Annotated in this window: 77 protein-coding genes and 1 pseudogene; 60 read left to right on the top strand and 18 right to left on the bottom strand. The window is 43.4% G+C overall.

Features of this window, described 5'->3' with window-relative positions; all coding sequences use genetic code 11:
• Nucleotides 1-183: 183 nt before the first annotated feature.
• The 3 genes from ACYVIL_RS03205 (at nucleotide 184) to glgC (ending at nucleotide 4,162) form a co-directional block, all read left to right on the top strand.
• On the top strand, nucleotides 184-1,647 hold the full coding sequence (locus ACYVIL_RS03205; RefSeq protein WP_460311531.1) for a PAS domain S-box protein: 1,464 nt from the start codon (nucleotides 184-186) through the stop codon (nucleotides 1,645-1,647).
• A complete protein-coding gene (locus ACYVIL_RS03210; RefSeq protein WP_303472089.1) occupies nucleotides 1,640-2,248 on the top strand; it encodes a response regulator transcription factor in 609 nt (202 codons plus the stop codon). Before ACYVIL_RS03205 ends, ACYVIL_RS03210 begins: the two co-directional genes overlap by 8 nt.
• 606 nt (nucleotides 2,249-2,854) lie before the next feature.
• Entirely contained in the window at nucleotides 2,855-4,162 is a 1,308-nt protein-coding gene (gene glgC, locus ACYVIL_RS03215) for a glucose-1-phosphate adenylyltransferase (protein ID WP_303472087.1), read from the top strand.
• 120 nt (nucleotides 4,163-4,282) lie between these two features.
• Here glgC and ACYVIL_RS03220 read toward each other — a convergent pair whose 3' ends face one another.
• On the bottom strand, nucleotides 4,283-4,810 hold the full coding sequence (locus ACYVIL_RS03220; protein WP_303472085.1) for a GNAT family N-acetyltransferase: 528 nt from the start codon (nucleotides 4,808-4,810) through the stop codon (nucleotides 4,283-4,285).
• Between the two features lie 606 nt (nucleotides 4,811-5,416).
• Between ACYVIL_RS03220 and ACYVIL_RS03225 the strand changes: the two genes are divergently transcribed.
• From ACYVIL_RS03225 to ACYVIL_RS03250, 6 genes are all read left to right on the top strand, one after another.
• Nucleotides 5,417-6,442 carry an HlyD family secretion protein gene (locus tag ACYVIL_RS03225; RefSeq protein ID WP_460311532.1) on the top strand — a complete coding sequence of 342 codons (1,026 nt, stop codon included), beginning with the start codon at nucleotides 5,417-5,419 and terminating at the stop codon, nucleotides 6,440-6,442.
• Nucleotides 6,442-9,213, top strand: coding sequence for a ribosome-associated ATPase/putative transporter RbbA (gene rbbA / locus ACYVIL_RS03230; RefSeq protein ID WP_460311533.1), 2,772 nt, complete (start codon nucleotides 6,442-6,444; stop codon nucleotides 9,211-9,213). Before ACYVIL_RS03225 ends, rbbA begins: the two co-directional genes overlap by 1 nt.
• Before the next feature lie 3 nt (nucleotides 9,214-9,216).
• Nucleotides 9,217-10,341 (top strand): ABC transporter permease, encoded by a 1,125-nt coding sequence (locus ACYVIL_RS03235; protein WP_460311534.1) that lies wholly within the window; start codon nucleotides 9,217-9,219, stop codon nucleotides 10,339-10,341.
• Nucleotides 10,342-10,494: 153 nt separating this feature from the next.
• The gene (locus ACYVIL_RS03240) at nucleotides 10,495-12,237 is read left to right on the top strand and encodes a potassium/proton antiporter (protein ID WP_460311535.1); all 1,743 of its coding nucleotides are present in this window, start codon (nucleotides 10,495-10,497) and stop codon (nucleotides 12,235-12,237) included.
• 276 nt (nucleotides 12,238-12,513) lie between these two features.
• The gene (locus ACYVIL_RS03245; RefSeq protein ID WP_460311536.1) at nucleotides 12,514-14,202 is read left to right on the top strand and encodes a cation:proton antiporter; all 1,689 of its coding nucleotides are present in this window, start codon (nucleotides 12,514-12,516) and stop codon (nucleotides 14,200-14,202) included.
• A gap of 15 nt (nucleotides 14,203-14,217) precedes the next feature.
• Nucleotides 14,218-15,171, top strand: a complete 954-nt coding sequence (locus tag ACYVIL_RS03250; protein WP_460311537.1) for a universal stress protein — start codon at nucleotides 14,218-14,220, stop codon at nucleotides 15,169-15,171.
• A gap of 120 nt (nucleotides 15,172-15,291) precedes the next feature.
• Here ACYVIL_RS03250 and ACYVIL_RS03255 read toward each other — a convergent pair whose 3' ends face one another.
• From ACYVIL_RS03255 to ACYVIL_RS03270, 4 genes are all read right to left on the bottom strand, one after another.
• Complete coding sequence (locus ACYVIL_RS03255; protein WP_460311538.1) at nucleotides 15,292-18,006, bottom strand: cation-transporting P-type ATPase; 2,715 nt, start codon at nucleotides 18,004-18,006, stop codon at nucleotides 15,292-15,294.
• Between the two features lie 407 nt (nucleotides 18,007-18,413).
• Nucleotides 18,414-18,734: a YdbL family probable chaperone protein gene (locus tag ACYVIL_RS03260; protein WP_460311539.1), complete on the bottom strand. Its 321-nt coding sequence runs from the start codon at nucleotides 18,732-18,734 to the stop codon at nucleotides 18,414-18,416.
• Nucleotides 18,735-18,740: 6 nt separating this feature from the next.
• On the bottom strand, nucleotides 18,741-18,902 hold the full coding sequence (locus ACYVIL_RS03265) for a YnbE family lipoprotein (protein ID WP_460311585.1): 162 nt from the start codon (nucleotides 18,900-18,902) through the stop codon (nucleotides 18,741-18,743).
• Nucleotides 18,903-18,916: 14 nt separating this feature from the next.
• Nucleotides 18,917-21,505 carry an intermembrane phospholipid transport protein YdbH family protein gene (locus tag ACYVIL_RS03270; RefSeq protein WP_460311540.1) on the bottom strand — a complete coding sequence of 863 codons (2,589 nt, stop codon included), beginning with the start codon at nucleotides 21,503-21,505 and terminating at the stop codon, nucleotides 18,917-18,919.
• 448 nt (nucleotides 21,506-21,953) lie between these two features.
• Between ACYVIL_RS03270 and ACYVIL_RS03275 the strand changes: the two genes are divergently transcribed.
• The 4 genes from ACYVIL_RS03275 to ACYVIL_RS03290 all read left to right on the top strand — a co-directional run bounded on the left by ACYVIL_RS03275 (nucleotide 21,954) and on the right by ACYVIL_RS03290 (nucleotide 24,840).
• The gene (locus ACYVIL_RS03275; RefSeq protein WP_460311541.1) at nucleotides 21,954-23,195 is read left to right on the top strand and encodes a saccharopine dehydrogenase family protein; all 1,242 of its coding nucleotides are present in this window, start codon (nucleotides 21,954-21,956) and stop codon (nucleotides 23,193-23,195) included.
• Between the two features lie 124 nt (nucleotides 23,196-23,319).
• Nucleotides 23,320-23,769, top strand: a complete 450-nt coding sequence (locus tag ACYVIL_RS03280; protein ID WP_460311542.1) for a hypothetical protein — start codon at nucleotides 23,320-23,322, stop codon at nucleotides 23,767-23,769.
• 85 nt (nucleotides 23,770-23,854) lie between these two features.
• Nucleotides 23,855-24,262, top strand: coding sequence for a peptidoglycan binding domain-containing protein (locus tag ACYVIL_RS03285; protein WP_460311543.1), 408 nt, complete (start codon nucleotides 23,855-23,857; stop codon nucleotides 24,260-24,262).
• Between the two features lie 116 nt (nucleotides 24,263-24,378).
• A complete protein-coding gene (locus tag ACYVIL_RS03290; RefSeq protein WP_460311544.1) occupies nucleotides 24,379-24,840 on the top strand; it encodes a hypothetical protein in 462 nt (153 codons plus the stop codon).
• A 346-nt stretch (nucleotides 24,841-25,186) separates the two neighbouring features.
• Here ACYVIL_RS03290 and ACYVIL_RS03295 read toward each other — a convergent pair whose 3' ends face one another.
• On the bottom strand, nucleotides 25,187-25,756 hold the full coding sequence (locus ACYVIL_RS03295) for a YkgJ family cysteine cluster protein (protein WP_460311545.1): 570 nt from the start codon (nucleotides 25,754-25,756) through the stop codon (nucleotides 25,187-25,189).
• A gap of 165 nt (nucleotides 25,757-25,921) precedes the next feature.
• Here ACYVIL_RS03295 and ACYVIL_RS03300 point away from each other — a divergent pair, with 165 nt between their 5' ends.
• Nucleotides 25,922-26,500, top strand: coding sequence for a hypothetical protein (locus ACYVIL_RS03300; RefSeq protein WP_460311546.1), 579 nt, complete (start codon nucleotides 25,922-25,924; stop codon nucleotides 26,498-26,500).
• Between the two features lie 53 nt (nucleotides 26,501-26,553).
• The gene (gene gapS1, locus ACYVIL_RS03305) at nucleotides 26,554-28,146 is read left to right on the top strand and encodes a GapS1 family protein (protein WP_460311547.1); all 1,593 of its coding nucleotides are present in this window, start codon (nucleotides 26,554-26,556) and stop codon (nucleotides 28,144-28,146) included.
• 37 nt (nucleotides 28,147-28,183) lie between these two features.
• Here the strand turns inward: gapS1 and ACYVIL_RS03310 are convergent, their stop codons facing one another.
• From ACYVIL_RS03310 to ACYVIL_RS03325, 4 genes are all read right to left on the bottom strand, one after another.
• Nucleotides 28,184-31,246 (bottom strand): Tn3 family transposase, encoded by a 3,063-nt coding sequence (locus ACYVIL_RS03310; protein WP_460311548.1) that lies wholly within the window; start codon nucleotides 31,244-31,246, stop codon nucleotides 28,184-28,186.
• A 48-nt stretch (nucleotides 31,247-31,294) separates the two neighbouring features.
• The gene (locus ACYVIL_RS03315; protein WP_460311549.1) at nucleotides 31,295-32,137 is read right to left on the bottom strand and encodes a SprT-like domain-containing protein; all 843 of its coding nucleotides are present in this window, start codon (nucleotides 32,135-32,137) and stop codon (nucleotides 31,295-31,297) included.
• Nucleotides 32,138-32,461: 324 nt separating this feature from the next.
• Nucleotides 32,462-33,862 carry a DEAD/DEAH box helicase gene (locus ACYVIL_RS03320; RefSeq protein WP_460311550.1) on the bottom strand — a complete coding sequence of 467 codons (1,401 nt, stop codon included), beginning with the start codon at nucleotides 33,860-33,862 and terminating at the stop codon, nucleotides 32,462-32,464.
• Entirely contained in the window at nucleotides 33,862-34,368 is a 507-nt protein-coding gene (locus ACYVIL_RS03325; RefSeq protein WP_460311551.1) for a hypothetical protein, read from the bottom strand. The genes ACYVIL_RS03320 and ACYVIL_RS03325 overlap by 1 nt, the downstream gene beginning before the upstream one ends.
• Nucleotides 34,369-34,472: 104 nt before the next feature.
• On the opposite strand from ACYVIL_RS03325, the gene ACYVIL_RS03330 reads away from it, so the two are divergent.
• The gene (locus tag ACYVIL_RS03330) at nucleotides 34,473-34,700 is read left to right on the top strand and encodes a helix-turn-helix domain-containing protein (RefSeq protein ID WP_460311552.1); all 228 of its coding nucleotides are present in this window, start codon (nucleotides 34,473-34,475) and stop codon (nucleotides 34,698-34,700) included.
• 10 nt (nucleotides 34,701-34,710) lie between these two features.
• Here ACYVIL_RS03330 and ACYVIL_RS03335 read toward each other — a convergent pair whose 3' ends face one another.
• On the bottom strand, nucleotides 34,711-35,646 hold the full coding sequence (locus ACYVIL_RS03335; RefSeq protein WP_460311553.1) for a site-specific integrase: 936 nt from the start codon (nucleotides 35,644-35,646) through the stop codon (nucleotides 34,711-34,713).
• A gap of 41 nt (nucleotides 35,647-35,687) precedes the next feature.
• Here ACYVIL_RS03335 and ACYVIL_RS03340 point away from each other — a divergent pair, with 41 nt between their 5' ends.
• Both ACYVIL_RS03340 and ACYVIL_RS03345 read left to right on the top strand, forming a co-directional pair.
• Nucleotides 35,688-36,878 (top strand): DNA-binding protein, encoded by a 1,191-nt coding sequence (locus tag ACYVIL_RS03340; RefSeq protein ID WP_460311554.1) that lies wholly within the window; start codon nucleotides 35,688-35,690, stop codon nucleotides 36,876-36,878.
• Nucleotides 36,879-37,330: 452 nt separating this feature from the next.
• Nucleotides 37,331-39,925 (top strand): TonB-dependent receptor plug domain-containing protein, encoded by a 2,595-nt coding sequence (locus ACYVIL_RS03345; RefSeq protein ID WP_460311555.1) that lies wholly within the window; start codon nucleotides 37,331-37,333, stop codon nucleotides 39,923-39,925.
• Nucleotides 39,926-39,968: 43 nt separating this feature from the next.
• Here ACYVIL_RS03345 and ACYVIL_RS03350 read toward each other — a convergent pair whose 3' ends face one another.
• A complete protein-coding gene (locus tag ACYVIL_RS03350; RefSeq protein WP_460311556.1) occupies nucleotides 39,969-41,381 on the bottom strand; it encodes a heavy metal sensor histidine kinase in 1,413 nt (470 codons plus the stop codon).
• Nucleotides 41,371-42,048: a heavy metal response regulator transcription factor gene (locus ACYVIL_RS03355; protein WP_071978925.1), complete on the bottom strand. Its 678-nt coding sequence runs from the start codon at nucleotides 42,046-42,048 to the stop codon at nucleotides 41,371-41,373. The genes ACYVIL_RS03350 and ACYVIL_RS03355 overlap by 11 nt, the downstream gene beginning before the upstream one ends.
• Nucleotides 42,049-42,382: 334 nt before the next feature.
• Between ACYVIL_RS03355 and ACYVIL_RS03360 the strand changes: the two genes are divergently transcribed.
• The 12 genes from ACYVIL_RS03360 to ACYVIL_RS03415 all read left to right on the top strand — a co-directional run bounded on the left by ACYVIL_RS03360 (nucleotide 42,383) and on the right by ACYVIL_RS03415 (nucleotide 55,453).
• Entirely contained in the window at nucleotides 42,383-42,742 is a 360-nt protein-coding gene (locus ACYVIL_RS03360; protein WP_013755305.1) for a hypothetical protein, read from the top strand.
• 99 nt (nucleotides 42,743-42,841) lie between these two features.
• The gene (locus ACYVIL_RS03365; protein ID WP_460311557.1) at nucleotides 42,842-43,357 is read left to right on the top strand and encodes a DUF411 domain-containing protein; all 516 of its coding nucleotides are present in this window, start codon (nucleotides 42,842-42,844) and stop codon (nucleotides 43,355-43,357) included.
• The gene (locus ACYVIL_RS03370) at nucleotides 43,357-44,718 is read left to right on the top strand and encodes a TolC family protein (RefSeq protein ID WP_460311558.1); all 1,362 of its coding nucleotides are present in this window, start codon (nucleotides 43,357-43,359) and stop codon (nucleotides 44,716-44,718) included. The genes ACYVIL_RS03365 and ACYVIL_RS03370 overlap by 1 nt, the downstream gene beginning before the upstream one ends.
• Nucleotides 44,718-46,718 carry an efflux RND transporter periplasmic adaptor subunit gene (locus ACYVIL_RS03375; RefSeq protein ID WP_460311559.1) on the top strand — a complete coding sequence of 667 codons (2,001 nt, stop codon included), beginning with the start codon at nucleotides 44,718-44,720 and terminating at the stop codon, nucleotides 46,716-46,718. Before ACYVIL_RS03370 ends, ACYVIL_RS03375 begins: the two co-directional genes overlap by 1 nt.
• Nucleotides 46,715-49,849 carry an efflux RND transporter permease subunit gene (locus tag ACYVIL_RS03380; RefSeq protein WP_460311560.1) on the top strand — a complete coding sequence of 1,045 codons (3,135 nt, stop codon included), beginning with the start codon at nucleotides 46,715-46,717 and terminating at the stop codon, nucleotides 49,847-49,849. The genes ACYVIL_RS03375 and ACYVIL_RS03380 overlap by 4 nt, the downstream gene beginning before the upstream one ends.
• Before the next feature lie 59 nt (nucleotides 49,850-49,908).
• A complete protein-coding gene (locus ACYVIL_RS03385) occupies nucleotides 49,909-50,550 on the top strand; it encodes a peptidase (protein WP_460311561.1) in 642 nt (213 codons plus the stop codon).
• Nucleotide 50,551: 1 nt separating this feature from the next.
• Nucleotides 50,552-52,384: a 2Fe-2S iron-sulfur cluster-binding protein gene (locus tag ACYVIL_RS03390; RefSeq protein ID WP_460311562.1), complete on the top strand. Its 1,833-nt coding sequence runs from the start codon at nucleotides 50,552-50,554 to the stop codon at nucleotides 52,382-52,384.
• A gap of 18 nt (nucleotides 52,385-52,402) precedes the next feature.
• Nucleotides 52,403-52,804, top strand: coding sequence for a copper resistance CopC family protein (locus ACYVIL_RS03395; protein WP_460311563.1), 402 nt, complete (start codon nucleotides 52,403-52,405; stop codon nucleotides 52,802-52,804).
• A 14-nt stretch (nucleotides 52,805-52,818) separates the two neighbouring features.
• Entirely contained in the window at nucleotides 52,819-53,733 is a 915-nt protein-coding gene (locus ACYVIL_RS03400; protein WP_460311564.1) for a copper resistance D family protein, read from the top strand.
• A 12-nt stretch (nucleotides 53,734-53,745) separates the two neighbouring features.
• Complete coding sequence (locus tag ACYVIL_RS03405) at nucleotides 53,746-54,225, top strand: YybH family protein (RefSeq protein ID WP_117316848.1); 480 nt, start codon at nucleotides 53,746-53,748, stop codon at nucleotides 54,223-54,225.
• Nucleotides 54,226-54,284: 59 nt separating this feature from the next.
• A complete protein-coding gene (locus tag ACYVIL_RS03410; RefSeq protein ID WP_460311565.1) occupies nucleotides 54,285-54,737 on the top strand; it encodes a nuclear transport factor 2 family protein in 453 nt (150 codons plus the stop codon).
• 11 nt (nucleotides 54,738-54,748) lie between these two features.
• Entirely contained in the window at nucleotides 54,749-55,453 is a 705-nt protein-coding gene (locus tag ACYVIL_RS03415) for a DUF1624 domain-containing protein (protein WP_460311566.1), read from the top strand.
• A 261-nt stretch (nucleotides 55,454-55,714) separates the two neighbouring features.
• Here the strand turns inward: ACYVIL_RS03415 and ACYVIL_RS03420 are convergent, their stop codons facing one another.
• Together ACYVIL_RS03420 and ACYVIL_RS03425 are read right to left on the bottom strand one after the other, a co-directional pair.
• On the bottom strand, nucleotides 55,715-55,888 hold the full coding sequence (locus tag ACYVIL_RS03420) for a hypothetical protein (protein ID WP_460311567.1): 174 nt from the start codon (nucleotides 55,886-55,888) through the stop codon (nucleotides 55,715-55,717).
• A gap of 31 nt (nucleotides 55,889-55,919) precedes the next feature.
• Nucleotides 55,920-58,040, bottom strand: coding sequence for an SDR family NAD(P)-dependent oxidoreductase (locus ACYVIL_RS03425; protein WP_460311568.1), 2,121 nt, complete (start codon nucleotides 58,038-58,040; stop codon nucleotides 55,920-55,922).
• Between the two features lie 253 nt (nucleotides 58,041-58,293).
• Between ACYVIL_RS03425 and ACYVIL_RS03430 the strand changes: the two genes are divergently transcribed.
• The 30 genes from ACYVIL_RS03430 (at nucleotide 58,294) to ACYVIL_RS03575 (ending at nucleotide 82,980) form a co-directional block, all read left to right on the top strand.
• Nucleotides 58,294-58,650 (top strand): hypothetical protein, encoded by a 357-nt coding sequence (locus ACYVIL_RS03430; RefSeq protein ID WP_460311569.1) that lies wholly within the window; start codon nucleotides 58,294-58,296, stop codon nucleotides 58,648-58,650.
• 77 nt (nucleotides 58,651-58,727) lie between these two features.
• Nucleotides 58,728-59,906, top strand: coding sequence for a porin (locus ACYVIL_RS03435; RefSeq protein WP_460311570.1), 1,179 nt, complete (start codon nucleotides 58,728-58,730; stop codon nucleotides 59,904-59,906).
• Between the two features lie 11 nt (nucleotides 59,907-59,917).
• Nucleotides 59,918-60,448, top strand: coding sequence for a c-type cytochrome (locus tag ACYVIL_RS03440; RefSeq protein ID WP_460311571.1), 531 nt, complete (start codon nucleotides 59,918-59,920; stop codon nucleotides 60,446-60,448).
• Between the two features lie 93 nt (nucleotides 60,449-60,541).
• On the top strand, nucleotides 60,542-60,997 hold the full coding sequence (locus tag ACYVIL_RS03445) for a hypothetical protein (RefSeq protein WP_071978938.1): 456 nt from the start codon (nucleotides 60,542-60,544) through the stop codon (nucleotides 60,995-60,997).
• 64 nt (nucleotides 60,998-61,061) lie between these two features.
• Entirely contained in the window at nucleotides 61,062-61,418 is a 357-nt protein-coding gene (locus ACYVIL_RS03450) for a hypothetical protein (protein ID WP_272968136.1), read from the top strand.
• A 29-nt stretch (nucleotides 61,419-61,447) separates the two neighbouring features.
• A complete protein-coding gene (locus ACYVIL_RS03455; protein WP_117316838.1) occupies nucleotides 61,448-62,293 on the top strand; it encodes a hypothetical protein in 846 nt (281 codons plus the stop codon).
• On the top strand, nucleotides 62,290-64,227 hold the full coding sequence (locus ACYVIL_RS03460) for a 2Fe-2S iron-sulfur cluster-binding protein (RefSeq protein ID WP_460311572.1): 1,938 nt from the start codon (nucleotides 62,290-62,292) through the stop codon (nucleotides 64,225-64,227). Before ACYVIL_RS03455 ends, ACYVIL_RS03460 begins: the two co-directional genes overlap by 4 nt.
• Entirely contained in the window at nucleotides 64,227-64,985 is a 759-nt protein-coding gene (locus ACYVIL_RS03465; protein ID WP_460311573.1) for a hypothetical protein, read from the top strand. Before ACYVIL_RS03460 ends, ACYVIL_RS03465 begins: the two co-directional genes overlap by 1 nt.
• Nucleotides 64,982-65,776 carry a multiheme c-type cytochrome gene (locus ACYVIL_RS03470; RefSeq protein WP_013755284.1) on the top strand — a complete coding sequence of 265 codons (795 nt, stop codon included), beginning with the start codon at nucleotides 64,982-64,984 and terminating at the stop codon, nucleotides 65,774-65,776. The genes ACYVIL_RS03465 and ACYVIL_RS03470 overlap by 4 nt, the downstream gene beginning before the upstream one ends.
• Before the next feature lie 12 nt (nucleotides 65,777-65,788).
• Nucleotides 65,789-67,012 (top strand): hypothetical protein, encoded by a 1,224-nt coding sequence (locus ACYVIL_RS03475; RefSeq protein ID WP_013755283.1) that lies wholly within the window; start codon nucleotides 65,789-65,791, stop codon nucleotides 67,010-67,012.
• A 16-nt stretch (nucleotides 67,013-67,028) separates the two neighbouring features.
• Entirely contained in the window at nucleotides 67,029-67,583 is a 555-nt protein-coding gene (locus ACYVIL_RS03480) for a HyaD/HybD family hydrogenase maturation endopeptidase (protein WP_460311574.1), read from the top strand.
• Entirely contained in the window at nucleotides 67,580-68,014 is a 435-nt protein-coding gene (locus tag ACYVIL_RS03485) for a hydrogenase expression/formation C-terminal domain-containing protein (protein WP_013755281.1), read from the top strand. The genes ACYVIL_RS03480 and ACYVIL_RS03485 overlap by 4 nt, the downstream gene beginning before the upstream one ends.
• A 1-nt stretch (nucleotide 68,015) precedes the next feature.
• On the top strand, nucleotides 68,016-69,014 hold the full coding sequence (locus ACYVIL_RS03490; protein ID WP_460311575.1) for a hydrogenase small subunit: 999 nt from the start codon (nucleotides 68,016-68,018) through the stop codon (nucleotides 69,012-69,014).
• A gap of 19 nt (nucleotides 69,015-69,033) precedes the next feature.
• A complete protein-coding gene (locus tag ACYVIL_RS03495; protein WP_460311576.1) occupies nucleotides 69,034-70,917 on the top strand; it encodes a nickel-dependent hydrogenase large subunit in 1,884 nt (627 codons plus the stop codon).
• Between the two features lie 19 nt (nucleotides 70,918-70,936).
• Nucleotides 70,937-71,152, top strand: a complete 216-nt coding sequence (locus tag ACYVIL_RS03500; protein ID WP_013755278.1) for a hypothetical protein — start codon at nucleotides 70,937-70,939, stop codon at nucleotides 71,150-71,152.
• Entirely contained in the window at nucleotides 71,152-71,379 is a 228-nt protein-coding gene (locus tag ACYVIL_RS03505; RefSeq protein WP_013755277.1) for a HypC/HybG/HupF family hydrogenase formation chaperone, read from the top strand. Before ACYVIL_RS03500 ends, ACYVIL_RS03505 begins: the two co-directional genes overlap by 1 nt.
• 1 nt (nucleotide 71,380) lies before the next feature.
• Nucleotides 71,381-71,758: a hydrogenase maturation nickel metallochaperone HypA/HybF gene (locus tag ACYVIL_RS03510; protein WP_460311577.1), complete on the top strand. Its 378-nt coding sequence runs from the start codon at nucleotides 71,381-71,383 to the stop codon at nucleotides 71,756-71,758.
• The gene (hypB, locus tag ACYVIL_RS03515; protein WP_126873361.1) at nucleotides 71,748-72,494 is read left to right on the top strand and encodes a hydrogenase nickel incorporation protein HypB; all 747 of its coding nucleotides are present in this window, start codon (nucleotides 71,748-71,750) and stop codon (nucleotides 72,492-72,494) included. The genes ACYVIL_RS03510 and hypB overlap by 11 nt, the downstream gene beginning before the upstream one ends.
• Before the next feature lie 4 nt (nucleotides 72,495-72,498).
• Nucleotides 72,499-73,635: a hydrogenase formation protein HypD gene (hypD, locus tag ACYVIL_RS03520; protein ID WP_013755274.1), complete on the top strand. Its 1,137-nt coding sequence runs from the start codon at nucleotides 72,499-72,501 to the stop codon at nucleotides 73,633-73,635.
• Nucleotides 73,632-75,941, top strand: coding sequence for a carbamoyltransferase HypF (gene hypF / locus ACYVIL_RS03525; protein ID WP_460311578.1), 2,310 nt, complete (start codon nucleotides 73,632-73,634; stop codon nucleotides 75,939-75,941). Before hypD ends, hypF begins: the two co-directional genes overlap by 4 nt.
• Nucleotides 75,938-76,990 carry a hydrogenase expression/formation protein HypE gene (hypE, locus tag ACYVIL_RS03530; protein ID WP_460311579.1) on the top strand — a complete coding sequence of 351 codons (1,053 nt, stop codon included), beginning with the start codon at nucleotides 75,938-75,940 and terminating at the stop codon, nucleotides 76,988-76,990. The genes hypF and hypE overlap by 4 nt, the downstream gene beginning before the upstream one ends.
• A 119-nt stretch (nucleotides 76,991-77,109) precedes the next feature.
• Nucleotides 77,110-77,520, top strand: a complete 411-nt coding sequence (locus ACYVIL_RS03535) for a MerR family transcriptional regulator (protein ID WP_013755271.1) — start codon at nucleotides 77,110-77,112, stop codon at nucleotides 77,518-77,520.
• Nucleotides 77,521-77,544: 24 nt separating this feature from the next.
• The gene (locus tag ACYVIL_RS03540; protein ID WP_460311580.1) at nucleotides 77,545-79,893 is read left to right on the top strand and encodes a heavy metal translocating P-type ATPase; all 2,349 of its coding nucleotides are present in this window, start codon (nucleotides 77,545-77,547) and stop codon (nucleotides 79,891-79,893) included.
• A 12-nt stretch (nucleotides 79,894-79,905) separates the two neighbouring features.
• Complete coding sequence (locus ACYVIL_RS03545; RefSeq protein WP_460311581.1) at nucleotides 79,906-80,259, top strand: cupredoxin domain-containing protein; 354 nt, start codon at nucleotides 79,906-79,908, stop codon at nucleotides 80,257-80,259.
• 46 nt (nucleotides 80,260-80,305) lie between these two features.
• Nucleotides 80,306-80,629: a DUF2933 domain-containing protein gene (locus ACYVIL_RS03550; RefSeq protein ID WP_123324660.1), complete on the top strand. Its 324-nt coding sequence runs from the start codon at nucleotides 80,306-80,308 to the stop codon at nucleotides 80,627-80,629.
• Nucleotides 80,619-81,272 carry a methyltransferase family protein gene (locus ACYVIL_RS03555; RefSeq protein WP_013755267.1) on the top strand — a complete coding sequence of 218 codons (654 nt, stop codon included), beginning with the start codon at nucleotides 80,619-80,621 and terminating at the stop codon, nucleotides 81,270-81,272. Before ACYVIL_RS03550 ends, ACYVIL_RS03555 begins: the two co-directional genes overlap by 11 nt.
• Nucleotides 81,273-81,282: 10 nt before the next feature.
• Nucleotides 81,283-81,735, top strand: coding sequence for a hypothetical protein (locus ACYVIL_RS03560; RefSeq protein ID WP_460311582.1), 453 nt, complete (start codon nucleotides 81,283-81,285; stop codon nucleotides 81,733-81,735).
• A gap of 49 nt (nucleotides 81,736-81,784) precedes the next feature.
• Nucleotides 81,785-82,156 (top strand): hypothetical protein, encoded by a 372-nt coding sequence (locus ACYVIL_RS03565; RefSeq protein ID WP_044447462.1) that lies wholly within the window; start codon nucleotides 81,785-81,787, stop codon nucleotides 82,154-82,156.
• Between the two features lie 71 nt (nucleotides 82,157-82,227).
• The gene (locus ACYVIL_RS03570; protein WP_013755264.1) at nucleotides 82,228-82,719 is read left to right on the top strand and encodes a hypothetical protein; all 492 of its coding nucleotides are present in this window, start codon (nucleotides 82,228-82,230) and stop codon (nucleotides 82,717-82,719) included.
• Nucleotides 82,720-82,815: 96 nt separating this feature from the next.
• A complete protein-coding gene (locus tag ACYVIL_RS03575; protein WP_013755263.1) occupies nucleotides 82,816-82,980 on the top strand; it encodes a hypothetical protein in 165 nt (54 codons plus the stop codon).
• Between the two features lie 131 nt (nucleotides 82,981-83,111).
• On the opposite strand, the gene ACYVIL_RS03580 is transcribed toward ACYVIL_RS03575, so the two are convergent.
• The 3 genes and pseudogenes from ACYVIL_RS03580 to ACYVIL_RS03590 form a co-directional block, all read right to left on the bottom strand.
• Nucleotides 83,112-83,864, bottom strand: coding sequence for a MauE/DoxX family redox-associated membrane protein (locus ACYVIL_RS03580; protein ID WP_460311583.1), 753 nt, complete (start codon nucleotides 83,862-83,864; stop codon nucleotides 83,112-83,114).
• 39 nt (nucleotides 83,865-83,903) lie between these two features.
• Nucleotides 83,904-84,414 (bottom strand): annotated as a pseudogene (locus ACYVIL_RS03585) (DUF305 domain-containing protein).
• 22 nt (nucleotides 84,415-84,436) lie between these two features.
• On the bottom strand, nucleotides 84,437-84,751 hold the full coding sequence (locus ACYVIL_RS03590; protein ID WP_460311584.1) for an ion channel: 315 nt from the start codon (nucleotides 84,749-84,751) through the stop codon (nucleotides 84,437-84,439).
• Between the last annotated feature and the right edge of the window lie 55 nt (nucleotides 84,752-84,806).

Genomic DNA, 84,806 nt, shown 5'->3' on the forward strand with positions numbered 1-84,806 from the left:
GTTTAAGGGGTTGTTAACCTCATAATTTGCCATACTTTGGAGAAGTAACCCACCTTTGTATGCCTTTAAATATGGTGAGTATGGCGATTTATGTTACTTTAGAGGGGAAAATCCCTAGAACCCCAAAAGTCTTTAAAAGAAGATCGCAAAAAAAACGAACACTTTTTAAAAATGTTACCTGGTATGGCATATCAATCACTGAATACCGAAGGGTGGCCCATTGTATTAGTGAATGAGGAATGTGAGGAGTTAACAGGATATTGCAAACAAGAGTTTGAAAGCGGTGCTATTTTTTGGGGACAAATCTTACACCCTGAAGATTATCCGCGGATTGCAAAATTAGTAGACGAGGCTGTTGAACAAAAAGAACGTTTTGAGTTTGAATATAGGATTATAACCAAGAGCAATGAAATTAAATACGTTTGGGAAAGGGGGGAGGCCATTTTGAGCAACTCTTCCAATTCTGACGAAGACATTCTGTTCGAGGGGTTTATTACCGATATTACTTCCATAAAGCAAGCCCAAGCAGATTTAGTGCATAGCCATGCTTTTGCTGAGGCTATCGTGAATTCTGTTGTTGAAGCTGTTATCACAATCGATCAAGTGGGAAAAATAAAAAGTTTTAATAATGCTGCGTTAAAAATGTTTGGCTATTCTTTGCAGGAGGTTTTAGACAAAAACGTTAAAATCCTAATGCCTCCCAAACAAAGTGAACAACATGATCAGTATTTGGCTAAATACATGGAAACTAATGAAACTCATATCATTGGAACGGGTCGGGTATTAACCGCGAAACGTAAAGACGGGTCTATGTTTCCCATACATTTGTCGGTAAGTGAAATAGTGAACCCAGAGGGAAGGGTATTTGTTGGTTTAATAAGAGATATAACCCAGCAATTGGCTTCTGAAGATAAAACCAGACGACTGACTGAACAATTAGCCCATTTTGACCGATTAAATGCCTTGGGTGAAATGGCCGTTGCAGTGGCACATGAAATTAATCAGCCATTAACAGCAATAGCCTTGTTTTCTGCTACAGCTAAAAATATGTGTGAAAAGCGGCACTATGATGGGCTTCCAGAATTACTTGATAAGTTAACGCAACAATCTCTTCGTGCCGGAAGTGTGTTAGAGCGTGTGCAAAGAATGACAAAAAAGGGGGATAGCCAAAAAGAAGCGGTGGCGAGTAATATATTAATAGAAGAGGTGATTAAGCTAATAGAGCCTGTCTCACGTTTACATGAAATTACTATTCAGGTTGATACAATTGGCGAAAATGTTGAAGTATTTGTAGATAGAGTCCAAATACAGCAAGTTATCCTTAATTTACTGCGAAATGCCATGGAATCAATGCAAGCCATAGAGTTTAAAAATGGCAACATATTAGCGATAAAGACCACCCAAGTTTCACAAAGTACGTTACAGGTATCCATCGAAGATACTGGATGTGGTTTGTCTCAGGCTTTAAAAGATGAGCTTTACACACCTTTTAGTACCACTAAAAAGAATGGTATGGGAATTGGTTTATCAATATCAAAATCCATTATTGAAGAGCACGGTGGGCAGTTAAATTTTAAAGACAATGAACGCTACGGGACCATTTTTTATTTTACGTTACCTATTTCGGGAGAGAAAGTGCATGACTGACCAACAAACGGTTTTTATCATTGATGATGACGAAGGGATTCGGGATGGTATGGAAATGTTATTAGCATCCATCGGTCTTAGAGCTAAAACATTCGCCAATGGTAATGAGTTTTTAGAGGTATTTAATCATGACATGAAAGGGTGCATCGTACTCGATATTAGAATGCCTAAAATGAGTGGCTTAGAATTACAGTCTAAGTTAAAACAGTTAAACAGTATGCTACCAATCATTTTCATTACCGGTCACGGTGACATTCCCATGGCAGTAGAAGCAATGCGAAATGGCGCGTTAGACTTTATTCGTAAACCTTTCAATGAACAGAATTTAATTGATCGCATTAATGAAGCGTTAGCATTAAATACCAAGCAAAACATCAGTATTTTTAACAAACAAAACGAAGTTAAAAAAATCAATTTACTTTCAAGCCGTGAAAAGGAAGTGTTTGACTTAGTAGCCGATGGTGCAATGAATAAAATGATAGCGTCTGAACTCAACATTAGTGAACGTACCGTTGAGGTTCATCGATCTCATGTGATGGAAAAATTAGGCGCAAAAACCTTAGCACAGTTGGTGCGTATTAAAATACTGTCAGAACAATAGGCAAAAAAAACGGAGTTCATCTATGGTTGGATAGGTGAACTCCAAGTAGGAACTGAAACTGATGTTTCAGGTAGTTGCTGTGTGACTGGGTCTACACACAATCATCCTAACCAAAGGGTCTTTTCAAAGATATTAGGGGTTTCCACAATATTCTTGTCATAAAACTGTGATAAACCGAAGTCCCGTATTTTAGCCTCTATTAAAGAAAGCAATCCTTTTATCATCCTAAGAAAGGGTTAGTTTCTATCATTTTTCACATAGTTTAATTCATTGTTCCTTACCTTTTTCATGCAAAATTGGCGGGTAAGTTTTAATCCCCTTAAAGATACCTCCTAAACATTACGTATTTTCCACAATCAATTACGAGAAACCTCCAATAACCTATGGTTGGTGAGAATCGTAAACTAATTTGTATAAGTACAACGCAAAAAAATACCGCTAAAGCTTCAATTTTTATAAAAACGCAAATAGCTAATGTAAAAGCGGAAATAAAATTTAAATAATCATTTTCAAATAGTGAAACTGTAAAAACTAGCTTTTTATGGTTTTACCAATTTTTCTAAAACCTTGAGTTAAGTAAATAATTTAATTAATAGAGGAAAGCAGATGGTCATTTCAAATAGTCGGTATGTGAGTCATTTAACCAGAGATACCTTGGCTTTAGTTCTAGCTGGAGGTAAGGGCACGCGTTTATGTGAATTGACCCAACATCAGGCAAAACCTGCCGTTCAATTTGGCGGGAAATTTAGAATTATAGACTTTCCACTATCAAATTGTATTAATTCAGGTATTAGAAGAATAGGCGTTGTCACTCAATATAAAGCCTATAGTCTTTTGCGTCACCTCGCCAGAGGGTGGGGGCACTTAAACAGAGATTTAGGTGAGTATGTAGAATTATTACCCGCATCACAACAATACTCAGATAGTTGGTATGCAGGCACTGCCGATGCTTTATATCAAAATATTGGCTTTATCCGCGAAAATGCCCCTAAGTATATTGTGGTGTTATCAGGAGATCACATATATAAAATGGATTACGCGGATATGCTTGCGCAACATGCACAAAGTGGTGCTGATATGACTATTTCATGTATTGAGATGCCCATCGAAGAAGCGGCAGGGAAATTCGGTGTCATGTCTGTTGCTGAAAACAATAGGATCAATGAATTTCAAGAAAAGCCTATTAATCCATGGGTGATGAAAAACAAACCGGGTTCAACGTTAGCGTCCATGGGAAATTATGTATTTAGTACAGATTTCCTCATTGAAAAGCTTATTGAAGATGCCAAAAATCCAAATTCTCAGCATGATTTTGGCCATGATATTATTCCTAACGCGATTAAAAATGATCATGTAGAGGCATTTTTATTTCGATCCGAAAATCCAAATTTCGCTCCCTATTGGCGAGATGTTGGAACATTAGATTCGTTTTGGAGTGCGAATATGGATTTAGTTACTGCCACTCCTGATATTGATTTATATGACAAAGATTGGCCTATTTGGACGTATCAACAGCAATCTCCACCTGCAAAGTTTATCTTTAATGAACAAACTAAAACTGGCTATGCGGTTGATTCAAATGTATCGGGGGGATGCATCATATCTGGTGCAATAGTGAAGCAATCTTTGTTGTTTTCTAACGTACAGGTGGAGAATAATAGTGTTGTTGAAAAATCTGTTATTCTTCCAAATGTCAGTATTGGTAAAAACGTAAAAATTCGTTCAGCGGTCATTGATGAACAGTGCAGCATACCTGATAACTTACACATTGGCATTGACCATGAATTAGATAAAGCCAGAGGGTTTAGAATTAGTAAGGGTGGGGTAGTCTTAGTCACTGACGATATGCTGAGGGCGCTCAAGAAAGCTGAAATTTATGCGCAAAATCATGAACATAAAAAGTTGAGAGCATAAAATTTGGGAATCAAAGTAACCTAATAAAATATACAGTAGGTGAATAAAAGTGAAACGGGTGATTTACCCGTTTCACTGAAACTGAACTAGTACATTTTATGCGTGATGATGTTAGCCGAATTAACAGGGCGAAATGCTATAAATAACTTGGTTAGCATCTTCCGGATCAACGTCCATTTGCATACCAACACTATGGGCGAACTTATGCATTTTACGGTTACTTCGTAAATCAATAGAGTAAAGCTTCTTAATACAGTTTGCCCTAGCATGGACATACAAGTGATTAAACAGCTCAGTACCTATACCTAGATTCTGATAATCATCTGCCACGGTAATGGCCATTTCCCTAGCATCGTTTTGGTTCCCTTTCATATATCTGCATACGCCAATTTGTTTTTCCTTGCCGTTTTCTTCGATGGTTGCTATGTAAGCCATGTTATTGACATAGTCGATTTCACACATTCTATCCAACATCGAAGGGGATAACTCCCTGATGCCTTCCATAAATCTGTTGTGTTTACTTTGCGCAGATAGATTTTTAACAAATTCAGCCTCAATTTGCTTATCTTCAATTTCTATGGGGCGAACTGTGACATTTAATTCGCCAATTTTTAAATGGGAATGATCCGTGGTTAGTTTAACTGTCATGGTAGATTTTCTCTGATTAATTAAACGCTCTCCAAAATTAAGTATAGTAAATAAGCTAATTACGACAATAAGGGAAAGCGCAACCTACATTGTGGTTTCTACGTATTCTAAACTTAGCAATAACTAAAAATCTGCCGTTATTTGTTAATCTATATGCTTAATTAAAGGGCAAGTTAGTCAATTTATAGACTTTTTTGTTAAATTTATTGGACTACGTAGTTTCCACATTTTTATAAGCGGAATTGCGAATTTATAAACAAAGGGCTAGGCATTAAAATTCAAATTATTAGGTTAAAAGAATTAAAAATGATCCTTAAAACACTTTCGGTTTCACAGTTGCAAAATTACCACAAAGTCCTTCCGCCCACTGATATCGAATTTTACTCAACAATACTTCATTCAATACAATACTATTTGGGTTCAGAGTGAATGAATTCAGTCAAATCTATTCCAAATGAGGTTAAATACGATTATTTGATTGCACTATTAAGTGGCAAAATAGAGCAGTCTACAAAGAGGTCTTTAGATTCAAATCAGCAAAGAGCTAACGTTTATAAAGCCCTTTAATTATTTTAAAAAACATTAAAAATACGTTAAGGATACACAATGAAGCAAGGTAACAAATTACCTTTTATTGCTATTTTAGTCGTCATCGTTGCGGTAGGAACTTGGATGCTTTGGCGTTTTATTCAACAACCATCTTTACCGTCAGATTTCGCTTCGGGTAACGGTCGAATTGAAGCTGTACAGGTTGATATTTCAACTAAGATAGCAGGGCGTGTGCAGGAAGTTATTGCTGCAGAAGGGGACTTAGTTCAACCTCAACAAGCTTTAGCTCGTATTAATACGGATCAACTTGAAGCCCAATTATTACGTGCCGAAGCTGATGTTGCAGCTGGAGAAAGTTTAATTGCCTCAGCCAACGCGTCAATTGCACAAGCAAAAGCTCAGCAGTTGCTGGCTAAACAAGAGTTATCCCGAGCGAGTGATTTGATTAAAAAGTCAGCTGTTAGTAAGGAGACTTACGATACCCGAGTGAGTGCTCTGGCGGTTGCCGATGCTTCCGTTGAAGCCGCAGACGCTATGCTTATTTCTCGTCAGAGAAACGTCGATGCGTTGCAAGCCGTAGTGAATGAAATTAAAACTCAAATAGAAGATGCGACGCTAGTGTCACCGACGATTGGACGGGTACTTTATCGCCTTGCAGAGCCGGGTGAGGTTTTAGGAAGCGGTGGTAAAGTGTTAACCATTATTAATTTGGCTGATGTGTACATGGAGGTGTTTTTACCTTCCAATCAAGCTCATCGAGTCGCCATAGGTGCAGAGGCACGTGTTAAGCTCGATATCATTGATTACGCTATTCCAGCCACTGTCAGTTTTGTTTCACCCGAATCACAATTTACCCCCAAACAGGTTGAAACTCAAAATGAACGAAATAAGCTAATGTTTCGCGTGAAAGTGAAAATTCCTCAGGAATTAGTGTTGTCTCATATTGAACAAGTAAAAACAGGTGTGCGTGGGATGGCCTATATACGTCTGGCCCCTGAAGGTGACGATTCGCCTTCGGAATGGCCTGAAGAGCTGCAAAACTTTCCACCTAGCAAAACACTATCTGAAGAAAGCGCTAACTGATGGATTATGCTAAGGCAGACACTAAGTCTTCCGTTGCCACAATTCGGAATCTTAGACACAAATATAAAAAGAACCTAGCTTTAGATGGCATAGAGTTAGATATTCCCTCAGGTTTGGTGATTGGCTTGCTCGGGCCTGACGGTGTGGGTAAATCTACTTTACTGAGTTTAATTTCTGGCGCGAGAAAATTACAGGACGGCCAACTCGAGGTGCTCGGCGGAGATATGGGATCTCAAGCACACCGCAATAGAGTCGGTCCACGCATTGCGTTTATGCCTCAAGGTTTGGGAAAAAACTTGTATTCTGAACTGAGTATTGAAGAGAATTTGGATTTCTTCGGCAAGTTGTTTGATTTAAATTCCGCTGAGCGTAACAGTAGAATTAAAAAATTAACCCTGGCAACTGGGTTAAATGCCTTTTTAAAGAGACCCGCTGGAAAATTATCAGGCGGCATGAAGCAAAAGTTGGGCTTGTGTTGTGCGTTAATTCATAATCCAGATCTTCTTATCTTAGATGAACCAACAACGGGGGTTGATCCCTTATCACGGCGACAGTTTTGGCAACTCATTGCTAGTATCCGTGAAGATCGACCTTCAATGACTGTAATTGTCTCTACCGCTTATATGGACGAGGCCGAGGGTTTCGACTATTTAGTGGCAATGAATAACGGTGTTATATTAGAAACAGGTAGCCCCCAAGCGTTAAAATCGAAAACCAATACTGATGATCTTGAAGCTGCATTTGTAAAACTTCTTCCCAAAGAAATTCAGCAAAAAGACATTGAGCTGGTTATTCCGCCGTTCGAACAATCAAAAGCAACACCCGCCATCGTTGCCGAGGGGTTAACCCGTCGTTTCGGCGATTTTACAGCGGTCAATAATGTGAGTTTTGATATTCAAGCAGGGGAGATATTTGGCTTTTTAGGTTCAAATGGGTGTGGTAAAACGACCACAATGAAGATGTTAACCGGACTATTGCCTGCGTCTGAGGGTAAAGCCTCACTTTTCGGTCAAGAGGTAGATGCATCCGATTTAGAAACCCGTAAGCGAGTGGGGTTTATGTCACAAGGTTTTTCCTTATACGGTGAATTGAGTATTTTGGAAAACTTAACTTTGCACGCCAAGTTGTTTCATTTATCCGTTGCCAAAATGAAAACAAGAATTGAAGAATTACTTGAGCGATTTTCCCTTGAAGAATTTAAGCACTCCCTTGCGTCATCATTGCCTTTAGGGATTCGACAACGCCTTTCACTGGCGGTGGCTGTTATTCATGAGCCCGAGATTTTAATTCTAGACGAACCCACTTCTGGCGTGGATCCCGTTGCACGTGACGGTTTTTGGCAATTGCTAATTGAGTTGTCTCGTCGCGATAAAGTGACTATCTTTATCTCAACGCACTTTATGAATGAAGCAATGCGTTGTGACCGTATTTCCCTGATGCATGCCGGACAAGTGCTAGTCTGTGACACCCCGAAAAATTTAGTGGCGGAGAAAAACGCAGACTCATTGGAAGACGCATTTGTTGATTATATACAAGCAGCAATGGGCGAAAATCAAGGACATAGTCAGCCTCAAGATGTAGCACTAAGTCAAGAGCGATTGTCACAGGCAACCCCAACTCAAGACGAAGATCTAACACCCAAAAGGTTTAGTTTATTTAGACTGCTTGCCTATAGCTTTTTAGAAACTAAACAAGTTATTCGTGATCCTATCCGGCTGGCGTTCGCATTTTTAGGAAGTGCAATTCTGTTAGTGGTTATTGCATATGGTATATCACTAGACGTGGAAGATTTAACATTTGCCGTACTTGACCATGATCAAACTCCCCAAAGCCGGCAATACATCAGTAATTTTCAAGGCTCTCGCTATTTTATTGAAAAACAAGCACTGCAAACACAAACGGAACTAGAATCACGTTTAAAATCTAATGATATAACCCTAGCAATAGTGATCCCGCCTGGTTTTGGGCGAGATCTCAAAAAAGGTCAAACACCTAGTGTGTCAGCCTGGATTGATGGCGCAAATACAACTCGAGCAGGTACCATAGAAGGCTATGTTTCTGGTGGACATATTAAATATCTAACTGTGCTTGCCACTGAAGCGGGAATTGATGCCGATGCTTATTATAATGTGACTATGGAATCTCGCTATCGGTATAACCCAACGTTTGAAACCATTTATTCCATCGGACCCAAAACACCCGCAATGTTGTTATTGTTGTTTCCAGCGATTCTCATGGCGGTAAGTATTTCCCGTGAAAAAGAAATTGGGACAATAACGAACTTCTACGTTACGCCCACCAGCACGACGGAATTCTTAATCGGCAAACAACTTCCCTATGTTTGTATTGGACTCATTAATTTTTTAATTCTAACCATGATGGTGGTGTTTTTGTTGCAGGTGCCCCTAAAAGGTAGCTTCTTAGGTCTTGCCTTAGGCGCATTCTTCTATGTTTGTGCGTCGACGGGATTCGGTCTACTGATCTCTTCTATGACCAAATCTCAGGTTGCGGCTATTTTTGCCACTACAGTGTTGTCTGTAATGCCGACTATTCAATATTCAGGCATTATTCAACCAACATCAACCTTAGAAGGCGTTGGTCAATTTGTTGGTTCAATTTGGCCCGCTACTTACTACATGCATATGAGTGTTGCAGCTTTTACTAAAGGTCTAGGGTTTAATGATTTAACCAAAGATCTGTTTATTCTCGCCTTATTTGGGCCCATTTTCGTTTTCATAGCTTCGGCTTTACTGAAGAAGCAAGAGGCCTAATCTATGAAACAATGGTCTAATATATTTTATCTTGGCACGAAAGAATTACGCACTGTCATAAGAGACTTGGTAGTAGTGGGATTAGTTATTTATTCCTTTAGCCTTGATATTTACTTGCAGTCTACGGCGGTCAGTGAATCGGTCAACAATGCTTCAGTGGCAATTGTTGATGAAGATAATTCAGCATTGTCGAGAAGAATTGCAAATGCATTATATCCTCCTTATTTTAAACAACCTGAGTTAATTCAAGCGAATGAGATTGACGAAGCTATGGATCACGACCGATTTATTTTTGTCATCAGTATCCCTCCTAATTTTGAAAAAGATGTGCGAGATCAACGCCAACCGACGATTCAAATAGACGTGGATGCGACAGCTGTTTCACAAGCTAGCTTGGGAAATAGTTACATCCAAAACATAGTAAACAATGAAGTTAATCATTTTGTAAATCGGTCAGATGAGGATACAAGCTACGCAGTCACTTTAGTCTCTCGTCGTTCTTTTAATCCAAATGGAACAGGCATGTGGTTTGGCGCGATCAATGGCTTACTTAATCAAATCACGATTCTAACCATTATCCTAACGGGGGCGGCACTATTACGGGAAAGAGAACATGGCACTATTGAGCATTTGTTGGTTATGCCAATTAACTCATTTCAAATAGCGATGTCTAAGGTCTGGGCAAATGGATTGATTATTCTTGTCGCATTTTCTCTTTCTATGTGGTTGATTGTTAGCAAAATATTGGAAGTACCCATTGTTGGCTCTCATTGGTTGTTATTGGCAGGCACTACTCTGTATTTGTTTGCTGCAGCGGCGATTGGTATTTTTCTTGGCACCATCGCGCGAACCATGGCGCAATTTGCGCTGCTACTAATGATTGTAATTATCCCTATGATGCTACTTTCTGGTGGTTTAACCCCCATTGAAAGTCAGCCTGATATTATACAACCATTCACCATGCTTTTACCTTCTCGTCATTATATGGCATTTGCGCAAGCAGTGGTCTTTCGAGGAGCTGATTTACTCATTGTATGGCCCCAATTGTTATTTATTGTTGGTCTAGGATCAGTATTCCTTATTTCAAGCCTAGCCCTATTTCGCAGAAGTATTGCCACTGAGCATTAGCTTTACAGCGTGTTTAGACGCTTAATTACTTTTCATTTTAAGGAGCACTGCAATTAAAAAGTATGTAAGTGATAGCGAATTTTAGTAAATTGACTCTAGGAAGTATTATTACCCAAAAGTACTTGTCTGACGTTTGGCCTACTTAGGAAATTTATGTCCATAGATATTATTTACCAAAATATATTTGCCGCAGCTATTCTTGCACTACTTTGTGTGATGGCGACTGTTCTTACCCGTCGCATCGGTGCACCAATTCTTCTCGTCTTTCTATTGTTAGGCATGCTAGCTGGTGAGCAAGGATTAGGTGGCGTAAAATTTGATGATTTTAGTTTAGCTTTCCTGTTTGGAAACGTTGCCTTGGCAATCATTATTTTTGACGGTGGATTAGGAACCCGCAGAGATACCTTTCGAGTAAGTTTAAAACCCGCGTTATCGTTAGCCACCGTGGGGGTGTTGATTACCGCAGGCATAACTGGTTATGCGGCGCATCTCATTTTAGGTTTACCCTGGCAGGAAGGTTTGTTAATAGGCGCTATTGTAGGTTCAACCGACGCAGCAGCGGTATTTGGTTTGTTAAGAAATGCCGGGTTAGAACTAAAAGAGCGCACCGGCGCGACACTGGAAATTGAATCCGGATCCAATGATCCAATGGCTATATTCTTGACCATTACCTTGGTACAAATCATTCAATTAAGTGGAGAGGGCAATCAAGGTTGGACCATTTTTAACGAGCTTTTCCAACAAATGGGATTAGGGCTGGCCATCGGTTTTGCCGGTGGTTATGTGTTATCTCAATTGTTACGGCGGGTTGCATTGCCTGTTTCTTTATATCCTCTGTTAGCCTTGGCTGGCGGCATAAGTCTCTTTGGCCTGACAACACTATGGGATGGAAGTGGCTTCCTCGCAATCTTCATAACTGGCGTGATGATTGGAAATACTTCGTTGCCTTATAGCAATGATATTCACCGTTTTCATGATGGAATAGCCTGGTTGAGCCAGATTGGTATGTTTTTAATGTTGGGGTTATTGGTGACTCCCAGTAATTTAGTCCCCATCATAATTCCTGCGATAGCCATTGCAGTTGTTCTTATTTTTATCGCTAGGCCGCTAGCTGTACTCATTTCGTTGCTGCCATTCCATTTCCCTTGGCGTGAACAAACCTTTATCAGTTGGTGTGGTTTGCGCGGGGCGGTACCTATCATCCTTGCCTTGTTCCCATCCTTAGCCGGGCTTGAGCATACGCAAACTTATTTTGAATTGGTCTTTTTCGTGGTGTTAATTTCCTTGGTACTCCAAGGGTGGACAATGGCACCGCTGGCAAGGTGGTTGCAAATTGAATTACCACCCAGTGCCAAAGAACCGGAGTATTTACAATTAAAAATAAAGCATGAGCAAGATAAAGAACTGCTTATTTATCCTGTTTTATCGGGTAGTCGCGCTGCTGAGTCAACCATCAGACAATTACCATCGACTGAAGGTAGCCAGGTTGTCGGTGTCATACGCAGAGGTATTATGGCAGATGTTGATGAGCAGGATAAATTATTAGGTGATGATCAGGTAATGATTTTGGCAACGAGTAGTGCCCGATCAGCATTCGGTCGTTTTTTCGCATCAGCAGCCCATTCACCATTTTTAGAGTCTGATAGGTTTTTTGGTGAGTTTGTATTAAACCCAGAAGCACGTTTAACCGATATTGCACAGTTATACGGGTTTGAAGTTGACTCATCTCAAGAGGGGATCACCATCGAGCGTTACCTGATTAATCATTTCCATGGAAAGCCTGTGGTGGGGGATCATGTCAAACTTGGTGAAGTGAAGCTAATCGTAAGAGAAGTTGATGGAGATCACATTGTCTCTGTGGGCTTAAAGTTATCATCGGTAGTGGAAAATAGCTGATTTTGGGTAACTGAATTCTAATGATAATGGAAAAATAATTTCAATTATTGACTAAGCTATAAATAAGCACTTTTGGAATTTCTAACCTCTCCGCTTGCATAGGGAGAAGAAGATAACGGTTATTTAACACAGTGGGATGTTAACTATTAAGGAAGAAGAATAGGATTCCAGAACAACAGGATAGGGGATCTTTGGGTTTTTAATTAGCGGGATATGGATCCCTCTAGATCACAAAACCTTCAAATCAGTAAGGCGACAAAAAATAGGGAAGCTGTTGTGGACATATTTGATATTATTTCTCGATCATCCTTTGCAGAAATTGCTGCTATTTTAGTTTTAGCTGCTTTGTTGGGCTTTATTGGTTTACTGTTACGGCAACCCCTTATTGTCAGTTTCATTGCTGTAGGACTGATTGCTGGCCCATCTGTGTTAGATATCGTTCATTCTCAAGAGCAAATAACGCTTTTATCCGAATTAGGTATCGCCATATTGTTGTTTTTAGTGGGGATTAAACTCGACGTAAAGTTGATTAAATCCATTGGTGGCGTATCGGTTTTAACGGGTCTTGGGCAAGTCGCTTTCACGTCTTTTGTTGGATACTACATAGGTATCGCTATTGGTCTAGATCATATGACCAGCCTATATGTCGCAGTTGCCCTTACGTTTTCCTCCACTATTATCATTGTTAAATTATTATCGGATAAACGTGAAATAGATTCACTTCATGGGCAAATCGCTTTAGGTTTTTTGATTGTTCAAGATTTAGTGGTTGTGTTGGCTATGATTGTATTAGCAGCCATTGGTATAGGCTCAGGGCATGGCGGTGAATCATCTGTTTGGCAGGTATCTATTTCAGGTATTGGTTTAGTCGCTTTTGTCGTTATTTTTGTTCGTTATATTGCCAACCCATTAACTGAAATGCTAGCCAAAGTACCTGAGTTGCTAGTTATTTATGCAATAGCTCAAGCTGCACTATTTGCCGCCATTGGTGATTTAGTCGGTTTAGGCATGGAAGTGGGGGGCTTGTTAGCCGGCGTTTCGTTGGCTTCTACACCCTATCGTGAAAGTATTGCAGCTAGGTTAGCACCTTTACGAGATTTTTTATTGCTATTCTTTTTTGTAGCCCTTGGTGCATCGTTAGATCTGACCTTACTTGGTTCTCATTTCCAAGGAGCAATCGTATTTTCATTGTTTGTTCTCATTGGTAACCCATTGATTGTCATGGTGATCATGGGAATTCTAGGCTATCGAAAAAGAACCGGATTTCTCGCCGGTTTAACGGTTGCTCAGATTAGCGAATTTTCATTAATCTTTATCGCCATGGGGATCAGTTTAGGCCACGTCACTGCCGACATTTTGGGTTTAGTCACCTTAGTTGGCATTGTCACTATTGCGGCTTCCACCTATATGATCACATATTCTCATCAGCTATATGGGTTATTTGAACCTGTTATTAGTTTGTTTGAACGACCCGGTGCCCCACGAGAAAAAACAACCGCAAACCGGGACTGTGATAATTTTCCAGTGATTATTTTGGGGTTAGGACGGTTAGGGACCGCAATTGCGATGCGCTTAAAGCAAAAAGGGGTTAATGTCCTCGGCGTAGATTTCAATCCTACGGCAATTAAACGGTGGAATTACTTGGGGTTAAATACAGAATATGGTGATGCAACAGATGCAGAGTTTATGCTCGAATTACCCCTTAAAAATGCCCAATGGTTGCTATCTACCATTCCTCACCATCATATCGGATTATCATCAGAAGATATTCGTAAAACCGTTGCGCAATTGACACAAGCAGCAGGCTTTAATGGAAAATTGGGCGCAGTTTCTCATAACAGTGACGATACTGAAGAACTTGCATTACTTGGCTTTGATCTCATTCTAGAACCCTTTCAAGATACCGCGGATCGGACTGCCAACTTTTTGCTTGATGGTTTATATGTTGAACCAAATAAAATCTAATAGGAGATACTCAATATGAAAAGGTTTAAGAACTTTCTATACGTAATGAGCAATCACATTAATGAGCCATCAAATGCATTAATGCGTGCTGTTTCTCTTGCTAAAAATAATCAGTCAGATTTAACGCTTCTTTATGTTATACCGAAGTTATCTATCCCCAAAAATAGTACCATTGATAAGCAAAAGCTTGAGCAAGATATACTAAATGGTGAAAAACAACGGCTACAAAAATTAATTTCAACGTTAGATCAAAACCTGCAAATCCATTCCGAGATAAGAGTAGGTAAACGATACCTAGAAAGCATCCGAGCTGTATTGTCGCAACAATTTGACCTGGTGATTAAAGAGGCCGATAAAGTGAGTTGGCTAGACAGGTTAATTGGCAGTGATGATATGCAACTGTTACGTAACTGTCCTTGTCCTGTTTTTTTAATGAAAAAAGATGAATTATTAGAGTATAAGCAGGTGATGGCAGCAATAGATTTTGATTCAGACGATGATGAAAGCTGCAATGAAGAGCTAAATGAGATGATAATTGAACTCGCTGGTTCATTATCTTTATCAGAGTTTGCAACGCTGCATATTGTAAATGCTTATGAAGTGCCCGATGCCGGCTTTATCAGTTTATGGGTGGAACAACCCGAAAAAGTTGAAAGAGAACTGTATGAATCAGAATATCAAAACAGAAAAGTTAAGATGGAAACCATTTTAACGGGATTAAAGGAAAGGTTAGGCGAGGAGTCGTTCAACTTTTTATCCCTTCGCTCCCACATTAGTCGTGGAGACCCAGGACAAGAACTCCCTAAAATAGCAAAACGCATTGGGGCTGATTTAGTGGTAATGGGAACTGTAGCAAGAACCGGAATTGCAGGGCTTGTTATTGGTAACACCGCAGAGACTATTCTGTATCAATTACAAAGTTCGGTATTAGCAATTAAACCCAAAGGCTTTGTATCACCAGTATCTTAAAGGTGGGTACTCAGCTATCAAATTGGGTGACATATATTTAACTAGTGAATGAAACCCCGTCTAACCAATTTTCTTTAGTATCCATAATCTGAATAACTATGGGAAATTTGGTTAAGGCGGTTATTTAACCGCATTTTTAAACGCCAACCTTAACTGTTTTTCAATCTCAATAATGGTAAATAACGCAACGCCCACAGCAAAGATGATTAGCCCATCCAAAAATGGGATCGACTCAGTATCAAATACCTTTTGTAGAGGCGAAATGTAAGTGATCGAAAATTGTGCAAGGGTAATTACAAGGATCACCAACCACACAAATTTTGTACCCCGAATTGCTTTCCAAGTTAAGGATGTACCGTAAATATTGCGAATAAAAAATAAATGAAATATTTCCATCACTACCAGGGTGTTTAGGGCCATGGTACGGGCCAACTCTATTGCATAACCTTTATCAATTGCATATTGATAAATACCAAAAACCCCACACAAAAATAATAGTGATACAAATATCACATGCCAGATCAATCCTGCATTTAACAAGGGCTCGTTGCGATTCCTAGGGAGTCGCAGCATAGTGTCGTCCTCTGTGGGTTCAAAGGCTAAAACAACTCCCAAGGTGATGGCCGTAACGAGATTTATCCATAAAATTTGTATAGGCGTAACAGGCAAAGTCATTCCCATTAGTAACGCCACAATTATGGTCATGGCTTCTCCAGCATTGGTAGGCAATGTCCAACTAATGACTTTTTTAAGGTTGTCGTAAACGGTACGTCCCTGGGCAACAGCTGCAACGATGGATGTAAAATTATCATCCGCTAAGACCAGATCTGCAGCCTCTTTGGCCGCTTCGCTGCCTTTCTGGCCCATGGCAATCCCTGCGTCTGCTCGCTTAAGAGCGGGCGCGTCATTAACCCCATCGCCAGTCATGGCAACGGTTAAACCATGGGATTGCAAAGCCATAACTAAACGCAGTTTATGTTCGGGACTTGTTCTAGCAAAGATGTCACATTCCTTTACGGCCTGTTGTAAAGCCCCATCATCCAGTTTATCGAGATCTGCACCTGTCAGTACCTTTGATACATTTTCAAGACCTATTTGCTTGCCTATAGCGGCTGCTGTTTTAGTATGATCACCGGTGATCATTTTAACTTGAATACCGGCTCGGTGGCATTGTGCCACCGCTTCAATTGCTTCTTGGCGAGGGGGATCCATCATACCCACCAGGCCTAGCAAAGTGGCGGAGTCGCAAATATCCTGATGTTCTAATACCGTGTGCTGAGTGGGTAACGATTTAATCGCAAATCCGAGAACGCGTTGTCCTTGTGCGGCTATGGCTTCAGATTGTGCTTCCCAGTAATTTCTATCAAGTGTTTCTGTCGAGCCATCGGCAGCCCGTTGATTTTTACACATGGCTAATATCTGTTCTGGGGCACCTTTGATGAAAACAAACGCATGTTGTTGGTGGTCATGATTTAAAGTCGCCATAAAACGGTACTTTGCATCAAAGGGAATGGCATCAGTGCGTGTCCATAATGCTCTTTCCTGATGGACATCAAGTTCCATTTTACCTGCAAATGCTAACAAAGCGCCTTCCATTGGATCGCCCTCAACATACCATTTGTGGTTTTTTTGATTAAGGGCGGCATCATTGCACAAGGCTGAAGCACGGGCTATTTCTTCTAACATTGAATGTTCATCTGGCGTGATCGCATTATTATTTAAAGTTAGCGTGCCTTTAGGTTCGTAGCCGTTTCCGGTTAGGTTAAATAGATGTTTGTGAGTAAGAATCGATGACACCATCATTTCATTGCGGGTGAGTGTACCGGTTTTATCGGTACAGATAACGGAAACAGATCCCAAGGTTTCAATGGCTGGTAAGCGTCGCACAATTGCATTTCGACGGGCCATAGCTTGCACACCGATGGCAAGGGTGATGGTGAGTACCGCTGGCAATCCTTCAGGTATGGCAGCCACCGATAGTCCCACCACGGCCATAAACATCTCAGTAAACTCATAATTCGCAACAAAGGTGCCAAATACCACTAACAGAGCAGCAATGACTAAAATGAATATGGTTAGCCATTTTGCAAATACGCCCATTTGCGACACTAGGGGAGTGGTGAGTGTTTCAACTTTATCTAACAGGCCACTAATTCGTCCTATTTCCGTGTCTGAACCCGTTGCTACGACAATTCCTTTGCATTGTCCGCTAGTGACAAGGGTGCCTGAAAATGCCATACATGACCTATCACCGAGGGACGAATTTTCTTCGACTGCATCTGTGTTTTTTCCAACGGGAACCGATTCGCCCGTTAGAATAGCTTCTTGAACATAGAAATTGTGTGCACTGCATAATCTTAAGTCGGCAGGCACTTTATCGCCGGCTTCTAGTAACACCATATCTCCCGGTATCAACTTTTCACCGTCGATGGTAATTCGTTGTCCATCACGAATGACATTTGCCTGTGGCGCCAACATGTGACGAATTGCACTCATTGCTTGTTCGGCTTTACCTTCTTGAATAAAGCCTATGACAGCATTGGCGACCACGACGGTTAAGATGACACCGCTATCTATCCAATGTCCTAGTAAACTGGTAATCACTGCCGAGGCGATTAATACATAAATTAATATATTATGGAAGTGTGACAAGAAACGTACAATTGGATTACGTCCAACCCCTTGCTCAAGACGGTTAGGTCCATGATTTTCATAGCGTTTATTTGCTTCGGTTTGGGTTACGCCTAACTCCGAGGTATGCAGTTTTTTAAGGGTTTCTTGGGCGGAAATAGTATGCCATGGTAAGTTGGATGTGTACTCTTCAAATGCGGCCATTCAAACGATCCTGTAGTTAATGCCCTATGACTGCAAACTACTTTAGCGAGTAGCGTGTTTACTTAAGATTCTATGGCAATCAAATGTCACAAGTTAGGGACTTTGTTCATATCAAACACAGCAAGTATAGTGGTTCCTAATTTCACTCGATATCGGGAATAGTACGTAGTATTTGTATGAACATGGCGATACGTTATCGTTTCTAATTAAAAGCGGTTGTGGGGGGATAGTTTCTTAAAATTTAAGCTGATGATGCCTGTTTTTCTCAACGAGAGGTTGTAGTGCATCCATGCAGCTACCTCGAAAAACTAGCAAATGGTGTAAATCAGCGACCTAGAGATCACCGAGAAGGAAGACTTTCGAAACCTAAACCTGTTAGGTTAAACGTACCAAAGCCTGATTCATTATTATTTCTTCACCCAATCGCCGTCATATTTTACGTAATGTCCTTTAGCGGTTTTTTCGAAGGCTTTCTTGGCCGCTAATTTTTCAACCTGAGATAAAGCGATATTATTTTTTTTCGCCAATTCAATGTATTTAGCTTTGCGTTTAACATTGATCTCTCCGACTAACTCTAAAACGTCAGAACGGTTAACTACTGCGCCTAAATAGCCATTTTCTTGTTCTCCAACTAAACCGTTTTGTTTGGCTTCACCAAGTTCTAGGGCAAATACAGCACTACAAAAGAGTAGGGCGCTTAACATTGTTATACGTAAAATTTTCATCATTACTCCTTAAAATAAATCACTGTCGTCACTGAATATATCATCTAGTTCTTTATCAACTTTGACTCGTATTTCGTGGTCAACTTTGACATTAATATTGATGGTTATGGGCTCTTTCGTTTCCACCTGCACTTTGTGAGTACAGGCGACAATGAACATTGCTGGAAGCATTATGAGCAATTTTTTCACAGATTCTTATCCTTATTTGATAATCTTTGTTGAATACGTTTTTCTATGGAGTTTTGCACTGAGTTGGTTATCCTCATTGACTTAAATAACGTAAAGATATTTTCCGTATGACTATAATTAAAGTTTATTTCCTGTTGTTTGTCAGGATTAACGCCATTAATACCAATTTTTAAGTCCAACCAGCCATCATCTGATAAAGAAACTTCGCTAGAAAGCTTACTAAATTCCACGTTCTCTAGAAAGGCTAATTGATCTTGCTGTTCTTTAATAGCATTGAAAGCCTCATTATTAGTTATTTTTAATTTACCTGGACCATCATTCAGTAAAATACCTTGCTTAATGGTGCTAAAACCTGAATCCCAATAAATGGGAAGATCGCCGGATATTGCACCACTGACTTCTATCCCTTCTTGATTTTGTAACTCAACCAATTGATTTAAATCGAGATCATCAATATCGAGTTTAAGCAGTTGTTTACGATTATCCAGCCAAAAATCAGTGAGGGTTACCCGTCCGCCAATGATTCGAGCTTCTGCAAAGTCGAGTTTAGGGATAGTATTGAGCATCGAAACTTTGGCTTCAATTTGGGTCATTGGCACACCTACATTAATCTCTTCAACGGTCATCTTGCCATGGTTAAGCTGAATTCCAGATGAATCAAGTCGAAAAGGCGCATCAAATTGCGCGTTGATGATTTGATAGTCTTGATATTCACCACTTAATCCGTTAATTGTTAATTGGCCGTTGAAATCACGGTTGGCATTGTCGTTTGTTAGGTTAACCCCTATTTTTCCTGTGATTAAATTCAGTTCAGGAACAAATTGTTGTACCAATGGGTTGAGGTAGGTAACCGATTGTTCGGGCATCAAAAGAGTAATGGTTTGTTCATTGTGAAAAAGGTTGGCTAACAGGCCTGAGGGCATGGTGATTTCATGGTTTCCGGTGAGTTGGAAAGGCTGTATTTGACCATTTACATCGTGTTTAAAGTCAATATGGCTTAGGTTGAATGCGCTGCTTGTGATGCCCTGTATTTTTGATTTTCCCGTGCCGCTCAGTGTTTGTATGTCTTTTATATTTAGGCTGAGATTACTACCTAATGATTTCGCTGCAAAGTCGTTATAGGTTATCTTCTGAAGATTGCTTTTAACCTGAACAGCCAATTGTTCAATGCTGTCACCGTCAATTTTCAAGTCACTGGAAATAGAGTGGATCGCCAATGCTTCTTTCGCTAAATCATTGGCCTCAATACTCCCTGTTGCATTAGCTTGCCAAGGGGAGTTGGCTAGTTGTTTTAAACTAAAATCAAAGGCAATTTTAGCCTTTTCAACAGTGCCAAATTCTGTTGTAACGTCAGAAAATTGCAGAAGATTCGTCCCATTTATATGGGTTTCTTGCGTTTTCTTTATTATTCTACCTGTGGCAGCTATCTGCAGTTTTGCATTGGCGTTTTGCTCATTCATTAATAGCTCTGCGATACTAGAATTCAACGATAAGTGATAATTTAACCTTGCCTCCAATTGGTTGTTTAATTCAATATCCTTTATAGCCAGTAATAACGGATTTGCTAAAGTATTCGATATTAGGTTTATCTCTGGTATATGAATAGAACCCTCATTAAAGGTGCTCACTTTAGGTACCTCTAACGTCCAGCTATCTAGTTTAACGAATTCATTCACAACATCGATTTTGGCACATTGATTGATTTCAAAATTTGACTTTAAACGGCTCAAATCAGCTTGTATTTGCCATGATGTAAAATCTAAAGCGGTATCAATTTCACCGTTAAGTTGAACCGGGAGCTTGCAGTCTTGGAGATTTACAATATTGTTTAGGCTTAATTTGTGTTGACCAGTTAGGACTGAGCCGGTGAACTCAAAACGGCTATAAATTGGCGATTCAACTAAATTTTGCCAGTTGTTGATAAAGTTTTTATAGGGTTTAACTAAATTTTCAAGCTCCTGGCTTTTTGATAAAATTAAACCCGCAGACCAATTTAAATCACCACTGATTAGACCCTTTCCTTGGCTTTCACTGATCAGTAAGTTTCCTTCAATATCTCCGCGTATGGCCAATTGCGAACGGTCAGGTTGGAAAATGCGTATGCTTACAGGTTGCTCCATAAGATACGAGTCAATCGTAATGTTATCCATGGTGATTAACGGTAAGCTCTCTGGAAGTGTCCAAAGATCCCCTAAATCACTATTTTGATCTGTCTCATTGCTTGCAGGCTGTAGATTTTGCTTATGGCTAACTACCAGGGTATCTATAGTCACACTGGCTTGATTAAGATAGCTACTTTTTGATAGCCAATCAGAGCCAATAAAATACTGACCATGGCTAATGTTTATGTCTACATCCGCTGATTCGAGGCACAGGGATTGAACCTTAATAAAAGGATCTGACCCAATATCGAAATCCAAACAGACAATTGATGTATCTTCAGCTAACCACAAATTACTTAACCAAATAACCAAGCTATTTCTCAATACGAAAGCACAAAGGGTTATGGCAAACATCAGTAAAATTAGGCGTGGGAGGAGGGCCTTGGATACATAATGGAATGTTTTATTAAATCTCACTAACATTCGCTTCCTGAGTTAAAGTTGAATTTACGCAGCAGATATAAAATTTCAATACGAAAAATGATCAGTTTAGATCTATCCACACTGTATGTTCGATTGTGAAAAATTACCTACAAATACTATCATAGGGAAAAAGCCGATTGGGCAAATTCTTTGACAAAGATACGAAGTGAATCGCGATTTAGAATGTCCAGTTTGCAAGGTTATTTCTGCTTTTAAACTGTGTCGATAACCCTAAGACTATCCAAAGCAGTTGAGTACTTAATGGATGGCTTAATGCTTGGCTAATGTAAAATAGCAGTGTTAGAAATAGACTTGATTAAACTGACTTAACCATTAGAGTACTAGTTGTATTATACAAAACGCAAAGTACACTCTCACAAGGTGCTTTCTAACGTTGTATCCAAATCATGGTTTAAACGCCCTATATAATTAGTTAAGAGGGGTATCTATGTCACAGTCTCAATACGATCTCATCGTTTATGGCGCGACTAGTTTTGTTGGAAAACTCGTCGTGGCGCATTTACTCCATCGACATGGCATAGACGGTAATAAAAACGAAGTAGGGCGCATACGTTGGGCAATCGCAGGGCGAAATCAATCCAAGTTAAACCAGCTAAAACTTGCTCTAAGGGAAATGTCACTGCCTACCATCATTGCAGACTCCGGTGATCGTGCGGCTTTGGATGATATGGTTGCGTTAACCAAAGTGGTTGTATCAACAGTAGGGCCGTATGCGTTGTTCGGATCTAAGTTAGTTGCAGCCTGTGCTGCTAGCGGTACCCATTATTGTGATTTAACTGGCGAAGCGCAGTGGATCCGACGCATGATCGATGCCCATGAATCTGAATCAGTAGAAACTGGGGCTAAGATCGTTCACAGTTGTGGTTTCGATTCCATTCCGTCAGATTTAGGTGTTTATTATACGCAGCAGCAGGCTTTAGCGTTATTCGGTGAACCCTGTACTAGGGTCCGTTTATTGGTGAAAAGCATGCGTGGAAGTGCAAGTGGTGGCACAGTCGCCAGTGGCCTAAATGCAATCGCAGAACAAGCAAAAGATCCTTCTGTTGCAGCTCAAATGACAAATCCGTATTCCATTGCGCCAAAATCTCAACGAAAAGGAGTCAAGCAACCACAAGTAGTGACTCCTGAATTTCACAAAGCAAGCGGTAATTGGTTGATTCCCTTTGTTATGTCTGTAATTAACACGCGAATAGTTCATCGCAGTCATGCGCTGTTAGGTCATCCTTGGGGTAAAGATTTTCAATATGATGAATCTGTCATGGTGGGTCGTGGCACCATGGGATGGTTAAAGTCTGCAGTGTCATGTTCAGCCATGGCAACCGGTATGAAAGCAATGGAATACAATCTTTTGCGTGAGTTCGCTGCCAAGCATTTGCCTCAACCTGGTGAAGGGCCAAGTCCTAAAGAGCAAGAAGACGGCTCTTTCACACTGCTATTTTTCGGTGAAACCCCTAGTGGTAAAACAATTAAAACCCAAGTCACCGGAAACCGCGATCCTGGTTATGGTTCAACAAGTAAAATGTTAGGTGAAGTTGCTCTTGCACTGGTTGAAGAGCTTGGTTCAAACAAAGTAAAAGGTGGCTTTTGGACGCCTTCAACAGTATTTGGCAACGATTTGATCGAGCGACTCGAAAAGCATGCTGGGATGACTTTTGAATACCTTAACTGACTATTAAAAATAGTAAATACCACCCATTGATACAATGAGAAAAAGAGTAGGGGCGAAGTGACTTTTTGTCTGTTTGCCTTAAAGCATATTTGAATTTAGAGAGTTAAAGGCTCAAGAGGGAAAGATGTTTGTCATTGAAGAATTAAGACGGATAGTTTCTGGTAGCTCAGCTACTTTACCCAACAACACAATGAAAGTGAATGTGAGCTGTAATGGCAATGCCGAAGAAATTTTAGCCCGTTTTCGAGAAACGATGGCCCTCATTTTGTCGGTTGAGATAACCTGTCAAAATGACGAAGAAAGTCTAGTTGATGGCGCGTATCAACTACTAGAAGAGTGGTTTGAGGCTGATTTAATACCGTTTTGCGAAGGGGACGATGTTAGCCAAAACCCTAAAAAGGTGCGTCACTTTGGGGAAGAGCGTGATTGGTTCTTATGGGGGGGCAAGACTGTATCTGAGGAGCTAATGGTATTAACCATTTTGGTAGCCGGGATGCCAATTTCTGGGTTTGACGATTTACGCTGGTTGTTACACTGTTGTGGTGCCATATCAGTGGAGCAAGCTGAATCCTAAGGGTAAACTTGAAAGGGTTTCATGTAAGTATATGAATGAACGAAAGGCGAAATATCCAAATAATATTGTACTGGGTGGGTAAGCAATGAATCCCTATAGCTTACTCATTATACTTTTAGCCGTAGTGTCATGTACTAAACAACAAACCGCGCCGACGCGACTTTTCGATGTATCTATTGGCGTGATTGATTTATCTAGGGAATTAATGGGAAACTGGGAAAAGGTTTGCTTTATAACCCCATACACCAATAACGATGCAGTTAAACAACTATTGGGTTTCAATTTTGATGTTGAAAGCAAAAGCGCGATTAGCGTTCTAGACAGTATCACCCTTGTAGTCACTGTAAATGGCAATCAGGTTACAGAGTATTTTGAAACACCAAGACATAATATTGATTTTTCCTCTTTACAAGCAAAGTGTTTTACCAAATCTAATGCCAGGTTCAAAATAGTCAGAGACGAAAACGGTTGGCCAAATATGCAACATAGCTAACAAGTAAAACCTGTGCTTATTGTCTATGTAGTTAAAAATACCAATAGATTTTTAGATTATCGCTCAGGTATTAATTTGATCATCAATTTTATTAATAAAACTAAACCGGAGTAACGTTGAGAATTTTAACCATCTTAAGCCTAAAGCTATTATTCTTTTCTTTTTGTGCTTTCGCTATCGAGGAAAACCAGCAAGACCTTATAGGTACTTGGATCATTAATCATGACACTGAAGAGGTGAACTACAGTTTTATCGAATATGAAAAATCTGGCGATAAATGTGAGATCAGCTTTTCCCTAGTAAATTCCTTAGAGGTTGATATGTACTGGAATAAATGGGAATTAATTGACGGTGTTATTCATTCTACCTTGCATAACACCACCACCTTTATGGAGTATGCTTTTCATATTCAAGATAAAGTCCTTAAGCTCAATCACAGTGAACTTTTTGTCGATATGCTCATTCCCAAGGGAGAATACAGCACTGAATATCACTATAAAAATCATCAGGCAAAGCCGGGACAAGTATGTAATGTCGTTAAAAAGTTTTTTAAGAATAAAAGCAAAATAGAGTCGTAAAGGTTGTATTAAGGACTGATTAAGATCATTAGAGGGAGCTTGCTGTTTGATGATCATTTTACAGCGCGAAAAATAATTTTACCGAAGACTCGACCAAGTTCACGCCTACAAATTAAGCATTTATTAACGTTCAAAGTTGACTCATTAGCATCATTAAACCATTTTAATATAAACTTCAAAATCATCTTCATATCCGCAAGTGCATTTTTTCACACCCAACATTCATGAAATAACAGGGTCAAAGATAGGCTTTTCCTAAACAAAACCCTAAAATCACGCATAGCGAATGAGAATCGTTAACATCTTTGAAAGCTTTACCAGCGAATTAATTCTTATGCAGCACTGCTTAAAAAGCATCTCTAATATCTATCAGTGACGGCTCACCGCTCTCAACTCGAATCAAATCGTATGATTTATTAATTTCTGTAAATGTAAGAAGCGGGAATGAATAATCAAAAGCGTGTTCTGGCTTACACCATTCATTTGTTTCAGTCATTGTGACATGCCTTCTGCAAACAAAAGGTCTAACGTCGTAAATTGAGCAGGCGCCATCTTTAAGGAATGGACAGGGTGTAAAATTATGACGCTCTTGCATTACGATTAAAGGTTTTCGTTGTATCCCCGTGCCGGTCTCAATGTTTTTTATCTCAATATTAGAAATTGTAACAGGATAGTTGCAGCAATGGTTGCAACCTTTGGAGCAAGGCGTGAATTTACCAATATGTACCGCTAACTCTTCCATTAACTCGTATAGCTTTCTCAGTTTTTTTGACGTTGGTATTTTAGCCTTGCTTAATCGTTTTGTTATTTTAGCTTCCTTTTCTACCAGTTTGCGTGGCATTGAATCTGAGAGCTTATTGAAGTTACTCTGAGCCGCTTGGTTAGCGGCGCCGTATTGTAAGTTTTGATCTGACATGAATCAGCACCTCAAATGAAAAATGTATCAGCTAATTACCTTATAGAGTGATTCAATAGGATTTACTATTTTTTGTTTCTATGAATATCATCTAGATACTGTGAATACATACAGCCGTACTGTAACATATGCGTTATGTGTGAAAGAATTAACTAAGTGAGAATTATGGTAAAAGTAGTAAACGCATCCGATATGAGTCCTGTCGATATCGTTGAATATATTGACGCTTATGGCATCTTGGTGCTAGATGGAGGTAGGTTGGAAGTGAGGGAAGTGCTGGAAAAGGCAGATAAGTACGCGGCGTCACTAGATGAAGCAAAAGGTATCTATAAGCTGACGTTTAATCATCACAAGACGGAACTTGGCTACCCGCATAATCCCAATTTATTTACAGTTGAGCATGCAAAAAACCTAGCGGTTGCTGCTTATAACCGGTCAGATTTAAAGAAACTCCACTGTAAATATGAATTACCTGAGAAAACTATTACCACAGAACAACAGGGATCTCTCAGAACACTTGTAACGCAAATAGCTGATTTAGAACAGGTCGAGTATGTGGGAACGAAGCAGCCAGTTTGGGAAATATGGGACCAACTCAGTGATTATTGCGGAGCAGTAAAAATTGAAGACTCAGCAAGATACAAAAATATTGCGGTTAAAGATTTTGAAAAAGGGCAATCCTTTCTGCTAACTTGGCTAGTTCAGTTACTTAACAATAAAATATCACTGTCTGAACAAGACTAACTATGAGTGCGTTACAGTAAATTTACGATTAAACAGAGTCTAAAACCTTTAAAATGTCCGTTGAGAGTGAGCTACACAAAATTAAAAAACGCCTTAGATATTTTGATAGGTCCTCTATGGTCTTTGAACTCGACAACTATCTGTCTGAGCACGCTGAGCAAAGTCCTGAACGATTCCAAAGATTGCCATTTTTAGGGTTTCTGTTGTTAGAGTGGCTCTTTGAACTGACGCCTAATACGTCAACGCGCATCGCTAGCACAAAAGATGTTTATTGGTTTATTCATAGACTTTTTGAGTTAAATGGGAAAACAACGGCAGGCAACAACTCCGGTTCGCTTATGTTGTTCATGCGGCCCATAATCAGCAATCAGTTTTGGATCCAACATAGAAACGAATACTGGTTGCGTGCGTTGATCAATCAATTTGAAATATTTCATCCTGACGATAACACACCGTTCAATGCAGAATTTGAACAAGCGACAGGTGTCAAGCTGACTGATTTTTTTATCATCAAGTGTTATCTCTATTGTGGAATGAAAGGCGAAAATCGCCGACTTAACTATCTTCATATCGTTAAATCTCTGCATCCATTTTTCGATTTAGACACCATAGCCAACAGTATTCGCCTGATATCTGGAACGCCTGAAAATCTACAAGCATTTCTCTGTAACGTCATGCCCAGAGCGATCACCGATACTATTACAATTGCCGAGTCACGTCTTTTACATAAGCCCATTATCATTGCCGAAAGCTACTTATTTAGCATTGATATTACTCTGCTAAGCAGAGGCATTGCGGAGGCTGCTCTTAATCACTTTATTCGTATGAACACATCCGGTTTTCGACAGCGGTTTGGCGACGCATTCGAAAAGTACGTGCATGTTTGCCTATCACGTCCTGATATTACATTCGTCAATGAGTCCGACATTAACGGAACTTATGCAACCGCGGGCTTAGCAGGAAAAGTAACGGATTTTTTAGTCAAAGGTCATGACGGCTGTGTGTTGGTTGAAGCAAAAGGCGTAGTGCCGCGTGTTGAAACGCTTAGCAGCGCTAATCCTTTTTTAATTAAACGGCAAGTAAAAGACTCCATCATAAAAGGTATTAAACAAATCGTGGAGTGCGCGTATTTGCTCGATAATGCTGATGGCCTAACTCTACCGTCGTCTTCTGAACGGTTCGGCCTTATCATCACGCAAGGGGAATTTTTGTTAAAACGGGGCATAGACATCGCAAAAAATATTGCACCTAATGATATCTTGTCTCTCGCTGAGAAATTTGGTGAGCCTATTCCCTTTACAAATATTTTTGTGTGCAGTATTCAGGATTTCGAATACCTCTGTGGTATTGCCACGCGGAAACCGGATTTTTTACTTGAGTTTCTGCGTCACTGTCGTCGAGAAGATGCTGATACCTCGACGATGAAAATGACTATGATCCAGCATATCGAGACCTTTTTTAAAGTACTTATTCCCGAAGGTGAGAACTACAGGCGTCGCGAAAACAGAGGATTGAAAGACAACCGTCTATTTAGAAAGACAAGTGATGTGGTCGCTCACAACCAAGCGTATTGGCACGGTAAATCGGTCAACGATACCTACCAAAAATCCATGGCTCTCAAACACAAATTAGTCGCCAATACTTGAGCCATGGTGAGAGATGGTGTTTGATTTACGCCGCATCTCAATCAAAAAGTAGGATGTCTAAGTCGTGCATACGCTCAAACGCAAAATGCTGGGAATCAGCCAAGTGCGAGTCGGAAAAGTCTATTTCTCCGTGGATCACGACATGGTCCCACGCATTAGCGGACGACGCTTTAATTTTTTCGATCAAGGCGCGTCGTTCAGCGGCGTTCTCGGTATTCATTAACCGCTGAGATAAATACATATAATTCCAACAAATGATCGCGTTTTTAATGACCCGTTTGCAATTTTCCACCTCAATTTGCTCGTCTTTCTCAACATAGTCTAAGCCTGATGAGCCGATGGCCAGTGCGCGATCAAGTCGATTGCCGCTTTCTCCTTTATTTAACTGCTTATGAATAATTTGCCTTAACTCGAGGTTGTCAATGTACTCTAAAATATAGCTGGTTTTGGTAATTTGCCCATACGCGGTTAAGGCTTTTTTGAGTGGGTTTCTATCGCTAGTATACGAATTTAATCGTTTAAAAAGCTGAGACGCGCTTGTGTACCCTAGCTTAATCGATACCACCATACGAACCAGCTCATTCCAACCTGCATTGATGTGATCAAGATTGATATTTTTATTAGGAAGGATTGGATAACCTTTATGTGAGTATGATTTTTTCTTCCCTTTAGGCGCATAACGCTGTAGCCGATGGATGTTTTTTATTCTGGGTGCATAGGTAATGCTGAGCAAGTCCGTTGCGCCAAATATCATATTTGTATACCCATGTGTATCGGTGACGTGCATCTTTGATTTAACCACCGCTTGATTTAAGACACAATCAATCGTATAGGGCGCCTCTCTCTCTGCGCCCCCTATGACATCAGCGTGGGTAAATAGGCTTCTGCAGTCATTGGCAAGGTAGGCGTTGACAACCTCCTCCTTGCCGCCATAGCGAAATGAGTTCCGCGCGTTCAGTGAGCCTTTGGAGTTAGTATATTTGACACCATCGCTTGATGTAATAGGGTCACTGTTGACCAGAAAAAGATCGGCCAATGGCATTTTGTCAACGAAGTGCATGATGACGTTGCTGGCCAATATACAGTTTTCATTCGAGAGGAAGTTTTTTTGTACCGTGGCAACGGTCGATTTGTTCGTCTGACGCATGATTTTAGCAAATTCATGCTCACTAAAATGCAGCCCTTTACCTATTAAACCGGCTACTAACTCTCGGTTTTCCGGGCGCTTTTTGTTATAGAGCTGAGAATGCGGTTGGAGCTCATTTAAACAACCTGTACAGGTATGAACCGTATGTAAGACTTCAGGCAACGTCACCCGCAGCGTCTGGGGAAATAGGTCAATGTCCGCTTGTGCGATTTCTTCAATCTGTTGCGTATTCATTTTGCTATGGGCGAGACGGAATCCTCCTAAGCCATCGCCTTTAACAAAGTCATTGGCTTCCATCATGACATGTTCATTTGTCTGTTGGTAATCGGTATCCAATCTAGCAACGATCTGATTAATTACTTTATCTTTGTCTTTCAGGTGCAGTGCATCAGTTTGGGTAAGCAGTGATATAAAGTTTTCATCGAGCACCTGTTGCGGGATCAGATAATCATCAAAGGCACGGTGTTCATACGAGTAAGGAAGTGACAAGCCATCGCCAAAAATTGCCTCCGTAATATATTTAAACAGCACTACTTTATAAAGCGGTGAGCGAAACGTTAGTTTGGTATCGATGTGTCGACGATCTTTAACCGATAAAAAATCCACAGGAAACGTCGCATCGACTTTGCCGTCATTGTCTTGAAAGCGTTGGATGACGCTCAATAGTGACTTATCGACACTGTCATCACTAAATTGTAAACAGGTCACCAGCGCATTGCATCTGAGCTGAAGTTTTCGAGCGCCTTCTTCCAAAAAATGATACAGCAGGGCATCACCACTTAATTTATCTAGATCACTGGTGACATCGGCAATACTCTGCTCGGTTTTATCGCGTTTGGGCTTAGTCCTAAGTACGGCGTCACTCACCTTGGCTACTTTTTGTTCGGCAGTTAAAGTGTCGTCGTTTAGGATCGTCTCAATTTGTTGAACCGCTTTGTACAGATCCGTGGTGCACGTCACCAGATTTTGCGCATGGGTATGCTGCGTTTGACGAGCTTTGTAAAAATGCTCCCTCGCTTGCTTTTCCGCGGCATTATAGGCTGTGGTCACTGATTGCCTGAGAGTGTCGGCTAAAATGTCCTGTAGCGTGTAATATCGATCAGCAATAAAGCACACCAGATGTAGATAACGATCGGCGTCTGCACGTCGTTCGATTTGGAAGACTTGCGATTTAACCACCTTTTTTGCGTAGTATTTTATCGCATCAGTAGGCAGTTGCAGTGCCTTCAGGGCCGGCGTGATGAGACCAAATAGTGTATGCAGTTTTTTAAAACTCTCGACATTACCTGCAATTTCTCTTGGTCTAAGCTTTTGTGAAAAGGTTTTTAGCAAGGTCAGTTGATACTGGGCATGAACGGCATCGGGCGATTTATCTAATAGTGTATCAAGTGATGTCTTCGCGTCGGTGTCGAGATGTTCTTCAACAAGTATGATGCGATCATCAACCACGGCTTTGTACGTGTTTCTAATTTTTGTATCCAGGGTCCTAAAATCTGGGATCTCAATATGTTTTTCACGTAAAAAAACCACAAGTGTTTTGAAGGCTTGCTTAAAGGGAAGTTGGCACTTAGCTAGATGCTGCAGTTTTTCCGTTATGAGTTTCTGCGCATCACTATCTGTAAATGGTTTCACCCCCATATAGTCTAATATGATGCGCTTATGACGTTTTTTTGAATCGGCTTGGTAGCTATTCCACTCTGGTGGATTAGCGATGCCGAGCTGTTGGGAAATGTATGCAATGTCTTCTGGTATAGATGTGTCGAAGAACTGGTTCGACATACAAAAGTACCGATAAGCTAGACATAAAAACACGCGGTTACTGTTTTTTCTGACGTCTTTTAGGGGGCCTTCTTTGAAGTTTTCATCCAGTTGAAGGTGAAATCGGCGCTCTACCGAATTAAAGACAGGTGGGTTGTTATGGTGAGATTGAGTAAAAAGCGTCGCATTGTGCATAGCCAGTTCTGATCCATACATACCAAAACATTAAGCGTAGATAAAAATTCAGTCCTCTTCCTGAAATTTTATGTTGCAATCCAGACAGCCCACATTCAAGCCTGGTTTTGCCCAAAACAATGACAAACATCCTTTGCACATATACTTTACCCGACCAGAGTGCCGCTTTGGCCGCGTGGTTACCACTTGAACTGATGCATCTTCAGTGGATAGGTGGCTTAATGATGCGGTTGAAAAAGGCTCGTCTATACCGGCTTGATTGACCACGAGAACCGACAGGTCATCCTTGTAGGCGGACATTGGCGCTGATTGAAGACCCTTTAATCGATATCGATTATCGAGAATGACAGGAGTGCCATGCTCATCATACACCGTGATGGGGGATTCCACTCTGAACACGGGAAACCTATCAAGCAAAGGAAATGAGAAGCCTTCTTTGACAAGCGTTTTACACGCCCTCATAAACGGCTTATCGAGTATCACATAATCCATCATAGCCTCACCGGTCGTCGCGCCCCCCGGTTCGCCAGTAGAAGAGGGCATTAATCCAATTTCTTGCATTTTCGACGCCCACTGTTGGTTATGATAACCTCGGCGCCCCGGTTTCCCAAAATGGCCTTGCCAAATATGAGTCATTTCGTGAACAAGGGTTTGACATATTTCGATTAACGGGTATTTTGTGAAGTATTCGGGGTTGATGGCAATTTCATCCACATAGACGCTTTTGGCTTGTTCCCATCGTTGAAACGAAGCATAGCCCATCACGCGATTTTGTCTGTGGTAAGTAAAAACAACCTCAGGTAAACACGCGTCAAAAAGCGTTCTATTGAAAAAATCGTAGGCATATTGTATTTGCCCATAGGTTTTTTCAGTGGGTTTGCTACGTGTCATCCGTCATCCGGTTTTGACACACTTTGGATCGTATGATCCAAATAAATCACTTCGGAAAATTAAAAAAATATTAATTATCAATAGTTTGCACCTCAACCAACTGGACAGACCTCATGAGTTTATATAACTAATTTCAATCCTTATATATCGCAGAGTTATAGAAATCATCCTCAAATCCAAAGTGTAGCATACTACAAACCAAAACTCAGAGACGTTAACCACGCGTTCACTAAGACTTCAATGTTAATCTGGTGAGAGCAGGTAAATAGAAAAGGAATGCCTATAGAACGGCGTTACGTGTTTCGAATAATGAAGATCTTTATCTTAGTAATAACGTAAAACTTCTTCTTTATATTTGCCATAGGCGCTGAGGAACAGCACCCTCTGGGAGATTGCGTCAGATAGACTACAACCAGAGGCATGATCCTGTTGCTCTGTTGCCAACAACGCTATTTCAGACGGGATATTTGGAGCCTCAGCTTCTACACTGAACGGCTGCTCATTGTAAGTCTCTATTGACGTTGTTAACGGCTCCAATACCTCGGGAACGCCCGCCATGATGACGGCTTGAGGTACATCCTCTTTTAACCGATTCGCATACGCAAGTAGATCAGGTTGGGCAGGCATGATCAGCACTGCACTGTCCGCATCTCGTTTACCTCGATGACGTAGAACGCGGCCTAACACTTGTCTAAAGTGCAGCTCGGTGCAAATGCGGCTCAAATGGCAACAGACCTGCAAACGAGGAATGTCCGTCCCTTCGGTGACCATTCCTACCGCAATTAACCATTTCTGGTTTGTGTATTTGTATGTCTTGAGTTTTTCTTGGCTGTCAGGCTCTTCACTGGTGATCAATAACGGAGTTTCATGCGTTAATTCAATCAATACCGCCTGAATGTGTTTAGCATGGGCAATCGAAGAGGCGATAATTAAACCGCCGGCATCCGGCAAGGTTTCCCGTCTTTTATCTAAGGTGGCTACGGATAGACTAAGCATATGATCGACAAAGTGTGGGTTATCGAGCACCATCTGATAAAGTAATCCATCATGCTGCAGTAACGATGCTAATGAGCCATGCGTGGTGTTTTCTTTTTTATCTTCTCTAATAGTCCACTGCTCGTTATCTACCGCCATTATGATAGGAGTGCGGCAAACCCCATCCGTGATGGCCTCACTGAGTCCATAACAATAATGCATTTTAGGTAACAGTAGTTCGTCGTACTGCAGCGTCGTCACCGGCAACCCGTCGGTTCGCCAAGGTGTACCTGATAATGATAGCGTGTAAGCCTTATCACTTTGCTGTGTGAGGGCTAACAGCGGACTCGCCCACGCTGTCGCGTGCGTTTTTTCTAAGCCACCACAGTGGTGAATTTCATCCACCACAACGGCTAAGCGATACTGGCGTAAGCGAACAATTAATGTAGCGTCCAGTGCCGCCAGACTTTGATAGGTCAAACACACTCCTGCGGCGTTAAACATGCCATCCATGGGACGCGACAGTACCTGTTCGAATGTTGTTTTTAATCCCTCTTTTACCGATAATGAGGGCGCTACACAAACCACATAATCCACCATTTTTAAATCAAACAAGGTTTTTACCGTCACGGCGGCAAACACGGTTTTCCCAGCACCTGGCGTCGCGAGACAACCAAATTGATGATCACCTGTTTTGAAATGGTCAATCGCTTCTTCAAGGCACGATTGCTGCCAACGCCGCAGTTGCACTAACGTTGGACTAATAAAGATTCAAGCGCCTTTATTTTGCCTAAAGTGCGCACATTTTGATCTTTAAACGCACGTAATTGCTCATCAATGCGCAACGCCATATCAGGAAATTCGGCTCTTAAGCTTTCGAGTTCCTCTGTTGCGCCAAGGCTGATTAAAATATCATGTTGACGTGCGTTTAGTCGTTTTTGGATATCAGGATGATTATTCATTGTATTGCTTTGCTTGTTCACGTTGTTTTCTATCGGTGATCCGACCATCGAGCGTAATATGTCAGTAGCACGATAGTGCGCCGCTTTATCGTTTTTCTCGGTGACGTCATGTAATAAGCCATGCTTGATAAAGGTACGCATAAAACTGTGTACCCAGCGTCGTATGTCATTTTTATTTTGTTTGCCTGGATACAATGTCATGTAACGATCACGTAATTCGGTGACGCGAAAACGTGGGCTATCGAGAGAGACAATGGCCTGAATAAGACCCGGGTGGGGCGTAAATTGCCGCATAATATACCTTTTTACTGCAAAGGGAATTTTAAAGATGCGGATTATAGTCCGTGGTTAATTAAGCCGCAAGTAGAGATATTACTGACTTTTAAGCAGGTCAGATTATGTCACAGTTATCCGTCGCGTTAGGGCGCGTCATTCGAACATCGCGCAAATCAGCAGGATTGTCGCAAGAAGCGTTAGCACTGCAGGCGAAAGTCGACAGAAGTTATGTGGGCCGAATAGAGCGTGGCGAATCGAATATTACGGTCGAATTGCTGTATCAGTTAGCCGACGTTATCGGTGTTACGCCGGATGCGTTATTGCCTAATCCCGATAGCATTGATGAATAAACGGGATCCGTTATATTGGTTGTTGGAATGTAGGATGCAGCGTCTCTAAATACGCCATGGCAGTGCGTGTGTCTTTCCAACCGACATGTGTCATTAAATCGCTTAAGCTCCAGCGCTGCTCTGCCGCCCAATACGCGAAACCGCGCCGAAGTGAATGGCTACTAAAGGTCTGTGCATTGTCAATGCCGGCTTTCTCAAATCGTTGTCTGAGTATACGGCTGATACTGCGTGGATTTAAGGCATGTTCCGCAATGACACCCCAGCGGTCGATTTTTCGAAACACTGGCCCCTCATGCGCCCCCAATATCCCTTGCCATGTTCTTAGCGCAGCACACGGGCACAGCATATTTAACACTGGCAGCTGGTAATGCTTGCCGGTGTAATGACGGTCGCCTTTTGACCGTGACAGGTAAAGCGATAGGCCTTGATGCGGTGTGGCCTCAATGCCCTGTAATAATAAACGGGTAAGCTCATCGCTGCGGAATCCTCGCCAAAAGCCTACCCAAATCAATGCCCGGTCACGCGCGGCGCGCAAGGAGATGTCTCGTATGTCACTGAGAAATTCGGCATTGAGATGGCTATCTAACTGTTCAAGTATGGACATCGCCAAGGGCCTGGCTTTTTTCACCGGGGCAGGGTGTAAGGCCCGTATACCTTTTAGCACCTTTTTCACTTGAATGGCTTTGGTGGGATCAACAAATCCCTGACTTTGATGCCACTGGGATAGGGCAGCAACGCGCGTTTTGAGTGTGTTGTGGGCAAGGGTATCCGCATAGTGTGCCAAATAGCGACACAGCGCCTCGCTTGTAGTGGGCAGCACACCGCCCCAATCCACTTCGAAATGCTCGACCGCACCTCGGTAGGTCCGTCTTGTATTGTCACGTGTGGCAGCCTGAATATAGTCATCTACCGAATGTGTTTGTACGTTTCGGGGGAGGGTAGACATAGGGCGATTTTGACACCTCAATTTTTAGTGATAACGATAGTATGTATCAACGTAAGGGTTATTCAAGGGTTTCAGCGTATATAGGTGTTATAAACCATGATTATCGCTTGTTTATATTTCCCTATTTTGATTTCGAATGCTTCAAACATTATACTGTATATACATATTACGTAATACAGTACATTATCATGGCGCGAACCGGCGTGACGCTGACAAACGTTAAACAAGCCACAGAGGCCATCATTGCGCGCGGTAACAGTGTGTCGATCGACGCTGTGCGCGCAGAGCTCGGGCATACGGGCTCAAAGAGCACTATTCATAAGCATTTGAAACGCTTAACCGAAGGGGGCGCAAATGCGCCGGTAGAAGTCTTACTGTCTGAAGAATTACAGCAGCTTGTAAGCCACGTTGCGGCGCGATTAAAAAAGGAGACGCATGCCACGTTGGTTGAACGTGAAAGTAGGTTTAAAAAGTCACTTGACGAGCAGGCGGCTTGCGCAGTCGCACTATCGGAGCAAAACGATACGTTGCAGGCTCAGATTGCGCGAGCTAACAATGACATCGCTGAATTGACTCAATATGTGACTGACATCACAGCGGCGCGCGATACAGCACTTCGCGAGTGTGATCGTTACGAACAACGGCTCGCATCAATGACACAGGAAATCCAGTTACTGACAACGCATAATCAATCATTAGAGGACAAGCACGTGGATGCGCGTGCGGCGCTTGAGCATTATCGTGCGTCTGTCGCGTCTCAGCGTGAGCGCGAAACCCATCATTTTGAAAGTACGATCGCACAACTCAATCATCAACAACACGCGTTGACGCAAGAGCTGGCCGGCTTAACCGGCACCAACCAAGAGCAAAAACTTACACTGGCGCGATTGGAGGTTACATTGTCTCAGGCGCTTAACGATCACAAAGCATTGGCAGAGCAGAACCGCTTTTTGGAAGAGGCACTCGCGCAATCCCGCAGTAACAATCAGCGTCTTGAACAAACCGTCGAGAGGTTAGAGCACGCATCCGATCTGCTTCGCGATGATCTGTCCTCTTCGACTGACGCTCTGAATACACAAACGATTGCACTTAATGAAACTCGCCAACAATTAGTGGCAGCTGACGCGACGGTAAACACACAAGCGCATCTGATCGCAGAATACATGCACCAAACAAACAAAACGGTGAAAAAAACGAAGAAGTTAAGCGTAAACGATGATACGCCGCAATGATAATGCTGTTGATGCGTAAACGACACAAGATGTTATGTAGCGAACGATAAACATACCACCTTATCAAATGAACAATGTCTCACCAGGTGAGCACATCGACCGTCTGCTTTTCTTATGACATTGCTGTGCTCAAGATCCAATCCCTACCGTTGTTCATGACGCTATCGGTGCTGGGGCGCTGCGCAGCATAGCCTATGCGTCCCATGGCATCGTCATGATTTGCCGGCTGAAGATCAGGCATTTCTTACACTCTCAGTACCTTTCAAAATTGTAATTATCATGTAATCCCACCGCCATGTAGGTCATGGCGGATTTTGTCAGTATTGGCCAGTGTCTGCGCGTATTTTGCGCAGCACGGTAGTCTCTTAGCCCTCCTACATCTGTAACAACCGGTTTGGGTTCTCAAGAGATTTTTCAAACAACACGACATAGACATAAAATCAGGGAAACACATGACTAACACTAAATCAAAGGCGACAAGGTTGGGGTTTGCAAAGACTCTTTTGTCTGCTTCCATCGCAGTGGCTATTTCACCCACGCTGGTTGCACAAGAGCAGGCCGGCACCACTGAGGCGGATGTAGAAAAAATCGCAGTGGTCGGTACGCGTTCAGCGCCACGCTCGATAGGAGATTCTGCGGTACCTGTTGACATTATCAGCGCAGAAGAATTTAAAAGTACGGGGTCCACCGACATCACGACAATGATGCAAGCCGCCGTGCCATCCTTTAATGTTAACGACCAACCAATCAATGATGCTTCAACCCTAGTACGTCCCGCGAATTTAAGAGGGCTCGCGCCGGATCACACCTTGATACTGGTGAATGGAAAACGGCGTCATCGCTCAGCGGTTATTACGTTTTTAGGTGGTCAAATATCCGACGGTGCGCAAGGGCCTGATATATCCGTCATACCGTCTGTTGCACTTAAACAAGTTGAAGTATTACGGGACGGTGCGGCAGCGCAATATGGCTCTGACGCAATTGCCGGCGTGATCAACTTTGCGCTTAAAGATGACGCTGAAGGAGGCCTAGTGGAATTTAATAAAGGTCAATATTATGAAGGGGATGGCGCAACGACGATGGTCGCGGGCAATGTTGGGTTGCCATTGACTGATCAAGGGTTTGTCAATCTCTCTCTAGAATATCGAACGGCCGATCCCACGTCACGAAGCGTACAACGCGATGATGCGGCGGCGCTGATTAACAATGGCAACACGTTCGTTGAAGATCCGGCGCAAGTCTGGGGGAGTCCTGAAATAAAAGGGGATCTTAAGTTTTTTGCCAATGCAGGTTTGGAGCTTGATCAAAACAGTGAAGCGTATTTATTTGGTAACTATGCGAGACGAGAAGTGGAGGGCGGGTTTTACTTTCGAAACCCACACAACCGCGGTGGTGTCAATGATGGCGGAACCAATGACAGTGGTGAGCAATTATTACTGGTAGCCGACTTGACGCCAGATCTATCGGGCAACTGTCCGACCGATATAGCCGTCGGCTCAAATGTGCTAGAAAACCCTGTTTATATCAACCAAGTTGCAAACAATCCTGATTGTTTTGCATTCAACGAACTCTTTCCTGGTGGATTTACCCCAAAATTTGGGGGGATCGTTACTGATGCTTCATTGGTTGTTGGTACTCGTGGAGAATTGGATAACGAGCTAAATTACGATGTCAGTGGTACTTATGGTACTAATGAAATCGATTATGCCATTAGCAACACCATAAATCCGTCATTAGGACCGGAGACACCAACATCGTTTAATCCCGGGCGCTACATTCAAACAGAAGCGAGCTTCAATATCGACATCAATAAGTATATTGATATTGGCGGGAATGAACCGTTGTTCTTAGCCGGGGGCATTGAATATCGATATGAAGCGTTTGAAGCCATCGCTGGGGATCCAAAGTCCTACGAAGTAGGCCCTTTAGCCGCACAGGGATTTGGTATCGGTTCAAACGGCTTTCCTGGGTTAGCCGCTCGGTTCCAAGGCAAGAATAGTCGTAACAGCGCAGCGCTGTATATTGATTCGGAGTATTTCTTTAGCGACGATTTTATGGTGGGGGCAGCTATTCGGTACGAGGACTTTAGTGATTTTGGTGACACAACCAAAGGCAAGTTGTCTGCGCGCTATCAACTGAATGAAACCGTCGCATTACGCGGCGCCATCGCAACTGGATTCAAAGCGCCGACCATAGGACAATCGAATGTACGAAACGTCACTACCGCGTTCAGTGCAACGGGATTGGTTGATAGAGCCACGCTGCCGCCGTCGGATCCGATTTCCATTCAAAAGGGGGCAACGCCCCTCCAACCTGAGGAATCTACGAGCTACAGTGTAGGATGGGTAGGAGAATTTGAAAATGGGTTATTTGTTACCATCGATTACTTCAATATTGAAGTTGAAGATAGGATCAGCACAACGTCGGGGATCACCCTCACGCAAGCGGATATCAATGCGCTTCTCGCCCAAGGCGTCACTGACGCATCGAGTTTTAGTGAAGTGAGTTTCTTCACAAATGACTTTGCAACGTCAACACAAGGTATTGATGTCGTCGCTAATTATTCAATGGAAATGTTGGGAGGAGATACGGTTTTCTCGTTTGCGGGGAACTGGACCGATACAGAAGTTGATGATGTTAAAACGTTCGATGTGAATGGTGAGCAAGTCCAAAACATTTCACCCACTCGCATTCGAATGATTGAGGATAATTTGCCTGAATATCGCTTCAGCCTGACTGGCAATCATACGAATGGCGATTGGCGGGTATTAACGCGCCTCAATTATTTTGGTGACATTTTTGAAGATCACATCGATGCCGGTTTACCCATAGAGCAAGTGGGTGCGGAATACACGGTCGATTTTGAAGTTGGTTATCATGTTAATGAATCGCTTATTGTGACATTAGGCGCTCGAAATGCGTTTGATAACTACCCTGACGAAAATGTGCTTTACGATACCGAAGTGGCGGGTTCAAAGTACCCAACGACATCACCCATTGGCATTAACGGCGGTTTCTATTATTTAAAAGGCGTGTATACCTTTTAATCCAACTGGCGTCTCGAATTAACACTCGCGTGTGTTCGAGGCGTCAGCTACTCAATGGAAATACGACCGTGAACGTCGTTGCCTGCTCATCTGATCCCACTTGTATATGTGCACCATTAACTTCAAGAACAGATCTCGCAATGGTTAATCCTAATCCAGCGCCTTGCCCGTCACGTTTCCGAGATGGATCCGCGCGGTAGAAACGATCGAAAAGGCGAGAAAGTTGAATGTCAGGGATCTTTTTACCTGGGTTTGAAATCGATATCAATGCTTCGCTATCCTGTATTTGAGTAGACACGGTTACTTCTGCATTATCGGGTGTGTACCGAATGGCGTTAGATAACAAGTTGCTCAGTGCTTGTCGAAACATCGATTTGTCGCACATTAAGGTTATATTATCGCCAATAAGTTGGAGGCTGACGTGCTTGTCTTCGGCCAAGAGCTCAAAGTATTCGATTAAATCACCGATTTCTTTATGGCAGTCAATAAGCTCAGCGTTGGGTTTGATCAAGCCGTGCTCCGTTTGTGCTAGTAACAACATGTCACTGACCATTTTCGACATTCGCTCGTACTCTTCCAAGTTAGAATATAAAATGTCAGTGTATTCATTAGTCGAGCGTGGCTGATTGAGTATGACTTGGGTCTGTGTAGTCAGGTTGGTGATAGGTGTTCTTAGTTCATGAGCTATGTCAGCGGAAAAATGGGACAGCTGCTCAAACCCGCTTTCAAGTCTCTCAATCATCGCATTAAAGGACTCCACCAGATTAGCAAGCTCCACTGGGACTTCGGTGGGTTCCAACCTGATATCTAATTTATCCGCGGTGATGGAACCGATTTTGCGACTGAGACGTCGTAATGGTGAGTGACCACGATAAACAGCAAACCGCGCGGCTAAGATCGTAATAGCCCCAGACAATACAATGATCCCCCACAGTGTTGTCTCGAAGTCTTCCATGTAGTTCATATGAAATTCCATATTCGAGGCAACGATGACTTGATAATGTGTTTGGCTGTTGGCGTCATCAATACGCACGATTATTTCCGTTGCCCGTAACATATGTTCGCCGTCGAAAAAGAGGCTTAACATGGATGGCGTTATTTGTTCTATTTCATAAGTATCGCCAGGGTATTTTTCTAGCGCTGCGCTCTCACTGCTAAAAATAACCTCGTTGTCTTTATTTTTGACTGAATAATAGACACCGTGATGCCCAGAGACAGCTTGGAATAATATGCTAGACGGTGCGACCCCTTCATTATACGCTGTATTAAGCTTGCGTTTCACGGCTAGAAACACCTCATTCAGCTCATCTGCATCCTGCTCTTCAAAATGCTGAGCAATCGATTGCTGCACCATAAGACTTATAAACGTTAGGCACACAAAGATAGTGAGCCCAACAAGTATAGTGACCCGAAAGGCGAGAGAGCTTGGTCGCTTTGATAGATCCTTAAGATTCATTACTGCACATTTTATATCCCATCCCTCGCACAGTCTGAATGAGCTTTGGTGAAAAGTCATCATCGATTTTTGCTCGAAGACGGCGAATGGCGACATCAATCACATTGGTATCGCTATCAAAATTCATATCCCATACTTGCGAAGCAATAAGAGAACGCGGCAATACCTCGCCTTGGCGTCTCACCATTAATTCTAATAAGGTGAACTCTTTAGTTGTCAGGTTTATTGTGCGCCCACTTCGCGTGGCAATACGCGAAGGAATGTCGAGCTCCAAATCGGCTATGTGTAAAATATTATTGGGCACGGACGTGCCGCGGCGGATCAACGTACGCACACGCGCTAGCAGCTCAGCAAATGCAAACGGCTTCACTAAGTAATCATCTGCGCCGAGCTCTAAACCTTTAACACGGTCATTCACATGATCACGAGCAGTAAGAAAAAGAACCGGTGTATGATTGTTAGACTCTCGTAACGATGACAATATTTTCCAACCATCGATATCAGGCAGCATGACGTCTAAGATGATCAACTCATATTCACCGAGCATGGCTTTGTGATGGCCATCGAGGCCGGTCCGAACTAACTCAACAACAAAGCCCGATTCGGCAAGGCCTTGTTTGATGTAGTCTCCAGTTTTTGTTTCGTCTTCAACGACTAATATTTTCATGCGATGTTCCGCCCGTGTTACTTATGATAAGCCCGCTTACAATATTAATGTACGTAACGAAACCGTGAAACGAAACACCTACTATGTAGGTCGCTTTGTAATTTCGCTAATGTCCCGTAATCTTAATGCTGAGCGCTATCAAGATGTTAGCCCTTAGGTCGCTGATTATGCAATGAAATCCTTGCCTTTGATCTATGATAATCCGTCTAATTGCATTTATTACCGAATTGTAATGTAGGGGTAATCTGGTTGTCAGGCGAGGGTGCTAACATCTTCAGCAATTAATAAACAGTCATTGACTGCTGTCTGTCAAACACCAAGGAACGACGAGACCGTGAAAAGCGCCTTCATTCACTTAATTATTGTGATTGCATTGCTCAGTGTGCAAATGAGCGAGTCATTTGCATTCGCGCAAATGCCATGCAGTGACGAAATGGCAGCGGAGATGGAGGTCGGATCTCACGATATGCACAGCGCTCATGACATGATGAAACACTCGCAAAGCGATGATATGAATGATTGTTGTCAGCAAGATTGCTGTTGTCCAATGGCGATGTTTCATATTGGTCTTCTCTCTAGTCAAGCTCATTCGTCACCCGAAGGCGTGTCGCTGAGTATTCAGTCTCTTAACCCAAACCTAAACCAAATCTTTTTAGGTGGATTGCAGCGCCCTCCGAAACACTCTCTCATTTAAGCAGGATAAGTCCGTCTAGAATCCGGGCAATGATATCGCTTGTTAGTCGAATGTTCGTAGCAAGCCATTTATTTAAACAATAGAAATGAGAAAGTAATTATGTCAATTATTACGCATCGCTCGATGTGGATAGCCTTGGTGTTTGCACTGTTTTTATCAGCATGTACCGACGCAACACAGATAAATAACGATTCAGAGGCAGTGACTGAATCCCCGATAACGTCCTTAACAGTCTACAAAAGCCGTTCTTGTAAGTGTTGCCAAAAGTGGGTGAACCATATTGAAGAGCACGGGTTCGACGCAGACGTATCCAATGTTACGTTAATGTCTCGAATTAAAGACAAATATGGTGTTGCGCCTAATTACCGTTCGTGCCATACGGCATTGTCCCCAGACGGTTTTGTTTTTGAAGGTCACATTCCAGCAAAATTCATTCAGCAATTTTTAGACAATATACCTGAAGGCGCCATCGGACTCAGTGTGCCGGCTATGCCAATTGGCTCACCTGGTATGGAAGTCGGTGATCAATTTCACCCTTATCTTATTCTGCAACTCAATGACGATGGCAGCGCAACCACTTATGCCGAAGTTAATACCTATGAGGAGCAATTCTAATGAGACGCTTTTCATTTCATGTCATTGTACTAATGACGCTTTTGAATACTGGGCTCGCCCAAAGTCAAACCAAGTCGGTATTGACATTGGAGCAGGCTGTTGAAATCGCGATTAACAACGATCCTTGGCTTGTAGGCAGTGAGTATCGCGAGCAAGCCATTGTTTCAAGTAGCGTGGCAGCCGCTAGTTTGCCGGACCCGGTAGTTAATATTGGTTTAGCGAACTTACCAACAGATGGATTCGCATTCGATCAAGAACCCATGACGCAACTTAAGGCAGGGGTTTCACAGATGTTCCCCAGAGGGGATTCGTTAGATATTCGTTCTCGTCAATTAAGAGAGCAAGCCGCCGAGCACCCATTAATGCGTGCTGATCGCATCGCCCGCACACGTGTGCAGGTCTCTGATATTTGGCTTGAAATTTATCGCGCGCAGCAGAGTATTAAGCTAATCCATCAAGATAGGGCATTGTTTGAACAACTCAGTGACATTGCCAAAGCGAATTATGCGACCGCCCTTGGACGCGTGCGACAGCAAGACATCATTAGGGCAAAGTTAGAATTGACGCGGTTAGAAGACAGATTAACAAAACTACAAGCACTGGAAGAACGCGCCACAGGTAAGTTATTGGAATGGATCCTAAAAAACCAGCAGTCTGCACGCCAACTTGGCTTTGATGCATTTAGCGCGTTGCAGTTGCCTAATACATTACCTGCCATTGCAAAAATCACTGACAACACGTTGTTAATGGTAGAAAGGAAAAACCAACAACAGCTCGCGGAATTACTCGCAGATCACCCTTATATTTTATCCATTAATCAACGTATCAGAGCGAGTCAAACCGGGGTTGAGTTAGCTAAAGAAAAATACAAACCCCAATGGGGCGTAAATGCCAGTTACGCTTTTCGCGATGATACCCCGGCAGGTGCAAGTCGAGCTGATTTCTTGTCAGTCGGTGTTAGTTTTGATTTACCTATTTTTACTGAAAACCGTCAAGACAAAGAAGTCTCTGCAGCCGTAAATCAATCAGAAGCCATAAAGACTGACAAGTTACTCGCACTGCGCGAAATGATGTCTGCCATCCAGTCGTTATACGCTGAGCGAGAACGTTTAACTGACAGGCAATCGTTATACAACGACGAGTTATTAGCACAAATGCAAGAACAAGCAGATGCGTCCTTGAATGCCTACACCAATGATGACGGCGATTTCGCCGAAGTTGCTCGCGCGCGTATCGCGGATTTGAATGCGCGTATTGATGCATTGGATATCGATGTGGATCTCGTCAGAACAAACATTCGACTTAATTATTACTTCAATACCACCGCAGGTATTTCCAAGACTCAATTCGGAGAACAATAATGAATAACACGAAAGCCATTATTTTAGGATGTGTTATCGGCGGTGCAATGACTGCGTTAGCATATACATTCCTACTTCCTTCTGATGCACCATCTAACGCAGCAGGGCAAAGCACAGAACCCCAGCCACTCTATTGGGTGGCACCGATGGATCCCAATTACCGTCGTGATGAACCGGGTAAATCTCCGATGGGAATGGATCTCGTCCCCGTTTATGAGGAGAGCACGGGAGGTAATGAAGGTCCGGGAACCATTAGCATATCACCCAATGTAGTTAATAATTTAGGGGTAAGAACAGCATCGGTTCAACGCCGCTCGCTGCATGTCCCTATTCGTACGGTTGGCTATGTGCAATATAATGAAGACACCTTGATACATATCCACCCACGCGTTGAAGGTTGGGTAGATACACTGCATGTGAAAGCCTCGGGAGAGTATGTCAAAAAAGGCGAACCATTGTATTCGCTCTATTCCCCAGAATTGGTCAATGCGCAAGAAGAGCTGCTGATCGCGATGCGCCGCGGGAGCGACGATTTGATCAATGCTGCTCGGTCGCGGTTAGATGCGTTGCAAATGCCAAATGAAGCGATTCAGTCCTTAATATCGAGCAAAAAAGTTCGTCAAACGATCACTTTTTCGGCACCGCAAACCGGGTTTGTTGACAATTTAAATATCCGCGAAGGATTCTTTATCAAGCCAGGCAATACCCTCCTATCCATTGGTGCGTTGGATGAGGTGTGGGTTGATGCTGAAATCTTTGAACGGCAATCCGCGCAAGTCACTGTTGGACTTCCCGTCACAATGACGTTGGATTTTTTACCCGGCAAAACATGGGAGGGTGAGGTTGATTACGTCTACCCCACACTTGAACAGAGCACTCGAACGCTGCGGGTTCGATTACGCTTTAAAAATGCCGATTACGCGCTTAAGCCGAACATGTTTGCCCAGATCACAATACATTCAGACTTTGACTCAGACAACGTTCTTGTGCCATCAGAAGCGGTTATCAGAACCGGCACGCAAGATCGTGTTGTCTTGGCGTTCGGTGACGGGCAATTCAAGTCCATTGCCGTAGATGTAGGTCGAGTGGTAGAGGACTACACTGAAATTACTACAGGTCTCATCGACGGGGATCAGATTGTCACCTCTGCACACTTTTTACTCGATTCAGAAAGCAGTATCAGTTCAGATTTTAAACGGATGGAAGCACCTGATGCACTCCCGTCGTCGGTTTTTACCGAAGCCACCATCACCGATGTTATGCCTTCACATAACATGATAACAGTGAACCATGGCGCCATCAGTGAATGGGATTGGCCAGAAATGACAATGGATTTTACTGTCGCCAACCACGTAGACCTAACGAGTTTGCGGCAAGGTATGGGGGCGCATATTGAAATTAGTAAAGAAAACGATGGTCAGTATGTGGTAACGACGGTGCATATCATTGACGACAATGCTGATACACAGACGATAAATGGACGCACTATATGGACTGAAGCAACGATTAATTCGGTTATGTCCTCACACAAAATGCTAAATCTTGACCACGGAGCAATTGAAGCGTGGGATTGGCCCGCGATGACAATGGATTTCTTTGTTGCTGACACTATCGATTTATCACAGTTGGAAGCTGGTATGGATTTGCATATTGAAATCACCAAAACCGGTGATAGCGACTATCTGGTAACAACCATCCATGTAAAATCAGCAGAACCAAGTTCAGCGCAAAGCGCAGTGGTGACAGGCACCATTAATGCCATCAATACGCACTCTCGTGTAGTCAATATTTCACGTGAAGCGATCCCAAAGTGGGATAGGCCTGCGGCAACTCTTGACTTTACCGTGAGCGACGCTATCGATATCAGCCAATTTACGGTCGGTGCTGACATTACATTTACGTTTGAGATCACTGACGGCAACTTTAGGATCCTGAGCATTCAGTCTGAAAGCCAAGATGCTTCGATGGATCATAGCAACCATGGAGGAGCACACGAATGATCGCTGCTATTATTCGATGGTCAGTTTCCAACCGCTTCTTCGTATTACTGACGACCTTAATTATTATCGGCGGTGGTTTATTCACGCTAAAGAATACACCAATTGATGCATTGCCCGACCTATCTGATGTCCAGGTCATCATTAAGACGAGTTACCCTGGACAAGCACCTCAGGTGGTTGAAGATCAGGTGACTTATCCGCTTACAACAGCGATGTTGTCGGTACCAGGCGCTAAAACAGTCAGGGGTTATTCTTTCTTTGGCGACTCATATGTCTACATCATTTTTGATGACAGCACGGATCTCTATTGGGCCCGAAGCCGCGTATTAGAATACTTGTCTCAAGTTGCTCCCAATTTGCCTGAAAATGCTCGGCCACAATTAGGCCCAGATGCAACAGGTGTGGGTTGGGTTTACTTGTATGCATTGGTTGACCGCACAGGCAAAAACGACATATCACAACTACGTAGTCTGCAGGATTGGTTCCTCAAGTACGAACTGCAAACCGTTCCCGGTGTCTCTGAGGTTTCTGCGTTAGGCGGCATGGTAAAGCAATATCAAGTTAAAGTTGATCCTGAAAAACTGCGGGCTTATGGGATCCCGCTATCGCATATTCAAATGGCCATCAAAAGAGGCAACCAAGAAGTTGGCGCATCTGTTATTGAAATGGCTGAGGCTGAATATATGGTCAGGGCGACAGGGTATATTTCAAGCAAACAAGATATCGAAACGATCCCTCTCGGCGTGAATGAAAATGGTACGCCGCTGTTGGTTAGGGATATCGCGGATGTGCAATTAGGTCCTCAAATGCGCAGGGGTATCGCTGAGCTGAATGGTGAAGGAGAAACCGTAGGCGGCATCGTTGTTATGCGATTTGGAGAAAATGCTCAAACAACCATTAACGGAGTCAAAGCTAAACTCGACGATCTTAAAAAAGGATTGCCGGATGGCGTCGAAATCGTCACGGTTTACGATCGCTCAGCTTTGATTGAACGGGCGGTAGATAACTTGGCCTCTAAACTGGTAGAAGAGTTTATCGTCGTTGCCCTAGTGTGTATTGCGTTCTTATTTCATGTACGTTCATCGCTGGTCGCAATTATAAGTATTCCTGTCGGGATCATCACGGCAATCATCGTGATGTATATGCAAGGTATCAATGCGAACATCATGTCCTTGGGGGGGATCGCTATTGCTATTGGTGCAATGAGCGATGGGGCCATTGTCATGATCGAAAATATGCATAAGCATATGGAGCGAACCCCCCTGACGAAAGAAAATCGATGGCAGGTCGTCATAGATTCAGCGTCTGAAGTCGGACCTGCGCTGTTTTTCAGTTTGTTGATCATCACCGTTAGTTTCGTACCAGTGTTTACGCTAGAAGCGCAAGAGGGCAGGATGTTCTCGCCGCTTGCATTCACCAAAACATATGCGATGGCCGCTTCCGCAGCGCTTGCGATCACCTTGGTGCCAGTTTTGATGGGGTACTTTGTGCGCGGTAAAGTACTTGCGGAGCATAAGAATCCTGTAAATCGGTTCTTGACGTTTTTATACATGCCAACACTGAAAACGGTATTACGTTTTCCCAAGTTGACCATGCTGGTCGCCGTTATAGTACTGGGAATTGGGCTTTGGCCAATTGATAAGATCGGTAGCGAATTTATCCCGCCGCTTGATGAAGGTGACTTAATGTATATGCCGACGACTTATGCCGGTATTTCGATAGGTAAAGCACGCGAGTTATTGCAACAAACCAATAAACTGATCAAGACCGTTCCTGAGGTCGAAACGGTGTTTGGCAAGGTCGGCCGAGCCGATACGGCAACCGATCCTGCGCCATTAACAATGATAGAAACGTTTATACAATTAAAACCTCAAGATCAATGGCGTGAAGGCATGACGACCCAGGATCTGATCAAAGAATTTGATGCTGTGGTTAATTTGCCGGGGTTAACGAACGCATGGGTTATGCCAATTAAAACGCGGATTGATATGTTGGCTACCGGTATTAAGACCCCCGTGGGCATCAAGATTGGAGGTCCAGATCTTATGGAAATTCAAAAGATTGGTCAACAAATTGAAACGATACTTTCAGATGTTGAGGGCACGGCATCCGTTTATTCAGAGCGCGTTGCCGGCGGGCGTTATGTCAAAGTCGATATCCAACGTGAACGGGCCGCTCGCTACGGTCTCAACATAGCAGACGTTCAACAAGTTGTTTCTAGTGCGATTGGAGGAATGAATGTTACACAGAGCGTCGAAGGATTAGAGCGCTACCCAGTGAATATTCGATATCCACAATCATATCGCTCATCACCTGAATCATTGTCATTGTTGCCTATTGTCACACCACAAGGCAAACGCATTGCGTTGGCTGATGTCGCGGATGTGTATATTGAAGATGGTCCCCCAGGCATTAAAAGTGAAAATGCACGTCTTAATGGCTGGGTGTATGTGGATATTGATGGCGTAGACATTGGCTCTTATGTCGTCGCGGCGCAGCAGGTCGTCAGTGAGGAGCTGGTATTGCCTGCAGGATACTCCATAACGTGGTCGGGACAATATGAATATATGTTGCGGGCAAAAGAAAAATTAACCTATGTAGTGCCATTGACTTTAGCCATTATCGTGATCTTGTTATACCTCAACTTCCGCAATTTTATTGAAGTAGCGATCATCATGGGAACGTTGCCTTTATCGATGGTCGGTAGTATTTGGCTTATGTACTTAGAGGGGTTTAACTTTTCAGTGGCAGTGGGCGTTGGCTTCATTGCATTGGCCGGGGTCGCTGTCGAGATTGGCGTCATTATGCTGGTGTACTTGAATCATGAGTACCAGGCGTTAATCGACAAATGCAAAATGGACGGTATCAAACCCACCGTAGGAATGCTAACCGAAGCCGTATTGCATGGCGCGGGTTTGCGTGTCCGGCCAGTCATGATGACGACCGCAACCATTATATTCGGACTATTACCGGTACTTTATGGCTCAGGTACGGGGTCTGAAGTGATGAGTCGTATCGCTGCGCCCATGGTGGGCGGGATGGTCAGTGCGATTTTATTGACGCTACTTATTTTACCAGCCATTTATTTAATATGGCGAAAACAGCAGCTCAAAACGATGAGTAATTGGTAGTTATGCGTCGCCTTGCTCGTCGGTTACACCGATACCTACTGTTGATTGTCGGTGTGCAGATGCTCCTCTGGTCAGTGAGTGGACTCTACATGGTCTGGTTTGATATCCACTATATTCATGGCGATCATTTCATGAAAAGCTCGCCCGCGCTTTCATCATTGTCAACGGTAAACGTTGGCTTTGATGAGATAGTCGCTCGCTACCCTGATGCTAAGTCAATCGTTTTGGGCAGTGTGGGGGAGATGCCGGTTTACCGATTAACCCTCACCAGTAAGACGCAACTGATCAGCGGCTTATCAGGAGACGTCATCCAACCGTTGTCAGACAAACAAGCCGCCGCCATCGCAATGTCCAGATCAAGTCGGTCGTATGAGGTCGACAATGTGACCTTGCTGGGTGAAAACGAAGAGGATAGTCCGGTTGGGCAACGAGGACGTCCATTATGGCGAGTTGAATTTAAAGGCGCACTTGCGCCAACATTTTACGTCAGTCAAGACAAAGGTACGGTTGAATATATTCGACATGCCCCTTGGCAAGTATTTGATTGGTTATGGCGCCTCCATATTATGGATTACCAAGACGGTGAAGACGTTAGTAATGCACTATTAGTGAGCATGACTATCATAGGGCTGTTGGCCGCATTAGCAGGCTTGCTATTGCTGCCTTATTCCTTTTCGTCATCGCGAAAGGCAGCTGACTGAAATGTTCTGGCGGATCATTCACAAATACCTTGCATTAATTGTGTTTTCACAATTAATGGTTTGGCTCGCTACGGGTTTTTTACTCGGACAGGCTGAGCACAGTAAACCGCTCTCCAGAATCGCAAGTGACGCTATTGCAGGAAGTGTATTAACGCCAAACCTAATATCCGTCGAGAACGTCCTTATACGCTCACCCAATGCTCTCTCTATTGAGCTGCTTAGCTTGTTGGGAAACCCGACCTATAAGGTTATGACGCACTATGCTAGACATGCCCATGAAAGAGAGTATGAGTTAATAGACGCGATAAAGGGAAATAAAATAGAACTAACAGCGAACGATATCCGTGATCTGGTCAACAATCAGTTCCGGCTAACTTCGCCTATTCAAGATTTGCGCCGTGTTGATCCGCCGATAGAGCATCTACCCAAAGAGCAACAATCGGTTTGGCATGTACGTTTATCAGACAGAGAAACGACACACATTTATGTCCGAGCATCGACAGGGGAATTAGCCGGCGTCGTCGATAGCAACAGGGAATGGACAAACTTGTTGATGCTATTGCACTTTATGGATTATCAGAACACCGGCTCATTTAATCACTGGTGGATCAAGGCTCTCGCGTTACTGACTGTGCTGTTGAGTATTTCAGGAATTACGTGGCTGGTTAGCCTCGTTAAAAATAAGCAAGTATTCATTGGGTGGTGGTATAGAAAGCAAGACTTAGTGGTACGAGATCAGCAAGGTTACCTCCAAAACGTCGTTGCTAACGACAATGAATCACTTCTGGATTGTCTACAGCACAACGCCCTTTCTATTGAGTCAGTATGTGGGGGAGGGGGAACATGCGGCCAATGTATTGTGCGTCTTGATCCATCGGCTGCCATTTCAGTTGCAGAACGATACCGCTTATCTCAAGATAGGTTGTTGTCCGGTTATCGTTTAGCTTGTCAGCAAAACACTGATTTGAAAGGCAACGTTCAGCTTGTAGAGTCTCCAAACCCCAAAATAGTATCATGCGAGTTGCTCTCAAACACATTCATTACACCCTTTATCAAAGAATTAAGATTTAAATATCAAGGCAGTGTTCCACTGGATTTTAAGCCTGGCAGTTTTGTTCAATTCAAGATTAAAGAAGGTCAATCTTTAGCGTTTCCGAAAGACTTACCGAGACGCTATCAGCCTTATTGGCCGCGTTTTGAATCAGCTACATTTTCCCATCCAAACACTGTCAGGCATTATTCAGTTGCAAACCGAAATGATGGTAGTGGCGTGCTTACATTCAATATAAAAATGCAACCGGCACAATCTAACAACCAAAGACCTGGCATCGGTTCTTTTCACCTTGGTAATTTAAGCATCGGCACGGTGGTTGATATAGTTGCGCCTCGAGGGGGATTTGACTTACCTGATGACCTTGGTGTACGAGAAATTGTGTTGATCGGTGGGGGCTCGGGTATAGCACCTCTAAAAGCTCTAATCGATGAACTAATATTTGGCTTGCATTCGACACTGCATATAACCCTCTTTTATGGCGCCAAACACCCTGTTGAATTGGCAAATCATGGCTGGTTAAAAGCGATTGAAACACAGCATTCCAATTTCTCCTATCAACCTATCGTGTCTAACGCGTCTTCTGTTTGGTATGGACAGGTGGGCCGCGTACAAACGCCGTTGAATGCATTTGTGTCTGCGCACCGTGGCCTCCATCGGTGTTTGTTTTTCCTCTGCGGTCCTCCGGCAATGATGAACGATGTAACCCAATTACTATTACGCTACTCCGTCAATGAAAATGCTATACAAATCGATTCATTTTCACCATTTACTACTACTTAAAACTACCGAGGTTTATTTATGAAAACACTATTGTCAATGTTCTTACTGACCGCTCTTTTCTTGAGCACAAGCAGTTATGCTCACACATCGTTGAAAACGTCCATGCCAAAAAACAATGCGATGTTAATGTCATCGCCTCCACAATTGTCCGTTGTTTTTACTGAGCCAGTTCGTTTGGCCAAATTGACGTTAAATTCTCAAAACGGCGAGCCTGTCGACTTTAATTTTTCTCCATCGATGGAGTCTAGCACTTTCTTTAATTACGACTTACCGACGTTATCGCCGGGTAACTATACCGCACAGTGGATGTTACTTGGTGAGGATGGGCACAAAATGGACGGTTCATTTGACTTCATGGTTCACGGAAGCAAGTCCATGCAAGATGACAAAAAAGCCCATAGTCAACACAAAGACCATTAAAGAGGAAGATTAAAATGGCAATTTGGGAAGTATTGATCCTATCCACCAAGCTTACTGTCTATATAGGACTGTCGGCGCTTTTGGGCGGATTTCTTATCCTTCTTTTAGTGCCATTTAGCCTGGAAAAACAATCTCAAGCTCGTCTGCTTCTGCAAGCTCATATTATTAAGTATATGGCTATGTTTGCTTTAGTTGGTGTTTTCGCGACTACGTTGGATTTCTTTTTCCAAGTGGGGTCGCTGTCTCAAACGGGTTTCACAGGCATGTTTGATGCGGTCATGCAACGTATGGTTGCACAATCTACTTTAGGGACTATTGCAATAAGTCGGCTGTGCATATTCATCGTCGGCATTGCTTTTTGTGGATCGTTTTATTGGCAACTCGCTCGCAAAAAAACGCCTGAATTTACCGTGACTCTTCTTGGTGCAATAATTCTGTGGGGGAGTGTTGGATATGTATTCATGCTTTCCGGGCATACCGTGCAACTGGAACGTTCATATGGTTATGCATTAGCTGTGCATGTGATCATCGCGCTAAGCTGGATGGGCGCTCTTTGGCCGTTGTCAGCAGCATGCCTACACCTATCGCCTACACCGCTTTACACTCTGATGCGGCAATTTGGTCATCTTGCTATAGGACTGGTGAGCCTGCTGATCCTTGCCGGCACTCTGCTAGCATGGGAGCTAGTTGGTTCTGTAGGTAATTTATTCAATCAAAACTATGGACAAAGCCTGCTGTTAAAGCTGGGCTTTGTCAATGCGATCCTGCTGCTTGCCGCATGGCATAAATTAAAATTAACTCCCAAGCTTTTAACGCACAGTAACGCAGCGATAGACATGCGCCGTTCGATTCAAATTGAAATGCTCATTGGACTATGCATTTTTCTGATCACCGCTGCTTTGACTACTGTTCTTGGTCCTCAATCTTAACTTTGGATTTATATGAAAATTAATTACGTTTTAACGACTGTTTTATCTATTGCGCTGCTTTCATTTAGTACGTTTGCCCATGAGCCACCCAAATCAATAGAGCGCTCTGCAACTCACTTCAGTGGTTTGGATACTGCAGCGGGTCGCAGTGTGCTCGCTTATCACGAAGCATTATCTAATGGCCAAGCGGATGACGTCATGAGTGCATTGACATCCGAAGTCATTATTTTAGAGGGATCGCGAATAGAACGCAGTGCCGAAGAATATCGGCAACATCATTTACACGCTGATATGCGATTTTCTGCGGCTGTCAAAACCACAACAATTGAACATCATGTTCGCGTTTATGGGGATACGGCGGTCTCAATTGCCAGAAGCCACACCCTTGGCACATACAAAGGTAAACAAATTGATAAGCAAGGAAATGAAACACTGGTACTTAACCTTATCAATGGTCATTGGAAAATAAGTCATATCCATTGGTCCCATTAACACTTTAATTTATAGGAAAACTTTAAATGACGTTACTTATACGAATCTCACTCTTCCTGATGTTAAGCACAACTACACTGGGCGTCTTTGCATCACAGGCAGATGAAGACAAAACGACGATTGAAGAAATTATCATTGCTATTGAAAACGGTTGGGAGTCGGGCCAAGGACGGCCTTTTTATGAACACTATCTCGACCATAAAGGTGCTCGATACATTGAATCAGGCGGCCAAAACACAGGATTAAGTGATCTCGTCGAAAATCATGTGGAGCCAGAAAAAGAAGTACTCAAACGCCTCACCATCGATATATTGGATATGGATATTACAATTGATGATGATATGGCATGGGCGATTACGACCGTAAATGTGTCTGGTGAAGTAAGAAAAACTGGCTCAACATTTGACAAAAAGGGCTACCAAACGTACTTGTTTAAACGAACGAGTAATGGATGGAAAGTCATACATTCACATTCGTCTACCCGCGATAAAAAGCCCCACAAGCATCATTAAGCGACGTCAGTATGCCCATCATTCGCAACGTTACCCTAGACATCATGCGCACGGTCGCCATTGTATTAATGGTGATCTTTCACTTCGCGTATGACTTGCGGTTCTTTGGCTGGGTAGATTGGAGTGTGCCAAATGGTCCTGGCTGGAAACAATTTCGGTATGTCATTTTATCACTCTTTTTCTTAAGTGTGGGTGCATCATTGGTGATCGCTCATCACCAACGCGTGGATTTGAAATCCTTTGCGAAGCGAATAATGTGGATAGTGGTATGGGCATGCGTTATATCACTATTTACTTATTGGTTTTTCAATAGTAATTGGATATTTTTTGGTGTTTTACACTTTATCGCTGTGGCCAGTGTACTATGCCTTCCCTTCGCACGTTATCCAGTCATGGCTTGTTTTATTGGGATAGGGATTATTACACTGTTCTTAACGAATGTGGTTACAAGTAAATGGCCGTTTAACTTATGGGAATTGGGGCTGCCGTCATCACCCAACGATTATGTTGCACTATTTCCTTGGGTTGGCGTTGTATTGCTGGGCATTGGCGTTGGCCATATGTTTATTAAGGGTATAGATCCCTGTGCTTCACTGAAATTATCAACTAAAATCACGTTTTTAGGACGTCACAGTCTTGCTGTGTATGTGTTACATCAACCTCTGTTTTTTGTAACATTAGGCAGCGTGTATTGGCTTTCGCATTCGGTTATGTGAGTCTAAGTTGAAGATGAGACAATGATAATAAGGGACCTTTGACAAAAGTAGAGCGTTGTTTGTTTTACAAGTAGTCTCGGCGTTTCTAGCACTTGTATATCAGTAATAGTGTGGGTTCATCCAAGCAATAACCGCAGAAATAACGGCAACTAGGTTGGCTGTTAATGTTAATACTGTGTTGGCCAAATTGCGTGTCGCTTCATTATATAACGTTCTCACCGCATCAATATCTTGTTCAATACGCGCAAGTCGACGATTAACTTATGCATTAGAAAGCGTAGCATTTTCCAATAGTCGAAAATCTCGATTAATTTCATCAACCTGTTTTTTAAAGCCAACTAATCCGCGATAGAAGTCTGCGTGAACATAGTCATCGGTATCGGCAAAGCAAATGGTGGGAAGGAGTAGAGTAAAAACTAACATCCATTTAAACACTGTATATATCCTAATTACTGCAACTGAGGGTTTATTGTAAATCCCGCTGCAAAGAGCCTGCAAACCTAAGTTGAGGGTCGTATTTCTTTTTTAAAGAAATCAAACGCTCTACATGCTGACCGAAATAACTGGTCAATGGACAGTCGTTACCCATGTCATAATTTTGGTAGGCATGGCCATTAAAAAAGGGGGATAATCGCTCATAGGTTTGATTAACCCAGTCTATCACCTTGGTATTGTCTTGATCGGGCAGAGTCACACCGGTGATGCTACATACAAATGAGGCATCGCGATGAATAAATGCGGTTTCATGGGTCTCAATATCCTGGATCGCGCCACATAACGGATCGAGCATAATGCCCGCTGCGTTGTCTGGGCAAGACTGATAGCATTGCAAAAGCGCATCAATAAACTGATCTGTAAGTTCACCTTCAATGATCCCATTGCGCCAATAAAGTGCGTGCCCTTGTTCATATTCATTCGACTGGCATTCTATGTATTGTTTATGCGTGACAGAGATATCGGCATCCGTTTCCCATTTTGCAATGTTATTTAGGTTGGAGTCAGGGTCTTCACTAAACCCCATAATAGATATTTTTGCATTTTGTAACGCTGAACGAGCGATGTATGCATATAAGAATTGCGTTCTCGGCCCCTGCAGTACTGCATCGCTGTATTGCTTTAAAATAGGCTTTGCCTTTTGAATTGGCCATTCAATGATACCTCCTTGAACATAAGCTGGAGCCGGGTGCAGCCTAAATGTTATGTGGGTGATAACGCCAAATTGAGAGCCGCCACTGCCGCGAAGTGCCCAAGAAAGATCAGAGTGTTCCAAAGTGTTTATAACTCTTTGCTGACCATCTGCTGTGATCAGATTAAACGCCAAGACATTGTCGCAACTTAACCCATGTTTGCGTGACAAAAAACCGATCCCGCCGCCTAACGTTGCTCCTACAACACCGACATCCGGGCAGGTGCCTAATGGGATCACTTTCTTATATTTCGATAAGAACAGATCCAAATTATGATTTTTCACACCCGCGCCCACTCTTACTGACTGGCCAACTGCGCAAAGTTCTATACTTTGAAAGGCGGACATATCAAGGACAATGCCACCGTCTATAACGGCCGCGCCCGTTACCCCATGGCCGCCGCCTTTAACTGATATTTGTAAATTAAGGCGATTGGCATAGTCAATTGTATTAATAATATCGACGTCTGACTCAGGCACGACTATCGCAAATGGAAAATGTGAAATGGCTTGATTAAAAACATGACGCCGCGCCGAATAGCCTGTACTTCCAACTTCCCAGACACTGCCGCTTAACTTGTTACGCAACGACAGTAAGTCAGATTCAGTTGGCTTCGTTGAAATATTGTTATTGGTATCAATTGGTTTAAGCGGCTCTTCGTCAATGCTTTGCAATAAATCCCAATTTGTTCGGCTAAATGTCTTTGGGTCAATACGATTTAACAATTGCCAAAGGTATTCAGCAACAAGGCGGGGCGGCAGTAGCTTGTTCTCTTCATGTAAGCCTCTTAAAAAGGCCGACATCGGTAGTACATCGCTTGGCACTTGCCGGATTTTTTTTTGCATCCCTGTATCAACATTTCCGGGAGCTGCGGTGGCAAAAACAGCTACATCTTCATTAACTTCTTGTCTAAAACAACTACACACCATATTTAAAGCCGTTTTACTCACACAGTAGGCTGATGCGCCTTTCACTGCACTAACGGGTTGCTCGCTTGTCAAATACAGTACGCGGCTATGTTTAAACTTGTCCAGGCACAGTTGTGTTATCAAAAAGGGGATATCGCAGTTGATTCTTTGTGCCGTGCACCATTCTTTGTAGCCTATTGATTGAATAGGTTTAAGCGGTGTGACAATACCAGCACAATGCACTAAGTAATCAATCTGTTCGTATTGGCTAAGCGTTTGTTGAATTTCAATCGTTGCCGCTTCGTGATTAAAATCAACGTGTTCTATGACGAGCCGGGGTTCAAATTTTTCATTGAGCGCTCCTAGTTCTGAGCTATCACGACACAGTGCAACAACAACCATATTTGGATCCCTTGATAAGAATTCATTAGTCAATGCTAATCCAATCCCTGATCCTGCACCGGTAATTACCGCAATTTTGTGTTTCGTCATTTCTTATTATCCGCTCACCCAATTAAAAATTGCATCTGGTATTCAGCATATGCCGCTGCAAAATGGCTATGAGGAGACCTGTTGATGCAGCATGAGCATAGATAATTTTGAACCAAGGATAAATAAGTCAATGATTTGATTACGGAAATGTAATGATACTGTAATCCGATTGTTGTGAAGGATTGATCTAAATCAATTATATTTATCGTGTGATTTATAGGATGGATTTCATCAAAAGCAAAGGATAAATCGGGTGCAAAAAATTACGATAGCACTATTCTGCATTGCCATATTACTGATCAATTCTGTATCAGTCAGTGTGCATGCATTTGAAGATGTCGGAATTCATACGCACGTTTATACACAGAGTGTCGATGCTGATGACACCACAGTACATTCTAGTGAAGAATCTGCGCAATCGTGTTATTGCCCGCATTGCTTTTACTCCGATAATACCAACTCGAATATGTCGTTAGCTATTGTCCCTTTATCCGCCTGGCTTATGCCCGTAACTATGGGAACTGATAATTTCATCGAGGTCTTTGTTACGTTAACACGCTCAATTCCACCAGATATTCCTCCACCGATAACATTTCTATTTCAGGCTTGAATAAAAGAAGAGCTGGCGGCGCTTTTGTTGCCATCAACTTTAGTAAGTAATGAACACAGTACACACTGGGAAATGTTATGCGAATGATAAATACAATACGACTTGTAACCATGCTGTCGGCCGGGCTTGCTATACAGCAACCTTTACATGCGGCTGAATCAAGCGACCGATTCGTTTTCGTTGGCTACGGCGATGTGAAATATGAAAGCGCCGATGTTGCGGGCACCGATGCGTTTTCAGCGCGCTTTGTTCCGATATTTTTATTTAGTTTAAATGACAAGATGCACGTGGAAGCTGAACTTGAAGTTGGCTTAAATGAAGATGGGGAAACAGAAACTGAGCTTGAATATGCAGATATCCATTACTTCTTAAACGACAACACGACCATTACAGCAGGCAAATTTTTACTGCCGTTTGGACAATTTAGTGCCAACTGGCATCCCAGTTGGATCAATCGCAGCATCTGGACGCCTGGCATATATGGTGCCCACGGCTCTAGCCAAGCAATGGATCCCATGTTGCCTATTTTAAGTGATGTCGGTGTGGCAGCACAGCAAGTTTACCAAGTAGGATCCGCAAAGGTGTTTTTCGATGTCTTTATGACAAATGGACCTCGTTCAGAAGCAGAACATGACGAAGAAGAAGTAGTGGAAGACGACCATGATATTGCGTTTGCTCGCTTGTTTTCGCCTACGACCACACTCGATCCAGATGTGGATGAGGATGAACATGGCGAAGCCTTCCCTGAAGTCGAGTTTGAGGCGACGAGTTCAGACAACAACAGTAATAAGGCGTTTGGCGGCCGAATCGCCGTAGCTTTTCTCCCGTCAATTGAAATAGGCACGTCTTACTATCAGGGCGCTTATGATGAAGATGGACAGCTGGATATTAGGGCTAATGGTGTCGACATCAATTTGATCAGTACACACGCTATTTTGCGAGGCGAGTACATTCGCACAGAAACCGACGCGTTTGTAGAGCGAGATCATGAGGATGTAATTGATTCGTTTTCTCGCAATGGGTGGTTTTTACAAGGAACATTTTTTGTTGGTCATCTATTCGAAGAGCTAGGGAGTACCGAAATTGTTATTGAACATGCGCAAACCAAAAAAGTAGAAGAAGCAGAGCGATGGATGGTCGGCATTAATTACTGGTTGGATCCGCGTTCAGTCATCAAAGTGGGTTACGAAGATACAGACGTTGCTGATGGCCCTGACGACAAACGTTTCGCCGTGCAATTCAGTTATGGCTTCTAGGAGGACTAATTATGAAAAATCAATCTACCATTAACATATTTGTGTTGTTTGCTTCTTTATTTGCATCGCTTCACGTGGACAGTAGCGAGCCCCTGTCAGGCGCCGAATTGATAAATAATAATTGTGCGCGATGCCATAACAGCCGTCCAATACAAGAGTTTTCCATGAGTGAATGGAAAGTCATTATGCCTCATATGCGAGAAAAGGCCCACTTAACCGGAACAGAGGTCCAAGCGATTCTTAACTTTATGGAAATTGCAGCGACACCTGCAAAGGCTGTAAAAGTCATTGAGCCTGTCACTATTGCGGTGGATCCACGAGAAGTCCTCACTCGCTATGGCTGCCAAGGCTGCCATCAGGTGCAAGGTGCGGGCGGAACACTTGGCCCATCGTTAGACAATGTTATCAGCGATAGAGGCAAAGCCTTCTTTTTACGAAAGGTCAAAGAGCCTCAATTTAATAACGCTTCTTCTGCAATGCCACAAATGCCTATAACAGATGAAGAGCTTGAGGTTTTGGCCGAATTTTTATCGCCTAAATAGCACCTTGACCTGAGTCTAAGACATAGGATTAAGGTGACAAGTCGTCTATTTCAAACCTAAACCGCTCATGTGAGCACAACTAAAGGAAAAATTATGAAAACATTAACGTCATTATTACTGGCCAGCGCCCTTGTCGCTGCGCCAATTGCGACTTCTTACGCGCATCAACACACTGATAAATCTGACATGCCGATGATGGACAGTCAGATGATGAAGAAAATGCAAACACATATGGAAGAAATGCAAGCAGTTTTAGATGCAGTAAAAAGTGAATCTGATCCTGAAAAGCGCGAAGCCATGTTGCATGAGCATGCCCAAAAGATGCAAGACATGATGGGCATGATGGAAGGCAAAGATTCGATGGGAATGAAAGATGGAAAAGGAATGAAAGGCGGCATGGGCATGAAGCATAAACACAGTGATATGTCGACTGATGACAAAATGAAAATGATGGAACAGCGTATGGCCATGATGGAAGACATGATGGGGCAAATGATGGGACATACGGCTGAAAAAGCGAAGCCAATACACAAGCATAAAAAGAACTAATCAATGCGTTATGAGGCAGGAAAAGCGACTGCCTCTTTTCTTTTAATAATCGCGGGAGTTTTACATGAACAAATTAATCAAGCTTTTATCAATTGCAATCTTGTCTGTTGGGCTACTAGGGGGCTGTGCAAGCCAGATATACCATGACTACATCATGAGTGGGCAGGTTGTTACCGTCGATGATAAACAAGTAGTGGTGTGTGTCTCTGACACCGATGGTCTCAAAGAACATCAAGTCTTTAATGTTTATCGCACCGTTTTTGATGCGACAGCAATTTCTGAAGGGGAAGACGGCTACTCGCGCGAATTCGTGGGCAAAATTCGATTAGGTAAGACGAAGGATGAGCATTTTGCAGAGGCTACTGTACTTGATGGCGAACTTGCACGTTATGACATGGTTGAGTTTGATCGTGGGTTTTAATCGATATTTTTGAATAGGAGCATGCCGTTGTGAAGATTAGAGAGTGTCACCAAACCTACCGTTTAGCGGCTATTGTGAGTCTGGTATTATCTAGTGTTTTATTCACAACCGCGTGTTCAGCGATAACACAACAAACTAGTTCGAAAGAAAAATCTCAAGAAACACAGTCTTCAGACACTGCGCCCGAGTTAGCACCGGCTGACTTTGCAAAGATCCAATCAGCTTTGCGCTCATTAGACAACTCACTGGCAGCGCGATCAAAAAGCAATATCGGCGTTAAACAAAGCGATGCCAGCCCTCAACTCAACGAATCATCTACGCCCCCCAAAGCGACGAGCAAGATGAAGATGGGCATGGGAAAAGGGAAAAAGAAGATGACAATGAACGGAAAGTCTTGCATGGGGATGATGTGTAAGATGATGATGAAAAATAGTTCGATGATGGGTATGCCTCCTGAACAAAATACACCGGAGATATCCAAACCTTCATCAACGATAAGCTTGCCAGGTGCGAGTAGTGCACCTCATATTTACCACCTTGGTGAACAAGCCTTTTTCTTAAACCACACAACAACATTAGAACTAACAGATACGCAGTATCAAACGTTGTTATCGATTCAATCTGAGTGGGAGTCTTCCCAAAAAAGCCTTGCGCAGCAGCGTAGTGCATTAGAGGCATTATTGTGGGAATTGACAGCCCAAGGATTGCCTCAATACGACAATATTAAAGACACTATTAGTGAAATAGAGGCCATAAACAGCACCCTACGCCTACAGTTTATTGCTTCGGTGGGGAAAGCCGTCTCAGTATTAACACCCCCGCAGATTGCGAAAATAAACGCGCTATGGGCGGCTGAACAAAAGGATGCGTCATGACTAGGGGGAGTAAACGCGCATCAATCATTCACCGCTATTGTGTCATTCTAAACGTCGTTCTTTTTTTCGTGATTATAAATGCGCACGCACAGCAACAGACTGAGGATAGTGAGCATGCCAGTCATCATCCTGAGGCAGCGAATGGGCCGATTGTTGCGGCAAGCACAGATTCTCCAGCTTTAGCCAACCAAGTTAAAGGTCAGCCGGGCAATGCCAACGCAATGATGGGGCCAGGTATGGCAAAAGGCATGGATAAAATGATGGAGAAAATGGGAGCGCCTAAACCTAAAGATCTCTATCCAACTTTAATGCGGATGCAATCAACCACGCCGGAACAAAGAGATAGTATCTTAGGCAAAGCGTCGGCGCGTATGCAACAAGGAAGTGAACAACTGACTACCGGGTTTGAATCGCTCGCCCGTGCCGCAGCCGTTGATGACTATACCCAAATGCAAGTAGCTGTTGAGACCGTTAAAGAAGGGATCGCGCATTTTGATAGTGGTCTTGCGGCAAAACGGGCAATACAAGATGGGCAAGATCCCAGAAGAGTGGCATTAACCTGGTTTAAATCGCAAATGAATTTGCTACCCAGTTCACCAGTGAATGATTCCTCAACACTATTTGGCATGACGCCGTTTCATACTGCAGTGATGCTTGTTCTGCTGATCTTCACTGTCGTCATGGTGTATGTTTATGGATTTAAAATGCGCAGAGCTGCCGCATTGCTAGAAGAGCTTAGGTCCACTGAGACCGCAAGCGCTTCTGCGCCCACTAAGCAAACATCACCTAACGAGATACCTACTAACGCACCTGTAGGGACTGACGCTGTTTTAATACCCGCTACAGCGCATGTATTACCTTCTACGACTATGTCACCGCGTAAAGGTGTCTATAGTGGCAGTATGCAAGTCACCGGTATTTTTCATGAGACCCATGATGTTAAAACGTTTCGACTTGCCAGCGCCGATGGTCAAGTCATCCCATTTAGTTTTGAACCTGGACAATTTGTGACTTTTACGCTCACGATTGATGGTGTTGAAAAACCGGTGAAGCGGTCTTACACCATCGCATCATCACCCACTGAGCAGTATTACTTTGAAGTCACCATCAAACGCGAGGAATTCGGTGTTGTTTCTCGTCATATGCATGACGTCGTAAATGTGGGAGATACGCTTTCAATTAAAGCGCCTGGCGGCAAGTTTTACTTCAATGGTCAAGATGCAAGTAGCGTTGTATTGATTTCAGGGGGGGTTGGGATCACGCCCATGATGAGCGCGGTACGTTATTTAACCACGACGTGCTGGGACGGTGACATTCATTTTCTGTTTTGTACGCGAACGTCTAACGATTTTATTTTTGAACAGGAATTAAAATATCTACAAGCACGTCACCCAAGGTTGAAAGTACTCGTCAGTATGACACAGGCGGATGGCACATCTTGGATGGGACCTCAGGGGCGTTTTTCATCGGCATTGATAAATGAATTCGTGCCGGACATAGCATTAAAAACAGCACACATTTGTGGGCCGCCGGCAATGATGGATGCAACCAAGGATATTTTATCTGAATTGGGTATGCCTGAAGCGAATATTAAAACAGAAGCTTTCGGTGGTGCGAGTCCGAAGAAAACGGCCACTAAAACGGAGGTCGCCCCAAACACGCCTGTAAACAATACGCGCCAAGTGCGATTTAGTTTATCAAATGCACAGGCACAAGCCGGCACAGATGAAACCGTATTGGACGTTGCTGATGGACTTGATGTTGATATTGAGAATTCGTGCCGGGCAGGCTCTTGCGGCAGTTGCAAAGTGAAATTACTGCGCGGCGATGTTGATATGGAGGTTGATGATGGGTTGGAGCCAGAAGATAGGGTCAGTGGTTATATTTTAGCCTGTCAAGCCATCCCTAAAACTGATGTGGAGGTGGAAGCATAGTGAATAGTCAAGAGCGAACCATTGTAGGCAGCTTGGTGGTCTTAATGATCTTACTTTGGCTAGGGTTTGTGTGGCACCGTGACCCAGCATTCCCTGGCAGCTTTGCTGGATTTATCGTTGGTTTGACTGCGCTGGTATTGATGTTTATTCCGTTGCTTTACATGATCATTAAACGCAACAAAGCACTTAAGAAAGTCGTGACCAAGCAAATAGCCATGCCTACGCTACTGCGGATTCATATTTATGCTGGAGTATTGGGACCTATTCTTGCACTCATCCATAGCGCCCATCGTTTTGATAGTGCTACTGGAGTCTCCATCATCATCTTTATGATGGTCGTTGTGATCAGTGGGTTTGTTGGTCGGTATGTACTAGGACTTATTTCCTCAAATGTGAAAGAGAAAAAGCGTCAAGTGACCGAACTCCAAGGTGCACTTTCAAGCGCCAAACAATCGCTAAAAGACGCGGTCTGCGACGTAAGATATTCGACTTTCGCCCAAACATCAGCGAGACACATTCCATACATTGCTTTAAGTGTACCTACTTCAGCGCAAAGTAAGCTGTTTCGACAAGAGAGTAAGGTTCTATCTATTATCGATGCAATTTCTGATGTTGAATACAGCATTCTGATTCACGACACTGCGAAAACTTGGTTTGCTCGTTGGTTGAAATTTCATATCGTGATTTCGATAACGCTCTATGGCGTATTGTTCTTTCACATTTTCAGTGAAGTTTACTTTGGACTACGCTGGTTATGATCAAGTGGATAATAGTCATTCTGGGCTTAGTCGCAGCGGGCTTTGGTGTTAGCCATTTTTTTCACACACCAGAGGATCTTTCAAAAATTCCATGGGAACAAATGGTAGAGCCTGGTTCACTGAGCAAAGCGCATGCGTTTTTGGCGGATGACTGCTTGAGTTGTCACACGCCAGTAGAAGGCGTTGAGCGCGACAAGTGTGTGGCCTGTCATGCAAATGATACGCATATCGTCGCGCGTCAACCTACTGCGTTTCACGCCGACATAACAGAATGTGCTAGTTGTCATACTGAGCATCAAGGTGAGGATGCTAAGATTTCACTGATGAACCATATTGCATTGGTCGATATTGGGTTCAATATGCTCCCCAACCCAAACGTGCCGTTTGACGAAGGCGCAGCCACGATGGCTTTTTTAGAAAATGTTCTAGCGAATAAGCAAACGGCTGATCCCCTATTTGTGCATCCCGACGTCAGTGATAAAGAAGCATTATTGAATTGTTCACAGTGCCACAGCAACGATGATCGCCACTTTACGTTGTTCGGAGAGGATTGCGTGCAATGCCACAGTACAGACAAGTGGTCACTGCCGACGTTTATTCACCCCTCGAGTCAATCTCGTGATTGCAATCAATGTCATGAAGCGCCGCCCAGTCACTACATGCAACATTTTAAAATGATTTCCGCCAAAGTCGCTGGCGAGCCAAAAGCCAAAGTGGAGGCGTGTTATGCCTGTCATCAATCGACTTCCTGGAACGATATTAAGCGTGCCGGCTGGTACAAGCATCATTAAGGGGGAGAAACTGTGATCACAAATTCCATTGCGCTGGCAACCTCACTGTTGGTAGCAATAGTATTGTTTCTGCCTCGCCTACGACAATCTGTCCAATGGCGAGCGACAGTAACACCGCTGGCTTCAATAATTGGCAGTGGCTTTTTGATCATTGCACCACTGTTGCATTCGGTAATGGGTAAATGGGCGCTACTGGGCATTATTTTATTGTCGACTCTGGCATATTTGTTGGGTTCAGTCATTCGCTTCAATATACGTCATGCAGAGCCTGAGCTTGCTCGCAATCCACAAGGCAGTATCGCAACGCTTGAGAAAGCCAGTCAATGGGCCCTCGGTGCTGCATACGCAATTTCTGTGGCGTTTTACATTAGCTTGTTTGCCGCGTTTGTCTTTGACCGCTTGGCTATTGACGATACAACGCTCATCAAATTGTTTACCAGTGGGCTGCTTGTCATCATTATGTTGGTCGCTTGGCTTCGCGGTGCAAGAGGATTAGAAACCATCGAGTTATTCGCAGTCACAATTAAGTTGGCGATTATTATTGGTGTACTAACAGCACTAGCAACTTACGATATACAAGTAAAAAGTGCGTGGTTTAAACATGAGGCGATACAATCCCTCAGCCATTTTGAAACCCTTAGCATGCTTGCCGGTATGCTTATGGTGACACAAGGGTTCGAAACCACGCGTTTTATGGGCAATAGCTATAATGCAGAGCAGCGTATTAAAGCGGGACGATATGCCCAGTGGATTGCCATTTTCCTTTACGTTGTTTTTATTGGTTTAACCTGTCCCATTTTTCTCGATTTTCCGATAACCGAACTGAATGAAACAACCATTAGTTATACCCTGGGTCAAGCCATTTGGGTATTGCCGATATTATTACTTGTGGCCGCGACGGCAAGCCAGTTAAGTGCCGCATTAGCCGATACCATCGGTGGCGGTGGTTTGCTAAAAGAACTCTTCCATTTACCTATATCTCCTCAGTTTTATTATGTTCTTGTCATCGCGATTGCAGGCATATTAGTTTGGTCATCCAACGTATTTGAAATCATTAATCTCGCGTCAAAGGGATTTGCACTGTATTACCTTATACAAACACTCATCGCATTCAAGCTAGTACTACTGCGCCCCAAAGAACAACGCTTCAAATCGCTTCAATTGCTTGGTCTTTGCGCGATTGTTGTTTCCTTATCCTTTGTGATTGGCTGGTCGATACCAGCACCGCACAGTTAATAGAGGACAGAGGCTAATGCAATCCGCAAAAACATGTTCGCCAGCAGTTCGCGTCGCAAATAAGGTTAAACAATATACCATAATTGGGGTTGGAAACATTTTACAGCGTGATGATGGCGTTGGTATACATGCTATCCAAGCCTTACAGCCCATGTTTGAAGACTATTCAAATGTGTCGTGCATTGATGCTGGGACACTGAGCTACGAATTATTAGAATGGGTGTCAAATTCAGATCATACCATTGTCATAGATGCCGCCTATATGCGATGTCCAGCTGGCACGGTTAAAGTCTTCAAAGATGATGAAATCGCGCAGCAATTTGAACAGGCAACGGCGCACTCTGTTCACCAAATTACGTTACGCGATACCTTATTAACCAGCCAAACATTGTTCTCAAAACCGACTGAAGTGACGTTAATTGGCGTAGAGCCTGAAACAATCGAGTGGGGGACGTCCTTAAGTCCAAAAGTCAGTGTCGCGCTCTCTTCCATCATGGATATCGCGTGTGCGTGTCTTTCTACCGATAATTTTCACGCCAATACTCCAGCGATTGAAAAGGAGTCACGATGAACGAAGAACTCATTTTTATAACATCTAATGCTGACACTACGGGCAATGTGATCCCGCTTTTGCATCAGATTCGTCATGCCTTATCCCAGTTACTTGCGCAGCAAGAAGAAACCACGATAGACCTGCGGCGATTGCCATTGAGTGCAAGTGAAGAATCACAGTTGGAGACTTTTCTGGGCCATGGAGAGGTGAAAGCAGATATTCAGGCACTGGGTGACACAGTGCTAATCGAATCACGATATACAGGTGTCTGGCTTGAAACGCATTACAACGAGGAAGCCGAGATCATGGGCAAATATGTGCATATCTGTGACTGTCCACCGCTAATAAAATCTCAACCAGAAGATATGGTGTTATCGCTCAATAATATCGTGTCAGACATTCAATCAATGTCTGATACATCGACGAATGACGCGGCTGAGGAGGATTAATATGTCTCTACCCACATTAAATGCGCAGTTACAAGCGTCAGGTATATCCAGACGCACATTTCTTAAGTTCTGCGCTACGACAGCATCATTGCTCGCCTTACCTCAAAGTGCGGTTGCCGATCTCGCCAATGCACTGGGGAATGCAAAACGACCTTCTGTTATTTGGTTGCCCTTTCAAGAATGTACTGGGTGCACCGAGGCGATTTTACGCTCTCATGCCCCCACTCTGGAAAGCCTTATCTTCGATCACATTTCATTGGATTATCAACATACAATAATGGCTGCCGCTGGAGAGCAAGCAGAGGAGGCACGACGCGCAGCAATGGAAGCGCACAAGGGACAATATTTGCTGTTGGTCGATGGTTCGGTTCCGATGGGGAATCCCGGTTACTCAACGATCAGTGGAATGAGTAATGTTGATATGTTGCGTGAATCGGCCAAAGAGGCTGCAGGTATTATTGCCATTGGTACCTGCGCATCTTTTGGCGGGATCCCCAAAGCTAACCCAAATCCGACGGGCGCTGTTGCAGTCAGCGACATCATTACTGATAAACCAATCGTCAATATTTCAGGATGCCCACCACTGCCTATCGCGATAACAGCAGTGTTGGTTCACTACCTGACATTTAAGCGTTTTCCTGACCTTGATGCACTGCAACGACCACTCGCCTTTTTTGGTGAAACCATTCACGACCGATGTTACCGGCGTCCGTTTTTTGAACAACGTAAATTTGCAAAATCGTTTGATGACGAGGGGGCTAAGAAGGGCTGGTGTCTGTTTGAGCTGGGTTGCAAGGGGCCTGAAACTTTTAATGCGTGTGCAACCGTTAAGTGGAATCAAGGCACCAGTTTTCCTATTGAATCTGGGCACCCGTGTCTTGGCTGCTCTGAGCCCGACTTCTGGGATAAAGGCAGTTTTTACCAAGCCCTTTTCCCATGGGAACGATACAAATCTAAACCGGGTAAAGGTGGACAGAAGCACGGCGGTAAAAACTCATAAGACACAATAGGCAAAGCATATGGACAAGACATCAAATAATGATCGGTTGGTCGTCGATCCCATCACTCGAATCGAAGGCCATCTAAGGATAGAAGCTGACTTGGATGGGAATACGATCAAACAGGCGTTCTCTTCGGGTACCTCTGTACGAGGAATTGAACTGATCCTGCAAGGCAGAGATCCTCGGGATGCGTGGGCGTTTGCTCAGCGTATCTGTGGCGTTTGTACATTGGTACATGGCATGGCATCGGTTCGCGCAGTCGAAGATGCCCTCAGAAAAGCGTGGCGTACAAACGCCAAGTTAGGAGTCGCTATTGGACATCCGGCCATGACGTCCATGCCAAAAGGGCCGTTGCAACATGGTAAAAAAGGCAAAGGGCACCGTCATTCAGGCACCGTGATAGGTTCACTGAGTGAAGCTGAGATGGCTATCCCACAAAATGCACAATTAATCAGAAACATCATGATCGGCACCCAGTATGTGCATGATCACGTGATGCATTTTTATCACTTACATGCCCTTGATTGGGTTGATGTTGTATCGGCTTTAGATGCGGATCCAGCTAAAACGGCAGCGCTTGCTGGTCAACTTAGCGATTATCCTCGTTCATCTCCTGGTTATTTTAAGGATATGAAACAAAAAGTTAAAACGCTGGTTGAGTCGGGACAACTGGGAATATTTAACAATGCATATTGGGGGCATCCGGGCTACAAACTGCCACCTGAAGTAAATTTAATGGCGCTAGCGCATTATCTAGATGCGCTAACGTGGCAACGTGACGTTGTCAAAGTTCACACCATATTTGGTGGCAAAAACCCTCATCCCAATTTTGTCGTCGGCGGTGTACCGTCACCCATTAATTTGAATGCATCAACAGGAATTAACACACGACGATTAGTGCAATTACAAGATGCCATCACCCAAATGAAGACATTTGTCGATCAAGTGTACTACCCAGATATTTTGGCCATTGCGGGTTATTACAAAGAGTGGGGTACACGAGGCGAGGGGCTGGGTAACTTTCTAACCTATGGGGACCTACCGACGACCTCAATGGATGATCCCGCGTCATTTTTATTTCCCAGAGGCGCAATACTGGGTCGCGACTTGAGCAAGGTATATGAAGTCGACTTAGATGATCCATCTGAAATTCAAGAATTCGTTTCTTCATCTTGGTATCGCTATAGCGGCGGAAATACAAGTGGCTTACATCCTTTCGAAGGGCAAACAAACCTTGAATATACGGGCCCAAGGCCCCCTTATAAGCACCTTAATACGAGTGCTGAATATTCATGGTTGAAAAGTCCGCGTTGGAAAGGCCATGCAATGGAGGTCGGTCCGTTAGCGCGTGTATTAATGATGTATGCGAAAAAGGATGCTGCAGCGCAAGACATCGTCAACCGCTCTCTTTCTATCTTGGACTTAGCGCCCTCAGCACTTTTCTCGACACTCGGCAGAACGCTCGCCAGAGCGGTTGAAACCAAAATTATCGTCAACCAGCTACAGGATTGGTATGACCAATTGCTTGATAATATTGCGAGAGGCGATACCGATACGTTCAACCCTTTATATTTTGACCCAGCGAATTGGCCTGTAAAAGGTCAAGGCGTCGGGGTTATGGAAGCGCCCAGAGGCGCTTTAGGGCATTGGTTAGTCATGCAAAATGGAAAGATTGATAACTACCAATGTGTCGTGCCCACTACATGGAACGCAGGACCTAGGGATCCTAATTCACAGGCCGGCGCTTATGAAGCTGCGCTACAAGATAAACATACACTACATGATCCTGACCAACCTTTAGAGATTTTGCGAACACTTCATAGTTTCGATCCGTGCCTTGCATGTGCTGTGCACGTGATGGACGAAACCGGTGAAGAGCGTCTGCAACTGAAAGTTCGTTAGTCATAGTTGAGGAACTATTATGAGCATCCAAAATATTACAAAGCATCTTACTAACCCACTAATATTAATTTTCTACTCGGTGTTGGGCTCACCAGCGAGCTACGCGCATCCGGGCCACCAAGGCGATCATTCCTTACTGTTAGTCGCACTCCTGTCAGTCACAGTGTTAGTGGCGGTTGGGCTCTTTGTGTACAGAGCGAGAGTGAGAAGTGACGCAATACGGGTACCACAGTAATGTGCCTCGCTGTTCCAATGAAAGTCACAGGAATAAAAGGCTTTAATGCGATATGCGAAGCCAAAGGTGTTTCTCGCGAGGTCAGTTTACATTTAATACAAGGATCAGGTGTCAAGGTGGGTGACTATGTAATGGTGCATGTGGGTTATGCACTGCAAGTGATCACGTATGATGAAGCGCAAGTGACGTGGGAGTTGCTCGATCAGGTGATTGCTTACGATGCATGAAATGAGTCTGTGCTATAGCTTGCTTGACACAATTGCCGTTTACCAACGCGTAAATATGGATAAGTGTGTCGGTCTTGTCCACGTCAAAATCGGCCCACTTTCAGGTGTTGAGCCTGATTTACTGCATCAGGCTTTTTTGACTTGTAGGACACACTCTATCGGCGATCAGGCAGCGCTTCAAATTCACACTAGCGCTATCAAAGTGCGCTGCACATTGTGTGGGAAACATAGCCGTGCAGTAGTAAACCGTATCATATGCGCTAGCTGTGGTTCGTGGCAGACAGAACTCATTCAAGGCGATGAGTTTGTTTTACAGCGAATTGAATTCATCCCGTCCGAAATATCAACCGAACCAAAGGAAAGACAATATGTGCGGTAATTGTGGGTGTGAAACACCTAGGAAAATCGAAAAGCCTATTCAGCAAATGACAAACGTCGTTGAGGTTCATGCGAATCTAAAAAGTAGCAATGATACCCAAGCGATCACAAATTGTGCTTTGTTTGATGCACATGATGTGATGGTGATTAATTTGATGTCATCGCCAGGCAGCGGAAAAACACGGTTGCTGGAAGAAACCATCACTGCGCTCAAATCTCAATACAACATGGCGGTGATTGAGGGCGATCTCGAAACTGAAAATGATGCTAACAGGATTAGGCGTCATGGTGTGCAGGCTGAGCAAATTGCGACAGGGCAAGGGTGCCATTTGGACGCTAATATGGTGTTTAAGGTACTCGGGAAATTTAACCTCGAAAAGCTAGACGTTTTGTTTATTGAAAACGTTGGCAATTTAATTTGTCCCGCATGTTTTGATTTAGGGCAGCACTTGAATGTGATCTTGTTGTCGGTACCAGAAGGCGACGATAAACCCGAAAAGTACCCCGTTATGTTTCGTGCCGCAGATGTCATGCTGATTTCAAAGACCGACTACTTGCAGTTCCACGACGAATTCAATGTGGCGCGTGCGATCCAGTCATTTCGTAAAGTGGGCAATAACGCCCCTGTTATAGAAGTGTCTTCAACGCAAAGTAACCAGCTTGAGGCATGGTTTGCTTACTTTATAGAAACCATTAATGCTCGTGACTCTCGCTCATTACAAGAACGGGGAGCTTAAGAGTATGTATAGTGTTGAATCGTTACTATCTCTGATCAAGAAAACGCCGCTTACAAAACCGCTCCGTATTCTCAATGTCTGTGGTGGTCATGAGCGCGCGATCACGCGCGCTGGCTTTAGAACGTTATTTCAACACAATATTCATCTGATCCCCGGCCCAGGCTGCCCCGTCTGTATTTGTCCAGAAGAAGATATCGCATTCGCGATTCACTTAGCACTCAACGAAAACGTCGTCATTGTGAGTTTTGGTGATATGCTCCGCGTGCCCATCGATTGTGCTATCGATGGTTGTGATTCATTGATAGCAGCAAAAAATAGTGGAGCAGATGTTCGTCCTATTTCGTCTGTGCAAGAAGCAGTATCTATTGCGATAGGTGAACCTGAAAAGGCGGTTGTATTTTTTGCGGTCGGTTTCGAAACCACCATGGCACCGGTTGCAGCAGCATTGCTTGCTGATTTGCCCAATAACCTTAAAGTTTTATTGTCTGGACGTCTTACTTGGCCAGCTGTTGCCCATGTGCTTAGAAGTCAAAAAGATACATTTGACGCCCTTATTGCACCAGGCCATGTCGCAACCATTATGGGATGTGAAGAATGGCAATTTGTTATCGACCATCATGATTTACCCGTCAGTATTTCAGGATTTCATCCAGAAAGTCTGCTTTTGTCGATCCATGCACTTATCAAAAACTGTTCTAGCAGAGTCATTACGCTGAACAATAGCTATCCCGAAGTGGTCAAGCACCATGGTAACTCAGCGGCTAAAACTCTTTTAAAAACAGCGTTTACTCAGGTTGATGCGCATTGGCGTGGAATTGGTGTCATACCGCGTTCTGGATTTTCATTGGCTGCAAAATTGTCGCACTTAGACGTTACCAACCATTATGAGCCAATCGATTCTAGTTCACGAATTATACAAACCGGTCTAAAAACACCCCCGCCCTGTGAGCAAGTGATACTTGGGCAAATGGCACCTGATGGGTGCCCGTTTTTCGGTAAGGAATGTATACCGGCTTCGCCCAAAGGAGCCTGTATGGTTTCCGACGAGGGGGCTTGCAGAATCTGGTATAGCGCTGGCGAGCGCTCAGTAATAGAAGTTATTGAGAAGGGAAATATGCAAAAAGTGGAGATAAAGTCATGACGGCTTCCGGCTCGCACGAAGCAAATCAAAATAATACAAAAACGATTGCGTATGAGCTAATCATTACAGGGATGATCCAAGGCGTTGGCTTTAGACCCTTGATTTACCGTTTAGCCCATGAAAAAAACCTTGTGGGATGGGTCAAAAACGATTGTGGGTGTGTGCGCATACATATTGAAGGCTCAGAATCAGATGTTGAACAGTTTTCATATGAATTAGTAAATAATACGTCACTGGTATCGTTGTGTTTGCTCGAAAAGAAAAGCATTAAACCCAATGGCTTAGGTACATTTTCGATAGAAGAAAGCAGTCATGACACATTAAGCGGGACGGTATCAGTGCCCAAAGACTTGTATTTGTGTGACGCGTGTCAGTCCGAGTTACTGTCTACAGCTAACCGGCGCAGTGATTATAGTTTCATCGCGTGCAGCGAATGTGGACCAAGATTCTCGATGTTGCGGGCAATGCCCTATGACAGAAAAAATATTAGTATGTCTGCGTTTCCTATGTGTGAGACGTGTCACCAAGAATATCAATCCCCGCATGACAGGCGCTTTCACGCACAGCCTATCAGTTGTCGCGCATGCGGACCTGAAGTGTTTTGTTCAACAGTTGGCGGTCGTGTGATCGCGCAAGGTGATGACGATGTTGTGACTGCGGTTGTGGGATGCCTTAACCAAGGTGCAATCATTGCGTTACAAAGTGTCGGCGGGTATCACTTAATTTGTGACGCGCAAAACACTGAAGCGGTTGATCTACTGCGGCGACGAAAGAATCGACCCGACAAGCCTTTTGCGGTGATGCTTCCAGAGCCGCAAAGCGATGTTCCTGGACAGAGTTGGCTCGATAACTGTGTGGTGGTAAACAGTCAAGATAAAGCGCTCCTATCAAGCCCTATAAGACCTATTTTGCTTGCACCAAAAAAACGCAATGCACCCATTGCAGAAAACGTAGCGCCAATGCTTAGTGATTTGGGGGTGATGTTACCATGCAGTGGTTTGCATTTGATGCTCATGAAGCAATTCAATCGTCCGATGATCGCAACCTCAGGCAATGAATACGGTGAACCTATGGTCACATCGACGTCGTCTGCACAACAACAGCTTTCCATGTTGGCTGATTTTTTTGTTCATCATAATCGCGATATCTGTCACAAACTTGACGACTCCGTTCTAAGAACTGTGATGTCAGGCGCTATACCGTTTCGTCTGGGGCGGGGCTTAAGTCCCCTGGAATTAACGCTTCCCTATGACGTGGAAGAACCCCTTCTTGCGGTGGGGGCGAATCAGAAAAACACGGTATCGTTCGCATGGAAGAACCGACTAGTGGTAACGCCGCATATTGGCGACCTAGATTCGCCTATAATGCAGGAACATTTTGAAAAATGTATCAGTGATTTTCAAGACCTTTATCATGTCAGTCCGCAGCGTATTCTGTGTGACCGACATCCTGGCTATATTAGTTCTCGTTGGGCCAAGGAAAGCCCATTACCGTCCAGTGAAATTTTACATCATCGTGCCCACGCATCCGCCTGGGCGTTATCTGCTGAAGTCTCGTCACCTAGTTTGGTTTTTGTATGGGATGGGGCAGGGATAGGCAGTAATGGTGATTTGTGGGGTGGTGAAGTGTTTTGGGGCTCACCGGGCAATTGGAAACGCATTGCATCATTGGCTCCTATGAAACTGCAAGGCGGGAATAAAGTACCATATCAGCCTTGGCGCAGCGCCGCAGCACTTGCATGGGAGACTAGTTTCACGGAGGTCGATTTGACCCCCTTTGACCCAGAGCACCTGAGTTTCAAGGCATGGAAAAACGAACTTAATTGTTATTTTAGTAGTTCGATGGGAAGACTGTTTGATGCAGCTGCGTTTGCCTGTTGTGAACAAAGTGAAGTCTCATATGAAGGGCAAGCACCGATGATGCTTGAGAGTGTTGCATCCACGCCATCCAAGATTGTGCCGTTATCCTTGATACAGAAAAGTGATGATTTCATTCTAATGGACTGGCGAACGATGGTGCCTGACCTATTTGATAAAACAGTACCCGCACAAATCCGCGCCGCAAATTTTCACGCATCACTCATTGAAACTGCGTGGGAGTTAACCCAGCGTTGTCGCAAAAAGTATGATTTCAAACATATTGGTTTGGCCGGAGGCGTCTTCCAAAACCGCATTTTATGCGATGGCCTAGCTGAACGTTTTGCACAATCAGACATTCCTGTTGTTATCCCAAGCAGTTTACCTTTAAACGATGCAGCAATAAGTGTCGGGCAAATTCACGAATATTGCTCAAGGAGATCATCATGAAAGGCATAGAGCGTAATAATCGAGCATCATCAGAACCGTTGGACACCGATACTATTCGGTTAGCGCAAGGCAATGGTGGAATATTGACCAAAAAACTTATTAATGATGTGTTTAAAAATACTGCCAATAAAGAACTAGATCTGCTACACGACGCGGCTTCGGTAACCTTCGCCGGTCCCTTTCTGAGTATGACAACCGATAGCTTCGTTGTCTCACCTTACACATTTCCAGGTGGCAATGTGGGGGCATTAAGTATTTACGGTACCGTGAATGATCTGGCTGTCGTTGGCGCGACCCCTCGGTATATCAGTACTGCATTCATTATTGAAGAAGGCTTTTCGATGACGGCTCTCAAGGAGGTTGTCCATAAAATGCATCAAGCTGCTGTAGAAACCAATGTGTCCATAATAACGGGAGATACTAAAGTCGTTCCAAAGGGATTCGGTGGTGGCGTTTATATCAATACAACGGGTGTGGGTGACAGCCAAGAAACACCAATTTGGGATACGAGTCTTATAAGGCCGGGCGATCATGTACTTGTCAGTGGCTCTGTTGGCGATCACGGTGCTTGCGTATTACTGGCGCGTGAGGACTATGGGTTGCATGGCCAATTAAAGTCCGACTGTGCCAGCGTTTTCCCGTTAGTCAATGCAATCAGAGACTTAGAAGGCGTTCGTTTTGTCCGAGACCCAACGCGTGGAGGACTATCAGTGTTACTCCATGACGTGGCAACTGAAACGGGTTTCAATATCGAGCTAATTGAAAATAACATTCCGGTGCGTCCAGAGGTCGCAAGCGTGTGTGACATTCTAGGCTTTGATCCTTTCGTTTTGGCTTGTGAGGGACGCGTTATTGCAATTGTCAGTCCCGATATTAGCAGCGAAGTACTCACTCATTGGCGGGGTATAAAAAACGGTGAAAATGCCCAATATATTGGTGTTATATCAAAAAATACAGACTTAAAGGGCCGCGTGTCGATTATTACGCCAATGGGAGGGCGACGCTTCATGAGTGAACTTGAAGATGAGCCACTTCCACGGATCTGTTGAAGGTTTAGGTGTTGACCTGTGAGCAGCACACAGGTTTATCGTATGAAGGTGAGAGTAAAACATAGGATTGAACGCGTGTTGTAGCGGCACAACTATGTTGATAAAGAAGGGGGTTTAAAATGCGGGTAAAACAAATAGCAGATGCACTAGATATTAGCGTTGATACCGTACGCTATTATACGCGCATTGGACTTTTGGTCCCAAATAAATCCCACAATGGATACAAGTATTATCGGCCGGCGGATGTGACGCGACTACGATTCATTCTAAGTGCTCGCTCACTAGGTTTTTCGGTCAATGATATTAAAGAGATCCTAGTTACATCTTCACAAACCAATGCGCCGTGTCCAACGGTAAGGCGTCTTATTGAAAAGAGGTTGGAAGAGACTGAACAGCGGTATCAGGACATGCATGAACTTAGAGAGCGCATGCGCTTAGCCACTTCAGAGTGGCAAAACAAACCCGATCAACCTCCAACGGCCGATACGATATGCCATTTAATTGAAGGTTTCACAGCGCTTAAGTCATAACAAGGTTTAAATAGGGAGTGGTTTATGAATTCTAAAACAGACAGTGCGAAAGCACATGGGTGTTGTAGTGGCGGCGATAAAACATCAACCGCGAACGAAGCGGTTGACACTAAAACGCAGACCAGACAGGTGTCTTCCGATGCAGGCGAGATACAACTTAATATTCAAGGGGCGAGTTGTGCCAGTTGCGTCACTAAAATTGAAACAGCCTTAAAACAAGTCGCAGGCGTCACCAGCGCAGAAATGAACTTTGCACAGCGTACAGTGCTTATCAATGGTAATGCCTCGCCAAGCGAACTGGTTCGTGCGGTAGAAGAAGCTGGGTATAACGCAACGCTGGCAAATGCCGATTCTGATGAGGCTGCCATTGAAGAAAAAGAGCAAGCGGATTGGGCATATTATAAAAAGCTAATGCGACATATGGTCATTGCATTGTCGCTTGGAGTACCGCTCATGATCTATGGTTTGGTAACCGGGGAAATGAGCGTCAACACGACCACGGAGCGAATTGTATGGTTGATTATTGGGCTCATGACATTAGGTGTCATGGTGTTCTCTGGTCGTCATTTTTATGTGGGTGCATGGAATTCGTTTAAAAATCATTCGGCCAATATGGATACTTTGATAGCCTTGGGTACAGGAACCGCCTGGTTGTACTCGATGACAGTTGTGTTCTTTCCGGGGTATGTCCCTGAAATGGCACGACATGTTTATTTTGAGGCAACCGCCATGATCATCGGCCTAATTAATTTGGGCCTGGCCCTTGAGATCAAAGCACGCGGTAAAACCTCAGAGGCCATTAAAAGGCTGATAGGCTTGCAAGCCAAGACTGCACGTGTCATTCGAGATGGCGATGATATTGATATTCCTATTGAAGATGTTTTGCTCAATGATCTTATCCGGGTTCGACCCGGAGAACGCATTTCTGTAGATGGTGTAGTCGTCGAGGGCCAAACCAGTATTGATGAATCAATGCTAACGGGTGAGCCTATGCCAATTGAGAAGCGAAAAGACGATGAGGTTGTGGCCGGTACCATCAACAAATCAGGCTCTATCGTCTTTCGGGCAGAACGCGTGGGAAAAGACACCGCGCTAGCTCAGATCATCAACATGGTAAAACGTGCACAAAATTCAAAACCACCTATTGGTCGATTGGCAGATGTTATTTCTGCCTATTTCGTGCCGGTTGTTATGATCATTGCCGTAATGAGCGCACTAGCGTGGCTCAATTTTGGTCCGGCTCCCGAGGTTGCCTTCGCAATCGTGTCAGCAACCACGGTACTGATTATTGCATGTCCTTGCGCATTAGGTTTAGCCACGCCGATGTCGGTCATGGTGGGGGTTGGCAAGGCGGCTGAGGCAGGCGTACTTATCCGCAACGGTGAAGCGCTGCAATCTGCTTCGAAAATTACCACAATGGTATTAGATAAAACCGGCACCATAACAGAGGGGGCGCCTAAAGTTACCGACGTTGTTATTGCGTCAGATCACAATCAAGATGACGTGCTTTCGTTAGCTGCAAGCCTGGAGTCGGGTTCCGAACACCCACTCGCAATGGCGATCGTTGAATCCGCGAAAGAGCAAGGTGTGCCGATCCACTCGGTGACTGATTTTGAGTCCATTGCAGGGAAGGGCGTAGCAGCAACACTGAATTCTCAGCGTTTGCTATTTGGCAATGAAAAATTGATGAAAGAAAAATCAATAGAACTTCATCATTACGTTGACAAAGCGCAGAGGCTGGCCGCAGAGGCTAAAACCCCAATGTATTTCGCGATTGATTCAAAATTAGTTGCCGTCATTGCTGTTGCCGATCCAATAAAATCAGACTCAATAGATGCCATCAAGCGCCTACAGCACAACGGAATACGTGTGGTGATGTTGACGGGGGACAATCGTATGACTGCAAAAGCCGTTGCTCGAAAGGCGGGGATTGTTGATTACGTTGCTGAAGTGATGCCAGAAGATAAAGCAAACAAAGTGCTCGAACTTCAACGTGAGGGTGAAATCGTCGGAATGACCGGCGATGGGATCAATGATGCGCCCGCCTTAGCCCATGCCAACGTCGGATTTGCTATCGGAACAGGCACTGATGTCGCAATAGAAAGTGCAGATATCACGTTGATGCGAGGCTCCTTACATGGGTTAGCGGATGCGATTGCAGTGAGTAAGTCAACGCTGAGAAACATAAAGCAGAATCTCTTCGGAGCATTTATCTATAACGTCGCGGGGATCCCATTTGCTGCAGGTGTTTTTTATCCATTTTTAGGCTTACTACTTAGCCCAGTAATTGCCGGTGCAGCGATGGCATTCTCGTCGTTAACGGTAGTGACCAACGCGAATCGATTACGTTTATTCAAAGCTAAAGAGCATTAGGAGAACCTAAAGATGATGTGGATTAATTTGATAGGGTTAGTCGTGATTGGGCTTATTGTTTGGTGGTTTTGGCTTTACCAAACAAAGTCAACTGAAGTACGAGACGGCAGCATCGAAGTCCGCGTGAAAGATGGCGTGTATCAACCTGCCAATATCACAGTGCCCGCGAATGAGTCTGTACAACTGATGTTCTACAGAGAAGATGCGACCCCCTGTGCGGAAACACTACTCATACCCGAGTTGGAGATCAGTGAAACATTAGTGCTTAACAAGCGTGTGATGGTCACTATTCCCCCCCAAAAAGCAGGTCGCTATCCGTTTCATTGTCAGATGCAAATGTACCTTGGCACTTTGGTGATCAAGTGATTTACCGTTTTCTGAAAACTTAAACGACACAAAAGCGAGGTGTATTGTGAATAAACAAAAATTACCTTTTTGGCGCACCCCCAGTGGTTGGTCCGCCATCGGACTTATAGCGGCGGCAAGCTATTTCTTGTTTGTCGAGCATGGTGAACATGTTTTCCCGTATTTACCATACTTGATCCTGCTGCTATGCCCGGTGATGCATATCTTTATGCACGGAAGTCATGGTAAAGGGCATGAGACACATGCTAACGACGAGCAAACATTTAAAGAGCAAACCGAAGACAATGATCAATACAGACAAGGTTATATCGAAGGGTTAGAGCAGGCACGCAAGGAAAAACGTAAAATGGAGAGTGACAATGCACGGTGAATCAGATTATGGGCTTTGGACGTTAGTCATCATTAACTCCGCAATATTTATCTTTTTTGCGTTTAGTTTCGTCAAGCCGAAGTCAAAAACAGACTGGCGAAGCTTAGGCGTATTTTCCGCTTTTATCGTGGCGTTATTTACTGAAATGTATGGTTTCCCGCTCACTATCTATTTTTTGTCCGGTTGGTTAGCCGAAAGTTACCCAGGCGTAGATTTTTTAAGTCACGAAAATGGTCACTTGTGGCATACACTGTTGGGGTTATCTGGCGATGCGCATTGGGATGTACTGCACATCTTGAGTAATGTTCTCATCGTTTTAGGATTCTTTGTTTTATCTGCTTCGTGGAATGTCCTGCATCACGCGCAAAAAACGAGCAGCTTAGCGACCAGCGGTTGGTACGCACGTTGTCGGCATCCCCAATATGTTGCCTTCATTGTGATCATGTTTGGCTTTTTACTGCAATGGCCAACACTACCCACTTTGCTCATGTTTCCCATTCTCATTGTTGTCTATGTTCGACTGGCCAAACGCGAAGAGCAGCACGCCGAAACTGAGTTTGGTGATACCTATAGGCAATATAAGCAAGCCACGCCAGGTTGGTTCCCACGATTTCTCAATTCAAACGTTTCAAGCCCCGTGTAAGGATTACAAAATGAAGAAAGCATTAGTTTCAATATTGTTTGTCGCAGGCGTTTTATCCGCTACCTTTACGAGTGCTCAGACATCCATGAGTGCCGATGAGATGTTACGCAGTAACGAGCGCGTCATGGATGCATTAATGCAACGCATCCAACGGATCAATGACGTTTCTGAGAGGCAAACGTTGATTGTAGAGCATATGAAGATGATGGATACCTACTTAACGAGTATTGAGAAGAGGATCCAAAGTGAATCTAATACTGAACAAAAGATACGATTAAAAGAGACATATACAAAAGGCCTGCAAAGAAGTCTTGTTCTTATCGAAAGCGGCATATCAGCAAGCGACATTGTTGTGATGGGGAACTCGATAGATGAACATTTGTTGTTAATAGAACAAAGAATGACAGTTTTACAATCGTTAATGCAGCAAGTGGTTAATGCCAATAGCGTTTTAAGTAATTAGTGACGTGACTGACATAACTGTGTAGGTAATTAATTTATAGGAGAAAAGTATGAGCGATTTAGATCACAGAGTGGGCGTTTCTGAGGCTAATTTAGTGGTACGGCATTTGAAGTTAACCGGCATTACCGACGGTAATTTATTAGCAATTGTTGCTGAAATTGATGGGACCTTTGGTATTGATGCCGTTTCATTTGAAGAAGCCAAAAACACTTTGCATATCGGCTATGACGCGACCCACTGCAATTTAGATGGCATTGAGACAATCATTCGTGCACACGGTGCAGACATTTCTGATGACTTTTGGACAAAGATGAAAGAAGGCTACTACCAATTCGTTGACGAAAACATTCGTGAAAATGCGAAACATAAACCCTGGAGCTGCCATCGTGTCCCACCCGGGCAAAGCAATAGACAGAAATAGTGTAGCGCGAATCGAGCAACTTTATGTTGGACTTCACCAATCAGCACTAATTAAAACAGGATATTAGCACTGTGGATCATAGTAAGAATAAAATGGGATTCGAACCGGCGCACATACAAAGTATTCTTTATTTTGTATCTCACAGCGAACCTGTCACAATCTCCGACGAGCAAGCCCTTGATGTTATTGCACAACTTCGTACCCCTCACCTTGACGCAGGAGAACTTATTCTCACGTTTGGCGCTCAAGAAAACAAACCATCAAACCTTTTTACGGGTGATAAACGAGCTTTAAAGGTGGTTAACCGAATGCAACATAACGGTGTATTAGCAATGGAAGGTTGCCATATGCTCCTGTTGGAAGAGGCTATCCGTTTGCTTATGATGTGTGGTGATAGAGATCAGGTTATTGCAAGTATCCAATCTCGTCCACATGTAGATAAAGCGATTGATATATGTTTTCGTGACATAGCGTCGGTAGACGATGCCTTGAAAAGCTACATAGAAAGCATTCGTTCTCAGTGCAGTTTACTGTCATTCGGGTTAACCCCAAACATTTGTTAACATGGAAATTTGGCCTGTTATTTGCTTTAGATAATGTGTGTGTTATCCGGCACACCAGTTTTTAATGAGATCAACGCGAACAGAAGGGTTTCCACTATGCTAAATACCGATTTACTCCAAGTCACGAACACGCCAAATCAAGCCATTAAACCAACAGACAACGAAACCAAACAAAGTGAAGAAGGGGGTTGTAACAAAGAGAAGTTTGAAGATTCGCTAGAAAAAGCTTTCAAAGCATTCTCGACAAAGAGTGACGATTAAAAACGTGGCAAGTTTTGACCGCTGGAAGCGCCTATTTTCCCATTGCGGGCAAATGGGCGCATAAAGTATTTTAGAGCAATTTGGAAAGTGATTGTGGCTTCATCAATAGGTGTTAGAGCAACACCCAATGTTTAAGCTCCTATTGCCTGATAAAGCATCCAAATTCCAGCACCAATCATAAACAAGTTTTCCGTAAGCGAAACAAAACCGAGGGGAACATTACTGTCTCCGCCGACGCAAGCGCATTTCAACTCGCGCTTATCTACGTAAACAGCTTTAAATACCGATAAGGCACCGATGGTTCCAATAAAGAGAGATACGGGGCCAACGACATAGCCTGATAATCCGGCAAGCATACCAATCCCAGCGAACGCTTCCGCAAATGGATAAACGTAACCGTATCGCACACTGCGCATTGCTAGTAAATCGTAGGTAATAAACGAATTGGTAAAGCCATATAAATCGCGTAATTTTTGAATCGCAAGAATCGACATACTCAGCGCCACAAAGACTTCGATGACTGGAACGGTCAAAAGTGACTCTATGGTGCCGGCTTGAGCAAAGACAATGCCCAAAGCCATTAGAAATGCGGTCGCAAAAATAGCGATAACCGGCGTATAGGTTGTGCCAGTCTGCCCAGCTTTCCCCATATCAAAAAACTCCCTTAGCTCGTCATATCCCCCAATACGGTTTTCCTCAATAAATGTTTGAGGTGTTGTTTCAACCCCATGTTTTTCCTTAAATTTATCTGTTTCTTCACGAGAGCTAAGTTTATGATCGTCGATTTTATATCCTTTTCTTTCCAACAGGTCTTTTGAACGTAAACCATAGGGGCAAATGTGCTCCTTCGTATGCATTCTGTAAAGCGTTGCAGATTTACTCATGTTTGTTCTCCGGTATAAAATAATAATAAAAGATAGTTGTTACTTTTTACTAAAGTCGGGGACAGGGCGCTGAATTGCCTCATTCGCTGAGGACACAATGCCATTTTTATTGATATCTGAGATTAACCATTTCATTTCCTTAATCTCGCGCTCTTGAGCGTTTATAATTTCTTCGGCCAATTTTTGAACTCGGACATCATCAATATTTGCACGCTCACTGGTTAAGATCGCAATAGAGTGGTGAGGTATCATTGCTTTCATCCACGCGCGACCTTCAATGGTAGCTTGCGATCGCACCAAAAATAGCGCCAAACAAAAAAATAACGACACTGCCTATTAAAATTGAAACGTTTTTTATTTTGCTTTCATACATGGGCAGCATAAATAGCAGCATGATGACCGCCATCATCGCCCCCATGTAGATAGCCATGTATAAGCGAGTCTCGCTAAAGAAAACATGCTCAATTGAATATGAATTGAAGTACATCATAACCAACATAAAGGCGGTAGAGGTAAGTATCATTGCGAAAAATTTAGTATATTTAGTCATGTTTAATTCCTTGAATTCTAGATTAATGTTTCATGTATTTAATTAAAACAGAGGCTGAACAGCTCACCAGTAAAAAGCCAGTCATTGCTTCTATTCCAGCAAGAAATCTCAAATGAGAAGTCGCTTCAATCTGGCCAAGTCCAAGCGTGGTCAGGTTGATTAGGGAAAAATAGAAAAGCTCAATAAATTGGTTTAGGCTGCCACCATTTACGTTCCCTAGACCCATTGCTATGGACACTTTAAAAGCAAACGTGAACCACAGAGCTGCTAGGGCCTGTTGATCTTTCGTGATTGGTTTTTGAGCGGCATGGTAAAGAGTTATAATTTGTTTCGCCAAAAATAAACTAACAACTCAATACCATGCCGAGACTAATGCTAACTGATCAGCGGTG

This window comes from Aliiglaciecola aliphaticivorans, assembly GCF_054782055.1.

What these genes read in the sequence shown, in the direction of transcription:
- ACYVIL_RS03435 (WP_460311570.1), top strand. Translation starts at nt 58,728, where the DNA reads ATGCGAATGATAAATACAATACGACTTGTAACCATGCTGTCGGCCGGG.
- ACYVIL_RS03295 (WP_460311545.1), bottom strand. Translation starts at nt 25,756, where the DNA reads ATGTCAGATCAAAACTTACAATACGGCGCCGCTAACCAAGCGGCTCAG.
- ACYVIL_RS03505 (WP_013755277.1), top strand. Translation starts at nt 71,152, where the DNA reads ATGTGCCTCGCTGTTCCAATGAAAGTCACAGGAATAAAAGGCTTTAAT.
- ACYVIL_RS03315 (WP_460311549.1), bottom strand. Translation starts at nt 32,137, where the DNA reads ATGACACGTAGCAAACCCACTGAAAAAACCTATGGGCAAATACAATAT.
- ACYVIL_RS03275 (WP_460311541.1), top strand. Translation starts at nt 21,954, where the DNA reads ATGTCACAGTCTCAATACGATCTCATCGTTTATGGCGCGACTAGTTTT.
- ACYVIL_RS03485 (WP_013755281.1), top strand. Translation starts at nt 67,580, where the DNA reads ATGAACGAAGAACTCATTTTTATAACATCTAATGCTGACACTACGGGC.
- ACYVIL_RS03395 (WP_460311563.1), top strand. Translation starts at nt 52,403, where the DNA reads ATGAAAACACTATTGTCAATGTTCTTACTGACCGCTCTTTTCTTGAGC.
- ACYVIL_RS03350 (WP_460311556.1), bottom strand. Translation starts at nt 41,381, where the DNA reads ATGAATCTTAAGGATCTATCAAAGCGACCAAGCTCTCTCGCCTTTCGG.
- ACYVIL_RS03340 (WP_460311554.1), top strand. Translation starts at nt 35,688, where the DNA reads ATGTATCAACGTAAGGGTTATTCAAGGGTTTCAGCGTATATAGGTGTT.
- ACYVIL_RS03365 (WP_460311557.1), top strand. Translation starts at nt 42,842, where the DNA reads ATGTCAATTATTACGCATCGCTCGATGTGGATAGCCTTGGTGTTTGCA.
- ACYVIL_RS03510 (WP_460311577.1), top strand. Translation starts at nt 71,381, where the DNA reads ATGAGTCTGTGCTATAGCTTGCTTGACACAATTGCCGTTTACCAACGC.
- ACYVIL_RS03280 (WP_460311542.1), top strand. Translation starts at nt 23,320, where the DNA reads ATGTTTGTCATTGAAGAATTAAGACGGATAGTTTCTGGTAGCTCAGCT.
- ACYVIL_RS03540 (WP_460311580.1), top strand. Translation starts at nt 77,545, where the DNA reads ATGAATTCTAAAACAGACAGTGCGAAAGCACATGGGTGTTGTAGTGGC.
- ACYVIL_RS03335 (WP_460311553.1), bottom strand. Translation starts at nt 35,646, where the DNA reads ATGTCTACCCTCCCCCGAAACGTACAAACACATTCGGTAGATGACTAT.
- hypD (WP_013755274.1), top strand. Translation starts at nt 72,499, where the DNA reads ATGTATAGTGTTGAATCGTTACTATCTCTGATCAAGAAAACGCCGCTT.
- ACYVIL_RS03285 (WP_460311543.1), top strand. Translation starts at nt 23,855, where the DNA reads ATGAATCCCTATAGCTTACTCATTATACTTTTAGCCGTAGTGTCATGT.
- ACYVIL_RS03205 (WP_460311531.1), top strand. Translation starts at nt 184, where the DNA reads ATGGCATATCAATCACTGAATACCGAAGGGTGGCCCATTGTATTAGTG.
- ACYVIL_RS03265 (WP_460311585.1), bottom strand. Translation starts at nt 18,902, where the DNA reads ATGCTTCCAGCAATGTTCATTGTCGCCTGTACTCACAAAGTGCAGGTG.
- hypB (WP_126873361.1), top strand. Translation starts at nt 71,748, where the DNA reads ATGTGCGGTAATTGTGGGTGTGAAACACCTAGGAAAATCGAAAAGCCT.
- ACYVIL_RS03450 (WP_272968136.1), top strand. Translation starts at nt 61,062, where the DNA reads ATGAACAAATTAATCAAGCTTTTATCAATTGCAATCTTGTCTGTTGGG.
- ACYVIL_RS03410 (WP_460311565.1), top strand. Translation starts at nt 54,285, where the DNA reads ATGTTAAGCACAACTACACTGGGCGTCTTTGCATCACAGGCAGATGAA.
- ACYVIL_RS03480 (WP_460311574.1), top strand. Translation starts at nt 67,029, where the DNA reads ATGCAATCCGCAAAAACATGTTCGCCAGCAGTTCGCGTCGCAAATAAG.
- ACYVIL_RS03495 (WP_460311576.1), top strand. Translation starts at nt 69,034, where the DNA reads ATGGACAAGACATCAAATAATGATCGGTTGGTCGTCGATCCCATCACT.
- ACYVIL_RS03560 (WP_460311582.1), top strand. Translation starts at nt 81,283, where the DNA reads ATGAAGAAAGCATTAGTTTCAATATTGTTTGTCGCAGGCGTTTTATCC.
- ACYVIL_RS03440 (WP_460311571.1), top strand. Translation starts at nt 59,918, where the DNA reads ATGAAAAATCAATCTACCATTAACATATTTGTGTTGTTTGCTTCTTTA.
- ACYVIL_RS03210 (WP_303472089.1), top strand. Translation starts at nt 1,640, where the DNA reads ATGACTGACCAACAAACGGTTTTTATCATTGATGATGACGAAGGGATT.
- ACYVIL_RS03470 (WP_013755284.1), top strand. Translation starts at nt 64,982, where the DNA reads ATGATCAAGTGGATAATAGTCATTCTGGGCTTAGTCGCAGCGGGCTTT.
- glgC (WP_303472087.1), top strand. Translation starts at nt 2,855, where the DNA reads ATGGTCATTTCAAATAGTCGGTATGTGAGTCATTTAACCAGAGATACC.
- ACYVIL_RS03375 (WP_460311559.1), top strand. Translation starts at nt 44,718, where the DNA reads ATGAATAACACGAAAGCCATTATTTTAGGATGTGTTATCGGCGGTGCA.
- ACYVIL_RS03325 (WP_460311551.1), bottom strand. Translation starts at nt 34,368, where the DNA reads ATGCGGCAATTTACGCCCCACCCGGGTCTTATTCAGGCCATTGTCTCT.
- ACYVIL_RS03380 (WP_460311560.1), top strand. Translation starts at nt 46,715, where the DNA reads ATGATCGCTGCTATTATTCGATGGTCAGTTTCCAACCGCTTCTTCGTA.
- hypF (WP_460311578.1), top strand. Translation starts at nt 73,632, where the DNA reads ATGACGGCTTCCGGCTCGCACGAAGCAAATCAAAATAATACAAAAACG.
- ACYVIL_RS03565 (WP_044447462.1), top strand. Translation starts at nt 81,785, where the DNA reads ATGAGCGATTTAGATCACAGAGTGGGCGTTTCTGAGGCTAATTTAGTG.
- ACYVIL_RS03370 (WP_460311558.1), top strand. Translation starts at nt 43,357, where the DNA reads ATGAGACGCTTTTCATTTCATGTCATTGTACTAATGACGCTTTTGAAT.
- ACYVIL_RS03425 (WP_460311568.1), bottom strand. Translation starts at nt 58,040, where the DNA reads ATGACGAAACACAAAATTGCGGTAATTACCGGTGCAGGATCAGGGATT.
- ACYVIL_RS03535 (WP_013755271.1), top strand. Translation starts at nt 77,110, where the DNA reads ATGCGGGTAAAACAAATAGCAGATGCACTAGATATTAGCGTTGATACC.
- ACYVIL_RS03240 (WP_460311535.1), top strand. Translation starts at nt 10,495, where the DNA reads ATGTCCATAGATATTATTTACCAAAATATATTTGCCGCAGCTATTCTT.
- ACYVIL_RS03355 (WP_071978925.1), bottom strand. Translation starts at nt 42,048, where the DNA reads ATGAAAATATTAGTCGTTGAAGACGAAACAAAAACTGGAGACTACATC.
- ACYVIL_RS03345 (WP_460311555.1), top strand. Translation starts at nt 37,331, where the DNA reads ATGACTAACACTAAATCAAAGGCGACAAGGTTGGGGTTTGCAAAGACT.
- hypE (WP_460311579.1), top strand. Translation starts at nt 75,938, where the DNA reads ATGAAAGGCATAGAGCGTAATAATCGAGCATCATCAGAACCGTTGGAC.
- gapS1 (WP_460311547.1), top strand. Translation starts at nt 26,554, where the DNA reads ATGTCCGTTGAGAGTGAGCTACACAAAATTAAAAAACGCCTTAGATAT.
- ACYVIL_RS03405 (WP_117316848.1), top strand. Translation starts at nt 53,746, where the DNA reads ATGAAAATTAATTACGTTTTAACGACTGTTTTATCTATTGCGCTGCTT.
- ACYVIL_RS03260 (WP_460311539.1), bottom strand. Translation starts at nt 18,734, where the DNA reads ATGATGAAAATTTTACGTATAACAATGTTAAGCGCCCTACTCTTTTGT.
- ACYVIL_RS03220 (WP_303472085.1), bottom strand. Translation starts at nt 4,810, where the DNA reads ATGACAGTTAAACTAACCACGGATCATTCCCATTTAAAAATTGGCGAA.
- ACYVIL_RS03555 (WP_013755267.1), top strand. Translation starts at nt 80,619, where the DNA reads ATGCACGGTGAATCAGATTATGGGCTTTGGACGTTAGTCATCATTAAC.
- ACYVIL_RS03400 (WP_460311564.1), top strand. Translation starts at nt 52,819, where the DNA reads ATGGCAATTTGGGAAGTATTGATCCTATCCACCAAGCTTACTGTCTAT.
- ACYVIL_RS03235 (WP_460311534.1), top strand. Translation starts at nt 9,217, where the DNA reads ATGAAACAATGGTCTAATATATTTTATCTTGGCACGAAAGAATTACGC.
- rbbA (WP_460311533.1), top strand. Translation starts at nt 6,442, where the DNA reads ATGGATTATGCTAAGGCAGACACTAAGTCTTCCGTTGCCACAATTCGG.
- ACYVIL_RS03225 (WP_460311532.1), top strand. Translation starts at nt 5,417, where the DNA reads ATGAAGCAAGGTAACAAATTACCTTTTATTGCTATTTTAGTCGTCATC.
- ACYVIL_RS03460 (WP_460311572.1), top strand. Translation starts at nt 62,290, where the DNA reads ATGACTAGGGGGAGTAAACGCGCATCAATCATTCACCGCTATTGTGTC.
- ACYVIL_RS03445 (WP_071978938.1), top strand. Translation starts at nt 60,542, where the DNA reads ATGAAAACATTAACGTCATTATTACTGGCCAGCGCCCTTGTCGCTGCG.
- ACYVIL_RS03575 (WP_013755263.1), top strand. Translation starts at nt 82,816, where the DNA reads ATGCTAAATACCGATTTACTCCAAGTCACGAACACGCCAAATCAAGCC.
- ACYVIL_RS03255 (WP_460311538.1), bottom strand. Translation starts at nt 18,006, where the DNA reads ATGGCCGCATTTGAAGAGTACACATCCAACTTACCATGGCATACTATT.
- ACYVIL_RS03270 (WP_460311540.1), bottom strand. Translation starts at nt 21,505, where the DNA reads ATGTTAGTGAGATTTAATAAAACATTCCATTATGTATCCAAGGCCCTC.
- ACYVIL_RS03385 (WP_460311561.1), top strand. Translation starts at nt 49,909, where the DNA reads ATGCTCCTCTGGTCAGTGAGTGGACTCTACATGGTCTGGTTTGATATC.
- ACYVIL_RS03545 (WP_460311581.1), top strand. Translation starts at nt 79,906, where the DNA reads ATGATGTGGATTAATTTGATAGGGTTAGTCGTGATTGGGCTTATTGTT.
- ACYVIL_RS03415 (WP_460311566.1), top strand. Translation starts at nt 54,749, where the DNA reads ATGCCCATCATTCGCAACGTTACCCTAGACATCATGCGCACGGTCGCC.
- ACYVIL_RS03580 (WP_460311583.1), bottom strand. Translation starts at nt 83,864, where the DNA reads ATGAGTAAATCTGCAACGCTTTACAGAATGCATACGAAGGAGCACATT.
- ACYVIL_RS03390 (WP_460311562.1), top strand. Translation starts at nt 50,552, where the DNA reads ATGTTCTGGCGGATCATTCACAAATACCTTGCATTAATTGTGTTTTCA.
- ACYVIL_RS03490 (WP_460311575.1), top strand. Translation starts at nt 68,016, where the DNA reads ATGTCTCTACCCACATTAAATGCGCAGTTACAAGCGTCAGGTATATCC.
- ACYVIL_RS03500 (WP_013755278.1), top strand. Translation starts at nt 70,937, where the DNA reads ATGAGCATCCAAAATATTACAAAGCATCTTACTAACCCACTAATATTA.
- ACYVIL_RS03250 (WP_460311537.1), top strand. Translation starts at nt 14,218, where the DNA reads ATGAAAAGGTTTAAGAACTTTCTATACGTAATGAGCAATCACATTAAT.
- ACYVIL_RS03330 (WP_460311552.1), top strand. Translation starts at nt 34,473, where the DNA reads ATGTCACAGTTATCCGTCGCGTTAGGGCGCGTCATTCGAACATCGCGC.
- ACYVIL_RS03310 (WP_460311548.1), bottom strand. Translation starts at nt 31,246, where the DNA reads ATGCACAATGCGACGCTTTTTACTCAATCTCACCATAACAACCCACCT.
- ACYVIL_RS03300 (WP_460311546.1), top strand. Translation starts at nt 25,922, where the DNA reads ATGGTAAAAGTAGTAAACGCATCCGATATGAGTCCTGTCGATATCGTT.